Source organism: Thioclava litoralis, assembly GCF_045278885.1.
Lineage (GTDB): Bacteria > Pseudomonadota > Alphaproteobacteria > Rhodobacterales > Rhodobacteraceae > Thioclava > Thioclava litoralis.
Genome location: NZ_CP135443.1, coordinates 1,696,331 through 1,809,783, shown reverse-complemented (window position 1 = coordinate 1,809,783; position 113,453 = coordinate 1,696,331). Strand labels below are relative to the sequence as shown.

Below are 113,453 nucleotides of genomic sequence, written 5' to 3'. Positions count from 1 at the left end.
GCATATCGTAAAGCATCGGGGTCCTCCTCCGGTTTGCCGGTTTCTACCCTGTCATGCGGCCAAGCAAAAGAGGCCGAAAGGCCAAAGAAAAAGGGGGCGCTATCGCCCCCTCTTATGGATCATTCTGCCGCATAGGCCTCGGGCGGCGGGCAGATGCAGATCAGGTTGCGGTCGCCATGCACATTGTCCACACGCCCCACCGGCGGCCAGTATTTATCCTCGCGGAACGACCCGGGCGGGAAGCAGCCCGCCTCGCGCGTATAGGCGCGGTCCCATTCGGCCACGAGGTCTTCAACCGTATGCGGGGCATGGCGCAGCGGGCTGTCTTCCGCCGAGATCTCGCCATTTTCCACCGCCCGCACTTCCTCGCGGATCGCCAGCAGCGCCGTGATGAAGCGGTCGATTTCCGCCTTGGTTTCCGACTCGGTCGGCTCCACCATCAGCGTGCCCGCCACGGGGAAGGACATGGTCGGCGCGTGGAAACCGTTATCCACCAGACGCTTGGCCAGATCATCCACCGTCACGCCCACTTCGGCAAAGCCGCGCGTATCAAGGATGCACTCATGCGCCACACGGCCACGATTGCCCATGAACAGGATCGGGTAATCCCCTTTCAGGCGCGAGGCGATGTAATTGGCATTCAGGATCGCCACACGGGTCGCCTGCGCCAGCCCCTCGCCGCCCATCATCAGGCAATAGGCCCATGAGATCAGCAGGATCGAGGCCGAGCCATAGGGGGCCGCCGACACCGTGCCATCCGTGCCTTCTTCGGGGTGACCGGGCAGATAGGGTGCCAGATGCGCCTTCACGCCAATCGGCCCCATGCCCGGACCGCCGCCGCCATGCGGGATGGCGAAGGTTTTATGCAGGTTGAGGTGGCTGACATCCGAGCCGACCTCGCCCGGTTTCACCAGACCCACCATCGCGTTCATATTGGCCCCGTCCAGATAGACCTGACCGCCGTGCTTATGGGTGATCTCGCAGATCGTGCGGACGGTTTCCTCGAAGACGCCGTGGGTCGAGGGATAGGTGATCATGCAGGCCGCCAGATTGGCCCCTGCCTCCAGAGCCTTGGCCTCGAAATCCTCGATATCCACATCGCCATTGGGCGCGGATTTCACCACCACGACCTTCATACCCGCCATCTGAGCGGAGGCCGGATTGGTGCCATGCGCCGAGACGGGGATCAGGCAGATGTTGCGATGCTCTTCACCGCGCGCCTTGTGATAGGCGGCAATGGTCAGAAGCCCCGCATATTCACCCTGCGCGCCCGAATTGGGCTGCATGGAGAACGCGTCATAGCCGGTGATCTCGCACAGCTTTTCCGTCAGATCGGCAATCGCCTCATGATAGCCCTCGGCCTGATTGCGCGGCGCAAACGGATGCAGCGAGCCGAATTCCGGCCAGGTGATCGGCATCATCTCGGCGGCGGCATTGAGCTTCATCGTGCAGGACCCAAGCGGGATCATCGCGCGATCCAGCGCCAGATCGCGGTCCGAGAGACGGCGCATATAGCGCATCATCTCGGATTCGGCGCGGTTCATCTGGAAGACCGGATGGGTGAGGTAATCGCTTTCGCGCACCAGCGCCTCGGGGAAGCCACGCTCGACCTCTGTGGGCGCGGGTTCGGTGATGCCGAAGGCGTCCAGCAGGCGGGTCAGCACACCCTCATCGGTGAGCTCATCGACCGAAATCCCCACGCGGTCGGTGCCGACCTTGCGCAGGTTCAGCCCACGGTGACGGGCGGCGGCCATGATGCCCTGCTGACCCACACCCACGCGCACGGTCAGCGTGTCAAAAAAGGCTGCGGGCTGCACATCGGCCCCTGCCGCCACCAGCGCATCGCGCAGGCGCACCGCATGGTAATGCACGCTCTCGGCTATCGTCTTCAGGCCCATCGGACCGTGGAAGACGGCATAGAAGGACGCCATCACCGCCAAGAGAGCCTGCGCGGTACAGACATTCGAGGTCGCCTTCTCGCGGCGGATATGCTGTTCGCGCGTCTGCAGCGCAAGGCGGTAGGCTTTATTGCCATTGGCGTCGATCGACACGCCCACAATCCGCCCCGGCATCGACCGTTTGAACGCATCGCGGCAGGACATGAAGGCGGCATGCGGGCCACCATAGCCCATCGGCACGCCAAAGCGCTGCGCGGAACCCACGGCAATATCGGCCCCCATCGCACCCGGCTCTTTCAGCACGCAAAGCGCCAGAAGATCGGTGGCGACCACGGCCACGGCCTTGGCCTCATGCAACGCCTCGCATTGAGCGGTGAAATCACGCACATGGCCCAGAGTGCCCGGATATTGGAAGATCGCGCCGAAGACCTGATCGGCGACCAGCTCTTCCGGCTCGCCCTTGAGGATCTCGATGCCCAATGGCTGCGCACGGGTCTCGATCACGGCAATCGTCTGCGGGTGGCAGTTGATATCCACAAAGAATGCCTTGGCCTTCGACTTGGCCGAACGCTGCGCCATGGCCATCGCCTCGGCGGCCGCAGTTGCCTCATCCAGCAAGGACGCATTGGCCACCGGCAGGCCGGTCAGGTCCGAAACCATCGTCTGGTAGTTCAGCAGCGCCTCAAGACGGCCCTGCGCGATTTCGGGCTGATAGGGCGTATAGGCCGTATACCAAGCGGGGTTCTCAAGGATATTGCGCTGGATCGCGGGGGGGGTGACGGTGCCGTAATAGCCCTGCCCGATCAGCGAGGTCATCACGCGGTTCTTGCCCGCCACCTCGCGCATTTTCTCCAGCAGGCGGTATTCCGACAGGGGCGCCCAAGACAGCGCGTCCTTCTGGCGGATGCCCGCAGGCACGGTCTCGTCGATCAGCTGATCAAGCGTCTGCACGCCCACCACCTTCAGCATCTCGGCCATTTCCGAAGGGCTGGGGCCGATATGGCGGCGATTGGCGAAATCATAGGTATTATAGGCGGAAGGGGTAAAGGGCATAGCGCAGCACCTGTTCCAATAGGGGAGACGTCCGGCCCGCAACATGCGGACCGATAGAGGCGGACCATCGTGCGAACGGGCCCGAAAAGGGCCCGTCCGACCGGCCAATCAGCCGATGAAGTCTTTATATTCGTCTTCGTCCATGAAGGCGTCGAGCTGGTCCATGTCCTCAAGCTTCATCTTGAAGAACCATGCGCCTTCCAGCGGGTCTTCGTTGACCAGCGCGGGGTTATCGGCCAGCGCGTCATTGACCTCGACCACTTCGCCATCAACGGGGGCGCTGATGTCGGACGCGGCCTTGACCGACTCGATCACGCAGATCTCGTCGCCCTTGGCCACTTGCGTGCCGGGCTCGGGCAGTTCGACAAAAACCACATCGCCCAGTTGTTCGGAAGCGTGCTCGGTGATGCCGACAACAACCAGATCGCCTTCGACGCGGAGCCATTCATGCTCTTCGGTGAATTTCATCATGCGTTCCCCTGTATGATGATACTTGTGCCTAGGGCACGAAGGTAAGTTTAACGTTTGTAGGTTTGCACTTGGAAGGGCATCGCCGCCACCTTGGCAGGCAGGCGCTTGCCGCGGACCTCGCCCCAGACGGTATCGCCTTCGGTCAGGGTGGAGGGCAGATAGGCCATCGCGATGGGCGCGCCGACCGAGGGGCCGAAACCGCCCGAGGTGATCGTGCCGATCTTGGCTCCGCCTTCGGGCGCGTCAAAGACCTCGACGCCTTCGCGCATGGGAGCGCGGCCTTCGGGGCGCAGGCCCGTGCGGCGGCGGGCGGCACCTGTTTCCAGCTCGGCCAGAATGCGATCTGCCCCGGGGAAGCCGCCTTCGCGGGCGCCGCCCTTGCGGCGGACCTTCTGGATGGCCCATGCGATATTGCCCTCGACCGGCGTGGTATCGGGGTCAAGATCATGGCCGTAAAGGCACAGACCCGCCTCGAGGCGCAGGCTGTCGCGCGCGCCCAGACCGATAGGAGCAACCTCTTCCATCTCCAGCAGCGCCTGCGTGAAGGCCACGGCTACCGCAGAGGGCACCGAAATCTCGTAGCCATCCTCGCCGGTATAGCCCGAGCGCGAGATCCAGAGCACTTGGCCCTGCCACTCGGCCTCTGCCACATCCATGAAGCGCATCTCGGCCACGGAGGGCATCAGGCGGGCCAAAGTGGCCTCGGCCTTGGGGCCTTGCAGCGCGATCAGAGCGCGGTCGCGGATCACCGTGACCTCGGGCAGATGGGCCTGAAGATGGGCGATATCGGCCTCGGCGCAGGCAGCATTGACCACCAGAAACAGATGGTCGGATTTGCGTGCGATCATCAGATCGTCAAGGATGCCGCCCGCCGCATTGGTGAAGATGCCATAGCGCTGGCGGCCTTCCTTCAGCCCCGCGATATCGACAGGGATCAGGGCTTCCAGCGCGTCAATCGCCGACAAGGGCACGATCACCTGCCCCATATGCGAGACATCGAACAGACCGGCCTCGGCGCGGGTGTGAAGATGTTCCTTCATTACGCCCATAGGGTATTGCACGGGCATTTCCCAGCCAGCGAAAGGCACCATCTTGGCACCCAAAGACACATGCAGATCATACAGATCCGTGCGCAAGAGCTCCGTCATCGGGATCTCCTTATATAAAGCCGGATCCCCGGCATCGATGTGTTTCGTCGCAGGAAAGCCCTGCAACCGCTCGATGCCCCATCTGTCCCTGCCCGACCCCATACGGGTCTCAGGCGCCTGAGAATGTTATTCCTTCGGCGGGCGCAGTTTCCCACGCCTCTCTCCAGAGTCTTTAGCCGTTCGGTCCTTTTGCCTGAGAGTTTCCCGGGGCGGTTGCTCCTTCGGCACCGGCGCATTGGCCGGATTCTCCCGTAGCGGCTGTTGGCTGAGGGATGCCCGATCCTCTGCGACAGAGCAAGCGATTTTTACGCAAAACCGACGCTTGCGCGATAAATTGCGACTTTAGGCGACAGGTGCCGCCTGCGCCGGAAGCCCGTCCAGAAGGCTTAGCGCGCAGGGCAGATCCAGCTTTTCACGCAAGGCAGGCGCCATATCGGGGGCGGCATAAACGGTCATGCCCGCGGCCCGTCCGGCCTGCACGCCCGTCGGGCTGTCCTCGACCACCGCGCAGGTGGTCGGGTCCAGTTCAAGCAACCATGCCGCACGCAGGTAAGGCTCGGGGGCGGGTTTGCCTGCACGCACATCATTGCGGCTGACCAGCTTCATCCGCGGACGGCTCAGACCGAGCACATCCAGATTGGCCATCACCAGCCTGCGGTCGGAATTGGAGACCGGCATCTGGGCGATTCCGGCCGCCTCCAGCCCGGCCCAGATCTGCAGCGCCCTGGGAAAGGGGGCCACCTCGCCCAGCATCCCCATATAGATCGCATGGCGACGATGGGTCCAGTCGGCCAGATCCATCCGCAGACCACAGTGATCGACCAGAAACGCGTGGCAGACCTCCTCGCTCAGCCCCAGAATGCGGTCATGCAGATCGTCGGGCAGGCTGAGCCCCAAACCTTTGATGGCCTGATGGAACGAACGCTCATGCACCGGCTCGCTATCGGCAAGTGTGCCATCGATATCCCAGAAGATGGCCTGATGGGGAAAGCTCATGGTCGGCTCCTGTGTGGTCTGCGCATCGGTCTCACGCACGGGTCGTGCCAGGGGGCGGCAGCGTCACCCGATCCGGCCGGATGACGCAGGGAACAGGGGCCTATTCGGCCACGCAATCCGCGAAATACTGGATCTGGCCGTCGGGGCCGGTCTCCTGCACCAGACCGTGGATATCGGTCTCGAAACCCGGGCATTCGCGGGCGAATTCGCGGTTGAACTTGAGGTAATCCACGATGCGCTTGTTGAAGACCTCGCCGGGGATCAGCAGCGGAATGCCCGGCGGATAAGGCGTCACAAGCGAGGTGGTGATGCGGCCTTCCAGATCATCGATCGGCACCCGCTGCGTGGTGCGCCGCGCGATATGCGAGAACGCATCGGCTGGCGTCATCGAGGGCGTCAGATCCGACAGATAAATCTCGGTCGAGAGCTTCGCTACATCGTATTTTGCGTAAAGCTTATGGACATGATCGCACAGGTCGCGCAGCCCCATCCGTTCATAACGCGGCTGCTTGTGGCAGAACTCGGGCATCGCCCGCCAGAGCGGCTGGTTCTTGTCGAAATCATCCTTGAACTGCTGGAGCGCCGTCAGAAGCGTGTTCCAGCGGCCCTTGGTGATGCCGATGGTGAACAGGATGAAGAAGGAATAAAGGCCCGTTTTCTCGACCACCACGCCATGTTCGGCCAGATATTTGGTCACGATAGAGGCCGGAATCCCCCAGTCGTCAAAGCGCCCGTCAAGGTTCAGACCCGGCGTCACGATGGTCGCCTTGATCGGGTCCAGCATGTTGAAACCGGGCGCCATATCGCCAAAGCCGTGCCAGCTGTCGCCACCGCCGGTTTCCACACCCTCGGCATCGGTTTTCTTCAGGACCCAGTCGCGGGCCTGCCCCATACCATCGGAATTATGGTCGAAATCTTCCGGCCCCCAGACCTTGAACCACCAGTCCGCGGCATATTCCTCATCGACCTTGGCCATCGCACGGCGGAAGTTGAGGCTCTCGACGATGCTCTCTTCCACCAGCGCGGTGCCGCCCGGAGGCTCCATCATCGCCGCCGCCACATCGCAGGAGGCGATGATCGAATATTGCGGCGAGGTCGAGGTATGCATCAGATAGGCCTCGTTGAAGAGGCTCCGGTCCAGCTTGATCTCCTCGCTATCCTGCACCAGCACATGGCTTGCCTGAGAAATTCCCGCCAGGAGCTTATGCACCGATTGCGTCGCATAGGTGACCGATTTCTTGGTGCGCCCGCGCTTGCGGCCCATCGCATGGAAGCGGCCATAGAACGGGTGGAAGGCCGCATGCGGCAGCCATGCCTCGTCAAAATGCAGGTTCTCGATATGGCCGTCGAGCATCTCCTTGATGTCTTCGGTATTGTAGAGCACGCCATCATAGGTCGATTGCGTCAGGGTCAGGATGCGGGGCGTGGCCTCTTCCTTGTCCTTGCCGGCCAGCAGAGGGTTGGCGGCAATTTTCGCGCGGATCGATTCCATCGTGAATTCGGATTTCGGGATCGGGCCGATGATGCCGAAATGGTTGCGCGTGGGCTTCAGGAAAACCGGTATAGCCCCCGTCATGATGATCGAATGCAGGATCGATTTGTGGCAGTTGCGGTCCACCACCACCACATCTCCGGGGGCCACCGTGTGGTGCCAGACGATCTTGTTGGAGGTCGAGGTGCCATTGGTCACGAAGAAACAATGGTCCGAATTGAAGATCCGCGCGGCATTGCGCTCGGAGGCGCCAATCGCGCCGTTATGGTCCAGAAGCTGGCCCAATTCTTCCACCGCATTGCAGACATCGGCGCGCAGCATGTTCTCGCCATAGAACTGGTGATACATCTGGCCGATGGGCGATTTCAGGAAGGCCACGCCGCCTGAATGCCCCGGACAATGCCATGAATAGGACCCGTCCTCGGCATAATCCAGAAGCGCCTTGAAGAAGGGCGGCTGGATGCTTTCCAGATAGGATTTCGCCTCGCGCACGATATGGCGGGCGACAAATTCCGGCGTATCCTCGAACATATGGATAAAGCCGTGCAGCTCGCGCAGGATGTCATTGGGCAGATGGCGCGAGGTCTTGGTCTCGCCATAGACATAGATCGGCACATCGGGATTTTTCCAACGCACCTCCTCGATGAAATTGCGCAGGTTCATCACCGCAGGGTCCAGATCGGGACCGGGGGTGAATTCCTCGTCGTCAATCGACAGCACAAAAGCCGAGGCGCGCGATTGTTGCTGGGCGAATTGCGACAGATCGCCATAGCTCGTGGCGCCCAGCACCTCGAACCCTTCGGTTTCAATGGCTTCGGCCAAGGCGCGAATGCCGAGGCCTGACGAATTCTCCGAACGGAAATCCTCGTCGATGATGACAATGGGGAAACGGAACTTCATCACACTCTCCTTGAGGGATGGCGTCTGCAAAGGGCCAGAAGGGTCATCCGCTGACCCTGCTGGCAAAACGAGCGGTTGCCTGTTTGTCACTGCTCATAAGACGAGCGTCAAGCCATCACTCAGGATAACCCGACCATAGCAGATCACGAAGCCGAGGATCACGAAACACCCAAACTTGGCAAGACGCTATTTGCAGGAAACGCGGCCAAAGCCCGATTTCCGACAAGATATCCACAGCTTTGCACCGCAAGCCCCGTGATGTTCGCACCGCCCGACCGCTCCCGAAGGACGCGCGGGGGCAGGCCACCTGACAGAGGCCCGCCCCAAGACGCGCTTATAGCCGCGCGCCGCTTTGGGGTTCGAAGAAGGTCACCTTGTCCAGATCGAATTCCAGATCCAGCAACTCGCCCGCATGGGCCAGCGTTTCGGCGTGCAGACGCGCGGTGATCATGCGCCCCCCCATCTGGGTGGTCACATAGGTATCGGCCCCCGCAGGTTCGACCATATCCACACGGATCTGCGCGCGCTGGACGGAACTGCCCGCGCGATAGCCCGCCTCGGCAAGGTCTTCGGGGCGCACGCCCATCAGCACCTCGGCAGGCAGATCGCTGCGCGGCACATTCAGCACAATCGGGTCCATGCCGTCGCGATCGATCCGAACCTGCGCACCAGCGCCTGCGGCTTGCGTTTTCACGGGGATCAGGTTCATCGGCGGGCTGCCCATGAAATCGGCGACAAAGGTATTGGCGGGATGGTTGTAGATCTCGGCAGGGGTGCCGATCTGCTGGATCACGCCGCCCTTCATCACCACGATCTTGGTGGCCAGCGTCATCGCCTCGATCTGGTCATGGGTCACATAGACCATCGACGCCCCAAGCCGGTGATGCAGCTTCTTGATCTCCGAGCGCATTTCGACCCGCAGCTTGGCGTCAAGGTTCGAGAGCGGCTCGTCGAACAAAAACAGCGCCGGATCGCGCACCAGCGCCCGACCCATCGCAACCCGCTGGCGCTGACCACCCGAAAGCTGCCCCGGACGGCGCTTCAGAAGCGCCTCGATCTGCAACTGTTTCGCCACTTCGGCCAGCTTGCGGTCCTGTTCGTCCTGCGGGACGCCGCGCACCTTCATGCCGAAGGTGATGTTCTTCGCGACCGACATGGTGGGGTAAAGCGCATAAGATTGGAACACCATCGCGATGTCACGGTCTTTCGGGCTGACATGGGTCATATCGCGCCCGTCAATTTCGACCGTGCCGCCCGAGATCTCCTCGAGCCCCGCGATACAGTTAAGCAGGGTCGACTTGCCGCAGCCCGACGGCCCGACCAGCACAAGGAAATCGCCCTTCTCGATAGAGACGTTGATATCCTTCAGGATTTCGGTCGCGCCGTAGCTTTTACGCAGATGTTTGATGTCAAGGATAGGAGCCATGAGATCAGCCTTTCACGGAACCGGCGGTCAGCCCGCGGATGAAATATTTGCCAGCGACGATATAGACGAGGAGCGTCGGCAGGCCCGCGATGATCGCAGCCGCCATATCCACGTTATATTCCTTCACGCCGGTGGTGGAGTTGACGATATTATTGAGCGCCACAGTGATCGGCTGGCTGCCCGCCGAGCTGAAGGACACCCCGAAGAGGAAGTCGTTCCAGATCTGGGTGAATTGCCAGATGATCGTCACCACGCAGATCGGCAGCGAGAGCGGCAGGAAGATCGACCAGAAGATGCGGAAGAACCCTGCCCCGTCGATCTTGGCCGCCCGCACCAGCTCATGCGGGATGGTGACATAGTAGTTGCGGAAGAAGAGCGTGGTGAAGCCCAGACCGTAGATCGTATGCACGAAGATCAGACCCGGAATGGTGCCGGCCATGCCGAAGATCCCCAGCATCCGCGCCATCGGCAGCAGCACCACCTGGAACGGGATGAAGCAGCCAAAGAGCAGGAAGGCGAAGAAGAGGTTTGCGCCCCTGAAGCGCCATTGGGCAAAGACATAGCCGTTCATCGCGCCGATGATGGTCGAGATCAGCACGCCGGGCACCGAGATCAGGATGGAGTTCCAGAAAAAGGGCTTCAGCCCCTCGCATTGGATGCCCGTGCAGGCACCCGACCAAGCTTTGGACCATGCGTCAAAGGTGATCTCGCGCGGCAGGGCCACCAAGGATCCGGTGCGGATTTCCTCAAGGCTTTTGAGCGAGGTGGTCAGCATCACGAACAGCGGCAGCAGGTAATAGAGCGCAAAGACGCAAAGCATCGCGTAAAGGCCCCAGCGCAGGAGACGGCGCCCCAGAAGCGAGCCTTGAGAGCGGGGAAGCGGCATATCAGTCATGTTTCGCCCTCAATTCCGAATAGAGATAGGGAACCACGATGGCAAAAACGACGCCCATCATGATCATGGCGCTCGAAGCCGCCTGCCCCAGATCGCCGCGCGAAAACGCCATCGCATACATATAGGTGGCCGGAAGATCGGTCGCATAGCCCGGCCCGCCGCCGGTCAGCGCGATGACCAGATCGAAGCTCTTGATCGCCAGATGCGCCAGCACGATGAAGGCCGACAGGAAGATCGGCGCCATCGAGGGGATGATGATCGCGGTATAGACGCGCCATGTCGGGATGCCATCCACTTGGGCGGCCTTGATGATCTCGCCATCGACCGAGCGCAGACCGGCCAGAAACAGCGCCATCACAAAGCCCGAGGCCTGCCAGATCGCGGCCAGCACGATGGTATAAAGCGCCATCTTCGGATTGATCAGCCAGTCGAATTTGAAATTCGGGAAGCCCCAGCCCTGCACCATCGCCTGAATGCCCAGACCGGGGTTCAGGATCCATTTCCATGCGGTGCCGGTGACAATCATCGACAGCGCCATCGGGTAAAGGTAGATCGTGCGCAAAGCGCCCTCGATGCGGATCTTCTGGTCAAGGAAAATCGCCAGAAGCAGCCCCAGCACCATCGAGATCACGATGAACAGCGCGCCGAAGACGAAGAGATTGTTCAGCGCCGTATCCCAGCGCGGGTTGGAAAACAGCCTGTCATACTGGATCAGCCCGTCGATGTCATAGCGCGGCATCAGCTTCGAGCGGGTAAACGACACCCACGCGGTCCACGCGATAAAACCATAGACGAACAGCAGCACCGCAAAGAAGGTCGGCGCAAGCACGATCTTTGGGACATGGCGGGAAAGCCAGTCGGTCATAGGAATGTCCTGAAAGTTGGAGGGCCGCCCGACGCCATGCATCGGACGGCAAAGGTGTAATCGGCAGATTACATCGAGTTGGCGACAGCATCCGCCAGCATTTTCACCGCATCATCCGACGACATGTCCGAGTTGAAATGCGCGGTGACCACATCCATGATCGCGCCCGATTGCGCACCATGCAGCGCCATACCATGCGCCATCGACGGCAGAAGCGAGCCCGCCGCACCATCGGCCTTCATATCGGCCGCGGATTTCTTGGCGCAATCGTCGAACTTGTCCAGAGACACGTCGGTCCGCACCGGAATCGACCCCTTATTGAGGTTGAAGGTTTCCTGGAAGGAGGGGCCGACGATCAGCTCGGCCAGCAGCTTCTGGCCATCCTGCTTGTCTTTGCCATCCACCTTGAACATCGCGAAGCTGTCGACGTTATAAAGGAAACCCGCATCCCCCGGGGTCGGCGCACAGACGAAATCCACGCCCGGCTCTTTGCCTGCGGCAAGGAACTCGCCCTTCGCCCAGTCGCCCATGATCTGGAACGCCGCCTCGCCATTCATGACCATCGCGGTGGCAAGGTTCCAGTCGCGACCCGAGAAGTTGTCATCGACATAGCCGCGCAGTTTGCGCATCTCGTCAAAGACCGATTTCATCGTGTCCGAAGTCAGCGCATCGGGGTCCAGATCAACGAGCGCCTTCTGGTAGAAATCGGGGCCACCAATGCCAAGCACGACGGTTTCGAAGATGGTCGCATCCTGCCATGCCTGACCGCCATGCGCCAAAGGCGTGATCCCTGCAGCCTTCAGCTTGTCGGCAGCGGCGTTGAACTCCTCCCAAGTGGTGGGCATCTCGATGCCATTGGCCTCAAGGATCGACTTATTGGCCCAGACCCAGTTCACGCGATGCACATTGACCGGCGCGGCACACCAGTGGCCGTCGCATTTCATATGCTCGGCGATCTGTGCGGGCAGCACATCATCCCAATGCTGCGCCTCGGCCACATCCGAGATATCGGCCAGCACGCCCTCGTCATACCATTCCTGAATCGCGGGGCCCTTGAGTTGCACGGCGGTCGGCGCATTGCCCGACAGCACACGCGCCCGCAGCGCGCTCATCGCGGCATCGCCACCGCCACCGGCGACCGGCATATCGGTCCAGACACCGCCACGGTCGCTGAATTGCTTTTGCAGCACGGCCACGGCCTTGGCCTCGCCGCCCGATGTCCACCAGTGCAGGACTTCCGCCTGCGGCTCGGCCATGGCGACAGTCGCGGTCAGGGTTGCCGCCGACAGGGCTGCAAATGCAGTCATATGTTTCATTCGAAATCCTCCCAAATACCTGCGCCACTCCCCAGCGCATGGTCCCCGACAGTATAGCGCCACCTCAAGCTTTTCTCGCAATGGTGTTACCGCCGGACTTCTGCGCTGCGGCGTGGGTTTCTTGCCCGCTTTGTTACATCTTGTTACCAAAGGAAGCATATCTGGTGGCCAAGACCGCCGGAGATGGGCGATTTGCACCGTCATGCCGGTTTGGCCAGGGCAGACACGCGGCCATGCGGCGACAGGGCAGTCGACAGGGGGGAGGAGAACCGATGGCGATACCGCATCTGCTGGTTGTCGATGACGATGCCGATATGCGACAGATGATGGTGACATTCCTGCAACGCAATGGCTTTGCCGCCCATCCTGCCGCGAACGAGGCCGAAATCCGCGCCCATATGGACGGGCATCGGGTGGATCTGATCCTGCTGGATGTGATGCTGGCCGACGAGAATGGCGTGGAAATCTGTGCCCGCCTGCGGGCCGAGCAGGACCTGCCGATCATTCTGGTCTCGGCGCTCTCTGCCGATCACCAGCGCATGGCGGGCTATGAAGTGGGGGCCGATGACTATATCGCCAAGCCCTTCAACCCCGATCTGCTGATCGCGCGGGTGAAGGCGGTGCTGCGGCGGATACGGCGCACGCCCTCGCTCAGCTACCGCCGGTCCACCGGCATCTGGCATTTCGACGGCTGGCGCTATGACGGGCGGCGCGACGAGGTCCATGCCCCTGACGGCTATCAGGTGATCCTGTCCACCCGCGAGACGGCGCTGCTGAAGACGCTTCTGGCCAATCCGCGCATCCCGCTTTCGCGCGAGGAGATTGCCGCCGCCCTCACCGATCAGGCCGAGGCCGATCCGACAGGGCGGGCCATTGATGTGCTGGTGGGGCGGCTACGTTCGAAGATCGAGCGCAATCCGAAAGCACCTGTCCTGTTGCGGACCGAACGCGGGATCGGCTACGTGCTGGCCTGCGATGTCACCCACGAGGCCGAATGACGCCCCTGTCCCATCCCAGCCTGAAGGCAATGGCGGTTTTCTGGGTGCTGGCGGCATTCGCGGCAGGGGCGCTGGCGACCGGATTGTGGATCAGCAGCCAGCGGGCATGGCAGGCACATCTGGACCGGGCCGAGCTGACCGGAGAGCTGCTGTTTGCCGCAACCGAAAGCGGAGCACCGATGCCCAAGGCCCTGCAGGCCCATCCGCTTTCCGCAACCGAGGCCGCCCATGCCGAGGCCGGGCAGTTCCTTTTGCTGCCTGAAGCCCCCCGCCCCGCCCGCATCACCCATATCCCCGTGACGGGCCTGCACCCCAGCGGCACCAATGCGCCGCAGGCTCTGGTCAGGGTGCTCTCGCCCAGCCTCACCTATCCCGTGGCACGGCTCAATAGCGGCCCCGATGTCACCGCGCAGGAGATGTTCGGGCAGATCACCCGCCTGCTCTCCACCTATTGCGGCACACCACTGGTGGTGATGCGCAACTCGCAAGGACAATGGTTCCGGCTGTCAGGCGCGGATCTGTGGAGCTGCCACGCCACCCCGCCCGATCTGCGGCTGCAGGCCGTCATTCTGGGCGGGTTCGCCCTGCTCGCGCTGCTGATCGCCTCGGCCCGTGTGGCACAGCGTTTCCGCGATTTCGGCACACGGCTCGGCCAGCGCCAGATGCAGGGCGGCCCCGATATATACGAGGATGAGGGCCCCGCCGAGCTTGCGACCATAGTCGCCGCCGTCAACCAGCATCTGACCACCGAAAAACAGCGCCTGGCCAAAAGGTTGATGGTGCTCTCGGGGGTCAGCCACGATCTGGGATCGCCAGCAACACGGCTGCGCCTGCGGGCCGCCTTGATCGAGGATGACGCCCTGCGCGAGAAGCTGACCGCCGATATCGAGCGGATGAGCGAGATGATCGATGGCGTCTTGGCCTATACACGCTCGGAACTTGATGTCGAAGCCCCGCGGCAACTGAGCCTTGGCGCGCTGGTCGAGGCCCTGGTGGATAATTACCACGATTCCGGCCAGCCGGTCGAGATGCAGCCCGTGGCCGATATCGAAAGCACCGGCGGCCAGAGCCTGTTTTCCAGCCGGACGGGGCATGGCCATCTGGGCGCGCGCCAGATCCTTGTCACGGCCCGCCCGATGGCGCTGCAACGCGCGATTTCCAATCTGGTGGATAACGCGCTGAAATACGGTCGCCGCGCGACATTGCGGCTGGAGGCCAGCTCGCGCGAGGCGATGATCGTGATCGAGGACGAAGGCGGCACGGCCCAGCCCGAGCTGATCGCCGCCCTGGTAGCCCCTTTCGAGCGCGGCGGACAGGAGGCGCAGGTTTCGGGGCATGGTCTGGGGCTGACCATTGCCGCAACCGTCGCCGAAAGCCATAACGGCCATCTGCGCTTTGCGCAGGGCGCGCAGGGGCTTCGGGTCACGCTGACCATCGCGCGCAGCCTCTAGCGCGGTTGTCGGCCCAGCCTGTAGCGCCTATATGGGCCTTACCAGAGACGGTCAGATTGATTGCCCATGCCCCAACATCTTATCAAACTTTGCGTCGGTGCCGAAAAAGTCGAGGATCTTGCCACTTGGCAGGAGGCCCGTTTTGGCACATCGCCCGCCGAACATGTCACCCGCATGTGGCCCAAACGCGCCGAAGAGGTGCTGGATGGCGGCTCGCTTTACTGGGTCTTCAAAGGCGCGGTGCTGGCGCGGCAGAAAATCATCGGGCTGGAAGAGCGCATGGGCGAAGACGGGATCGCGCGCTGTGCCATCGTGCTGGACCGCAAGATCATCCGCACCGAGGCCCTGCCCCGCCGCCCGTTTCAGGGCTGGCGCTATCTGAGCCCCGAGGATGCCCCGAAAGACCTGCCCGCAGGCCGGACCCGCGAAGAGCCGCTACCGCGCGAGTTGCTGAGTGCGCTTTCGGAACTGGGGCTGCGCTGAACCGGCTGTCAATCTGCATATTGCCAGCTTGGCAAACTCCCGCTAGCGTTCGATAAAACGCAGGAGAGAAGATGCCGAAAGCCTTTGGTGCGCCGCTTGGCGATTGGACTGCCCCGCCACCTCCGGGACCGGAGCGGATCGAAGGCCGTTACATGCATCTGGAACGCCTGTCATCCGTGCATACCCACGCGCTCTATCAGGCACTGGCGGATAATCATGATGCCTTGTGGGATTATATGGTTGTCGGGCCCTTCCATGCCGAAACCGCCTTCATCCGCTGGATCAACGAACAGATCGCCGCGAAAGATCCGCTGTTCTATGCCGTCATCGACCCTGTGACAGGGCAGGCAGCCGGTTTGCAAAGCTATCTCCGTATCGCGCCCGAGATCGGCACGATCAAACTGGGTTCCATTGTGCTGGGCGCGCAGCTTCAGCGCAGCCGCGCCGCCAGCGAAGGTTTCATCCGGATGATCGAATGGGCTTTCGAGGCAGGCTATCGCCGGTTCGAGTGGAAATGCGATGCCTGCAACCTGCCCTCCCGGCGGGCTGCTGAACGGCTGGGCCTGAGCTATGAGGGAACCTTCCGGCAGGCGCTCCATTACAAGGGACGCAATCGCGACACGGCATGGTTTGCAGCCACCGACAAGGACTGGCCTGCCTTGCGCGAAGCGTATTACGCCTGGCTCGATCCGTCGAATTTCGATGCAAGTGGCACGCAGATCGAACGGCTTTCCGATCTGACGCGACTTGTGCGGGTATCGTCCGATCCGGCACTGGCGGACCACCGCGGATAGCCTTGCGTCAGAACGCGCTGCCCGCCGCAAGACGGTCCTGTACCATCCCCGACAGGCGCGTGATATCGGCATCCGACGGCCCGCCCTCGCGTCCCAGTGCCACGGCGGCATCCTCAAGAGCATCATCACGCGCCGAGCGCGCCACACCCGAAAGGAATTGCGCGACATAGCCCAGAGAGGCCGGATCCTGCGCCCCCGAAAGGACTTCGGCCATATGGTTCAGATCGTCGCGCAAGGCGATGGGATCGGGGCTGATCGTGGCATCATTCAGCAGGATCGGCATCTTCGGGCGCTCGCTGGGCGGCAGGACAGACAGCACGGCCTGCTGGAACAGGGCAAGGCTTTCAACCGGCTTGGGCAGGAAACCATCGGCCCCCGCGCTAAAGGCCTTGGCCTCCATGCCGGTATCGCCAGACGTGCCCAACACCACCGGCAGAGCCTGATCGGCATTCTTGATCTCGCGGATCAGCTCGTCCCCGCAGCCATCAGGCAGCCCGAGATCGACGATCACCACCGACGGACGGTAGGTGCGCAAGTGACGATGCGCCGAACGCAGGCAATCCGCACGACGGATACGCGCCCCCGACCGCAGACACAGTAGCCGCATCGCCTCGGAGGCATAGCGGCTATCTTCCACGACCAGAATCGTCAGGCCCAGAAGCGGGCGGGCGGCGTTTACGGGGCGCTGGCCGATAAGGCCGGCAAGGTCATCACTCATCTCGGTCTCCACAGTCAGGTGAATCGGCGTATATAGAGAGTTAAGCCGAGATAGAGTGAACAGACGGTTAACGCATACCTGCTTCCTGCATTTTTGGTCGTGATTGACCTCGGGGCCAAAGGGGTGCAACGTCCCGCGCAGGAGAAAGCGCCAGATTTCCCGGCGCATAGGAGGAAAAATGATTGGTCGTCTTAACCATGTTGCAATCGCTGTTCCGGACCTCAAGGCAGCGGCGGCGCAATATGAGAACACGCTCGGGGCCAAGGTCGGCGCACCGCAGGACGAGCCCGATCACGGCGTGACCGTGGTCTTCATCGAGTTGCCCAATACGAAAATCGAACTGCTCTACCCGCTGGGCGCGAACAGCCCGATCAACGGCTTTCTGGAAAAGAACCCTTCGGGCGGCATTCACCATATGTGCTTCGAAGTCGATGACATTCTGGCGGCGCGGGACAAGCTGCAAGCCGAGGGTGCGCGTATTCTGGGCACCGGCGAGCCGAAAATCGGAGCGCATGGCAAGCCTGTTTTGTTCTTGCATCCCAAGGACTTCAACGGCTGCCTGATCGAGCTGGAACAGGTCTGACCCATGAGCGAGGAGATCGCTGCTTTATTTGCCAACGGGGCCGAGGTGGCGCTGCGCGTGACCCCCAAAGCCTCGCGCAATGCGATCCTCCTCGCCGAGGACGGGCTGCGGGCCTATGTGACCACCGTGCCCGAAGACGGCAAGGCCAATGCCGCCGTCACCAAGCTTCTGGCCAAGACGCTGGGCGTGGCGAAATCGCGCCTTACGCTGCTGCGTGGCCAGACCAGCCGCCAGAAAGTGTTCCGCCTCGATTGAGGGAACCTTTTCCCACGCCCGTCGTTTTCCTTTCAAATCACAGGAGGAAACGACATGGACCTCATTCGCATCATCGTGGCGATCATCCTGCCGCCTTTGGGTGTGTTCCTGCAAGTGGGACTGGGTAAACAGTTCTGGATCAATATCTTGCTGACCATTCTGGGCTACATCCCCGGCATCGTCCATGCGGTCTGGGTGATCGCGCGCACTCCCAGCCACGCCTGAGACCCCGCAAGACGATAGGATCAACGATTGTGAAAAAGGGCCCCAAGGGGCCCTTTTCTGATGTCGTGATAAAGGGCGGGATTACGCCGGAGCTCAGTCCTGCGGGATCACGCGCAGGTTCAACTCGCGCAGCTGCTCGTTCATCGGCTCCGAGGGGGCCCCCATCATCAGATCTTCGGCGCGCTGGTTCATCGGGAACATGATGACTTCGCGGATGTTCTGCTCTTCGGCCAAGAGCATCACGATACGGTCGATACCGGCCGCACAGCCACCGTGGGGCGGAGCGCCATATTTGAACGCTTTGACCATACCGCCGAAACGCTTCTCGACTTCGGAATGCGGATAACCCGCGATCTCGAAGGCCTTATACATGATCGCCAGATCGTGGTTCCGGATCGCGCCCGAGATCAGCTCGTAGCCGTTGCAGGCAAGGTCATACTGATAGCCCAGCACATCCAGCGGATCGCCATCCAGCGCCTCCAAACCGCCCTGCGGCATGGAGAAGGGGTTGTGGCTGAAGTCGATCTTGCCCTCGTCGTCTTTCTCATACATCGGGAAATCGACGATCCATGCGAATTTGAAGCAGTCCTTCTCGGTCAGGCCCAGCTCTTCACCGATGACATTGCGCGCACGCCCCGCCACGCCCTCGAAGCTTTCGGGCTTGCCGCCAAGGAAGAAGGCCGCATCACCCTCGCCCAGCCCCAGCTGGCTGCGGATCGCCTCGGTGCGTTCGGGGCCGATGTTCTTGGCCAAGGGACCTGCGGCCTCGACCGAGCCATCCTCGGCCTTGCGCCAGAAGATATAGCCCATGCCCGGCAGACCCTGCTCCTGCGCGAATTTGTTCATCCGGTCGCAGAACTTGCGCGAGCCGCCTTTGGGCGCGGGGATCGCGCGGATCTCGGTGCCTTCCTGTTCCAGCAGCTTCGCGAAGATCGCAAAACCGGAGCCAGCGAAATGCTCGGAAACCACCTGCATCTCGATCGGGTTGCGCAGGTCGGGCTTGTCCGAGCCGTATTTCAGCAGCGATTCCTTATAGGGGATCAGCGGCCATTCGCTATCGACGCGCTTGCCTTTGCCGAATTCCTCGAACACGCCCTGAATAACGGGCTGCACAGCGGCAAACACGTCTTCTTGGTTGACGAAGGACATCTCGACATCGAGTTGGTAGAAGTCGGTGGGCGAGCGGTCGGCGCGCGGGTCTTCGTCACGGAAGCAGGGCGCGATCTGGAAGTAACGGTCGAAGCCCGCGACCATGATCAGCTGTTTGAACTGCTGCGGCGCCTGCGGCAGCGCGTAAAATTTGCCCGGATGCAGACGCGAGGGCACAAGGAAGTCACGCGCGCCTTCGGGGCTGGAGGCGGTGATGATCGGCGTCTGGAATTCGTTGAACTTCGCATCCCACATGCGGTTGCGCAGGCTGCGCACCACGTTGGAACGCAGCATCATGTTGTTATGCAGGTTCTCGCGGCGCAGGTCGAGGAAGCGATAGGTCAGGCGCGTCTCTTCGGGGTACTCCTGTTCGCCAAAGACCGGCAGCGGCAGCTCGGCGGCCTCGCCCAGCACTTCGATATCGCGGACATAGACCTCGATCTCGCCGGTCGGGATCTTGGGGTTCACAAGCGAGGCATCGCGCAGCTTCACCGACCCGTCGATGCGGATCACCCATTCCGAGCGCACTTTTTCCAGCGCCTTGAAGGCGGGGCTGTCGCCATCGCACAGCACTTGCGTCATGCCGTAATGGTCGCGCAGGTCGATGAACAGCACGCCACCGTGGTCTCGCACCCGATGCACCCAGCCCGACAGGCGGACGGTTTCACCGGCATTGGCCGCGCTCAGATCGGCGCAGGTATGGGAACGATAGGCGTGCATGTGACTTCCCTCAGTGTTTAGGCTCGCGAAATCGGCCCATGAAACATGGGCGTTCGGCTCTGCGCCGATACACATTCTGGGGGCAGGAAAGTCAAGGCCGGAAGAGATTTCAAAGCCTGCCTGCGGTGCTTTCTGTGCACGGCAGGCCCATGCAACGCGGCGGACAGGCGCTGTTACATGCCTATTTAGCGGGCAAGGAGGCAAAACACATGCATCCTGTGCCAGACCGCCCGCACTGTCCGGCAGGGATTCACACGGCCACTTCTCGATTCCTCTCTTGACGGCGCGAACACTTGCAACAGGGCCGACGCCGCGCCCCGTGCAAGCGCTCCGCCCTGCAAGACAGCACGCCTGGGCCGGTTTTGCCAAGGCCCGGTGGTTACGACAATGACGAAGAAGAGAGATGATGCCTTGGGACCATCTTATGGACCGCATTATCCGCCACATGATGCAGCGTGGCGTAAAGATCACCATAAAAGGCCCCGAACTGTCGCGCCGCATCGTGCTCAACCCCGATCTTGGCGTGGTCGGGGACGCGCCTCCGACCCGTGATGACTTCTACAATCCGCCGCTGAAGCCGATGCGCGCCGTGCCCCCCTTGCACGGCAGCAGCCATACAAAACACCCAAGCTGCACGTGCTGAAATCCGCAAGGCACAGCCCGAAGGCGCAGAATAATCGGGCCGACCGATCCAACCTTCAGATCAAACCCTGCACCCTGCCGGTTTCCGGAGCGGGGCTTTTGCGGATTCCCCTTGCAAGAGGGCAGATCAGGACTTGCGCCGAGGCGCAGGCTGACTATAACCCCCACCAATTTGCGTGAGGCCATCTAGGCCCGCGCCCTTTGTTATGCGCCGAATCGAAGGAACCGCACCATGCCGAAGAGAACTGACATCAAGTCCATCCTCATTATCGGTGCAGGGCCTATCATTATCGGGCAAGCCTGCGAATTCGACTATTCGGGCGCTCAGGCCTGTAAGGCTCTGCGCGAAGAGGGTTACCGCGTCATTCTGGTGAACTCGAACCCCGCCACGATCATGACCGACCCCCATATGGCCGATGCCACCTATATCGAGCCGATCACCCCCGAGGTCGTCGCCAAGATCGTCGAGAAGGAACGCCCCGATGCGATCCTGCCGACCATGGGCGGCCAGACCGGCCTGAACACCGCGCTGGCCTTGGCCGATATGGGCGTGCTGGAGAAATTCAACGTCGAGCTGATCGGCGCCAACCGCGAAGCCATCGAGATGGCCGAAGACCGCAAGCTGTTCCGTGAGGCAATGGACCGCCTCGGCATCGAAAACCCCAAGGCAACCATCGTCACCGCGCCGAAGAAAGCCGATGGCAAATTCGACATCAATGCGGGCGTGCAACAGGCGCTGACCGAGCTGGATCACATCGGCCTTCCGGCGATCATCCGCCCCGCCTTCACTATGGGTGGCACCGGCGGCGGTGTGGCCTATAACCGCGACGATTACGAGCGCATCTGCCGCTCGGGTCTGGATGCCTCGCCCGTGGCGCAGATCCTTGTCGATGAAAGCCTGCTGGGCTGGAAAGAATTCGAGATGGAAGTGGTCCGCGACAAGGCGGATAACGCGATCATCGTCTGCGCCATCGAGAATATCGACCCGATGGGCGTGCATACCGGCGACTCGATCACCATTGCCCCTGCCCTGACGCTGACCGATAAAGAATACCAGCTGATGCGCACCCATTCGATCAACGTGCTGCGCGAGATCGGCGTGGAAACCGGTGGTTCCAACGTGCAATGGGCGGTCAACCCCGCCGATGGCCGTATGGTCGTGATCGAGATGAACCCGCGCGTGTCGCGCTCCTCGGCGCTGGCCTCCAAGGCCACCGGCTTCCCGATCGCCAAGGTCGCGGCGAAACTGGCTGTGGGCTATACGCTCGACGAGCTGGATAACGACATCACCAAGGTCACGCCGGCGTCGTTCGAGCCGACCATCGACTATGTCGTCACCAAGATCCCGCGTTTCGCCTTTGAAAAATTCCCGGGCTCCGAGCCGTCGCTGACCACCGCGATGAAATCCGTGGGCGAGGCGATGGCCATCGGCCGTACCTTCCACGAGTCGCTGCAAAAGGCGCTGGCCTCGCTGGAAACCGGCCTGTCGGGCTTTGACGAGATCGAAATCGCAGGCGCGCCCGATAAGGCCGCTGTGGTCAAGGAAATCTCCAAACAGACCCCCGACCGCCTGCGTCTGATCGCGCAAGCCATGCGCCACGGGCTGACCAATGACGAAATCATCGCCGCGACCTCCTTCGACCCGTGGTTCCTTGACCGTATCCGCGAGATCATCGACGCCGAGGCCGATATCCGCAAGAACGGCCTGCCGATGGACGAGAAAGGTCTGCGCAAGATCAAGATGATGGGCTTCACCGATGCCCGCCTTGCGCAACTGACCGGTCGCACCGAAGGTCAGGTCCGCCGCGCGCGCCGCAACCTTGGCGTTGTGGCCTCGTTCAAGCGTATCGACACCTGCGCCGCCGAATTCGAAGCACAGACCCCCTATATGTATTCCACCTATGAAGCCCCCGCGATGGGCGATGTGGAATGCGAGGCGCGCCCCTCGGACCGCAAGAAAGTGGTCATTCTGGGTGGCGGTCCGAACCGGATCGGTCAGGGCATCGAGTTCGATTATTGCTGCTGCCATGCGTGTTTCGCGCTGTCGGATGCGGGCTACGAGACCATCATGGTCAACTGCAACCCCGAGACCGTCTCGACCGATTATGACACCTCGGACCGTCTCTATTTCGAGCCGCTGACGCTGGAACATGTGCTGGAAATCCTGCGCGTGGAGCAGGATAAAGGCACGCTACACGGCGTGATCGTGCAGTTCGGTGGCCAGACGCCGCTGAAACTGGCAAATGCGCTGGAAGCGGAAGGTATCCCGATCCTTGGCACCACGCCGGATGCGATCGACCTTGCCGAAGATCGCGAGCGTTTCCAGGCGCTGCTCAATGATCTGGGCCTGAAGCAGCCGGTCAACGGCATCGCGCATTCCGAGGCCGAAGCCTATGAGATTGCGGGCCGTGTGGGCTATCCGCTGGTGATCCGCCCGTCCTATGTTCTGGGTGGCCGCGCGATGGAGATCGTGCGCGATCTGGATCAGCTCAAGCGCTATATCAACACCGCCGTTGTGGTGTCGGGCGACAGCCCCGTGCTGCTCGACAGCTATCTGACCGGTGCCATCGAGATCGACGTCGACGCTCTGTCGGATGGCGAGACCGTCCATGTGGCAGGCATCATGCAGCATATCGAGGAAGCGGGCGTCCACTCGGGCGACTCGGCCTGCTCGCTGCCGCCCTACTCGCTGTCGAAAGAGATGATCGCCGAGCTGAAAGAGCAGACGGTGAAACTGGCGCTGGGTCTCAACGTCAAGGGTCTGATGAATGTGCAATTCGCGATCAAGGACGGCGTGATCTATGTGCTCGAGGTCAACCCGCGTGCCTCGCGTACCGTGCCCTTCGTGGCCAAGGCGACCGACTCGGCGATTGCGTCGATTGCGGCACGCCTGATGGCGGGCGAGCCGATGTCGGCCTTCCCCGAGCGCGCGCCCTATCCGGCGGATGCGGGCCCCGAAGACGACCTGCCCTTCGCAGACGAGATGACGCTGGCCGACCCGATCACCCCTTGGTATTCGGTAAAAGAAGCCGTGCTGCCCTTCGCCCGCTTCCCGGGTGTGGACACGCTGCTTGGTCCGGAAATGCGCTCGACCGGCGAGGTCATGGGCTGGGACCGCAACTTCCCGCGCGCCTTCCTGAAAGCGCAGATGGGCGCAGGCACCCAACTGCCGACCGAGGGCCGTGTGTTCATGTCGATCAAGGATGCCGACAAGTCGGAAGATCTGGCCTCGGCTGCCAAAGACCTGATCGCGATGGGCTTTGCGATCACCGCCACCCGCGGCACCGCCAAATGGCTGGCCGAGAAAGGCGTCGAAGCAGAGCTGATCAACAAGGTCTATGAAGGCCGCCCGAATATCGTGGACCGTATGAAAGACAGCCAGATCGCGCTCGTGTTCAACACGACCGAGGGCACGCAGTCGATCTCTGATTCACGTGAAATCCGCTCGGTCGCGCTTTATGACCATATCCCCTACTTCACCACGGCCGCCGGTTCCATCGCAGCCGTCGCCGCGATGAAGAGCCGCGCCGAAGGGGATGTGATCGTGCGTTCGCTGCAAGCCTAAGCAGCCCTGCATCCAGAAACGGGCGGCACTCCGGTGCCGCCTTTTTTATGACCTACTGCCTGTTCAACGCTTCACGATGTCCGGCCAAGGAGGGCGCGAAAACGGCCTTGGTACACGCTGCGACCTCTTCCCCGAGCCCCTGCCCGAGCGTCGCGAAATCTGCCGTCTCCGCCTCGGCCAGACGCGCCTTCCACGGGTTGGCCACGTGGTCGAAATAGGGGCGCATTTCGGTGTCGGAATGGTCCTGCGCCAATTCGGCCAGCAACAGATACCGCCCGTTATCAACCCGCGCCAATTCGCGCGCGGGGCTGCCGTAAAATCCGCTGATCACCCCCGGAAGGCGCATGGCCTCGGTCTGTTCAAGCCATGCCCCATAGGCCGACAGCGCCTCCAGACAGGTGGCGATCTGCTGGGCGCGCGGCTCTGCCCGCGACGGCCCGCCCAAGGCAAGCCCCGCCATCAGCATCAAGGCGCCATATCGTAAAAACATCTCTCCCTCCCGTCGTTTCGTGCCTCTCTCCCTGCCCGTCAGCATGCGCCGAAATGATGGACAAAAAATTGATAAACTCGGGTTTGTTTCCAAAATCAAAAAAGTGGGTTTGATCTGCATCAATGCGGCCCGTTGAACTTCGGCCTCATATTCACACCATTAAATATGAGGACCATTATGAGCTATTCAGACAAGATCTCCTCCATGCGCGGCGAGTTGCGGACAATGGCGCAGGCCATTCCGGACACAATGAAGGGGTTCCGCACCCTATCGGAGAATGTCGAGACAGGCGGCGTGCTTGATAAAAAGCAAAAAGAGATGCTCGCCTTGGGAATGGCGCTGGTACAAAGATGCGAGCCCTGCATCCTGTTCCATGTGGAAGCGTTCCGCAAAGCCGGTGGCACGCGCGAGGAACTGGGCGACGTGCTGGGCATGGCCATCCAGATGAGCGGCGGCCCGGGGGTCATGTATGCGGGCCACGCGCTGGCCGCATGGGACGAACTCGCAGGATAACGCGCATTCCGGATATATCATTGTCATTCCCCTTCACGGGGGGATGACATTTCCACAAAAATACGAGATTTTGGCCCCATCCCTTATGGAGATGGTCATGACCTCGATCCGAAAGCTGGTGGCCACGCTTGGCCTCGCTCTTTCTCTTGCAAGCTGTGGCAGCGGCCCGATGGTGGGCAAACTTGTCAACCCGAGCCCGCTCAACCCCGCCGATTACACAGCGCCCGGCATTCCGTTACAATTCGGCGACCGTTCCCCCCATCCGTGGGACGATCTCGCGCCTGCCAGCTATTCGGTCCACGGGATTGATGCGGCGCGCTATCAGGGGCTGGTCGACTGGCGGCGTGCCCGCAGCTCGGGCATCCGGTTCGCATGGCTCAAGGCCACCGAGGGCGGCGATTATATCGATCCGGGTTACGGGCTGAACGCCAAATCCGCCCGCTCGGCAGGCGTGGCCGTCGGGGCCTATCACTTCTATTATTTCTGCCGCACCCCGCAAGAGCAGGCGCGCTGGTATATCAACCGCGTCAAACGGGTTTCGGGCGATCTGCCCCCCGTTCTGGATATCGAGTGGAACCATCAGTCGAAGACCTGCCGCCGCTTCCCCAATCCCGAAACCGTGCGTGCCGAAATGCGCACGTTCCTCGATATCGTGACCGCCCATTACGGCACCCGTCCGGTGATCTATACCACGGTCGATTTCTGGCATGACAATGATCTGGAGCGGCTGGGCAATTATGATTTCTGGCTGCGCTCGGTCGCCGATCACCCGCGTGACCGCTATCCGGGCGTGCGCTGGACCTTCTGGCAATATACCGGCACCGGCATTGTGCCGGGCATCGGCGGCACGGTGGACCTGAACGCATTCGCAGGGTCTCCCACCGGCTGGGCCAACTGGTACACCGCCCGCCAGCAACCCTGATGTGAAAGGCCGCCCCGAGGGGCGGCCTTTTCCTTAGCCATTCATGCGGATACGCACGTTTTCAGGGTCATGCGGGCTGTCGACGGTGACTTCCGCCGGATAGTCCTGCCCCAAGATACGCACACTTAGCTTGGTGCCCGGCTCGGCCAGATCGGGGCGCACATAGCCCATGCCGATCTGCTTGCCGAAGGCCACCGAATAGCCGCCCGAGGTCAGACGCCCGACTTTCTCGCCATCCAGCTTGATCGCCTCACGGCCCCATGTATCGGCATCCTCCGGCCCGTCGATCAGCAGGGTGACACACATCGCGCGGATCCCCTTGTCCAGCATCGCCTGCTTGCCGGTGAAGTCTTTCTCCAGATCGACAAAGCGGTTGAGACCGGCTTCCAGCGGAGTGGCATCGCGGCCCAGCTCGTTGCCGAAGGCGCGGTAGGATTTCTCCTGACGCAGCCAGTTCTGGGCCCGAGCACCGACCAGCTTCATGCCGTGCTTGGCACCTGCTTCGTTGAGCGCCTTCCACAGGTAACGCGAGAATTCGATGGGGAAGTGCAATTCCCACCCCAATTCGCCGGTATAGGCCACGCGGACCGCACGCACAGGGCACATGCCCAGCTCGATGTTGCGCATCGACAGCCACGGGAAGCGCTTGTTCGACAGCACGGTTTCAGGCTCGGCATCCACGACAAGCTCGTTGAGGATCGCACGGGCATTGGGTCCTGCCAGCGCGAAGACACCCCATTGCGTGGTGATGTCGTGGATGTCGAGGTAATCACCGCCCGCTGCGCGGAAATCCTCGGCCGATTTCTTGAGGTAGTCGACGTCGTAATCCGTCCATGCACCGGCGGAGATCAGGTAATATTCCTCCTCGGCCAGACGCACGATGGTATATTCGGTGCGGGTCGTGCCTGCGGGGGTCAGCGCATAGGTCAGGTTGATGCGGCCCACTTTCGGCAGCTTGTTGCAGGTGAACATATCAAGGAAGGCCGTCGCACCGGGGCCACGCACCAGATGTTTGGTGAAGGCGGAGGCGTCGATCAGACCAGCCGTATTGCGGATCGCCTCGGCTTCTTCCTTGGCATATTGCCACCATGCCCCACGGCGGAAAGACCGCGACTCATGGTCGAAATTCGAGGGCGCATCTTTCGGACCGTAGTAGTTGGGACGTTCCCAACCGTTGACCTGACCCATCTGCGCGCCCTCAGCGATCTGGGCGTCATAATTCGGCGTGGTGCGCAGCGGACGGGCGGCTTCACGCTCTTCATCGGGGTGGTGCAGGATGAAGACGTGCTCGTAGCATTCCTCGTTCTTCTTCACCGCCCATTCATTCGTCATCCACTGGCCATAACGTTTGGGATCCAGCGAGGCCATGTCGATCTCGGCCTCCCCTTCCACCATCATCTGCGCCAGATAATAGCCGGTGCCACCTGCGGCAGTGATGCCGAAGGAGAAGCCCTCGGCCAGCCACATATTGCGCAGACCCGGCGCCGGACCCACCAGCGGGTTGCCATCGGGGGTATAGCAGATCGGGCCGTTGAAATCGTCTTTCAGGCCAGCGGTCTCGGTGGTCGGGATCCGGTGGATCATCGACATATATTCTTCCTCGATCCGCTCCAGATCCAGCGGGAAGAGATCGGCACGGAAGGTATCGGGCACGCCATGGCGGAAGCAGGCCGGAGCGCCACGCTCATAGGGGCCAAGGATCCAGCCGCCGCGTTCTTCACGCACATACCACTTGCTGTCGGAATCGCGCAGCACGGGGTGCTCGGGGTTGCCTGCCTCGCGGTAGGCCAGCAGCGCCGGATCGGGCTCGGTCACGATGAACTGGTGTTCCACCGGAATCGCGGGGATCTTGATACCCAACAGCTGCGCGGTACGCTGCGCGTGGTTGCCGGTTGCGGTGACAACATGCTCGGCATGGATATCGACCATCTCGCCCGAGCCCACAAGGTTGCCGCCCTTATCGACCATCTTCTCAAGCGTCACGATCCATTCCGAACCGGTCCACTTATAGGCATTGACCTGCAGCTTGCGCACGATCTCGACGCCGCGCTGGCGCGCGCCCTTGGCCATGGCCTGGGTCACATCGGCGGGGTTGATATAGCCGTCCTGCGGGTGGAAGAGCGCGCCGATCAGGTCGTCGGTATTCAGCAGCGGCCAGCGGTCCTTCATCTCCTTGGGGGTCAGGAACTCGTGGTAGACATCGGCCGTTTCAGCGATCGAGCTATAGAGCAGATATTCGTCCATCCGCTCTTGGGTCTGAGCCATACGCAAGTTGCCGCAGATCGAGAAGCCCGCGTTCAGACCGGTCTCGGCCTCAAGCGTCTTGTAGAAATCCACCGAGTATTTGTGGATATGGGTCGTCGCATAGCCCATGTTGAACAGCGGCAAGAGGCCCGCCGCGTGCCAGGTAGAGCCTGCGGTCAGCTCGTCGCGCTCGACAAGCATCACATCCTTCCAGCCCGCCTTGGCAAGGTGGTAGGCGATCGAACAGCCGACGGCGCCGCCACCGACGACCAAAGCTTTGACATGGGTTTTCATGGGGGCATCTCCTGTTGGCCTTTCACCCATTTCTGGCAGAAGCCCAAATCTTCGGAGCGCCGCGCCCGACCTTTGGCGGCAAAAAACGACACGGCGCCCTGTCGCGGGCGGCGATATATGGCACGGATCGCGTTTACCAATGGTTCATGAATCTGTCGCGCGGAAGGTAGGGAGAGGTTATATCAAACTTATCACAATTCGTTAGTAGCCTCTTAACCATTGAGCCCCCCATGTCCCTGTCGAGCTATCTCTCCGGACTGCTGAGTTATTTCTTCAAGCTCTGGCTCAGCCAGCAGAACAGCCCCTCCGCGCAGCAAGCGGGCACAGCCCAACCAAGCGGCGCGGTTTCCGCATCGTCTCAGGCGGCAGCGACACAGGGCATGACCAGCGCGGGCACGATGGCGCCGCAAAGCGCCGCACCGACGGAAACGACCCAGATCGGGCTTGTCGTCGAATCCGCCCTGCGCGGCGAGACCGCCATCCCGCCGCAAGACAGCGCGACATATCCCAAAAGCGCCCCTGCCCTGCCCACGCCCCCCTCTGCCACCGCCCAGCCGCAGCCCCCCGGTGCGGACATCCTGCCCGCGACGGGGCTCGGCCTTGGCCTGAGCCGCAGCATCGCGGAGAATGCCGTTACCGTGCCGCTGGATGCCGACCTTCAGGATCAGGCCAGCGCGGTCTTTGCCCAGATGGGCTATGGCACCGGAAACGAAAGCCGCGCCCGTGCCTACGCGCAGGCCCGCATTGTGGCCACACGACAGGAAAACCTTATCGAGCGGCTGCGCCAGACCGCCGAAAGCTTCCTGCCTGCCGCACAAAGCCACACCGCGTCCAACCGCCTCAGCCAGACGCAGGCCGCCAAGCTTTACGAAGCGCTCAGCCCGATCTTTGCCGATGCGTTCTCGTCAATGGCGCGCGGCGGGACGCAAGTCTTCGATGCGCAGGGGTTGGTGTCCAGCCAGTTGCGCATGCAGCTTTAGAACCCCATCGGCGGGTTCCCTCTCAAGCCCCCAATATCACTGAATTTTTTGTGACCCATCCCGATGGACCCGAAAAGGGGAGGTCGGGGTTTCCCTCTTCACACAGCGAGGCGAACCTGTTCCGGCCTCCGAGAATGAAGAGGGAGAAGACATATGAAAAAGCTTCTTGCAACCACCGCAATCACCGTTATGGCCGCCCTGCCGGTCATGGCACAATCCAACGCGACCGCAGGCACCGATATGGCCCCCAAGGCCAGTGCGGGCAAGGCCAGTGCGGGGGCCAGCGCCGAGACTGCGGGTAAAACATTCTTTGCCTCGGTGCCGGATGCCGTCATGGCGTCGGATTTCATCGGTAAGCGTGTCTACGCGACAGCCGAAAAGACCACCGATATCACCGCACAGAGCGATATGGATGACATTGGCGAAGTCAGCGATGTCGTGATCGGCATGCGGGGCGATGTCGAGGCTGTGCTGATTGATGTGGGCGGCTTCCTCGGTATTGGCGAGAAAACTGTGGCGGTCAATCTGGATGCCCTGCAGATTGTGCCCAATGGCGATAATGCCGACGAATACCGTCTGGTCATGCAAGGCGACAAGGGCGCGCTTGAGACGGCTCCGGCCTATGATCCCGCGATGGACAGGATGGACCATGCCGCCGCCACGACCGGCAGCAGCATGAAAGCTGCGGGCAATGATGTCGCGGATGCCGCACATTCGGCCGCCGGTTGGACAAAGGATAAGGCCGCCGCTGCCGGTGCCGCCGTTTCGGGCGCAGCAAGCGAGGCGGCCGACTGGACCAAGGATAAGACCGCTCAGGCCGGCTCTGCGATGGAAAAGGCCGGCGATGACATGTCGCAGGCCGCCGATCATACCAAAGCGGATATGAAATCCGCAGCGGATACGCCGGCCAATCCCGATGGCACCCCGATCACCGACTGGACGCAGATAACGGCGCAGGATCTGAACGGGCAGCCGGTTTACGGCCCCAATGACGAAACCATCGGCAAGGTCAGCGATGTGGTGACCGATGCGGGTCAGGGCGTGACCAAAGTCATCGTCAATGTCGGCGGCTTCCTCGGTCTGGGCGCGAAATCCGTTGCGCTGACGCCGGACCAGATGGAAGTCACCAAGGGTGAGAAAGGCCTGTCGATCCACGTGGCCGCCACGCAGGACGAGCTGGAGCAGATGCCCGAATATACCGGCTGACCCCACCCGCCTCTCACGACAAAACGAAGGCCCGGAGACAGCTCCGGGCCTTTCCCATATGCGCCCTGAGGGCGCGCATCTTGGGCCGGACCGGCTTGGGCCTCAGGGCTGCGTGACAGCAGGCGCATAGTCCCAGACGGACAACCGCACCGGCGCACCATCCGCCTTCTGTGCCCAGCGGGCCACAGAGGGCAGCACGAAACGTTGTTGCGATACCAGTCGCGCCTGACAGGCCACACCATCGGCGGGAAGTGCGGCACGGCTTGGCACCGTATCCCCAAGATCACGTTCGACCGTCACCAGACGCAGCGGATGGTGCGGGCAGGTCTGCAGGGCATCATCGCGCACCCGTTGATCGCGCAGACCGACCATCCCCAGCAGCCAGCTATCTCCCGTGATCACTTCCGCCTGCGCGCGATCGGCCATCGCGCCGACCCGCGCGGCCAGCTCGGGGGCATCGGCATTCAGCCGCGACGGCATCAGGCCGCGCGTCACGCCCAGACCGGCCAGCACCACCAGACCAAGCGCCAGCGCAGTCCAGCCCATTGCCCGCCCCGCCACCTCGGGCGCCCTGCGATAGGCCCAAAGCGCGACCGCTATCGTGAAGCAGATCGACAGGGGCAGAAGCCAGCGCGGGCTGAGACGGGTGATCCCGATCCCCAGCGCCGCCCCCAGAATAAGCAGCGCCGCCAGACCACACAGGCCAAACAGCGCCTGAATGACCATATCCAGTCGGGCGTTCTGCAGCCCCTTTGGCCTGCGGCGCAGGAAAATGGCCATCGCAGCCCAGAACAGCAGGCACAGGATCACCGCACCCAGCTCGCCCCCCAACACCGCCAGAACCGCAGACTCGTCGCCACGATAGAACTTGCCACCCGAGGCCGTCGCAGCGGCCGGATGGCTGACCATCCACCAAAGCGGCAGCCCCTCGATACAGGCGGCGATGCCTGCCGCCAGTACCAGCCGCCCGATACGCAAAGGCCGGAACCCCGCCCGCGCGGGCCGCAAAACCAACAGCACCAGAATGGCAGGTACGATCATCAGATAGATATTGGCCTTTGAAAGACAGGCCAGCCCGAAGACCACGCCCAGCACGCCGTAATCGCGCCAGCGCCCACGATCGAGCACGGCGGCATAGGCCCAGATAAGCGCGGTGGTTGCAGCGATCACCGCAACCGAATGTGTCAGGCTGCGTTGCGCCTCCCACATCAGATCGGGCAGAAGCGCAAGTGACAGCCCCGCCACGGCGCCTGCCGCCCGATCACCGGTCAGCCGCCGGAGCCCCGCCACCGCCAGACAGGCCGCCAGTGCCAGCAAGGCGAATTTGGCTGCCGCAATCGAGGCGACCGACAGGCCGAACAGGTCGAAGACAAGGCTCTGATACCAGTTATAGACCGGAAACTGCGGCCCGTAGCCAAGCGCCAGATCCTGCGCGCGCAGCACCATCTCGGCCTCGTCCAGTTCCAGCCCCGGCCCGCAAAAGAGCCGCACCAGAAAACCAAGTGTAAAATACAGAACGAGCGCGAGATAAACTGCGCGCTCGTTTTGAAGAAATCGGGTCATGAAGGCTCACAGCATTGAGGGCAGAACCTGATCCGGCGGGCGGTGCCCGTCGGCAAAGGTCTTGATGTTGATCAACACCTTTTCCCCCATCTCGACGCGGCCTTCAATCGTCGAAGACCCCATATGCGGCAGAAGCACGACATTGGGCAGCTCACGCAGGCGTGGGTTGATCTCGGAGCGCCCTTCGAAGACATCAAGACCGGCACCGGCAATCTCGCCCGCGCGCAACATCCGCGTCAGGGCGTTTTCGTCGATCACCTCGCCGCGCGAGGTATTCACCACCACCGCCGAGGGCTTCAACAGCTTGAGACGGCGCGCATTCAGCAGATGGAAGGTCGAAGGCGTATGCGGACAGTTGACCGAGATCACATCGACGCGGCTGACCATCTGGTCGAGGCTTTCCCAATAGGTCGCCTCCAGCGCCCCCTCGATCTCGGGACGCAGACGGCGGCGGTTGTGATAATGGATCTGCATGCCGAAGGCACGCGCCCGCCGCGCCACCGCCTGCCCGATCCGGCCCATGCCCAGAATGCCCAGACGCTTGCCGCCGATTCGACCGCCCAGATAGGCGGTGGGCGACCAGCCCTCCCAGCGGCCCGACTGCATCACCGCAAGACCTTCGGGGATCCGCCGCGTGACCGCCAGAATCAGCGCCATCGTCATATCCGCCGTATCGTCGGTCACCACACCGGGCGTATTGGACACCAGAATACCGCGCTGACGGGCGGTGGCGACATCGATATGATCCACCCCTGCCCCGAAATTCGCGATCAGTTTCAAGGTGTCGCCCGCCTGCGCCAGCATATTGGCGTCGATCTTGTCGGTCAGGGTCGGCACCAGAACATCGGCACGCTTCATCGCGGCCACAAGTTCGTCGCGCGTCATCGGCGCATCCGTATCGCGCAGCTCGACATCAAACAGTTCTTTCATCCGGGTCTCGACAACCTCGGGCAACCGTCGCGTGACAACAACACTCAGTCGTTGGATCGGCATGGTCTGCTCTCCCCCTCTTCCAACTCTCCGTCCTTACAGGCAAACTGCGCCTCAAGGGTCAAAGATACAAGACCCGCCGAGGCAGAAAATGGCAAAAACAGCTATATCATCGCAATTATGTTGCGCGATGATCTCATTAACCTATGGGTAGCAAGCACATGATTACGAAACGGGCAACCTTGCGCGCGATCTTCCTGACGATCCTTTCGGCCAGCTTCCTGACCTTCGTCTACGGGCATTATTCCCATGCGCAGGAATCACCGGAGGAAAGCGCGCTTTTGTCCGAGGAGGATAACGGCCCTACCCCCGAGATGGATCTGGCGCCTGAAGGGGCCGATGCGGGCAAGACCAAACTCGGTTCAGCCACCAACCTGCCCATTCCGCGCTATGTCTCGCTGAAGACCTCGACCGGCAATGTGCGCCGAGGCCCCTCCCTGTCGCACCGGATCGACTGGGTCTTCAAACATCGGGGCATGCCGCTGAAGATCACCGCCGAATACGGCAACTGGCGGCGGATCGAAGACCGTGACGGCGCGGGGGGCTGGGTCCATTATGCGCTGATCTCGGGGGTCCGCACCGTGGTCATCCAAGAGGATATGGCGCTTTTGCATGCGAAGCCCGATGACAATGCCGCCATCACCGCGCGCGCGGAATCCGGTGCCATCCTGCATCTGGGCAAATGCACCCATGACTGGTGCGAGATCCGTGCGGAAGGCGCGGAAGGCTGGGTGCGCAAAACCGAAATCTGGGGCGTCGATCCCGACGAAATTCGCGACTAGCGCCTTTACCGGTCTGTCAGGTTGGGCTAGGTCTGCCGCGCAGGGAGATAGCTGATCGGCCAAAAGAGGGCCTGCCCCATGTATGATTCTGAAAGCGTGAAACTTAACAGCTCTGCGGGGCTGGCCTCGGTGGCCGTGGCGATGGTGCTGGTGGGGCTGAAGGCATGGGCGCTATGGCAGACAGGGGCAGTGTCTATCGGGGCCTCTCTGGCCGATAGCGCGATGGACCTGCTGATCTCGGTTCTGGGCCTGATCACCATCCTCTACGCCGCCAAACCCGCCGATCATGACCATGCCTTCGGCCACGGCTCTGCCGAAGATCTCGTCTCGTTGGGGCAGGCGCTTTTTGTGGCGGCCTCTTCCGGCATCATCATCTGGACAGCCGTCGAACGCTTGCTGATGCCCGCGGCCAGCTACAAGCTGGAGGCCGAGGGCACCGGCATCGCCATCATGATCTTCTCGGTCCTTCTCACGCTTGTTCTGGTCTGGTGGCAGGGGCGTGTGGCCAAGAGCACCGGCAATAAGGTCGTTGCAGCAGACCGGCTGCATTATGTGGGCGATATGATCCCCGCCCTTGGGGCGGTCTTCGCGCTCTGGGCGTCAAAATCGCTTGGCTGGCACAAGGTCGATGCGGTGGTGGCGCTGCTGGCGGCGCTGGTGATGCTCAAAGGCGCGTGGACCATTGGCACCGGCGGCTGGAACGCCCTGATGGACGGGGCTGTTGCCCCCGAGATCGTCAAGAACATCCGCCATATCGCCAGCACCCATCCGGGCGTGCGCGCGTTCCACGACCTGAAAACGCGCACTGCGGGGGCCACGATGTTCGTGCAGCTGCATGTCGAACTGGATGGGGAGCAGACGCTAGAGGACGCGCATGAGATTGCGGCCCGCCTCAAGCACAAGATCATCGACACCTATCCCAATGCGGATGTCATCATCCATAAGGATGTCTGGCGCTCTGGTAAATAGGGGCAGGCCCGCAAGCCCGCCCACCTATATGGCGCCCCTTGGGGTCAGACCTTATCCAGCAGACCACGGCCCTTCAGCAGAGCCTCGACCCCCGGCATCCGGCCACGGAAACCCTTGTAGAGCGTCTCGGCCTCTTGCGAGCCCCCTTTCGACAGGATCCAGTCTTCCAGCTTTTCGGCCATCGCCGGATCGAAGGGGCCGCCGGCTTCCTCGAAGGCCTCGAAGGCATCGGCATCCATGACCTCGGACCACATATAGCTGTAATAGCCCGCGCTATAGCCATCGCCCGAGAAGACATGCCCGAAATGCGGCGCCGCATGGCGCATACGGATCGCATGGGGCATGCCGATGTCTGCCAGAACCTCCGCCTGACGGGCCAGCGCATCTTTGGGGGCAGCCCCCTCGTGGAAGTCCAGATCGACCAGCGCCGAGGCCAGATATTCCACCGTCGAGAAGCCCTGATCATAGGTGGCCGCTGCCTTCAGCTTGTCCTGCAGCTCCTGCGGGATGGCCTCGCCCGTCTGATAGTGGCGAGCGTGTTTTTGCAGCACCTCCGGCACATCCAGCCAGTGCTCGTAAAGCTGGCTCGGCAGTTCGACGAAGTCCCGCGCGACCGAGGTGCCCGAGATGAATTCATAGGTCACATCCGACAACATCTGATGCAGCGCATGGCCGAATTCATGGAACAGGGTCCGCGCGTCATCATGGCTAAGAAGCGTGGGATCGCCCTTGGCGAAGTTGCAGACATTCATCACGATCGGGCGCGTATCCCCGCCCAGCTTCTTCTGCGAGCGCATCGCCGTGCACCAAGCGCCCGAGCGTTTGGACCCGCGTGCATGGTAATCACCCAGGAAGACCGCGATATGCTGGCCCCTGCGGGTCACCTCCCAGCCGCGCACATCCTCGTGGTAGAAAGGCCCCTCCATCGGAGTGAATTCCAGCCCGAACAAACGGTTGGCCACATCAAAGGCCGCGCCAATCATCGCATCCAGCGAGAAATAGGGCTTTAGCGCCTCTTCATCGAAGTCGAATTCCGCCACACGGCGTTTTTCGGAATAATAGCGCCAGTCCCAAGGTTCTAGCGGACCATTGGTGCCATCGCGATGCAGCATCTCGGTCAGCACCTCGGCATCGGCCTCGGCCGCTGCCTTCGCAGGCCCCCAGACGCCCATCAGAAGGTCGCGCACCTTCTCGGGGCTGCCCGCCATCTCGGTTTCCAGCTTATAGGCCGCGAAGCTGTCATAGCCCAAAAGCTTGGCGCGTTCTTCGCGCAAGGCAAGGATCTCGTCCAGCAGCGCGGTATTGTCGGTCTCATTGCCATTGGCCCCCCGCGCGGTCCACGCCTCATAGGCAATCCGGCGCAAATCCCGATTGTCGGAAAACTGCAAGAAAGGCACCACGAGCGAGCGCGACAGCGTCAGCACGGGGCCGTCTTCCTCGCGGTCCTTGCCCGCGGCCCGCGCCGCCGCCGCCAGCGAGGCCGGAAGCCCCGCCAGATCCTCTTCGGTCAAAGGATGCGACCACGCACGCTCATCCGCCAGAAGGTTCTGCGAGAACTGGGTGTAAAGCACCGCCAGACGCGATTTGATCGCGGTCATCCGCTCGGCCTCGGCCCCTGTCAGCGCGGCTCCGGCACGGATGAACATGCGGTGATAGAGCTCCAGCATCCGGTCCTGTTCGGCGCTCAGACCCAGCGTCTCCCGCGCGCGCCACAGCACGGCGATCCGCTGGTAGAGCGTTTCGTTCATGATGATTTCCGACGAAAAGGCCGACATCTTGGGCGCCAGCTCGCGCATCAGGGCCTCACGCGCAGGCGTGCTATCGGCGCCCGAGACGGTGTAGAACAGCCCCGCGACACGGTTGAGCAGCTCTTCGGCCTCTTCCAGCGCCTCGATCACATTGGCAAAGGTCGGCGGTTCGGGGTTGGCGGCAATGGCGGCGATATTGGCGCGAGCAACGGTCAGGCCGGTCTCGATGGCGGGGCCGAACTGGTCATCCTCCATCTGCGCAAAAGGTGGCAGGGAAAACGGGCCGGTCCAATCGGACAGAAGCGGATTTGTCATGCAGATCTCCTTTCCAAGGAAGCTAGGCGCTTGGTTCGGCTATGGAAAGGGGCTGCTTCAAATGCCGTGAGGTTTTCCCCCGCAGATCGCGCAATCGGGAGCGCGGGTCAGTTTGATGCGGCGATTTTCACCCCAGAGGATATCGACCATCTGCAAAGACCCGCGCAGGCTTTGGCCCGCCCCCGTGATCTCCTTGATCGCCTCGGCGGCCATATGCGCGCCCAGAACACCCGGCAAAGCGCCAATGACGCCCGCCTCGGCACAGCTGGGCGCAAGCCCTTCGGCGGGCGGTTCGGGGAAGACACAGGCAAAACACGGCGCACCACGGGCCGGATCATAAAGCGACAGCTGCCCCTCCCATTGCGTGATCGCGCCTGACAAAAGCGGCACACGGGCCGTGACACAGGCCTGATTGACCAGATAGCGGGTCGGGAAATTATCGCACCCGTCAATCACCAGCTGACAGTTTTCGAACATATCAGCCGCCATTTCCGCCGTCAGACGCGCCTCGATTGGCAGAATTTCAACATCGGGGTTTTGCGCCATAAGCCAGCGGGCCGCCACCGCCACCTTGGGCTGGCCGATATCGGCTTCGGTATAGATCACCTGCCGCTGCAGGTTCGACCGCGACACAAGGTCATCATCGACCACCGTGATCCGGCCCACTCCAGCGGCCGCCAGATACATCAGCACAGGCACGCCAAGCCCGCCTGCGCCCACCACAATCACATGCGCCTCCTTCAACCGCCGCTGGCCCGTGCCGCCCACCTCACGCAGAAGGATATGGCGCATGTAGCGTTCCAGCTCGCGGTCGGAGAAGGCCGCCATTCAGCCGATACCCGTCGAGCCAAAGCCCCCCGCACCGCGCGCGGTATCGGACAGGGTCTCGACCTCGGTCACGTCAAAGCGATGCACTTGCGCGATCACCGCCTGCGCGATCCGGTCGCCATGCGAGATACGGAACGGCACCTTGCCCAGCAGCATCAGCCCGATCTGCACCACGCCGCGATAATCCTCATCCACCGTGCCGGGGCTATTGGGGATGATGAACCCGTGCTTCAGCGCCAGACCCGAACGCGGACGGATCTGCATCTCGGTCCCTGCGGGCAGCTCCACATGGAAACCCGTCGAGATAAATTCGAACTGCCCGGGCTCGAAGGTGATCGGCCCGTCGGGCAGAAAGGCGCGCAGGTCCATACCCGCCGCACCGGCGGTTGCGTAGCTGGGCAGGGGCAGGTCCAGATTGCCCTCGGCGCGTTTGAAGCGGATTTCCATCGTCATTCCTTCGTCGTCAAAGCGGAAGCGATGCGCTGCGCCAGACGGCGGGCGACCTCTTCCTTGGCAAGGCGCGGCCAGGTCTCGGGACCCTGCGCATCAATAATCGTCACGGCGTTTTCGGAGCCGCCCATGATACCGGTTGCAGGGCTGACATCATTGGCCACGATCCAGTCGCAGCCCTTGCGCGCCCGCTTGACGGTCGCGTGCTCCATAACCTTTTCCGTCTCGGCTGCAAAGCCCACCACCAAGGCGGGCCGCCCCTCGGGCATCTGCGAGACCTGCGCCAGAATATCGGGGTTCTCACCGAATTCGAGCGCGGGTGCGCGGCCCGTGCCGTCCTTCTTCATCTTCTGCTGACCGGCATTGAGCACATGCCAATCGGCCACGGCGGCGGCACAGACCGCCGCATCGGCAGGCAGCGCCTCTTGCACGGCTGTCTGCATCTGCCGCGCGGTCTCCACCCGTACCACCTTCACACCCGCGGGCGGCGGCACCGAGGCAGGCCCCGTGACAAAGGTGATCTGCGCGCCCAGATCACGCAAAGCACAGGCCAGCGCCGTCCCTTGCGCGCCCGAGGAGCGATTGGCGATATAGCGCACCGGATCGATTGGCTCATGTGTCGGCCCCGAGGTCACCACGATATGGCGGCCCGAAAGCGGCCCCTCGGTTAGCGCGGCACGGATCGCGGCGATAATCTCGGCAGGGTCACTCATGCGCCCCTCTCCGAATTCTCCACAGGCCATCGGCCCTTCGACAGGCCCGACAAAGCGCACCCCATCGGCCTGAAGCTGCCGGATATTGCGCTGTGTCGCGGGATGGTCCCACATGCGTACATTCATCGCGGGCGCAATCAGCACGGGCTTATCGGTCGCCAGAAGCAGCGTCGAGGCCAGATCATTGGCCAGCCCCTGCGCCATCTTCGCCATCAGATCGGCGGTGGCGGGCACCACGACCAAGAGATCGGCATTGCGCGACATCTGGATATGGCCGATCTCGGCCTCGCGCGAGACGTCGAACAGATCTTGATGCGCGGGCTCTCCGGCCACCACCGACAGGGTCAACGGCGTCACGAATTCGGCGCCCGCCTTAGTGACGATCGGCGTCACCGCACAGCCCTCGGCGCGCAGGGCACGGATCATCTCGGGCACTTTGAAGGCCGCGATGCCGCCACCGATGATCAAAGCAATGCGTTTGCCGTTCAGCATGATCTTTCTCCGCAGAAAACGGCCTTCAGATCTAAGCCACCTGCCCCAGCCGTGCAAGCACCCGCAGATGCCACGCCATTCACGAACTCCCCCGCCAAAGAAAAGCCCGACGCAAGCGCCGGGCCAAGTTCAACAGGGAGAACGTAAAAGGGAGTCACTGATTACGACGGAGAAATCCGGACGGTCAGGCAAAATAGCTCTGCACCTCGGTCCCGTGCATCTCGAGACTTTTGCGCATTTTGCCAAAGGCCTGCGCTTCAAGCTGGCGAATACGCTCTTTCGACAGACCCAGCTCCTGGCCAAGGCTTTCAAGCGTGCGGGGATCCTCGATCAGACGGCGCTCGCGGATGATGTAACGCTCGCGCTCGGTCAGGCGGCCCATCGCCTCGCCCAGCCACGCCCGCAACGTGATACCGTCCTGATTGGCGGAAACGCTGCCCTCGGTATCGGCGTTTTCATCTTCCAGCGTGTCGACCCATTCGCGCCCCTCATCCTCGGAGGATTGCGTGGCGTTCAACGAGAAGTCACTGCCCGAAAGACGACCTTCCATCATCTCGACATCGGCCAGCGGCACGCCGATTTCCTCGGCCACGCGCTTGCGCAGGCTGGCTGCATCGATTTTGCCGCCCTCGGCCTCGACCTCGCGTTCGATCTGCGCCTGCACGCGGCGCATATTGAAGAACAAGGCTTTTTGCGAGGAGGTCGAGCCGGTGCGCACCATCGACCAGTTGCGCATCACGAATTCCTGGATCGAGGCCTTGATCCACCACACGGCATAGGTCGAGAACCGCACACCACGTTCGGGGTCGAATTTCTCGGCGGCTTTCATCAGACCAAGGCTGGCCTCCTGGATCAGATCGTTCATCGGGGCCCCGTAGCGGCGGAACTTGGCCGCCATCGAGATCGCCAGACGCATATAGGCATTGATCAGACGATGAAGGGCCACCTCGTCACGGCTCTCGCGCCATGCTTTCGCCAATTCCAGCTCGGTCTCCGCATCCAGAAACTCGGCCTTCATCGCGCGGCGCGGCAGGGTTTCATCGGTCATACCATCGAGTGCCATCATCTATCTCCCGATCCTGAGCGAGACTGGCGCCCGCATTCAAATCCGTTTCATGATCAGACAATGCACCGGCAGCGAAACGGTTCCGTGAAACTGGAAAAGATTTTTAACCTTTTCGGGAAAATCACGCCGATTTTCCCAAAACGACGGCAATTTTTCTTTTAACGTCAGACCTCTAGACACATTCCTGTGGGTCAAGCCTTGCCAGCAGGAAAAATCCTCTGCATCGGCGTCTTCCGGCGCGTAACGCAACCATTGCGCGAAAGTCGATTGTCTTTACACTCGGCATATCGCCATCCGCCAAGGGGCATCTTATGGTTGCAACGATTTACACCACAGCCTTCGAAGGCGTGGAGGCTCTGCCTGTCGAGATCCAATGCGCCCTTTCGCCAGGATTGCCGGGCTTTTCCATTGTCGGCCTGCCGGACAAGGCCGTCAGCGAAGCGCGTGAACGCATTCGGGCCGCGCTGGGGGCTTTGGCCATCGCGCTGCCGCTGGAACGGATCACTGTCAATCTGGCACCGGCGGATCTCCCCAAAACCGGAGCGCATTACGACCTGCCCATTGCGCTGGCGTTACTGGCGGCAATGGGGATTATCCCCAAGGAGGAGGCGGCGCAGGTGGTGGCGATTGGCGAGCTGTCTCTGGACGGGCGGCTGGTCGCGGTGCCCGGCGCATTGCCCAGTGCCATGACTGCGGCCGCCCATGACCGCGTGCTTCTATGCCCCGCCGCCTGCGCCTCGGAGGCAGCTTGGGGGGGAAAGGATCTGGTCTTTGCCGCCGCGCATCTGGATGCGATGGTGCGTCATCTGTCGGGGGCTGCGCCGCTGGTACCAGCCGTCCCTGCCAATGCGCAAACCGACGCCCCGCGCTATGATCTGACAGACGTGAAGGGGCAGGAACGCGCCCGCCGCGCGTTGGAAATCGCCGCCGCCGGTCGCCATCACCTGCTGATGGTCGGGCCACCGGGCGCGGGCAAATCCATGCTGGCGCGCTGCCTGCCCGGCATCATGCCCCCGCTGACACCGGCAGAGGCGCTCGAGACCTCGGTCATCCAGTCGGTGGCGGGGCAGTTGCCCGAGGGCGGGCTGTCGCGCGCGGCCCCCTATCGTGCGCCACATCATACGGCCTCGAAAGCGGCTCTTACGGGGGGCGGGCGCGGGGCCGCACCGGGAGAGATGAGCCTTGCGCATAACGGGGTGCTGTTTCTGGACGAACTGCCCGAATTCCAGCGCGATGTGCTGGAGACCCTGCGCCAGCCGATGGAAACCGGCGAGGTCAGCGTTGCGCGTGCCAATGCGCATCTCACCTATCCCAGCCGTTTTCTGGCGGTGGCGGCGGCCAACCCGTGCCGCTGCGGCCATCTGGGCGACCCCGCCCGCGCCTGTGCCCGTGCGCCCGATTGTGGTGCCGATTATCTGGGGAAACTGTCGGGGCCGCTGCTGGACAGGTTCGACCTGCGCATCGAGGTGCCCCCTGTGGCCTATACAGAGCTTGCCGCCCGCCCCGCCGGCGAACCAAGCGCCCGCGTTCTGGCACGCGTGACGCAGGCCCGTCAGGCACAGGCTGCGCGCTATGCCGCCTGTCCCGAGATCCGCGCCAATGCCGATGTCAGCGGCGTCTTGCTGGACACGGTGGCCCGCCCCGATGCCGAAGGGGCCGCCCTGCTGGAAAAGGCCGCGCAGCGCCTACGGCTTTCGGCGCGGGGCTATCACCGCATCCTGCGCGTGGCCCGCACGATCGCCGATCTGGAGGGCACAGAACCTATCCGCAAGGCGCATCTGTCCGAGGCCATCAGTTACCGGCTGTTGTTCGGGGGGCCGCAGACCATGCGCGGCGAATGAAGCGCGACAGGTCCTCGATCGCCTCTTCCGCCTCGGGCAGGTAGCGGGCGAACATCTGCCAGACATGCGGCGTATCGGGCCAGCTCTGCACTGTCACCTCCACCCCGAAACCGCGCAGACGGTCCGCCATGCGCAGACTGTCATCGCACAGAATTTCAGTCAGGGAGTGCTGGATCAGAACCGGCCCTGCCCCCTCGAAGCGCGAATAAAGCGGCGAGACCTGCGGATCTTCCGGATCCATCCCCGCCAGCAGACAGTCAACCAGCGTGCCAAACTGCTCTGGCGGCAGGATCGGGTCGGCCTCGGCATTGTCGCGCATGGACGCGCCCTGCCCCGTCAGATCGGTCCAGGGCGACATCACACAGGTCGCGCCGGGCGGCGTACCACGCGCACAAAGCGCCGCCAGCAGCACAAGCGCCAGCCCCCCGCCCGCACTATCTCCCACAATCGCGATACGGTCGGGGCGAAAGCCTTTGGCCAGCAACCCGTCCCATGCCGCCAGCGCATCTTCCGGTGCCGCAGGCAGGGGATGGTCGGGGGCCAGACGGTATTCGGGCAATACCACCTCGCAGCCCAGATGCCGCGAGATCTCTCCGGCCAGCCCGCGGTAATGCCATGCCGACCCCGCCAGATAGGCCCCGCCATGCAGATACAGCACGACATGATCGTAATCGGTGATCGCCCCCGCCCGCACCGACAACGCCGCCACCTGCCCCAGATCGCGGCGCAGCACCAGAAGCGCGGGCGGGATCGGCAGACGATGGGTGCCCGCCTCGAGGGCGGCGCGGGCCTCTTGCGGCCCTGTAATCTTGCGAAACCGGCGTTTGACCAAATGGCGCAGAAATAGATTGAAAAGCTGCACACGCGCGCTCATTCGCCGGCTTCCCCGTTATGGAAGGTGATGGCGCGTCAGCCCGCGCGCCGTGCTTCGATGGCCTGCCAGATCTTGGCGGCGATATTGACCCCGTCAAACCGCTCAAGCTCCTGAATGCCGGTGGGCGAGGTCACGTTGATTTCGGTCAGCCAGTCCCCGATCACATCGATCCCCACAAAAATCTGGCCCTTCTCGCGCAGATGCGGGCCGATACGCGCGCAGATCTCGCGATCCCGCTCGGTCAGCTCGACCTTTTCCGGACGCCCGCCGACATGCATGTTGGACCGCGTCTCGCCCTCGGCAGGCACACGGTTGATCGCCCCCACGGGCTCGCCATCGACCAGAATGATCCGCTTGTCACCTTTGGACACGGCGGGCAGGAATTTCTGCGCGATCAGCGGCTCGCGGTTGATGCCCGAGAACAGCTCGTGCAGCGAGGCCAGATTGCGGTCATTCGGGTCCAGACGGAACACCCCCGCGCCGCCATTCCCGTAAAGCGGCTTGAGAATGATATCGCCATGTTTGTGCTTGAATTCGCGCAGGGTCTCCAGATCGCGGGCGATCATGGTGGGGGGCGTCAGATCGGGGAAATTCAGCACCAACAGTTTTTCCGGCGAATTGCGCACCCAGAAGGGGTCGTTGACCACAAGGGTTTTCGGATGGATGCGATCCAGCAGGTGGGTGGTGGTGATATAGCCCATATCGAACGGCGGGTCCTGCCGCAGCCAGACCACATCGAATGTGGACAGATCGACATCCTGTTTCTCGCCCAAAGTGAAATGGTTGCCCTTTTCGCGCTTCACGGTCAGCGGCCAGCCCCGCGCATAAATCGCGCCTTCCCGGTAGCTTAGCTGGTCGGGCGTGTAATAGAACAGCGCGTGCCCACGGGCTTGGGCTTCCTCGGCAATGCGGAAGGTGCTGTCTGCATCGATATTGATCGGACCAATCGGATCCATCTGAATTGCAACTTTCAAGGCCATGGGCGCCCCCTTTCGTTGCTGACTTAGTGCACCGAAACCAAAAGCACATGCAATCGTGCTGTTCTCCGCATGGTCTGTTCAGTTTTCCACAGAATCTTCCTGCAAGCCCCGTTGTAACAGCGGTGCCCGCCTGTGCCCGGGGATTTATGGCCGCAAACTACAGCCAGCCATCGAAACGGAAAGCGTCGGCCACCAGCCGGATTTCGCCCGTGCCATCCACCAGCGCCAGATCAAAGCGCAGCCGCTTCTGCTGGCACTCGGGGTGGCGGGCCACATAATCCAGTGCCGCGCGCCCGATCCGGCGGGTCTGCGCCGCCCCGAGGCGTGGCGCGGCAGCCGCAAAACTGCGCGCCCGCTTCACCTCGACAAAGACAAGACAGGCCCCGTCCGACGCGCCACCGCAGCCCCCGCCCTCCGGCAGCGGACCTTCCAGAACCAGATCGATCTCGCCATAGGCGCCCCGCCAGCGTGTCTCACGGCAGACAAAGCCCTGCGCCGCATAGTGCCGCGCCACCTGGGCCTCGGCCACCGCACCGGCAAGATGCGCCCGAAGCCCGCGCGCCTTGCGACGTGCCGCTTCGGGGTCCTCGCTCATAGATCCTCAAGCCCCAGCGCGATCTGATAGACCTCGCGGCGCTTCAGCCCCAGAAGCTGCGCGACCTCGGCAGAGGCATCCTTGACGCTCATATGCGGCAGAAGCTTGCGCAGCGCGGTCTCGATATCTTCAGGGGCGGCCTCGCGCTTGCCCGCCCGATCCACCAGAATAACGATCTCGCCCTTGATCTCGCGGTCCTCAAGCTGCGCCTGCAATTCGGCCACGCTACCGCGCAGAGCCTCCTCGAACCGCTTGGTCAGTTCACGGCAGATCACCACCTGACGATCCGCACCATAGGCCGCCGCCAGATCGGCCAGAGTGTCCTTCACCCGCTTCGGGCTTTCGTAAAAGATCATCGTCGCGGCAACGTTATCCATTGTGCGGAACCAGTCCTGCTTGGCCTTGGACGCCCGCGGCGGAAAGCCCGCAAACAGGAACCGGTCCGATGGCAGCCCCGAAACGGTCAGCGCCGCCAGTGCCGCCGACGGACCGGGGGCGGTATGGACCGGCACGCCCGCATCAATCGCCGCACGCCCCAACTGATAGCCCGGATCGGCCACAAGCGGCGTGCCGGCTTCCGAGGCATAGACCACCGAGCGGCCTTCGCCCAGATGGTGCATCACCTTGGGACGCGCCTGATCGCCATTCTGGTCGTGATAGGAGATCAGAGGCCGGTGATCCAGTGCAACCCCATGAATTTCCATAAGATGTCGCAAAGAACGGGTGTCTTCGGCCACCAGCACATCGGCTGTGGCCAGCATATCGAGGGCCCGCAAAGTGATATCGCGCGCCGCCCCGATGGGGGTTGCAATGAAATGCAGCCCCGGTGCCAGCGCCCCCTGTCCGGCCTTCGCGCCCACCGTCACCGTTTTTCCGGCCTGCCAATTACCGCTCATTGCGCCCCTTCCGTCACGTTTACTTCCCCTATGGAAACGCATAGGGTCTGCCCTAATTCAATCCCTGCCGAATGATCAGAGGACCACGTATGTTCGCGATTTTACGAAAGCGCCGCAACCCATTGATCCGTCTCGCAGCCGTGATGTCTGCGTTCTGGGTCGCCGCCTGTGACCCGAACGCGATGACTGGCAGCGGATCGGGCCAACGAATCGACACCTCCAAACCGGTTCCTGTCGCCCTACTGCTTCCGGGCGGCTCGGGCAATTCCGGTGACGAGGCTCTGGCGCGCTCGCTCAAGCAGGCTGCCGATCTCGCGATCTCCGATCTCGATGGCGTGAAGATCGATCTGCGCGTCTACAATACCAGTGCCAATGCCGCTCAGGCCGCACAGGTCGCCAGCAAAGCCGTGGATGATGGCGCGAAAATCATCCTTGGTCCGGTCTTCGCACAATCGGCCAATGCCGTGGGCAATGCCGTGGCCGCGCGCGATGTGAACGTGCTGGCCTTCTCGAACAACACCTCGATCGCAGGCGGCAACGTCTTCGTGCTGGGCCCGACCTTCCAGAACACGGCCAACCGTCTGGTGCGCTATGCCGCCCGCAATGGCAAACGCAACATTCTGGTCGTGCATGAACAGAACACCGCCGGTCAGGCAGGGGCGCAGGCCATTGAAAGCGCCATCAGCAGCTCTGGCGCGAAACTGGCTGGCAATATGGCCTATCCCTTCTCGCAGCAGGGGGTGATCAACGCGGCAGGCCAGATCGCGGACCGTGCGAAAGCCGATGATGTCGATGCTGTCTTCATGACCGCCGATACCGCAGGCGCGCTGCCGCTTCTGTCGCAGCTTCTGCCCGAACGCGGCGTGAATACGCAGCAGAAGAAATTCATCGGCCTGACCCGCTGGGATGTGCCGCAAGCCACGCTGCAACTGCCGGGCCTGCAAGGCGGCTGGTTCGCCACGCCCGACCCGAACCTGAACGCCCAGTTCCGCGCGCGCTATCAGGCGGCCTTCGGCGAGGCTCCCTCGCCCATTGCAGGGCTGGCCTATGACGGGATCGCGGCGATCGGCGCGCTCGTGAAATCGGGCAACCCGAATGCGCTGTCGAAATCGGGTCTGACCCAGCGCTCGGGCTTTGTGGGTGTGAACGGCATCTTCCGTCTGCGCTCGGATGGCACCAACGAGCGTGGCCTTGCCGTGGCACAGGTCAATAACGGTCAGGTGCAGGTGATCGATCCGGCCCCGCGCAGCTTCTCGGGTGCAGGCTTCTGATCACTCTTTCCCGCGTGCCAGCCAACTGGTAACACAGGATAACGCAAAGAGGGGCGGCCACGCATCTGCGGGCCGCCCCTTGCCTGTTAAAGCCGTGGCAAAGACGGCGGATAAGGGAGTTGATGATGGACCAAAGCGCTGCTGCCGAACAAAGGCTGATCACCCCGCTGCCTGCCGAGGCCCCGCTGCTTTTGAAAAGCGACGAGCTGATCCCCGCTCTTGACCATGTGCTGGACGGCATCACCGACCCCAAAGAGATCAGCACCGCAACGGTGCGGTTCCTCAACACCGCCCGCGATGCAGCGCGGCTGTGGATCGAGGCCGATCTGGCAGGTCATCCGCGCATCGCCCGCGCCACGGTCGAGAATTACGCGCGCATGACCGATGGGATGGTGCGGGCCGTGGTGCATGTGGCCTCGGATTATCTCAACCCGCAAACCTCCAAGACCCCGGAGACCATTACCGTGCTGGGCGTGGGCGGCTATGGCCGCGCCGAGATGGCCCCCCATTCCGATGTCGACCTGCTGTTTCTGGGCGACAAGAAGCTCAGCCCGTGGACCGAGGCCGTGATCCAGAGCATGCTTTATATGCTCTGGGACCTGAAGCTGAAGGTGGGCCATGCCTCGCGCACCATCGAGGACTGCCTGCATCTGGGGCGCGAGGATTTCACCATCCGCACCGCGCTTCTGGAGCAGCGTTTCCTCTGTGGCGATGCGGCGCTGGCCGACAAGCTGGCGACCCAGCTTCGCAAGAACCTCTTTGCCAATTCCGCCCCCGAATTCGTCGAGGCAAAGCTCGACGAGCGCGCCAAGCGCCACCAGCGGCAGGGCGGGCAGCGCTATGTTCTGGAGCCCAATGTGAAAGAGGGCAAAGGCGGATTGCGCGATCTCCAGACGCTCTACTGGATCGCGAAATACGTGCATTCGGTCAATCGTGCCGCAGAGCTGGTCAAGCTCGGGGCCTTCACCGAAGAGGAATACCGCAATTTCCGCACCGCCGAGGATTATCTCTGGGCCGTGCGCTGCCACCTGCATCTGATCGCGAACCGCGCCGCCGACCAGCTGACCTTCGATATGCAGGTCGAGGTGGCGAGCCGGATGGGGTATAAAGACAGCGCCGGACGCCGTGCCGTCGAGATTTTCATGCAGGACTATTTCCGTCATGCCACCATCGTGGGCGATGTAACGCGGATCTTCCTGACCAAGCTTGAAGCGCAGCATGTCAAACACGCCCCCAAACTGACCCGAATCTTCCGCCGCCGACGTCACCTGAAGCCTCCCTTCATCGACGACAACCGCCGGATCAATGTGGTCGATGAAAGCACCTTCCTGTCGGACCCCCTCAACCTGCTGCGGGTCTTCGAAGAGGCGCTGCGCACCGGCCTGCTGATCCATCCCGACGTGATGCGGCTCGTGCAATCCAACCTGCATCTGTTCGATGACAAGCTGCGCCGGAACCGGGAGGCACGGCGGATCTTCCTTGATCTGCTGCTCAAGCATGGCAATCCGGAACGGGCCCTGCGCCGGATGAACGAGCTGAACGTGCTGGGGGCCTTCATCCCCGAATTCGAGCCCATCGTGGCGATGATGCAGTTCAACATGTATCACAGCTATACGGTCGACGAGCATACCATTCAGGTGATCTCGGCGCTCGCACAGATCGAGCGCGGCGAGCTGATCGAGGAATTGCCGCTTTCGTCGGAAATCCTGAAAGAGGGCATCAACCGCAAGGTCATGTATGTGGCGCTTCTCTTGCACGATATCGGCAAGGGCCGCCCCGAGGACCATTCCATTCTGGGGGCCAAGATCTCGCGCAGCGTCACCCCGCGTCTGGGCCTGAAGGAAAGCGAATGCGAAACGGTGGAGTGGCTGGTGCGCAACCATCTGGTCATGTCCGACATGGCCCAGAAACGCGACATTTCCGACCCGCGCACCATCAAGGAGTTCGCCAAGGTGGTGAAGACCCGCCAGCGGCTGGACCTGTTGACGGTGCTGACGGTCTGCGACATCCGTGGCGTGGGGCCGAATGTGTGGAACAACTGGAAGGCCACCTTGATCCGGCGCCTGCATGCCGAGACAGCGGAGGCGCTGGAGCATGGGCTGGAGGCGATCAACCGCGACCAGCGCGAACAGGATGCCCGCAAATCCCTGCGCGACCGGCTGGAGGCCGAAGGCTGGGAACCCAAGGTGCGCCGCGCCGAGGTGGCCCGCCATACCCCCGCCTACTGGCAGGGGCTGTCCACCCAGACGCAATATGCCTTCGCACATCTTCTCAAGGATCTGCCCGATGACGAGATCCGCATCGATGTGCAGGTCGATGCCGATCACGATGCCACCCGTGCGGCCTTCGCGCTGGTGGATCATCCGGGCATTTTTGCGCGGCTGTCGGGCGCGATCGCGCTGGTGGGGGCCAATGTGGTGGATGCCCGCACCTATACCACCAAAGACGGCTATGCGACGGCGGTGTTCTGGCTGCAGGATGCCGATGGCCACCCCTTCGAGGCCTCGCGCCTGCCGCGCCTGCGCAACATGATCGACAAGACGCTCAAGGGCGAGGTCGTGGCCCGCGATGCGCTGAAAGACCGCGACAAGGTCAAGAAACGCGAGCGCGAGTTCCGCTTCCCCACCCATATCATGTTCGACAATGACGGCTCGGAACTTTACACCATCGTCGAGGTGGATACCCGCGACCGCCCCGGCCTGCTTTATGACCTGACGCGGGCTCTGGCCTCGAGCAATATCTACATCGCCTCGGCGCAGATCGCGACCTATGGGGCGCAGGTGGTCGATACCTTCTATGTGAAGGATATGTTCGGCCATAAGCTCCATGCCGAGAGCAAGCGGCAGAAACTGGAACAACGGCTGCGCGATTACATCGAAAGCGGTGCAAAGCGGGCGAATAACTGATGAAGGCCATGCGATGAAGGCAGGACGGCTGGTCAGGGGCTTCCTGACGGTGGGGCTATGGACGCTGGGCAGCCGCGTTCTGGGCTTTGTGCGCGATATGATGATGGCGGCCTATCTGGGCACCGGACCGGTGGCCGAGGCCTTCATGGTGGCGTTTTCGCTCCCCAATATGTTCCGCCGCTTCTTCGCGGAAGGGGCGTTCAACATGGCGTTCGTGCCGATGTTCGCAAAGCGCGTCGAGGCGGGCGAAGACCCGCATGGCTTGGCCCGCGATGCCTTCAAGGGGCTGTTCGGCGTGCTGTTTCTGTTTACCATTCTCGGCACGATGGCGATGCCGTGGCTGGTCTGGGCGATGGCGGCGGGCTTTGTGGGCGATGCGCGCTTCGATATGGCGGTCGATTTCGGGCGGATCACTTTCGTCTATATCCTCTTCGTGTCGCTGGTGGCGCTTTTATCGGGCATTCTCAACACGTTCGGGAAATTCACCGAAGCCTCTATCGTGCCGATCCTGATGAATGTCATGTTCATCCTTGCCATGCTGGCGGCCAATCAGGCGGGCTGGGATATGGGCACGACGCTGGCATGGACGGTGCCCGCCACGGGGGTCGTGCAATTCGCCTTCGCCTGGGGTGCCGCCCATAAGCTCGGCTACACGCTTTTGCCCGGTCGCCCGCGCATGACACCCGAACTCAAGCGCCTCCTCATCATCGCGGGGCCTGCCGTGCTGGCGGGGGGTGTGGTGCAGATCAACCTCCTCGTGGGGCGTCAGGTGGCCTCTTTCACCGAAGGGGCTGTGGCATGGCTGAGCTATGCCGACCGTCTCTACCAGTTGCCTCTGGGCGTCGTGGGCATCGCCATCGGCACCGTGCTCTTGCCCACCCTCTCGCGCCATCTGCGCGCGGGCGAGGAAGCCGAGGGCCGCGAGAGCTTTTCACGCGGGGCGGAATTCGCGCTGTTTCTCACGCTGCCTTCGGCAGTGGCGCTGGTGGTGATCGCGCCGCAACTGATTTCGGTGCTTTATGACCGTGGTGCATGGCGCGCCGAAGACACCGTCGCCACGGCGCTGGTTCTGGCGATCTATGGCGTAGGTCTACCGGCTTTCGTGCTGCAAAAAGTGCTGCAACCGGTCTTCTATGCCCGTGAGGACACCCGCCGTCCCTTCTATTATGCGCTGGTCTCGATGATGGTGAATGCCGGTGCCGCCATCGGGTTGATGCCCCTGATCGGCTTTTCGGCAGCGGCTTTGGGCACCACGATTTCCGGCTGGGTCATGCTGGCCCAACTCTGGTGGGGCGCGCGCAATATGGGCCTCTCGGCGCGCCCTGATGCGCGCTTCTGGAAGCGCCTGTGGCGGATCGCGATCGCCTGCGCGGTGATGGGCGTGCAGCTTCGCTATACCGCCGACTGGCTCGCGCCGACGCTGGCAGATCGCGGCGCCCGCTGGGGCGCGCTCGGGCTTCTCTGCGGTTCGGGGATCGTGGTCTATTTCCTGACCGCCTTCGCGCTCGGGGTCTTCGGGCTGGCGGAGTTCAAGGCCAATCTGCGCCGTCGCCGGAAATAAACAGAAACGGCGCCCCGCAGGGCGCCGTTTGCTTCAGCGACGGTTGCGCAGCTTCGCGAGCACCCGCCCCCAGCCACCTGGCGAGACAAGGAAGCTGACCAGAAAGCCCACGATGAACCCCGCCAGATCGGCGATCCACTGGTCGGTGCCGCCGAAGATCACGCTGAACAGCAGCTGGATGCCCATCAGGAACCCGATCAGCTGGAAGGCCTGCATCCGGTTGCCACGGGTATGGCCGAGATAGGTCCATTGGATAAAGCTGAACGCCCCGATCAGCCCATAGGCCGCCGGATAGCCGCCATAAAGCGCGCTCTGGGTGAAGGGCAGCGCGGTATAGATCAGCGCCGCCAGAATGGACGAGGCAAAGAACACCACCGCCACGGCCCAGCCACGGAACACCTCGCCCACCATCTTGCCAAGCGCCAGAATGAACACCAGCACGAAGGCGGCATGGGTGAAGCTGCCATGCACAAAGGGATAGGTCACCACCCGCGCCATCTGCTTCCACGGATGCACACCCGCCTCCATCATCGCCCGCATCAGGTTCGGGTCGTAGGCAAAGCGTTGCAAGGCTTCGGGCCGCCAGACGATACCGTTCTGGAACAGCCCCGCCTGCCCCAGCCCGAACATCAGCTCGCCGATGATGATGGGGGCCGCCAGCAACCAGACGATAGGCGGTAATTTGTTAAGCGGGCCTTCAGTGTAACCGGAGCGCATAGAGGATCCTTCGTATTGGGTGGCGCCGATATGGGGCGCAAAGGCCGCCCGTTCAACCAAGAAAGGGCCGGGAACCGATATAGAGCCGGGCCAGACATTGATCCCCGCCGCATTTGGGGATAAGCGAGCAAGGACGATATTACCAGCCTGCATGCAGGGGAGCCGCAGATGAGCGATACGACCGTAACCCCGCCCGTTACTCCAAATGCAAATTTCAAGCCGCGGATCTTCTCCGGCATCCAGCCTTCCGGCAATCTGACGCTGGGCAACTATCTTGGGGCCCTCAAGCGCTTTGCCCAGAAGCAGGATGAGGGGATCGAGACGATCTACTGTCTGGTGGATATGCATGCGATCACCGTCTGGCAGGACCCCGAGGCGCTGCGCCGCCAGACCCGCGAGGCGGCTGCCGCCTTCATCGCCTCGGGCGTGGACCCGTCGAAATCCATCCTCTTCAACCAGTCCCAAGTGGGTGCGCATGCCGAGCTGGCATGGCTTTTCAACTGCACCGCGCGTCTGGGCTGGATGAACCGGATGACCCAGTTCAAGGACAAGGCGGGCAAGAACGCCGAGAAGGCCTCGCTGGGTCTTTACGCCTATCCCGCGCTGATGGCTGCCGATATCCTGCTCTATCACGCGACGATGGTGCCGGTGGGCGAGGACCAGAAGCAGCATGTCGAGCTGACCCGCGACATCGCCAATAAGTTCAACCATGACTTCGGTGTGGATTTCTTCCCCGAACCCGAACCGCTGATCGAGGGCGCGGCCACCCGCGTCATGAGCCTGCGTGACGGGTCGAAGAAGATGTCGAAATCCGACCCCTCCGATGCAAGCCGCATCAATCTGACCGATGACGCCGACACGATCGCCAAGAAGTTCCGCAAGGCCCGCACCGATGCCGAGCCGCTGCCGGAAACCGTCGATGGCCTCAGCGAACGCCCCGAGGCCCGCAATCTGGTGAATATCTACGCAGCGCTTGCGGATATGACGTCTGCACAGGTCGTGGCCGAATTCGCAGGCAAGGGCTTTGGCGATTTCAAACCGGCTCTGGCCGATCTGGCGGTCGACAAGCTGGCACCGATCTCCACCGAGATGAAGCGCCTGATGGATGACGTGACCGAGATCGACCGCATCCTTGGCAAAGGCGCGGAACAGGCCGATGCCATCGCCCGCCCGATCGTCGAGAAAACCTATGACATCATGGGCATGGTGCGCTCGCGCTGATCGCCTACCCGTCGGGGGCCGCACCGGCCCCTGACAGCGGAAGAACGGGGGCTCGATGCCCCCGAAATCCGCCCCCCCCTTGGCACAGACCCCCATCCTGCCTACCTTCACGCCATCGGGCCAAAGGACATCCCCCATGAAACAGCCGCTCAACCTCTATCTCGCAGCCCCCCGTGGCTTCTGCGCAGGCGTGGACCGCGCCATCAAGATCGTGGAAATGGCCTTGGAAAAATGGGGCGCGCCGGTCTATGTCCGCCATGAGATCGTCCATAATAAATTCGTCGTCGACAGCCTGCGCGACAAGGGCGCGGTCTTTGTCGAGGAACTCGACGAATGCCCCGATGACCGCCCCGTGATCTTCTCGGCCCATGGCGTCCCCAAAGCTGTCCCCGCCGAGGCCGCCCGCCGCGAGATGGTCTATGTCGATGCCACCTGCCCGCTGGTCTCCAAGGTCCATATCGAGGCCGAGCGTCACCACGCAGCCGGCCTCCAGATGATCATGATCGGCCACGCCGGCCACCCCGAGGTTCTGGGCACCATGGGCCAGCTCCCCGAGGGCGAGGTCCTTCTGGTCGAGACCGAAGCCGATGTCCCCCACCTCAGCCCCCGCGACCCCGAGGCACTGGCCTTCATCACCCAGACCACGCTCTCGGTGGATGACACCGCAGGCATCGTGGCGGCCCTGCAAAAACGCTTCCCCAAGATCGTCGGCCCCGCCAAGGAAGACATCTGCTACGCCACCACCAACCGTCAGGCCGCCGTCAAAGCCATCGCGCCGAAAATCGACGCGCTTCTGGTGATCGGCGCGCCCAATTCCTCGAACTCGCGCCGTCTGGTCGAGGTCGGCTCCTCCGAGGGCTGCAGCTACAGCCAGCTTGTCCAACGTGCCACCGATATCGACTGGCGCGCACTCGAAGGCATCTCCTCCATCGGCATCACCGCAGGGGCCTCGGCCCCCGAGGTGCTGATCAACGAGGTCATCGACGCCTTCCGCGACCGCTATGATGTCACCGTCGAACAGGTAGAAACCGCGCAGGAACGGGTGGAATTCAAGGTCCCCCGCGTGTTGCGCGAAACCGCCTGATGCGGGCCTCGCGCAGCCACTCCGGTCGCCCCTCCATCCCGCGCAGGGCACTGGCAGTCACGGCGCTTGCCTGCCTGCCGCTGGTCTGGGCCGTGATCGCCACACGCGACGGGCAGCTCACCCTGCCCATCACCATCACCCCGCGTGACCTCGCCGCCTTCTGGGCGCTGATCCTGCTGGCGCTCTGGGCCTTTCGCGCAGCCCAAAAGATGCAGGCCAGCACATCGCTCCTGCTGGCCCATACCCTGCCCTTCTTCGCCACAATCGCGGCAATCCGCGCAGGGCTGCCGGTCATGCAAAGTCTCTTTGCCACGCATCTGGTCACACTCATCCTCGACCTGATCCTGAAAAACCGCCGCCCCGAATGGTGGGCCCGCCTGCGTCTGGGCGAAAGCCTCCTGATCCTCGCCTGCCTCTACGCGCTGATCCCCTGAGCCTCTGGACCACAATAGCCCTTGCCGCTATCACAGGCCGCAAAGGAGACCCCCATGCCCGATCTATTCGCCTATACCGACGGAGCCTGCTCCGGCAATCCCGGCCCCGGTGGCTGGGGGGTCCTGCTTCTGGCCAAAGACGGCGAGACCGTGGTCAAGGAACGCACACTCGAAGGCGGCGAAGCGGACACCACCAATAACCGCATGGAACTTCTGGCGGCCATCTCGGCGCTGGAAACCCTTGCACGGCCATCAAAAATCACCATCGTCACCGATAGCGCCTATGTCAAAAACGGCGTCACCGGCTGGATCTTTGGGTGGAAACGCAACGGCTGGAAAACCGCCGCCAAAAAGCCCGTGAAAAACGTCGACCTCTGGCAAAGGCTGGATGAGGCCCAAGCCCGCCATGATGTCACATGGGAATGGATCAAGGGCCATGCAGGCCACCCCGAAAACGAACGCGCCGACGAATTGGCCCGCTCCGGCATGGCCCCGTTCAAACCGTCGAAATAACGCGCAAACAGCGGCCAAAGGTGCCGCGCAGGCCCTCCAAAGGCCTGCGCCGTAAGAAACTCTTGCGCCGGCCCGCAGGGTCGGCGCGCCGCTTGGTTCAGAAAAACCAGCCCATCACCAATGGCGCGATGATCGCGGTCAGGATCGCATTCAGCCCCATCCCGATCGAGGCAAATGCCCCCGCCTGCTCATGCACCTGAAAGGCCCGCGCTGTGCCGATCCCGTGGGCCGCAACCCCTGTCGCAAGCCCCCGCGCGCGCCAGTCGCGCACGCCGATCAGGTTCAGCAAAGGCGACACGATAATCGCCCCGATCATCCCCGTCAGCAGCACCAGCGCCGCCGTCAGCGTCGGCTCGCCTCCGAGGCTCTCGCTGATGCCGATTGCCACAGGCGCGGTGGCCGATTTCGGTGCCAGCGTGGCCAGCAGGCTGTGATCGGCCCCCAATGCCCAGGCAATACTCAGCGCAGAGATCACCGCCGTGGCACTGCCAACCACAAGCCCCACCGTGATCGGCAGCCATGTCCGCTTGATCTCGCCGCGATTGGCATAAAGCGGCACCGCGAGGCAGACCGTCGCCGGACCCAGCATGAAATGCACGAATTGCGCGCCCTCGAAATACTGGTCATAGGGCGTGTTGGTCAGCGTCAGCAGCACCCCCAGAAACAGCACCGCAAGGGCAACCGGATTGGCCCAGGGCTTCCGCCCCGACGCACGGAAAATCGCATCTCCCGCCCAATAGGCAAAAAGCGTCGCACAAAGCCACAGAAGCGGCTGCGAGGCGAGATAGGACCAGATCGTGAAAGCATCCCTCATTTGCCGCGCCCTCCCTTGGTGAGGCGCAGCGTAATGGCAAAGGCCGCAGCCCCCGCCATCAGCGCCAGCGCGGTCGACCCGAACAGCGACAGCCCCAGCGCAAGCCCGTGGCTTGTCAGCGTGTGAAGATGCGCCACCACCCCCACCCCGACCGGCACGAAGAGAAGCGACAGATGCGACAGCAGCCCCTTGGCCGTCGGCTGCACCAACGCGCGCAGCCGTGCCGAGGCAAACAGCCCCAGCAGCATGAAGATCATGCCCAGAACCGGTCCCGGCAAAGGTAGCCCCACCCCGCGCGAGATGACCTCGCCCAGAAGCTGGAATAACAAGATGAAAGCAAAGGCAGCGACCATGATCCCTCCGGTACCCGAAACCGTAAAAAGATGTCCTCCCGATGCGTCAGCTATGGCACTGTGACCAACGCTCCACAAGGCAATGACCTCCGAAGCAATACACAGACTTGCGATAAATGCGATAATCTGGGGATAAATCGGCCTTTCCCCGCGCGCGACTGTGTCTTTGAATTGACACATGACAGATCGGCTGGGAAAAGGCGGCCTTATCCGGTGCCCTCGGGGGCCAAGATATCTGCGCGCTTCGCGCATCCTGTAGAAGGAATGGTGCCCTTGCGTTTCACCCGCTTGCGTCTCAACGGCTTCAAAAGCTTCGTCGACCCCACCGATCTGGTCATTCAGGACGGGCTGACGGGGGTTGTCGGCCCCAATGGCTGCGGCAAGTCGAACCTGCTTGAGGCGCTGCGCTGGGTGATGGGGGAAAACCGCCCCTCGGCGATGCGCGGCGGTGGCATGGAGGATGTGATCTTTGCAGGCACTTCCTCGCGCGGGGCACGTAACTTTGCCGAGGTTGTCCTGCAGATCGACAACGAGGAACGCCTCGCGCCCTCGGGCTTTAACGACAGCGATCTTCTGGAAATCACCCGCCGCATCACCCGCGATGTGGGCTCGGCCTATAAGGTCAATACCAAGGATGTGCGCGCCCGCGATGTGCAGATGCTCTTTGCCGATGCCTCGACGGGGGCGCATTCGCCCGCACTTGTACGTCAGGGCCAGATCAACGAGCTGATCAACGCCAAACCGAAAGCCCGCCGCCGCATTCTGGAAGAGGCCGCAGGGATTTCCGGCCTTTATCAGCGCCGCCATGAGGCAGAGCTGCGGCTGAAGGCCACCGAGGCCAATCTGGAGCGCGTCGATGATGTGATCGACCAGCTGGCCTCGCAGCTGAACAGCCTTGCCCGTCAGGCGCGTCAGGCCGCGAAGTACCGCCAGATCGGCGAGGAGCTACGCCGCTCCGAGGGGATGCTGCTCTATCGGCGCTGGCTTGAGGCCGATGAGACCCGCCAAGAGGCCGAAAAGGCCCTCAGCGCCATCATCGCCAATGCGGGTGTGGCCGAGCGCGCCGCGCGTGACAGCGCCGAGCTGCGCGCCAATCTCGAAGAAATCCTGCCGCCCCTGCGCGAGGAAGACACGGTTGCCACCGCCATTCTGCAAAGGCTTGTTCTGTCGCAGGACCAGCTGTCGCAGCAGGAAGCGCAGGCCCGCACCCAGATCGAGATGCTCAAGGGCCGGATTGCCCAGATCGACCGCGATATGGAGCGCGAGACCGGCCTGAACCGCGATGCGGGCGAGACCCTGGAACGGCTGGAATACGAGTTGCGCCAGATCACCCGTGACAGCGCGGGCCATGAGGATGCGCTGACCGCTGCCGAAGAGGCCGCGGCCGAAGCCGCCGACATCGCCCGTGACCGCGAAGAGATCCTCGACCAGCTGACGGGCGATGTGGCCCAGCTGGCCGCCCGCCACCAGTCTGCCGAACGCCAGCTGTCCGATAGTCAGGCCGCAACCGAGCGTTTCGACCGCGCAGCCGCCGCCGCCCGCGTCAATGCCGCCGAGGCCGAGGAGGCGCTGGCCGAGGTCAATGACCGGATGGAGGCCGCCCGCGAGGCTGCCTCCGAGGCCACCGATATGGCCGATCAGGCCGAAGAGGCGCTGCATGGGGCCGAGGACCTGCGCGCCACCCTTGAGACCCGCGAAGGCGAGGCCCGCGAGGCCCGCGCCGAGGCCGAAGGGGTGATCACCGCGCTGAAATCCGAGGTCAGCGCCCTGACGCGCCTTTTGGACCGCGAGGCCATGTCGGGGCCGCAGATCCTTGACAGCATTACGGTTTCCAAGGGTTATGAGGCGGCTTTGGGGGCGGCACTTTCCGATGACCTCAATGCGCCCGAGGCGGCGGGCAATGCGGGTTCGGGCTGGCTGACCCTGCCGCCCCTTGGCGATGCCCCCGCCCTTCCCGCGGGCGTCCCCTTGCTGGCCGATTACGTGCAGGCGCCCGAGGCTCTGGCCCGCCGTCTGTCGCAGATCGGCGTGGTGGAGACATGGGATCAGGGCGACCGCCTGCATCAGGACCTGCGCCCCGGCCAGCGGATCGTGACGCTTGCGGGCGACCTCTGGCGCTGGGACGGGCTGCGTGCAGGGACCGAGGATGCGCCCTCTGCCGCCGCGCAACGTCTGCGCCAGCAAAACCGCCTGAGCGATCTGCGCGCCGATCTGGCCGAAGCCGAGGCCGCCGCCCAATCCGCCGTGCGCAACCATGAACAACTCAAGCAGAAGCTGGCCGATGCCAATCTGGCCTATACCCGTGCGCGCGACGCCCGCCGCGAAGCCGACCGCCGCATGGGCGAGGCGCAGCGCCAGATGTCGAAGGCCGAAGCCGACCGCTCGGTCACCGAAGGCCGCCTTGAAGCCGCACGTCAGGCCGAGGGCCGCCATGGCGAGGAATCCCGCGCCGCCCGTGAGGCGCTTGCGGAAGCGCAGGCCGCGATCAACGCCCTGCCCGCTTTGTCCAAGGCTCGCCAAGAGGTGGATCAGGTGAAAATCACGGTCGAGGCCGCGCGGATGACCATGCTCACGCGGCGCTCGGCTCAGGATGAGGTCCGCCGCGAAGGCGAGGCCCGCGCGCGCCGCCAGACGGAAATCACCGAGCAGCTTGCGGGCTGGAAGACCCGCCTTGCCACCGCCGAACGTCATGGCGCCGAACTGGCCGACCGCCGCGCCGAGGCGCTGGAAGAGCTGGAAGAGGCTATGGCCCTGCCCGAAGAGCTTAACGAACGCCGCGACGAGCTGCGCGAACAGATCCAGGAGGCAGAGGCGCGCAAATCCAAGGCCTCGACTGCGCTACAGGATGCCGAAACCCGCCTGCGCACCGCCCAGACCGTCGAACGCGAGACGGAAAAACAGGCCTCGGAAATCCGCGAAGCGCGGGCGCGGGCCGAAACCCGCGTGGAATCGGCGCGTGAGGCGCTGACTCTGGCGGTGGACTGGATCAGCGACGAGATGGATCTGGCCCCCGAGAGCCTGCTGAAATCACTGGAGATCGCGCCCGAGGATATGCCCACCATCTCCAAGCTGGAAAAGGCGGTGGCCGATCTGAAACGTGACCGCGATGCTTTGGGGGCGGTCAACCTGCGTGCCGAGGAAGACGCGCGAAGCATTCAGGAAGAACATGACACGCTGTTCACCGAGAAGGGCGATCTGGAGGATGCCATCGCCAAGCTGCGCGGCGGGATCAACGGGCTGAACCGCGAGGGGCGCGAGCGTCTGCTGGCCGCTTTCGAGCAGGTCAACCAGAACTTCCGTCAGCTGTTCACCCACCTCTTCTCGGGCGGCGATGCCCGTCTGGCGCTGGTGGAATCCGACGACCCGCTGGAAGCGGGCCTTGAGATCATGTGCCAGCCGCCGGGCAAGAAGCTGTCGACGCTGTCGCTTCTGTCGGGGGGCGAGCAGACACTGACCGCGATGGCGCTGATCTTTGCCGTCTTCATGGCGAACCCCGCGCCGATCTGTGTGCTCGACGAGGTCGATGCGCCGCTGGATGACGCCAATGTCACCCGCTTCTGCGACCTCTTGGACGAGATGACCCGCCGCACCGATACCCGCTTTCTGATCATCACCCACCATGCCGTGACCATGAGCCGCATGGACCGTCTTTTCGGTGTGACAATGCAGGAACAGGGTGTAAGCCAGCTGGTATCGGTCGATCTGAAAAAAGCCGAAGCAATGGTCGCCTGAGACGGACCATAAGGACCCACATGAAACAGTTTCTTCTTCCTCTTGCCTGTATGGGCCTTCTGGCCAGCGCCGCGACGGTTCAGGCCGCGGCGGTCACGGCCAAACCCAGCACGGTTTCCGCCTTCCTCGAAGCATATGGCCTGCCGGTCACGCAGGGCACGGATGACTCGGGTGATCCGATGCTGGACAGCCGGATCAACGGCACGCATTTCTCGGTCTATTTCTACGGCTGCCGTGGCAATACCAACTGCCGGACCATCCAGTTCTCGACCGGCTACGATCTGGACCAGCCGATGAGCGCGACCATGATCAACGAATGGAACCGCAATAACCGCTTCGGACGTGCCTATCTTGATGACGAGGGCGACCCCTTCCTCGAGATGGACATCAATCTGGATGGCGACGGCGTGAACGAGAAGAATTTCGATGTCTCGCTGGACCTGTGGAAGGCCGTCACCCGCGATTTCGAGCATTTCATCGACTGGTAAGCCCCTGCCTGCATGACAGGTCCATGAAAGGGCGCGCGGCGGGTGCATTCCCCTTGCGCCCGCATCCATGCGCGCCTAGCGTCCGGTGCACGCTTTTTGCGCGCATCATGAGGACCCCATGTCGAAAATCGAAACCCGCCTGTCCGACCTGAACATCACCCTGCCCGCCGCCCCCGCGCCTGCAGCGAATTACGTGCCCTATGTGATCACCGGAAACCAGCTTTATGTCTCGGGACAGATCTCGGCCAGCGCCGAAGGTCTGGTCACGGGCCGTCTGGGCGAAACGATGGATGTGGCCGAAGGCGCTGCCGCCGCGCGCCTGTGCGGGCTGGCGCTGATTGCGCAGGCGAAAGCCGCGCTTGGCGATCTGGACCGCATCACCCGCGTGGTCAAACTCGGCGGTTTCGTCAATTCCACCGCAGAGTTCATCGACCAACCCAAAGTGGTGAATGGCTGCTCCGACCTGATGGTCGAGGTCTTCGGTGATGCGGGCCGCCACGCCCGTTCGGCGGTCGCCACGCCCGCCCTGCCGCTGGGTGTGGCCGTAGAGATCGACGCCGTCTTCGAGATCGCAGATGCTTGACCCGCGCTTCCTCAGCCTGCCCATCGCGCATCGGGCCTTTCATGACCGCGCGAAGGGCCGCCCCGAAAACAGCCTGGCTGCCATTCGTGCCGCCATCGCGGCGGGCTATGGCATAGAGATCGACCTGCAGCTTTCGGCAGATGGCGTGGCGATGGTCTTCCATGACTATTCTCTGGACCGCCTGACCGACGCGACCGGCCCGCTGCATGCCCGCAGTGCCGCCGAGTTGCAGGCCATCTGTCTGCGTGATGCCGATGAGGGCATCCCGACATTTGCCGAAGTGCTGGATCTGGTGGCAGGACAGGTGCCGCTTCTGGTCGAGATCAAAAATCAGGATGACCCCGACGGGGCGGGGCTTGGCCCGCTGGAACAGGCCGCTGCAGAGGCGCTTGCGGGGTATCAGGGGCCGGTCGCCGTGATGGGGTTCAACCCCGCCTCCATCGCCCTGTTCCATGCGGCAGCCCCCGCTGTGGCGGTCGGGCTGACCACCTATGCCGAATGGTCGGCCGAAGATTTCCCCACCCTGAGCGAGGACCAGCGCGCCCGCTTGCGCGGGATCGCCGATTATGACCGTGTGGGGGCCTGCTTTATCTCGCACCACTGGAAAGACCTCGGCATGGCGCGGGTTGCTGCCCTGAAGGCCGAGGGCGCGCATATCCTGTGCTGGACGATCCGCAGCGGAGCAGAGGAAGCCAAGGCCCGCGAGATTGCCGAAAACGTGACCTTCGAAGGCTATGCCTCGGCCCTGCCCGACGCTTGACCTGCAGCGTGATCCGGTCATCATCGGCTCCGACAGGAGCCTGCGATGACCGATCAGATTGAACTGGAACTGGCCGAGGGCGTCTCGGCCATCGACCCCGCTTTGTGGGATAGCTGCGCCTGCCCTGAAACCCGCGATGGCGGGCGCGCTTATGACCCTTTCACCACGCATCGCTTCCTTTCGGCGCTTGAGGCCTCGGGGTCGGTCGGGCGCGGCACCGGCTGGGACCCGCGCCCCATTGTGGCCCGCGCGGGCGGATCGGTTCTGGGCGTGGCGCCGCTTTACGTCAAATCCCATAGTCAGGGCGAATATGTCTTTGACCACGGCTGGGCGGATGCTTTTGAGCGCGCGGGCGGGCAGTATTACCCCAAGCTGCAATGCGCGGTGCCCTTCACGCCCTGCACGGGCAGGCGGCTGTTAACCGCACCAGATCACGCCGAGACAGGCCGCGCCACCCTTCTGGCGGGCATGGCGCAGGTGGCGGAAAATAACGGGCTGTCCTCGGTTCATATGACCTTCTGCCTTGAAGATGAGGCCGATCTGGCCGAGGGCGCGGGCTATCTGCACCGCCACGGCCAGCAATTCCATTTCTACAATCAGGGCTATGCCGATTTCGACGCTTTCCTTGCGCAGCTGTCCTCGCGCAAACGCAAGGCGCTGAAAAAGGAACGCACCCGCGCTCAGGGCTTTGGCGGCGAGATCCGGCAGCTGACAGGCGATGACATCCGCCCGGAGCATTGGGACGCCTTCTGGACCTTCTATCAGGACACAGGCGCGCGCAAATGGGGCAGCCCCTATCTGACGCGGGCCTTTTTCGACGCGCTGCACGAGATGCGCGAGGATGTGCTTCTGGTGCTGGCGCTGCGCGAAGGCCGCCCCATTGCGGGCGCGCTTAATCTGATCGGGCGCGATTGTCTCTATGGCCGCTATTGGGGATGTATCGAGGATCACCCCTATCTGCATTTCGAGCTATGCTACCATCAGGCGGTGGATTACGCGCTGGCCCACGGGCTGGCGCGCGTGGAAGCGGGCGCGCAGGGCGAACACAAACTGGCGCGCGGATATCTGCCCCATATCACCCATTCGGCGCATTGGATCACCCACCCGGGTTTGCGCCACGCAATTTCGGACTATCTGGAGGCTGAACGCGCGGCAATCGACGAGGATGTCGAGGTCATGACCGAGATGGGGCCCTTCCGGAGCAAGGGTTGAAGTCTGCTTGGCCTGCCTCTATCCGCCGCGCAGAAGGCCTGCATAAACCAATGCCGCGCACAGATAGATAAAGGACCGAAGACGCATGGACGAGCTGAACCTGCAAAACCTGACAGATGTAAGCCAATGGATCACCCCCGAACGGGTCGATGCCGTGGTTCTGGCCACGCTCAATGTGCTCACCGCGCTGGTGATCCTGATCATCGCCCTGTTCATTTCGGGCTGGGCGAAGGGACGTATCTCGCGGCTTGCGGCGCGGCATCGCCGCCTTGATGACACGCTTTTCGGCTTTCTGGGCAATATCGCGAAATATCTGATCCTCGCGATCGGCTTCATCTTCATTCTCAACCGCTTCGGCATCCAGACCACCTCGCTGGCCGCTCTGATCGGTGCCGCCGGTCTGGCCATCGGTCTGGCGCTTCAGGGCACGCTGTCCTCGCTGGCCTCGGGGGTGATGATCATCATGTTCCGCCCCTTCCGCGTGGGCGATTACATCGCAGCGGGCAGCGAATCCGGCACCGTGACCGAGATCTCGCTGTTCTATGTCATCCTGAAAACCTATGACGGCATCCAGATCGTGGTCCCGAACTCGGATATCTGGTCGTCTTCGATCACCAATTATTCGGCCAATACCACCCGCATGATGGATCTCACCATCGGCATTTCCTATGACAGCGACATCAAACTGGCCAAGGAGATCCTGCAGAAGATCGTCGACGAAGACCCGCGCGTGCTGAAAGACCCCGCCCCGACCATCGGGGTGAAAGAGCTGGGCGACAGTTCGATCAACCTGCTGTTCCGCGCGTGGTGCAATACCGATGTCTACTGGAAATTCCGCTGGGAGCTGTTCGAATTTGTCAAAAAGGAATTTGACGCGAATGGCATCGGCATTCCCTTCCCCACCCGCGAGATCGTGTTCGATAACAAACTGGAGATGGTCAAACTGAAAGACCAAAACCCCCAAAAGCGGCTTTCCTCCGGTTTGGACAACGGGACGGAAACCGGTGTCGGGGCGGTGACGCAGGAAGACAAATTGAAGTAAGCCGCAAATCGGCTACACTGGCGCGACACAACAGGCGGGCGGGAATTTCCTGCCCGCTTTCCAAAGGGATCACCGGATATGGCAAGCAAGCTGAACCAAGACGAACGCGCCTCTCTTCTGCCGGTTCTACAGGAGAATGGCTGGCGGACGGCCAAGCAATCGGACGCCATTCGCAAGGTCTGGAAATTCGAGAATTTCGAGCAGGCTTGGGGCTTCATGGCGCAGGCGGCGCTGCTGGCCGAGAAGATGGACCACCACCCCGACTGGCGCAATGTCTATAACGTGGTGGATGTCGAGCTTTCGACCCATTCCTGCAAGGGTCTCAGCATTCTGGATTACGAACTGGCCCGCGCGCTGGATGCCATTCCGCATAAGGGCAAGGTGCTGTTCCAGTCCCCCCTGCCCGAGCGCGAACCCGGTCAGGACGAGGTTGATGAACCCGACCCCCGCCCCGATCTGGGCACCGATCTGAGCGAGGATTTTCTGGACTAGGCAATAGGCTCGAAAACGCGCGGCAGATAGCCGGCGGGGTCGCCTCTGCCGGAACATGCGCATGTTCCGACCCCTCGGTCGGCGGGGCGATCACGCCCCCCGCAGGTCCTCGATATAGATCCGCACGGCGTCTTGCACATGGCGGAAACGGTCGCCGCCCAAGTGTTTGCCGCCATACCAGCGGGTGACCACGATCAGATGGTTCTCCAGCCCCTCGCGTTCCAGCATCCGCAGGATCACCATGCCCGCGCCCGACTCGCCATCATCGTTTTTCACCGGCGCCTCGGGCGTCAGAAGACCCCATGTGTTATGCGTGGCCTTGGCGAATTTCTTGGTACGGCAGAGGTCCTTGATCAGCGCCTTGGCCTCGTCTTCCGAGGCGCAGGGCGCGCCGGAGACCGCATATTTCGAGCCGCGGTCGCTGATGATATTGTCGATGGTGGTCAGCTTAGTCATCCGAGGCCGCCTCCAGCTTGGCCATCGCCTCGTCATTCAGCTGCAGGTCGATCGCGCCCAGAAGGGTCTCTAGCTGCGCCATAGTCGAGGCCGAGACGATCGGCGCCGACACGCCCTCCCGCGCCATCGCCCAAGCGGTGGCCACCTGTGCCATAGGCGCACCCATGCCATCCGCCACCTCCGACAGCGCATCCAGAATGCGCAGACCCCGCGCATCCAGATATTTCGCCGCATGGCGGGCACGGGGAATGCCGTTGAAATCGTCCGGCTTGCGGTATTTGCCAGACAGAAACCCTGCCGCCAGCGTGAAAAAGGTCACGGCCCCGAGGCCCTGCGCCTTCACCAGCGGCAGCAGGTCCTGTTCAAATCCGCTGCGCGCCGAAAGGCTGTATTCGGGCTGGACCACCTTGATCCCCGTCACATTCATCTGCCGCGCCAGAGACAGCGCCGAGGCCAGACGGTCGGGTGCGAAATTCGACGCGCCCATCGCGCGGATCTTGCCCTGAACGCGCAGCATCTCGAACGTTTCCAGAACCTCTTCCTGCGGCACATCCCCATCATCGGCATGGGCAAAATAGAGGTCGATATAATCGGTGCGCAGACGGGTCAGCGACTCGTCAATCGCGGCCAGAATATTCTCGCGCCGCAGCCCCTTGCGCCATGACAGCTTGCCCACCTTGGTATAGATCACCACATCGTCGCGCCGCTTGCGGGCGGCCAGCCAGTCGCCGATCATCGCCTCGGACTCGCCGCCCTGCATACCCTCGCCCCAATAGGAATAGCTGTCGGCGGTATCAATCGAGGTCACCCCCGCCTCCACCAACCGGTCCAGCATGGCAAAAGAGGTCGCGCGATCTGCCGTCCAGCCCAGAACATTGCCGCCAAAGACGAAGGGAGAAACAGTCAGGCCCGATTGGCCAAGCGGTTTATGCAACATTGTGATCACCCTCTAGGCGCGGCACGAAAAATGGCCCCGAAGGGCCATTGGTGACGGGATTTCCCGCCCTTTTCAAGATGGGGCAATTCAGATCGCCTCGAGCATGCTCTCGCCGCCCGAGATATCGCAGGTGCCTGCGTTCTCTTCCTTGTGCAGAACTTTCACCACGCCATCCACGACATACATCGCATAGCGCAGCGAGCGGTCCTTGAAACCGATGGCGGGGGCCGAGAAGTTCATCCCGATGGCGCTGGTGAAGGCGCTTTCCGCATCGGCCAGCATGGTGATGCCCGCAGCCCCCGCGCCGGTCGATTTCGACCATGCATCCACCACGAAGGGGTCGTTGACGGTGATGCAGATCACCTCGTCCACGCCCTTCTCGGCAAATTTCTCGCGGGTACGCATGAAGCTCGGGACATGGGCGGTGGTGCAGGTGCCGGTAAAGGCGCCCGGCAGACCGAAGATCACCACTTTGCGGCCTTTCATCTTGTCACCAAGGCTTACGGTTGTCGGGCCTTCGCCGCCAAGCGCCAAAAGGGTTGCCCCGGGAAGCACGTCGCCTTCACTGATCGTCATGTCGCTCTCCTGTCGCGTTGCACATGTTTGCCGGTAAGTTATAGGGTTCGGCAGCAAGAGCACCAGAGGGAAAGAGAAATGTCAGGTATCGTGATCATCGGGGCTGGACAGGCCGCAGCCTCTCTGGCGGCCAAGCTGCGGACCGAGGGCTATGAGGGCGCGGTGACGATTATCGGCGAGGAGCCTGTGGCGCCCTATCAGCGCCCGCCCCTGTCAAAGGCCTATCTGCTGGGCGAGATGCCGCTGGAGCGCCTGACCCTGAGGTCGCCGGAATTCTGGGCCGAGCAGAACATCACCCTGAAGCTGGGCACGCGGGTTGATCGCATCGACCCTGCCGCGAAACGGGTGCGTATGGCGGGCGAGGTGCTGGGCTATGACCAGCTGGCGCTCTGCACAGGGGCCGACCCGAAACGCCTCGCCCCTGCCTTGGGCGGCGATCTGGGCAATCTTTTCACCATCCGCAATCTGGCCGATATCGACGCGCTAGAGCCGCAGATGGTGGCGGGCAAGCGTCTGGTGGTGATCGGCGGCGGCTATATTGGCCTCGAGACAGCGGCAGTGGCGCGCAAGCTGGGGCTGGAGGTTACTCTGGTGCAGGCCTCCGAGCGGATCCTGCGCCGCGTGGCCTGCCGCGAGACGGCAGATGCGGTGCGCGCGCTGCATCAGTCCGAAGGGGTGACGATCCTTGAAGGCACCAGCCTGCGGGAACTGCGCGGGGATGGCATGGTGGACAGTGTCGAGCTGGTGGATGGCACGGTTCTACCCGCCGATCTGGTGGTGGTCGGCATCGGTGTCACCCCTGCCACGCGACTGGCCGAAGAGGCAGGGCTGGTTCTGGGCGATGGTATCGTGACCGACAGTCAGGGCCGCACCTCGGACCCGCATATCTGGTCGGCAGGCGATTGCGCCGAGATCAACCTGAACGGCGCGCGGATGCGGCTGGAATCGGTGGGCAATGCCATTGATATGGGCGAGCTGGTGGCCTGCAACATGCTGGGCGCGGGCAAGGACTATCAGCCCAAGCCGTGGTTCTGGTCGGATATGTTTGCCTCCAAGCTGCAGATCGCGGGCTGGAATGGCGGCTATACCCGAGTGATCGCGAAGAACGTGGATGGCCAGAGCTTCTGGTATTTCCGCGACGATCAGCTGATTGCGGTGGATGCGCTGGATGCGCCAAGGGCCTATATGGTGGGCAAGCGCCTGATCGAGGCGGGGTCGGATGTGACCCCCGCCGAGGTCGAGGCGGCGGTAGATTTGAAGTCTTTGATGCGGCGGTAAAAGATGCGGATTATTGGTGGCGAGAAGCGCGGGCTAAAGCTGACGGATGTGGGCGAAGGCGATGCCAAGGGGCATCTGCGCCCCACAACGGACCGCGTGCGCGAGTCGATTTTCAACCTGCTGGTCAATGGCACGCATGGCAATCCGATCCCCGAGGCGCGGGTGCTGGACCTGTTTGCGGGCACGGGGGCCTTGGGGCTTGAGGCGCTGTCGCGCGGGGCCAAACGTGTGGCCTTTGTGGATGAGGGCACGCCTGCGCGGATATTGCTGCGCAAGAATATCGAGCTGATGCGGGCGATGGGGGTCACCGACCTCTGGCGGCGCGATGCGACCCGCATGGGGCCCTGCCGTGGCGAGGGCTACGACCTGATCTTTCTTGATCCGCCCTATGGCATGGGACTGGGCGAGAAGGCGATTGCGTCGTGTCTGGAAAACGGCTGGATCGCGCCGGGGGCGATGGTGGTCTGGGAAGAGAATGTGGCGCCTGTGGTGCCTGCGCCGCTGGAGCAGATCGACCAGCGCAAATATGGCGATACGGTCGTAACTTTGGCCCTGATGCCGGAGGCGGAATGATGGTGAAAGCGGTTATCTTCGATTGCGACGGGGTCTTGGTGGATAGCGAGCCGATGACCTTCGATCTGCTGCAAGAGGAGTTCACGGCGCATGGCTTGGAACTGACCCTGCATGAGATGGAGCGCATATTTATCGGTGGCACCATCGAGGGCTGTGCCGCGCGCGCCCGCGAGATGGGAGCCTCCCTGCCCGCCGATTGGGGGGATCATTATTATGCGGTGCTCTGCGAGAGGCTGCGCGCGGGCACGCCTTTGATGGCGGGGGTGCCGGAGCTGCTGGATCGGCTGGATGCCGAGGGCATTTCCTATGCGGTGGGGTCCAATGGTCGGCATGTGAAGATGGCCGCCACATTGGGGCAGCATCCCGAGATACGGGCCAAGCTGGAGGGGCGGTTGTTCTCCGGACAGGAGGATGTGGCGCATCCAAAGCCCGCGCCGGACCTCTATCTGCATTGCGCCGAAGCGCTGGGGGTTGCGCCTGCGGAGTGCGTCGTGATCGAGGACAGTCCAGCGGGAGCACGCGCGGCGGCTGCAGCGGACATGCGCTGTCTGGGCTATGCGCCGCAGGGCGATCATCCGGCCTTGGCGGCCACGGGGGCCGAGCTGTTTACCGATATGGCACAGGTCCCTGCCCTGCTTGGGCTGGACGGATAGACCTCTGCCTCCAGGCCCGATTTGACCGGCGCCATTGAGGCCCCGGCCAAATCGGTCGGCGCATGGCGCCTCCGGCCCCGCCCAACCGGCGCAGACCGAAGGGATCGTTTCCGTGGTCGGAACCATTTTAGCGATTCCCCCGTATTGTCCATTCGCAGCCCCATTTCAGCCCAAATTCAAACCGATCTTTTGCAGGACGAAATGACTGAAGGGTTGCTGCAAATGGACCGTCTGACAGAAATGGAAGCCTTTGCCACGGTGGTGGACCAAGGTGGCTTTACCGATGCCGCCAAGAAGATGGGGATTTCCAAATCTGCCGTGTCCAAACATGTATCCGCCTTGGAGACCCGTCTGGGCGCACGGCTTCTCAACCGCACCACGCGCCGCGTCTCGCCCACCGAGATCGGCATGGCCTATTACGACCGCGCGCGACGGGTTCTGAATGATGCGGGCGAAGCCGATGCTCTGGTGACCTCGATGCAGACTGCGCCTTCGGGCACGCTGCGGATTTCAGTCGCCACCGATTTCGGTGTGCATCTGCTCTCGCCGGTGCTGGGCAATTTTCTGAGTGCCTATCCGGATATCACCGTAAATATGGTGCTGAACAACCGCTATGTCGAACTGATCTCGGAGGGGTTCGATATGGCCATCCGGCTGGGCGAGATGGAAGACAGCAGCCTGCGGGCGCGCAAGCTGACGGAAACCGGGCAGAAAATCATCGCCGCCCCCGGTTATTTCCAGAAATACGGCCGCCCGTTGAAGATCGACGATCTCAACAATCACAAACTTCTGCATTATTCCAACCAGTCCACCGGAAATGTCTGGAAGATCACCGCCCCTTCGGGCGAGCGCCGTCAGGTGCGTTCGGCGGGCTGGCTGACCGTGAATGACGGGCAGTCATTGCTGCAAGCGGCCATCAGCGGTCTGGGCATCGCCTATCTTCCCTCCTTCCTATGTGCCGACGCCTTGAAAAAAGGGCTGGTCGAAGAGGCGCTCCCCGATCTGCCGGATGACCCGCTGGGGATCTATGCGATCTACCCTCCGGGTCGCTATACGCAGCCCAAAGTGCGGGCATTCATGGATTTTCTGGTCGACACCTTTCAGGATCGCGGCCCCGACAACTGGTAAGCGCCAGAGCATCTGACACAGCAGATCCACCTCGGGCTGGACGCGGAGGTGGGTTTTGCGCATGCCGTGGAGGTGCTCCGGCACACCATCCGCTGCATCGTTTTCCAACCGGACATGCCTGCCGCCCTGCCCCGCCACCTGTCGCGCGGCCTGACAAGGGCGCGGATCAGGCGGCTGTCGATCCGTCGGGGGGCCTCGACGTGGTTCTGCGCCTCGGTCGGGCAGAACGCGTTCGTCAGGATGTAGAGCTCCGGATCAATCAGATCCGGACTCGACGGACCATATCCATAGGTCCGGAACCTAGTCGAGATGGGTCGAGGTCAGCACGACCTCCACCCGACGGTTGGCGCGCCGTCCCTCTTCCGTCAGGTTGGTGGTGATCGGTGCCAGCCAGCCTGCGCCTTGGGCGTCGATCCGTTCGGGGGCGATACCGTAATCACTGATCAGACGCGCCCGAACGGCTGCGGCACGGCGTTTGGACAGGTCGATATTGCCCTCCAGCGCGCCTTCCATATCGGTATGCCCCACCAGAGCGATTGTCGCATCGGGTGCGGAGGCCAGATAATCGGCCAGCGCCGCAAGACTGTCATAGCTGCCCGGCTTCAGCTTGTCCGAGCCGCTATCGAAATCGAGCCCGCCCAGAATGCCGTGCCCCTCGGTTTGCAACAACGTTCCGATAGGACGCTTTTCGGCGCCGGTGCTGGCCCCAGTGGTGATCTGCAACGGGTTATCGGGGCGGGCGGCATCCACAATGCCCGCGCTTAGCGTGGTCAGGTTCACAAAACCGGAATTGGAGGAACGGCTCACCGTCAATGCCAGATATTCCGGCCCCTTACGGGCGGCCAGATACAGGAAATCACCCAGATCGATATGCATACCCGGCTCGGGCAGGAGATCCAGCTGATACCGGAAATCGAACCCGCCGCAGGCATCCGTGGCACAATCATACAGCACCGTGTAGCCCGCATCCTCGATCTGCGCCCGTAGCGGAGCCAGAATTTGCAAGGTGGTCTGCTGATTGCCACGCAGACGCCATGCCGTATCGATCCGCGTGCCCTCGAGCGCGCGGGAAGGCGCGCGCGACTTGACCGTCCACGGGCCGGTCAGCAGGCTGTAGTCGGTGGCGGGATTACTGTCAGAGGCGCTGATCGAGGCATCCTCGGGCAGATCGAGCTGGATCGGTTCGGCCCATGCCTGTCCTGCGCAAAGACCAAAGACGGCAAGAAGGGCACAAGCAGGACGAAGGCAGATCATAAAACTTCCCGACGGTAATGGTAACGACATAGAGGCTGCATCCCGAGCCGGTTGTAAAGCGCGAGAGCTGCGGAATTTTCCGTCCGCACCACCAGAGACAGCCGCTCGGCACCATTCTGCGCAGCCCAGAACGCGGCCTCGGCCATGATATTGCGTGCCACCCCCTGACGACGGAACGCGGGCGAGACAACCAGCGCATGCAGCATGGCCTCGGTCTGCGCGCAGGCCACAAAGGCCGCTCCGGCGGGACGGTCGCAGGCACGCCCCAAAACCACGCAGGACGGCCCCTTGGCCCGCGCCATCACCGCCTGACGGGCGGCATCGATCCCGTCCTGTGCGAAGAGCTCGCGCATGATCGCAAGCGGCGGCCAATGCGCGAACGCCGTCAGATCGGCGGCCTCCTGCGGCAGGTCTTCCAGCCGCGCCCCCAAAATGACCACCTCATCATAGGCTTCCATGCCACGCGCCGCCAAAGCCGCATCCAGCGGCTCCTGCCCGTCGCGGACCTGAAAGATCGCAGGCTGCGACAGGGCATGATGCCCTGCGATCGCCGCATCGATATCGGCCTCGTCCAGCGGCAGGGTCAAGCTGGCCGAACCGACCCGATTGCCCGCGCCGCGCCCCTCGCGCAGGGTAAACCCACCCACGTCGCGATAAGAGGCGGCAGGCCATGTCGCATCGACCAGATCATAGAGACGCGGGCTCATTCGCCCTCCGGAAACGCGGTCTTCAATGCGGCGAATGCCGCCTCGAGCCGCGCCTCATCCTGCCCGCGCACCACAAGGTTCACGCCGTAATTCCCATCGCTCACAAAGGGGTAGGACCCGAAGGACAGATCCTCATAGGTCTGGGCCAGATCGCGCAGCGGCTCGGCAATCTCGGATTCGGGGCGCGGCACCCGCAGGCTGCGCGACAGAACCGGCGCACCGCCCGTAAGCGTCGGCAGCACGCTTGCCACCATCGCCTGAAACACATTGGGCACGCCCGCCATCACATGCACATTGCCGATGGTAAAGCCGGGCGCGACAGAGACGGGGTTGTCGATCAGCGTCGCCCCTTCGGGGATGCGCGCCATCCGCATCCGCGCGGGCGTGAACTCGGCCCCGCGTGCGGCATAATGCGCCGCCAGCAGCGCCTTGGCATCCTCGCGCACATCCACCTTCGCGCCAAAGGCCGCCCCCACCGCATCGGCGGTGATGTCATCATGGGTCGGCCCGATCCCGCCCGAGGTAAACAGCGTGTCATAGGCCCCTGACAGCGCATGGATCGCGCTGACGATCTGGTCCTGATCATCCGCAACAATCCGCACCTCCTTCAGGTCGATCCCCGCCTTGGTCAGCTCGCCCGCAAGATAATAGGCATTGCCCTCGCGGGTGCGCCCCGACAGGATTTCGTCACCAATGATCAGGATCGCGGCAGTAGGATTGGACATGGGTTTATCTCCTTTGCACATAGGTATAGGCCGGGTTGCGAGGGGCGGAAAGCCCAAGCCCTAGTCATTGCCCGCTTTTGTGATTAACTAGGGGGTAAGCGAATGAAGGAGAAAGCCGGTGGATGAAGCCCAAGGCCGCGTGACGAAAGACGGGATCCGCATCTATAATACCGAAGAGGACTTCGACGGCATCCGAGCCGCCTGTGCCGTGACCTCGCAGATCCTCGACGAGGTGGCAGACCATGTCCGCCCCGGCATCACCACGATGGATCTGGAAACCTTCATCCGCAAACGGGTCGAAGAGCTTGGCACCACCTCGGCCACCATCGGCTATCGCGGCTACCAGCATGCCTCCTGCATCTCGGTCAACCATGTGGTCTGCCACGGCATTCCGGGCGAAAAGGTGATCAAGGATGGCGACATCCTGAACATCGACATCACCGTCATCAAGGATGGCTGGTTCGGCGACAGCTCGCGCATGTATGTGGCGGGCAATCTGACCCGCAAGGCCGAGCGCCTGATCCAGGTCACCTATGACGCGCTGATGATCGGCATCGATCAGGTCAAACCCGGCAATACCTTCGGCGATATCGGCCATGCGATCCAGAAATATGTCGAAGGCAACCGCATGAGCGTCGTGCGCGACTTCTGCGGCCACGGTGTGGGCCGCGTCTTCCACGCCCCGCCAAATGTGCTGCACTACGGCCGCGCGGGCTCGGGGGCTGTGCTGGAAGAAGGCATGATCTTCACCATCGAGCCGATGGTCAATCTGGGCCGCCCCGACACCAAAGTGCTGGCCGATGACTGGACCGCCGTCACCCGCGACAAATCGCTCTCGGCGCAATTCGAACATTGCGTGGGCGTCACGGCAGATGGCTGCGAGATCTTCACCCTCAGCGCCAAGAACCGCTTCCACCCGACATGGGGCTAAACGGGTGGATAACGCGCCCGGAAGGCCGCGCGCGGCCTGACCGATTTTGACGGGGTCTCGATGGCCCCGTTAAAATCGGCCCCGCCTTATTTATGGCTCAGATTTCTTCCACCATCGACACCCCACGCAAGGACCGGATCGCCCCTTTGATCTGCGGGTTCACCGGAAAATCGCGCCCCGTCGCCAATTCATAGCGACAGTTCTTCTCGGCATCGAACACCGTGAAACTGATCGGCCCGCGCGAGCGCACCTTGCCCTCTTCCTCCAGCCGCCCCAAGAGCGACGCAATCGACGGCACGGCCTCCGGTGTTTCCACGTGAATCATCAGCCCCGTACCACCGGCATCGGCAACCATCGCATCTACAGGGCTGGCCGAACCGGCAACCATACGCACCGACTCGCCATCCACCTCGACCTTGACGTTCAGCACCAGAAGCCGCCCCGTTTCCAGAACCGCGCGCGACGCCTCCAGCGCCTCGGACCAGAAGGCCACCTCATAGGGCCCCGAGGCATCCGACAGCGCGACAAAGGCAAAGCGGTTGCCCTTGGCCGATTTCTTCTCGCGCACGGAGGCCACCTCGCCCGCGATCTTCGCCGCAAAGGGGCCGTTAAGCGCCTTGGCGTGGATCTCGTCCAGCGTCATCACCTTCTTGCGCTTGAGCGCGGGCATATAATCTTCCAGCGGATGGCCCGAGAGATAGAAGCCGATGGCCTTATGCTCCTCGGACAGTTTCTCGCCCGGCAACCAGTCATCGGTATCGGCCATGCGCGGCGGCGGCAGATCATCGCCCGCATCGCCAAACAAGGACACCTGCGCCGAATTCTTCGCCTCGATCACAGCCCCCGACCATGCCACCAGACTGTCAAGCGACTGGAACACCCGCTTGCGGTTCGGGTCCAGCTGGTCAAAGGCCCCCGCCCGCGCCAGCATCTCCAAGGGCCGCTTACCGACCCGCTTCAGATCGACACGGCGGGCGAAATCAAAGAGATCACGGAAGGGCTTATCCTTCCCGTCCACCTGACGCGCCCTGACGATCATCTCCATCGCCTCGACACCCACATTCTTCAGCGCGCCCAAAGCATAGACCAGCTTCTGGTCCACCACATCAAAGGTCGCCAAAGAGCGGTTCACACAGGGCGGCACGATCTCGGCGCCCAAGCCCTTCTTGACCTCCTGCGCATAGATCGCAAGCTTCTCGGTCAGATGGATATCGCAATTCATCACCCCGCCCATGAACTCGACAGGATGGTTGGCCTTCAGCCAAGCGGTGTAATAGCTGACCACCGCATAGGCGGCGGCGTGGGATTTGTTGAAGCCGTAATTGGCGAATTTCTCCAGAAGGTCGAACACCTCCGAGGCTTTCTTCTTATCGACCCCGTTCTTCGCCGCCCCCGATTCAAATTTGGGGCGCTCGGCATCCATCGCCTCCTTGATCTTCTTACCCATCGCGCGGCGCAGAAGGTCGGCCCCGCCCAGCGTATAGCCCGCCATCTCCTGCGCGATCTGCATCACCTGTTCCTGATAAACGATGATGCCTTGGGTCTCGGCCAGAATATGGTCGATGGTCTTATGCACGGATTCCAGAGGCTTGCGCCCGTGTTTCACATCGCAATAGGTCGGGATATTCTCCATCGGACCCGGGCGATACAAAGCCACCAGCGCCACGATATCCTCGATACAGGTGGGCTTCATCTGGCGCAGCGCCGATTTCATCCCCTCGGATTCCACCTGAAACACCGCAACCGTATGCGCGCTGGAGTAAAGATCATAGGTCTTCTGATCATCCAGCGGGATAAGGTTGATCTGGTTCTCGCCCCCCGCCGCCGGTTCATAAAGCTGGTTACCATGCGCATCCACATGGAGCGGCCTGCCGGATTTGAAGATCAGGTTCATCGCCGATTGCACGACGGTCAGTGTCTTCAGACCCAGAAAGTCGAATTTCACCAGACCCGCGCTTTCAACCCATTTCATATTGAACTGGGTCGCCGGCATGTCGGATCGCGGATCCTGATAGAGCGGCACCAGATGGTCCAGCGGACGGTCGCCAATCACCACCCCTGCCGCGTGAGTCGAGGCATTGCGCAGCAATCCTTCCACCTGCTGGGCATATTTCAACAGCCGTGCCACGACCTCTTCGTTCTTTGCCGCCTCGCGCAGACGCGGCTCATCGGCCAGCGCCTTCTCGATCGACACGGGCTTCACCCCCTCGACGGGGATCATCTTGGAAAGCCGGTCCACCTGCCCGAAGGACATCTGCAACACCCGCCCCACATCGCGCACGGCGGCCTTGGACAGAAGCGCACCGAAGGTGATGATCTGGCCCACCTTCTCGCGCCCGTATTTCTGCTGCACATATTTGATCACCTCTTCGCGGCGATCCATGCAGAAGTCGATATCGAAGTCCGGCATCGAGACCCGCTCGGGGTTCAGGAAGCGTTCGAACAGCAGCGAATAGCGCAAGGGATCAAGGTCGGTGATGGTCAGCGCATAGGCCACAAGCGAACCTGCCCCCGACCCCCGCCCCGGCCCCACCGGAATATCATGCGCCTTCGCCCATTTGATAAAGTCGGCCACAATCAGGAAGTAGCCCGGAAATCCCATCTGTTCGATGATCCCAAGCTCGAATTTCAGCCGCGCCTCATAGTCCTCGACAGGCGCCGCCGCCTCGATCACCTCAAGCCGGTTGCGCAGGCCCTCCCACGCCTGACGGCGCAATTCCTCGACCTCGTCATCGGCGAATTTGGGCAGGATCGGGTCAATCTTCGAGGCCCCATAAGCACAGCGCCGCGCGATCTCGACGGTATTCTCCAAAGCCTCCGGCAGATCGGAAAACAGCGCCACCATCTCGGCTTCGGATTTGAAATAATGCTGGGGCGTCAAACGGCGGCGCGGCTCGATCTGGTCGACATAGGCCCCCTCCGCAATGCAGATCAGCGCATCATGCGCCTCATACATCTCGGCCTTGGGAAAATAGACATCATTGGTGGCCACCAGCGGCAGACCCATCTCATAGGCCATTTCGACAAAGCCGCGCTCGGTCAGACGTTCGGCTTCGGTATTGCGCCCATCCTCGCCCGGATGACGCTGCAATTCGACATAGAGACGGTCGGGATAAATCGCGGCCAGACGCTCCATCAGCGCCCGCGCCCGATCCGGCTGGCCATTCTGCAAGAACTTGCCCACAGGCCCCTGCGCCCCGCCGCTCAGACAGATGATCCCCTCGGAATGCGCCGCAAGCTGCTCGGTGGTGACCTGCACCAGATCGCCATTCTTGCCCACATAGAGGCAGGTCGACAGCTCCATCAGGTTCTCGTAACCCGTCTCGTTCTGGGCCAGAAGCACCACTGGCGCCGGCAGCCGGATCTTTTCACCCGGTCGCGCCGGATCATAGGCCACAGACACCTGACAGCCCAGAATAGGCTGCAATCCCGCCCCCTTCGAATTGACCGAAAACTCTAAAGCGGAAAACATCGCATTGGTGTCGGTGACGGCAACGGCGGGCATATTGGCCGCGTCACACATCTTGATCAGCTTCTTGACGGGCACAGCCCCCTCAAGCAGCGAATATTCGGTATGGACGCGCAGGTGAATGAATCGAGGCTCTGTCATACCCGCCAATCTACGCGCGCAAACCACCCGCGAAAAGCCTGATCGCACGAACAGCCTGTCAAATTTCCTCCCGCCACATCACAAGCTCCGCTTTTTCCGATTGACCGCTTTTCATACAGGTCGCACAATTTACAGGCACGTTACCCGCCGCCCCGCCGCCAGATTCCGGTTCAGCCTTGCATCATCTCCACCCGATACGCTTTTCTGGGCTTGGGGTTCTGCCAGACAGAACCGCGCCTCCGTTCTACGCCACATCGGGCGGGGTCGCACTTCACAGCTGTACCGTGGCGAAAGTCTTCTCATGGAAATTACGTTTCTTCTCAACGGAGAAACCCGCCGCGTTGCCCTAAGCGACCCGACGCAATCGGTCCTCGACTGGCTGCGCGCCGAAGGCCTCACCGGAACAAAAGAAGGCTGCAACGAAGGCGATTGCGGCGCCTGTACGGTCATCCTCACCGATGCCGCAGGCTCCAGACCGCTCAACGCCTGTATCCTGATGATGCCGCAGCTTCATGGCCGCGCCCTGCGCACGGTCGAAGGCATCAGCGGCCCAAAAGGCCAGTGCCACCCCGTGCAGGACAGCATGATCACCCATCACGGCAGCCAATGCGGCTTTTGCACCCCAGGCATCATCGCCTCGCTGGCCTGCGCCCACCAGAACGACCAGACCGACCACGACGACCTCCTCGCAGGGAACCTCTGCCGCTGCACGGGCTACGCCCCGATCATCCGCGCAGCCAAAGCCGCCAGCCACAGCCCGAAACCCGACTGGATGGACAGCCCCCTCCAGCTGCCGGAAATATCCTCGGAGGGTGAATGGTCCGCAGGACCAGAGGGAGGCAGACAGCCTCCCTTCCTCCCCCGCGCCACCAAAGATCTGGCCGATTGGTATCTTGCACACCCGCAGGCCACGCTGATCGGCGGCGCCACCGATGTCGGGCTCTGGGTCACCAAGAAACTGCAAGACCTGCCCCTCGTGGCCTTCCTCGGCCAATGCGAAGACCTCGCGCAGATCAAGGAAACCGACACCCATCTCACCGTGGGTGCGGCCACCACAATCGCCGCCCTGCGCCGCGCGGTCACACCGCATCTGCCCAGTTTCGCCGAGCTCCTGCGCCGCTTCGCCTCCGAACAGGTGCGTCAGGCGGCCACCTTGGGCGGCAATATCGCCAATGGCTCGCCCATCGGCGACACGCCCCCCGCTCTCATCGCTCTTGGCACCACACTCACCCTGCGCCAAGGCGACAGCCGCCGCGAGATGCCGCTTGAGGACTTCTTCCTCGATTACGGCAAACAGGACCGCCGCGCGGGCGAATTCGTCGAAAGCCTCACCTTCCCGAAATCCGCCCTGCAGTTCCGCGCCTATAAGCTGTCGAAACGCTTCGATCAGGATATCTCCGCCGTCTGCGCCGCCTTCAACCTGACCCTTGACGGGACCACCATCACGTCAGCCCGCGTGGCTTTCGGCGGCATGGCAGGCACCCCCAAACGCGCCAGCGGCTTCGAGGCGCTCTTGACCGGCAAGCCCCTGTCGGATGAGACCTTCCGCGCGGCGCTCCCCGCGCTTGGCCTCGACTTCCAGCCGCTGTCCGATATGCGCGCCTCAGCGCATTACCGCCTGAAAGCCGCCGAAGGCCTCGCCCTGCGCTATCTGGCCGATCTCACGGGCCAGCACAGCTCTATTCTGGAGGTCCAGCCATGAGCGTCGCCAAACCGCTGCCCCATGACTCCGCCCGCCTGCATGTAACCGGACAGGCACGCTATCTCGATGACCTGCCCGAACCCAAAGGCTGCCTGCATCTGGCCTTCGGCCTTTCAACCGAGGCCAGCGCCGAGATCACCGAGATCGACCTCACCGAAGTCCTCGCCAGCGAGGGCGTGATCACGGTCCTCACCGCCGCCGATATTCCGGGCGAGAATGACGCCTCCACCAACCGCGGCTGGCACGAGCCTCTGCTGGCCGAGGGTGAGGTGCATTATATCGGCCAGCCCGTCTTCATCGTGGTCGCCACCTCGCACCGGCTGGCGCGTATCGCCGCCCGCCGTGCCCGCATCACCTATGCACCCCGTGCCCCGATCCTGACCATCGACCAAGCCATCGCCCGTGAAAGCTGGTATGAGGGCGGGCCGATCATCTGGGAAAACACCGACCCGACCGAGGCCTTGGCACAGGCGGCTTTCACCGCCCATGGAAGTATCGAGATCGGCGGTCAGGAGCATTTCTACCTTGAAGGCCAAGCCGCCATGGCCGAGCCGCAGGATCAGGGGATGATCCTGCGCGTCTCGAGCCAGCACCCGACCGAGGTGCAGCATAAGGTGGCCGAGGCCCTAGGCCTGCATATGCATGACGTACGCATAGAGATGCGGCGCATGGGCGGCGGGTTCGGCGGCAAGGAAAGCCAAAGCAACCAGCCCGCCATCGCCTGCGCCGTGGCCGCCCATGTTACGGGGCGCGCCTGCAAGATGCGCTATGACCGCGATGACGATATGACCATCACCGGCAAGCGCCATGACTTCCGCGTGGACTACCAGATCGGAGCGGATGCCGATGGCCGCATTACCGGCGCGATCTTGCGCCAGTTCGCCCGCTGTGGTTGGTCGATGGATCTGTCGCTGCCGGTCTGCGACCGCGCCATGCTGCATGCCGATGCCGCCTATCACATCCCCGCGCTGCGCGTCGAAAGCCTGCGTCTGCGCACCAATACCCAATCGAACACGGCCTATCGCGGCTTTGGCGGCCCGCAGGGCATTCTGGGCACCGAAGCCGCCATCGAGCATCTAGCGCAGGTGATGGGCCTTGACCCGCTGGACTTACGGCGGCGCAATTACTACCCCGAGATGGGCCAAGACCCCGCCCCCACCCATTACGGCCAGCCCGTTGAGGATAGCATCCTGCAGGCGCTGACCGACAGTCTGACCACCCGCGCCGATTTCACCACGCGCCAGAAAGCAGTGGCCGAATGGAACGCCGCCAATCCGGTGCTGAAAAAGGGCATCGCGCTGGCGCCCGTGAAATTCGGGATTTCTTTCACGCTCAGCCATCTCAATCAGGCGGGTGCTTTGGTGCATGTCTATCAGGACGGCACAGTGCGACTGAACCATGGCGGCACCGAGATGGGTCAGGGTCTGCATATCAAGGTCTGTCAGGTGGCGGCCAAGGTCTTCGGCCTGCCGCTCAGCCAGATCCGCATTTCGGCCACCGATACCGATAAGGTGCCCAATACTTCGGCCACGGCGGCAAGCTCGGGGGCCGATCTGAACGGCATGGCGGTGAAAGCGGCCTGTGACACGATCCGCGACCGGATTGCGGGCTTTCTGGCCCAGCGCGAAGGCTGCCCGCCAGATGCGGTGCGTTTCGAGGACGGCTTTATCACCGCAGGCACCTATCGCGGCACCTTTGCCGAAGTGATCACCGCCGCCTATGAGGCGCGGATCAGCCTGTCCTCGACGGGCTATTACGCCACCCCCGAAATCTCCTGGGACCGGACAACAGGCACGGGCCACCCCTTCTATTACTTTGCCTATGGCGTCTCGATTGCCGAGGTGGTGATCGACCGCCATACCGGCGAGAACCGCATCCTGCGTGCCGATATCCTGCATGATGCAGGGGCCTCGCTGAACCCCGCGATTGACCAAGGTCAGGTCGAGGGCGGTTTCGTGCAAGGCGCGGGCTGGCTGACGACCGAGGAACTGGTCTGGGATGACAAAGGCGCTTTGCGCACCCATGCGCCCTCGACCTATAAGATCCCCGCCTGCTCGGATAGGCCACGGATTTTCAACGTGGATCTCTGGGACCAGCCCAACCGGAAGGAAACGATCTACCGTTCCAAAGCTGTGGGCGAGCCACCCTTCGTCCATGGCAATGCGGTGTTCTTCGCGCTGCAAAATGCGGTGGCAGCCTGTGGTCCGGACTGGCCTGCCTTGCGCGCGCCTGCCACCCCCGAGGCCATTTTAGAGGCCATCGCACGGGCCGAGGGCACGGCATGAGCTTTGACCCCGCCCGCCTGCGTCACTTAGCCCCCTTCACCCGCGTCCTTGTGGCAGGCGTCAAGGGATCCACCCCGCGCGAGACAGGCGCCGAGATGCTGGTCTTTGCAGACCACATCCAAGGCACCATTGGCGGCGGCGCGCTGGAATATAGCGCCATCCAAGAGGCCCGCGCAGGCCGGACGGGCCGCCAGACCATCCCGCTTGGGCCTGCTATGAACCAATGCTGCGGCGGTGCGGTTACCTTGGCATATGAGGCGATCACGCCGCAGGATATGGCGCGTGAGTTCGGGGCGCTTCATGCCCGCCCCTTGGACGGGCCTGCCGAGATGCCGCTGTCGGTCCATCGCGCGCTGGCGCGTTACCGCGACCGTGGGCAGCTGCCACAGCTTCTGATTGACGGCTGGCTGCTGGAACCCGTGGCGCCTCCGGCCTTGCCGCTGTGGATCTGGGGCGCGGGCCATGTGGGGCGTGCGATTGCCACGACCCTTGCGCCCTTCCCCGACTACGCGATCCGTCTGGCCGATACCGATGCGGAGCGCTTTCCCGAGGTGCTGCCGCAGGGTGTCACGCCGCTGATCGCCGCAAACCCCGCCGATCTGGTGCCCCTCGCGCCGCCCCATGCGCATCACTATGTGCTGACCTATTCCCATGCGCTGGATCTGGAGTTGTGCCACCGCCTGCTGACCCACGGGTTCGGCCATCTGGGGCTGATTGGCTCTGACACCAAATGGGCGCGGTTTCGTAACCGCCTGCGGGATTTGGGCCACAGCCCAGAGAAAATCGGGCAAATACAATGCCCCATCGGGGACCCGAGCCTTGGCAAACATCCGCAGGCCATTGCGATAGGGGTGGCCGCCGGAGTATTGAGACAAAAGACGACCATCCGGTCAAAACCCGACAGTCAGGACGCAAGAGAAGCATGAGCGATCCCCTATTGAAACTTGAGGGCCTGACCAAGGCCTATCCGGGCGTGATCGCCAATAGCGATGTCGGCTTCGAGATCGGTCAGGGCGAGATCCATGCGCTTCTGGGCGAGAATGGCGCGGGCAAATCGACGCTGGTCAAGATGATCTACGGGCTGGTGAAGCCTGACGCGGGCCGGATGACCTTCCGCGGGCAGGCCTATGCGCCCCCCGAGCCTCGCGCCGCGCGGGCGAGCGGCGTGGCGATGGTGTTCCAGCATTTCTCGCTGTTCGATGCGCTGAATGTGGCGGAAAACGTGGCTTTGGGGATGGAGAACCCGCCCCCCATGCGCCAGCTCGCCCGCCGTATCCGCGAGATTTCCACCCAATACGGGTTGCCCCTGGACCCTGCCCGCCTTGTCGCCGATCTTTCGGCAGGGGAACGCCAGCGCGTGGAGATCGTGCGCTGTCTGCTGCAGGACCCCAAGCTTCTGATCATGGACGAGCCGACCTCGGTGCTGACCCCGCAGGAGGTCGAGATCCTGTTCCGTACCCTGCGCCAACTGGCTGCCGAGGGCACGGCGATCCTGTATATCAGCCACAAGCTGGAGGAGATCCGCTCGCTTTGTGACCGTGCGACCATCCTGCGCGGCGGCAAAGTGGTGGGTGATGCGATCCCGCGCGAGAAATCCGCCCGCGAGCTGGCCGAGATGATGGTGGGCGCCGAGCTGAAGGTGACCGACCGCGAGGGCCGGACGCTGGGCGATGTGGTGCTTGAGGTGCAGGGCCTCAGCCTGCCGCCACAGTCGCAATTCGGGGTGTCGCTGAAGGATGTGGCCCTGCGGCTGCGCGCGGGCGAGGTTCTGGGCATCGGCGGTGTGGCGGGCAACGGGCAGGAGGAACTGCTGGCGACCTTAGCGGGCGAGCGCCCCTCGGCTGCGGGCAGCGTGGTGCTGGCGGGGCGCGATGTCTCGGGGCTTGGTCCCAACGAGCGCCGCGCCTATGGCCTCTTGACCGCCCCCGAGGAACGGCTAGGCCATGCCGCCGTCCCCGCCATGAGCCTGACCGAAAACACCCTGCTGACCGGCACCATCCGCCGGCCCTTGGCCAAGGGGGGCATGGTCGACATGGCCGCCGCCCGCGCCTTTGCCGAAGAGATCATCACCGCGTTTGATGTGCGCACTCCGGGGCCGCATGTGGCCGCGCGTGCGCTCTCTGGCGGCAACCTGCAGAAATTCGTGGTCGGGCGCGAGGTGCTGCAAGAGCCTGTCGTTCTGGTGGTCAACCAGCCCACTTGGGGGGTGGATGCGCTGGCAGCGGCCTCGATCCGGCAGGCGCTGCTGGATGTGGCGGCCAAGGGCGGCGCGGTCATCGTGATTTCTCAGGATCTGGACGAGTTGATGGAAGTTTCCGACCATTTTGCCGCGCTGAACGCGGGCTCTCTGTCGCCGCCGCGCCCGACCAAAGGGCTGAGCATCGAGGAAATCGGCCTGATGCTGGGCGGCGCGCATGGAATGGGTGATGCCGCGCCAGATAGGGTAGCGGAGGCAGACGCATGATCACTCTGGTGCGCCGCCCGACGCCTTCGCGCCACTGGGCGTGGTCCACGCCGCTCCTTGCGGTCCTTGCCACCATTCTGGCGGGAGGGCTGCTCTTTGCCCTGCTGGGCAAGGACCCGTTTGATGCCATCAAGGCGATCTTCTGGGACCCGATCCTTGGCCAGAACGCTTTTTACTACCGAAGCCAGCTTCTGGTGAAAGCCGCCCCCCTGATCCTGATCGCCGCAGGGCTCGCCGTGGGCTTCCGCGCCGGTATCTGGAATATCGGGGCCGAGGGGCAGTATATCATCGGCGCCATCGCGGGCGCTTGGCTGGCGCTGCATATCTATCCTGCCGAGGCCGCGTGGCTGTTTCCCGCGATGATCGTGCTGGGCGCGCTTGGCGGGCTGGTCTGGGGGCTGATCCCCGCACTGCTGAAGGTCTGGTTTGGCGTCAACGAGATCCTCGTGTCGCTGATGCTGGTCTATGTGGCGGAGAACCTGCTGGCCTATATGGCGTTCGGCCCGCTGAAAAACCCCGAAGGGTTTGGCATGCCCGGATCGCGGAACCTCCAGCAATACCCTTCGGCCTTCAATGGCGAGCTGATCGCGGGCACGGGGGCGCATTGGGGCGTGGTGGCCGCGCTGATTGCAGTGATCTTCACCTATATCCTGATGCACCGCCATATCGCGGGCTTTCGTATCCGCGTGGCGGGCGAGGCCCCGCGGGCGGCGCGTTTTGCGGGCGTCGTGCCGGCACGGCTGGTGATCTTCTGCCTATGCCTGTCGGGCGCGTTTGCAGGTATGGCGGGGCTGTTCGAGGTGGCTGGCCCCTCGGGACGGATCAGCGACAGCTTCAACGCGGGCTATGGCTTCACTGCCATCATCGTGGCCTTTCTGGGCCGCCTGCATCCGGTGGGCATCCTTCTGGCGGGACTGTTGATGGCGCTGACCTATATCGGCGGCGATGTCGCACAGCAGATGCTGCAACTGCCACCCTCGGCCATTCAGGTCTTTCAGGGGATGCTGCTGTTTTTCCTGCTGGGGTTCGACGTGCTGACGAATTACCGTATCACCTTCGGGAGGCGCCCATGAGCCGCCGCCTGCCTTCGCTCCACCGGCCCATTCTGGCCCTGATGGGGTTTCTGGCTGGCTTGGGCGGCTATTACGTGCTGATCTGGACCACCACCGCCATCCTCTACGTGCCGCTGGCAATCGGGCTTCTGGCGATGTGGGAACTGACGCGGCGGATCTCGGAATTCGCCCGCCGCAGGGTTCTGCCCAAGGACTGGGCCGATGACGAGATCCCCCCCGAAGACGATACGATCCATGCCAGACGTGCGGTGCGGTCCCTGCGCAAGTCGCGCCCCGATATGGTCGTTTTCGCGTTGGCCTGTGTGATCGGTCTCGGGCTGGCCTATCTGTTCTGGGGGCCACTTCCCGGCCTCGAGCCCCCCCGCACAAGCTATGGAGTCGTCAAATGATCGGCGGTATCGATATTGTCACTCTGATCGCCATGCTGATGACCGCCTCGACGCCGGTCCTGCTGGCGGCCACGGGCGAGTTGGTGGTGGAACGCTCGGGCGTGCTGAACCTCGGGGTCGAAGGCATGATGATCATGGGGGCCATCGGCGGTTTTGCCGCTGCGGTGGCCACGGGAAATCCGGTGGCGGGGTTTGCGGCGGCGGCGTTATCGGGCGTGGTGATGGCGCTGCTTTTCGGGCTGCTGACGCAGATCTTCCTGTCAAACCAGGTGGCAACGGGTCTGGCGCTGACGCTCTTCGGGCTGGGGCTCTCGGCGCTTTTGGGCAAATCCTTCGAAGGCGTGCGCCCGCCCGCGACCGGCAAGATCGACTTCGGGCCGCTGAGCGATCTGCCGGTGCTGGGCCGCATCCTGTTTTCACATGACTGGGTGGTCTATCTGTCGCTGGCCCTTTGCGCCGCCACTTGGGCCTTTCTGAAATTCACCCGCGCGGGGCTGATCCTGAAAGCCGTAGGCGAAAACCATGACGCCGCCCATGCGCTTGGCTACCGCGTTATCGCGATGCGCTTTGCCGCGCTGGCCTTTGGCGGCGCGCTGGCGGGGATCGGGGGCGCCTATCTCAGCCTCGTGCGGGTGCCGCAATGGACCGAAGGCATGACCGCAGGCGCGGGCTGGATCGCACTGGCCATCGTGGTCTTTGCCTCATGGCGCCCCGAACGCGCGTTGATCGGATCTTATCTTTTCGGGGGCATTACGGCGCTACAACTCCAGCTACAGGCGGCAGGCTATTCCATTCCGGTACATCTGCTGTCGATGGCCCCCTATCTCGTCACGATCGTGGCGCTCGTCCTTTTGTCGATGACCCACCGGCATGGCGCACAGGCCGGACCGGGAAGTCTCGGAAAATCCTTCCATGCCTCTCGTTGAGGGGCTAGTCTCGGGGTGCATAAAGATGCCCGCAATCCAAGGGGAACCTTCCATGAAACGCAGAACTTTCCTTGCCTCCTCGGCTGCTATGGCCGGCATTGCCGCCACCGGCGCACCGGCTTTCGCACAGGACGATCCGCTGAAGATCGGCTTCATCTATGTCGGCCCCGTGGGCGATATGGGCTGGTCCTACCAGCATGATCAGGGCCGTCAGGCGATCGAGGCCGAATATGGCGACAAGATCCAGACCAAGTTCATTGAATCGGTTCCCGAAGGCCCCGATGCCGAGCGCGCGCTGACCTCTCTGGCGCTGGAAGGCCATGAGCTGATCTTTGCGACCTCTTTCGGCTATATGGATTCCGTGATCAATGTTGCGGCCAAATTCCCGAATGTGAAATTCGAGCATTGCACGGGCTACAAACGCGCCGAGAATGTCGGCACCTATGATGCACGCTTCTATCAGGGTCGCGCCATTCAGGGCACCATCGCAGGGCGCATGACCAAGTCGAACAAGATCGGCTATATCGGCTCCTTCCCGATCCCTGAAGTGATCCAAGGGATCAATGCGGCCTATATCCACGCCAAGAAGGTCAATCCCGATGTGCAGATCTCGGTGGTCTGGGCCTATACATGGTTCGACCCCGCCAAAGAGGCCGATGCCGCAGCTGCCCTGATCGCCGATGGTGTCGATGTGATCTTGCAGCATACCGATTCCACTGCGCCGCAGGCCAAGGCGCAGGAAGCCGGCAATGTGATCACTTTCGGGCAGGCCTCGGATATGTCGAACTTCGCGCCCAAACCGCGCGTCAGCTCGACCATCGACAACTGGGCCCCCTATTACAAAGGGCGCGTTGCGGCCGCTCTGGAAGGGTCGTGGAAGGCCGATGCCACTTGGGGCGGTATCGACAGCGGCATGGTGAAGATCGGTGAAATCACCGATGCGGTGCCCGCCGAAGTCAAGCAGGAGGCCGAGGCGCTGATCGAGGCGATCCGTTCGGGCAGCTACCACCCCTTCACCGGCCCGTTGAAAAAACAGGACGGTTCGGACTGGCTCGCCGAGGGCGAAGTGGCGGATGATGCAACGCTGGCCGGGCTGAATTTCTATGTCGAGGGGATTTCCGCCGAAATCCCCGGCTAAGACCTAACCCCTTGGAATGTGGGAAGGGCACCGCCACTGGTGCCCTTTTTCACAACCGGATCCGGGCAGTTCTCGCGGCTGCGGCGAATAAGATCAGGAACATTTATCGGACCGGCTTGGTTATCCACCTGAAAAGACACCCCGCCGTTATCGGGGGTCGCTCAGGAGGAATGATGAAGAGTAAACTTCGTAACACGACCGCCCTCATTGCCGCGCTGGCCACTTTGGCCCCCAGTCTGACGGTCGCGCAAACCATCCCTGCGGTGCCGAAACAGGCCCAGTCCGAAGACCGCCCCGATACGGATCGCGGCAAGATGTCCTCGGGCAAAGAGGACACCGGCCCCAGTCAGGCCCGCGCGACCACCTGTATCGAGACCCAAAGCAAAAACGGCGTCTCCGCCAAGGCCGCAGCAGAGCTGTGCGAGGGCATGACCGCCGCAAGTCCCAATTCCCAGGCCGAAAAGCGCAGCGAGGCGGCGCAATCCGCGCAAGCGCGTGCACAGGCGGATGCACAGACCGAAGCGGCCCGCAAGAAAATGGAGGCCCGCACCGCTGACCCGAAATCCGACCCGAAATCGGACACCGGATCACAGGGCGCGGCCCCTGACGCCAGCCCCGAACTCGGCACCCGAGCCACCTCCAAGGCCAAGGATGAAGGCCAGAACACCGCGCCCGCATCGCGCGCGGACAAAAGCGGTGCCCCACAATCCTCGGCCCAATCCTCCTCGAAGCCTTCGGCCTCGGACGCGGTGAAAAAGGCGACGTCGGAACAGGCCGATACCGCGAAAGGCACCCCCAAGGCACAAGACGGCACATCACAGGCAGAGCCCAGGGCCCAGCCCGAAGCAGGCCTTCTGGGCACCGGCAAAAGCGGGCCCCAAGCCAGAAAGCCCGAGCTGAAAGCGGATGCAGAAGGCGGTAAGGTTGACGCGCTCAAGCGCAAACTGGGCGGCGACAGCGCCGATCCGGCGACGGCAGAACAGTCCAAGCCCGCAGGTACCAAGTCCGCAGATGGCAGCACGGCATCGAAGACCAAGGCCGGAGAGGCGCGCGACCAGAGCGACGCCCCTCAGGCCAAACCCGCCCCGTCCGATGCCGCAGACCGTAAGGGCAAGGCCGCAGCTTCCGAACAGGACGCGGCGCAGCAAGAGAGCGGCAAGACAGAGGCGCAATCGCTGTCCAAGGCTCTGGCCGAAAAGCAGGCGGCCCAACCGGCAGATCCCCGCGCCGCTGGGGCGAATGCTGAGGCAGCCGCCCCCCGTGACGGCAAAGACAGTCGGCAGGAGGCCCAAGAGCCGCGCCGTGTCGAAGAGGCTCTACAGGCCACAGAAGACGCACGCCAGCGCGCCAGCGAAGGGGCGCCGGTCAAGAACGAGGCCCTTGCAGACAAGGCCGACATGCCCGCCGCAGGTGACAAGCCGCGCGCCAACTCCGCAGAGGGGGCGCAGATGACCGAGGAGGTCATTACCAAAGACAATGCGCGTTCCTCTGCCGAGGATTTCGCCACCGCCGTCAATGCCAAACCGAGCCAGAAATCGCCCGAGGCCGACAAGAAATCGGGTCTCTCGGATTTCGAGAAAGTCGCGATTGCAGGGCTTGGGGCGCTGGCCGTCGGGGCGATTTTGCAGAATGGCTCCGAGGTTGCGGTCAATTCCGGCGACCGTGTCGTGGTCCAGAACCCCGATGGCAGCTATGGTCTGATCAAGGATGATAACGCGCTCTTGCGTCAGCCGGGCTCGACGATCCGCACCCGCGATTATGACGACGGCTCGACGCGCACCATCACCGAACGTCCCGATGGCGCGCAGATCGTCACCATTTATGATGCCCAGCGCCGCATCGTCCAGCGGAGCCGAATCGAGCCGGACGGCACACGCTACATCCTGATCGACGATTCGCGCGGGGCCGCACCTGTGCAGGTCTCCGACCTGCCGCGCGCCAATTTCCGTGATGTCTCCAGCACCAGCAACGAGACCGCCCTGCGCGATGCTTTGGCCCGTAATGCCGATGTGAACCGTGGGTTCACCCTGTCGCAGATCCGTCAGATCCCGTCGGTGCGCGCATTGGCACCGGCCATTTCGGTGGAGAATGTGACCTTCGCGACAGGCTCCGCCGCGATCCAGCCCGAGCAGGCGCAGGCGCTTTCCGATCTGGGCGAGGCGATCAAGGCCCGTATCCGCGAGAACCCGCAGGAGATCTTCCTGATCGAAGGTCACACCGATGCGGTCGGGAACGCGGCCTATAATCTGGCCCTGTCGGACCGCCGCGCCGAATCGATGGCTCTGGCACTGACGGAATATTTCGACATCCCGCCGGAGAACCTTGTCGTGCAAGGCTATGGCGAGGAATATCTGAAGGAAAACACGCAAGGTGCCTCTGAACAGAACCGCCGCGTCACCATCCGTCGCGTCACCGATCTGCTGCGTGTCGCCGCGAACTGATCCGGAGCACGCACCGACGATGTCAGGGCGCCCCAAGCGGGCGCCCTTCGACACTTGCGCTTTGTCATCATGCTCGGGCTCGGTTAAAGACGCCCGAGACGCAGATGGAGAATACCATGCCCGCAAAGGCCGAACTGGACGACGGTGGCAAGACATTCACCCTGACCGTAGGGGTCTGGTTCAATACCTACCCTGTGGAAGAGCTGGACGACTGGATCGCCTTCTATCACCGCAACCGCGCCGACCATCCAAAATCGCTGCACAGCTATGATGACACGATTGCCGCGCTGGAAGCCCTGAAAGCTGCGCTGAAGACGTAGCAGGCCATAGCCTTGCCCGTCCTCTTGCCCCCTCCGGCCCGACCCTTTTGGCCCGACCTGTCCCATCGGCAGGGCAGCACCATCCTGCCCCACGCGAAGACCAAACAAAAACAACGCGCCGTAGCGCGTTTGTCTTTGTTTTCCGAAGATTTGGAAGTGGTGGCGAGGGGGGGACTTGAACCCCCGACCCCACGATTATGAGTCGTGTGCTCTAACCAGCTGAGCTACCTAGCCATTGAGCGGCTATCTACGGTCTGGGCCGCAGAGCGTCAACCCCAATTTCGGAAAATCGTCATCTTTTTCGCATTGCCGCTGCGACAGGGAAAACCGCCCCGTTTTGGCGGCAGATCAATAGACCGTCACCGGCGTGCCAATCTTCACCGCATCATAGAGCGCGATCACATGATCATTGACCATGCGCAAACATCCGTTGGAGACCGCGTGACCGATAGAGCTGGGCTGAGTCGTGCCATGAATGCGGATCGCCGTATCATGCCCGTCCTGATACAGATACATCGCCCGCGCGCCCAAAGGGTTGTTCGGGCCACCCGGCATACCATCTGCATATTTCGCGTAATGGTCGGGCTCGCGTTTGATCATATCGGGCGTGGGCGTCCAGCTTGGCCATTTGACCTTGCGCGCCACAACCGCTTTGCCGCGGAAGACCAGCTCGTTCTTGCCCACGGCAACGCCATAGCGCATCGCAACCCCGGGGGCGGTGATGTGGTAGAGGAAGAACTTATCCGACAGCACGATGATCGAGCCGACCTCCAGCTCGGGCCTCACGCGCACCTCGCGCGGATAGAACTGCTGGGCAATCGGCCAGGTTTTGGGGGCAGGCGCAGAAGAGGTCTCGATTTCCTGAGCCAATCCGAGGGTCGGGACCGTCAGAGCAGACAGGCCCGCCAGGCCACCAAGCACAGAGCGACGCTTCATATGTTATCTCCCGTAACAGGCAGATGCCGTTCAACCGCGATGAATCGTCACTTCAAAACCAGCGGTCGAAACCCGCATCTTTATCTTAAAACAGCTTCTCTCAAGGCATCCGCGAAAGGAGAGCGCTTGCCAAGATCCTAGAACAGAAAATCTTCACATATCGCAAAGATGACACGTCAAACGATCCGCGCCTGCTTTGTGGTGCCGGAAATTGCCTCTTTGGCGGTGGTCAATCCGGTGCGGCCTTCCTATCTGGTAAACAGGTACGGGACTCGGGGGATGGTGTATGACAGAGCTTCATACAAGGTTTATCGTGGATGGCATGCATTGCGGGGCCTGCACAGGGCGGGTCGAACGGGCCCTTCTGGCCGTTCCCGGCGTGCGGCAGGCCAATGCCAATCTGATGGCCCGCAATGTCACGCTGCACTTCGACAGCCCGACGGAAGGCGGTCCGGCAAGCGCGGATCTGGCCCGCTCGCTGGAGGCGGCAGGCTATCCGGTTGCCGAGGCCGAGGCCGATCTGGCGTCAGACACGGACATCCCTGCCGAGCTACAGAGCCGCGCCCGCGACACCCTGCTGGCGCATCCGGCCATCCTGTCGGTCGAGACCGCCGCGCGCCAGATCGATGTCCGCTACGCGCAAGGCGCGATTGCCCCAAGCGAGATGGTCCGGCTTCTTGCGCCGCTCGGGCTGGAAGCCAAGCCGCGCAAGGCCGAGACCCCGCCGCCCGATCGCGCCCATAAACAGGCCGATGAAACCCGCAAGCTGCGGCGCGATGTGATCGTGTCTGCGGCGCTGACCCTGCCGGTCTTCATTCTGGCGATGGGCAGCCACCTGATCCCCGGCATGCATCATCTGATCGAGATGACGATCGGTGAACGGCTGAGCTGGGTGATCCAGCTTGTCCTGACAACGCTGGTGCTTCTGGGACCGGGGCGGATTTTCCTGACCCTCGGCCTGCCCGCCCTGCAACGCGGCGCCCCGGAGATGAACTCGCTCGTGGCGCTCGGGGCGCTGGCGGCATGGGGCTATTCGACCCTTGTGACGCTTGTGCCCTATATGGTGCCCGAAAGCGCGCGCGGCGTCTATTTCGAAGCCGCCGCCACGATTGTCACCCTGATTTTGCTGGGCCGCTGGTTTGAAGCGCGGGCGAAGGGCCGCGCGGGCGAGGCGATCTCGCGGTTGGTGGGCTTGCGCCCCGATACCGCCCGCGTCGAGCGTGGCGAGCAGATCATTGACCTGCCCGTGGCCGAGCTGGCGGCGGGCGATCTGGTCCACCTGCCCCCAGGTGCACGGGTTGCCGCCGATGGCATTGTCACCGAAGGTCAGGGCTGGATCGACGAAGCCATGCTGACGGGCGAAGCCGCGCCGGTCGAGAAATCCGAAGGCAGCAGCATCACCGGCGGCACCGTCAACGGCACCGTGCCGCTTGTCTATCGCGTTACCGCGACCGGCACCGAGACCGTTCTTGCCCGCATCATCGCGATGGTCGAAGAGGCGCAGGGCGGCAAGCTTCCGGTGCAGGCACTAGTGGACCGTGTCACGCGGGTTTTCGTGCCGGTGGTGATCGGGCTTTCCCTGCTGACCTTCCTGATCTGGATGATCGCGGGACAGGGCTTCACCCATGCGCTGGTGGCCGGCATTTCGGTGATGATCATCGCCTGCCCCTGCGCGATGGGGCTGGCCACGCCCGTCTCGATTCTGGTGGGCACCGGACGTGCCGCCGAAATGGGGCTTCTGTTCCGGCGCGGTGACGCGCTGCAACGGCTGGCGGAGGTCAAGACCATCGCCTTTGACAAGACCGGCACCCTGACCGAAGGCCGCCCCGTCCTGAGCGACCTGATCGCCGCCCCCGACAGCCCGCCTGCCACCGAGACATTGCGGCTGGCCGCAGGGATCGAGGCGCGTTCCGAACATCCGCTGGCCCATGCGATCTTGCAGGGGGCAGAGACACGCGGCCTTGTCCCTGCCCAGGCCAAGCGGGTGCGCAGCCAGACAGGGCGCGGCCTGACCGGCGAGGCCGACGGGCACAAACTGGTGATCGGCAATGCGGCGGCGCTGAACGAGCATGGCATTGCGACAGACACCCTGAGCGACCAGGCCGATGCGCTGGCGGCCAAAGGGAAAACCCCGATCTGGATCGGCATTGACGGGCAGCTTGCGGCGCTGATGGCGGTCTCCGACCCGATCAAGCCGCAAGCGGTCGAAACGGTGCAGGCGCTCGAGAAGGCGCATGTCGAGACGGCCATGATCTCGGGGGATCTGCGCCGCACGGCACAAAGCGTGGCGCAGGGGCTGGGGATCGGGACGGTTGTGGCCGAGGTTCTGCCCGACGGCAAGGTCGCGGCCATTGAGGACATGAAGCGCAAAGGCACCACCGCATTCGTTGGGGACGGTATCAATGATGCCCCCGCACTGGCCGCAGCCGATATCGGCATCGCCATCGGCACCGGCACCGATGTGGCGATCGAAACCGCCGAGGTGGTGCTGATGCAGGGCGATCCGCGCGGCGTCGGTCAGGCGGTCCATCTGTCGCGTGCGGTGATGCGCAATATCCGCGAGAACCTGTTCTGGGCCTTCGCCTATAATGCCGCGCTGATCCCTGTTGCGATGGGCGTTCTGGTGCCTTTCGGTGGCCCCGGCATGTCGCCGCTTCTGGCAGCGGCGGCTATGGCCTTTTCCTCGACCTTTGTGGTGACGAACGCCCTGCGGCTGCGGCGGTTGAAACTGTAAGCCCGCGCGCATCGGCAGATCCTTGCCGATGCGTCACCCCCACCCTTTCCGTGCGGGAAAGTTTTGGCTAACTGGAGATATCGGTCTTTCCGGGGTTTTCAGATGCATTTGTCACGACGGTCCATGCTCCTTGGCCTTTTCGCGCTGAGCGCCTGTGGGGCAACGCCCAAAGCGCCGCAGCAGCAGATGAACCTGCGCCCGAACGAAACCCCGCAACTGCGCAAGATGATCAACCAATATGCCGATCATTACGAGATCCCGCGCACGCTGATGCATCGCGTGATCACCCGCGAAAGCGGCTACCGCCCCGATGCCCGCAATGGCAGCTATTACGGCCTGATGCAGATCTCGCCGCAGACCGCCGGTGCGATGGGTTTTCGCGGCAAGCCTAGCGGGCTTCTCGACCCCGAAACGAACCTGAAATATGCCGGTAAATACCTTCGCGGTGCATGGATGTGTGCCGATGGTTCCAGCGACAAGGCCGTTTACTGGTATTCGCGCGGCTATTATTACGAAGCCAAGCGCCGTGGCATCCTGACCGAGACGGGCCTGCGCGGCTGACGGCACTGCCCCCTTCGCCCCCCCCCTCGGCACCATCTTCCCGCCGGAATGCCTACCGCATTCAGGGCAGGAACTGTCCGCCCCGACGCAGCGACGCCTCCATTGCGATCACGCCTTGGGGCCCGCCATGTCGGGCCAGCCAGTCCATCGCCTTACAGGCGGAGGCCGTGTAAAGGGCATGGCTCTCGGTTGCAGCCCTCCTGCGGAACTCACCGGCATCCGCTGGTGGAGAGATCCTGCCCGCGTCATCACACCCCAGAATCCGCCCCTCCCGTAGCGAGAGATACCGTGTATCGCGCGAGATATAGACAGCCAGCCCCTCATCGAACCATGCAGGCACGGCACCGGTGAGAAAGTGGAACGCCCCCACACGGTGATGCAGCTCGGCATGCGCCAGCTCATGCGCAAGGATTGTCACCGACGTCCCTCGCGCGGTCACAAAGACAAACCTGTCCAGATAGGCCATCGCGCGCGGCCCCGTCCGGACAGAAAGGTTACACGCCTCGGACAGGCAGAGCAGCCATTCGGGATCGGAGGCGAGATCGGAATAGACGCCCCGCACACGTGCCGAGGCCCCTTCAAGATTGTCCAGCGCCGAACGGATTTGCGCGTCACTGGCCTGCCCGTCGGCATAGACATGCGGCGCGACAGGCCGGTAGCCGTAACAACGGGGGCAAAGATAGAGACCGATCTCAGGGGCGGCATATGCCACGCCCCCACCAAGCACCAGACCTGCAAGACAAAGACAGAGTGCCGCTACGCGACGCATCCGGTGGCCCTCCCGCAAGGTTGAAACGGATATCACCTGTTGTGAAAAATGTCGGACCCGTCCCATCGCGCGTGAACGCGGCGGGGCGGGCCTTGGGCGGGTCTGGCGTGGCACGCCGTTGCCGGCCTCAATCGGCCAGCAACGGCCCCATCACCTTGCCCGCTAGGATATGCATATGGAAATGCGGCACTTCCTGACAGCCATGCTCGCCCGCATTGGTGATCGCACGGAAGCCCTTTTCCTCGACCCCCAGATCCTTGCAGATCTGGCCACAAGCGCGCATGAAATCGAGGATCTCTGGGTCTGACGCATTCTGGCAGAAATCATCGTAATTCACATAGGCCCCTTTGGGGATCACCAGAACATGGTCCGGCGCCTTGGGGGTGATATCCTTGAATGCCAAGGTGAATTCGGTTTCGAGCACGGTGGCATTGGGAATATCGCCGCGCAGGATTTTGGCGAAGATATTCTCGCTATCATAGCTATAGGGCAAAGAAGCCTCCTTAGTCGGAAAACAGGTAGTCGGTGGCCGCAATCTCGGCAGCCGTATCGGTATCAAGCTTTAGAAACTGTGCAAGCGGCCCGGCATTGGCCTGCACCTGCGCCGTCTCACGAATACGCCAGAAATGTTCGAACTCCGCATCGCGGATTTTCTCGCTTTCATACCGCAGATCATAGCGGATGGTCGGCAGAACCCTCTCGTAGATCTGCGACGGGCTGTCATGGGCGGCCAGTCCGATCCGTTGCGCATGGCCAACCAGATACTCATCCGAGAATTCCGTCTCGATTTCCAGAATACGTGTCTCGACCTTATCCGAGGTCAGATCGCGCAGAAGATCGAAATCCGAGGGATCGACACAGATCAGCAGCCGGTCGCTGCGATGGTATTCCAGCAGCATCCGCAGCAGGGCCCGACGGTGCCGGTTGCGCTTCTCCAGCGTCTTCTCGATCCCGCCAAGCGGGGGCAGCTCTTCCTGTTCGTTGAAAAGATAGTTGACCGCCGGAAGATCGGTGCGCGCGCGGATCTGTTCAACCAGACGTTTCGCGACATGCCATTTCTTGCACAGCACCACATACAGCACACGGTCGCGGCCCAGCGTCGATTCTGTCTCCCAGAAGCGGGGCGCGAAACGGTGCCCCTCCCGCCCCTTCTGCGTCAGGAAGCCGAACAGCGCGCGCCCCTCGTTCGAGATCGGGAAAGCCATATCCTGCTCGCCCCACAGCTTGCCAAGCCGTGCTTTCATCTCTTTGGCCTCAGGGCTGATCTTGCGGGCAAACAGATAGTCCTGCGCCAGCAGCATATCGTAATGGTCGTTATAGAAGGTCACCGGCATGCCGTAATCGGTGAACATCAGAAAGGTCAGCGTGCGCGAACGGATCTCGCGCTCGGGGACAACATGGCGCGCGATGGTCTGGAAGAAGGTCTCGTCGGGGATCCATGTCGTTGCAAAGAAGCGCAGCACCTCGGGCCGGTCCTTGCAGAACTGCAGGATTTTCTCGACGCTGTCGCGCCGCAGGCACCACCATTGCGACCCGATCATCATCTCGATATCGGCAGGCACCTTGCGGGTGATCCCGAGGCGCTTCTGCCATTCGTAGCTTTGGTAGAACCACCATTTCTGGGTGCGCTCGTTGAACCAGTGGCGGTAGATCAGGCGCTCTTCCTTGAACCCTGTCTTGATCCAGTCGGAATTGAAAAAATCGAAGCTTTCGATATAGTCGCAATTCTCGCTTTCGAGAAAGCGATGGGCATATTCCGCCGATTTGATCTGCATGCAATCGCCCGACAGCATGTAGAAATGCGTGGCATCGGGGAAGGCCTCCACCGCCGCTTTCACCGCCTCAAGGGTGGCGGCGACAAGGCTCCATTCGCCCCAGCCGCATTTCAGCCGCTTTCTGGCAAAAGTGACCTGCTGGTTATCGGCCAGCCCGTCGCGAATCTGCTGGAAATCGGCAGGGTTCGCCCGCGCGTCGAAATGGATGGACACACAATCCCCGGCCGCCGTCAGGCGGGCCGCTTGACGGATCACCGTTTCAGGGTCTTTGTGTGTCAGAAGAATGAAGGCAATCTGGACCATATTTATCGGCATATTCTATGTCAGTTACGCCACTATCGCCCCTCTTTGCGGCGAGGGACATTGAAAATATAAAGTTTGTTTGCTTTTTCAGTCTAATTATTGCGTAAAGGTGACGACAAGCGCACCGGGTTCAAGGAGCAGGCAAATGGGTTTTCCCGGAACGTGGATGACAGAAAGTGAAAGCGTGGTCTATCGCGTGGTGCCCAAATGCGCCTGCTCGTCCATCGGCCAGATCATGTTTTATTCCGACCACGGCCGCTTCTTCGATGGCGACATCCATGATTCCAAAGAGGGCCTGCACAAGTGGTCGCAGGACTATAGCCAAGGCCCGATCGAGCGCGTGGTCAAAGGTGGCAAGGCCTATTCCTTCACCTGCGTGCGCAACCCCTATGGGCGCATCCTGTCCTCTTTCTTCGACAAGATCGCCGGCATCCAGCGGAATGGCCGCCGCTATCGGGGTAATCTGGTGCCGCAGCTGATCCAGAAATACGGTATCGAGGTGGGCTCTCCGGAAGACAATTTCGACTTCGATCAGGTCAAAAGCTTCCGCCGCTTCCTGCTGTTCGCGCGCGACACCATCCGCTGGCGCCGCCCGATGGAACCCGACATCCACTGGTCCGCCATGTCCGGCCATATCTCGACCTTCATCGTGAATGGCGGGCGCTACAATAACATCTTCTTCACGGAAAAGTTCAATGAAGGCATGCAAAGCGTGCTCGACGATATTGAAACACCGGTCAAGGTCGACCTTGCCGCCGTGCCGAAATTCAATGAATCCGAGGGGCATGGCCCGAAACGCGCCCATCCGATCAGCGATTATTTCGATGATCTCTCGCGCCATCTGGTCTGGGAAATCTACAAGAAGGATTTCCAGCTTTTCAAATATGACTTTGACAATCCCGACAATAAAATGCCTTTGGGGGAAGTCGATCTGGACGAGGTTCACGCAAAACTCGGCCAATAAGGCGGTCGTGTTTTTCAAGACCGCATCCATTTCTATAAATGGCGCCTGATATGCCGCATCCCCATACACCCTCCCTTCCCGCCCGCCTTGTCGCCCATCTGCCCGGCCCGCTGGGCCCCTGGCTCAGCCGACATGTCGACCGACTTGAAATCGGCCTGCTGATCAGCCTGTGCCTGATCGGCGGCGGGGTCTGGGCCTTTGCCCAGATCGCCTCGGAAATGACCGCAGGCGACACCACCGCCTTTGACCGTGCCGTTCTGCTCTGGTTCCGTGACAGCAATGATCTGGCCGTGCTCAAAGGCCCGCACTGGATGGAAACCGTAGTGCGCGATGTAACTGCCCTTGGCGGCGTCACCGTTCTGGGCAGCCTGATCGTCTTCACGACAGGCTATCTGCTGATGGAGGGCTATCGCCGTCAGGTCTGGGTCCTGCTGGCCGCCGTTCTGGGCGGTCAGGTCGTCTCGAATGTCTCGAAACTGCTTTTCGACCGTGCCCGTCCGGATGTCGTGCCACACGGGACCGATGTCACCTCGGCTTCTTTTCCCTCCGGCCATTCAATGATGGCCACGATCACGTGGCTGACGCTGGCCGTGATGCTGGCACGCCTGCAAAGCCGTCGCCGGACCCGCGCCTATCTGATTTCCGTGGCGGTGCTGATCTCGATCAGCGTCGGCATCAGCCGTCTGGCGCTCGGGGTGCATTGGCCGACCGATGTGCTGGCGGGCTGGTCGATTGGCGCGGCATGGGCGCTGACCTGTATGCTGGTGGCAGACTGGTTCTTCCCGACCCGTCCCGCACCGGACCTGCCGCCACAGGACTAATCCCGCCAGATCAACGCGCGCGGCAGCGGAGCGGCCCGAGCGATGCCCCGATCAGGGGCGTTCGAGGGGCGCTCCACACGCCCCTCCCCTCGCCAGAGGCGATTGCCGTCACACAAGACCCTGCGCGGCAAAAAGCGCCTTCACATCCACCTCGGGCCGCGCCCCGTAATGCGAAATCACCTCGGCAGCCGCCACGCAGCCCATACGGCCCGCCACATCCAGCGGAACCCCCGTGGCGATTCCATAAAGGAAGCCCGCAGCAAACTGATCGCCCGCCCCCGTCGCATCCACGGGCGTCACGCGCGTGACAGGCACCTCGACCCGCTCGGCCCCGCGACGGATGATCACATCCGCTCCGGAGCGCGTGCAAACCACCAACCCGCATTCCGAGGCCGCCTGATCGAGCGCTGCCGGCAGATCGGTCTCGTAAAGCGCCGCCCACTCATGCTCGTTGCCAATCACATAATCCATCTCGTCGCGGACAAGGCGACGGAAATCGGCACGGTGGCGATTGACGCAGAAGGGGTCCGACAATGCGATACCGGCCTGCCCCCCCGTGCGCCGCGTTGCCTGCGCCGCCTTCAGGAAGGCCGCTTTTCCCTTATCCTTGTCGAACAGATAGCCTTCAAGGAACAGATATTCGGTATCTTCCACCACCGAAAGAGGCACATCTTCGGTCGATAGCTCTGCCGAAATCCCCAGATAGGTATTCATCGACCGCTCACCATCGGGGGTGACGAAGATCATCGACCGCGAGGTCGGCAATTCGCCATCCTTGATCGGCGCATTGGGGAACCCCGTTCCCTCGGCCTCCAGCGCCGCCTCGTAGAAACGCCCCAAGGCATCGTCGCGCACACGCCCCACAAAAGAGGTACGCAGCCCCAGATTCCCGAGCCCCGCAATCGTATTGGCAACAGAGCCGCCCGGCGCCTGGGTGCGCTCTTTCATCGAGGCATACAGCGTCTCGGCGCGGTCTTTCTCGATCAGCTGCATGATGCCCTTCTCGATCCCCATATGGTCGAGAAAGCTGTCATCACATTGCGCAATCACATCCACAATCGAATTGGCGATACCAACGAACTGATACTTTTTCATAAGGTTTTCTCCTCAAACTGGCACAGATCCCGGATCAGACAGGCACCACATTTCGGTTTGCGCGCGACACAGATATAGCGACCGTGCAGGATCAGCCAGTGATGCGCATGTTGCTGGAATTCCACAGGAACATTATCCTCGATGGCGCGCTCCACAGCCTCGACATCCTTGCCGGGGCAAATGCCCGACCGGTTGCCGATCCGGAAAATATGCGTATCCACAGCCTGCGAGGGATAGTGGAACCACATATTCAGCACGACATTCGCCGTCTTGCGCCCCACCCCGGGCAGCGATTGCAACGCCGCACGCGACGAGGGCACCACCCCGCCATACTCATCGACCAGAATACGCGCCGTCTTGATGACATTCTTGGCCTTCTGCCGGAACAGCCCGATGGTTTTGATATGCTCGGTCAGCCCTTCCTCGCCCAGATCGAGCATCTTCTGCGGCGTATCGGCGATGGGAAACAGATCTCTGGTGGCCTTGTTCACCCCCGCATCGGTCGCCTGCGCCGAAAGCGCCACGGCCACCAGAAGCGTGTAGGCATTCACATGGTCCAGCTCGCCCTTGGGCTCGGCCTCGGATGTGCGAAACCGTGCGAAGATCTCGCACATATCGTTATATCCAAGCTGTTTTGCACTTTTCTGGGTCATGGCCAAGCTATGCCCAGATGCAGGCTGTATCGCAAGTTTATTTGCATCCGGCCCTTACGACAAAATCTTCGGAAAATCTTTGCATAAATAGAGTTAAGACCGTTTTCGTTAAACTCGCGTTATCCATCCCTCGGGCAATCTGGACAGCGTGGGATATCCGCGCAGGGAGACGCAAATGGACATGGGCTACCCGATTTCGGCAATCATCCGGAATCGCGACGAACATAGCTGGATGCTTCGGTCCGAGTTTCAGGCCGAGGAGATGCTCGAAATTCTGTTCGAGGGAGACGTGGCCGTTTTGCGTGACCCCGATGGCAACGCATTGGCGCGCGGTCTGCTGACCGCCGATATCCCTGTCTTGCTGGAATCCCCCGAAGGCACCTTGCGCCTTGACCGGATCGAGATTGACGGCCAGCTCTGTCTTTATATCCCCTCTCTCGCGATGGTCCCCGGCCAGTCCTATACCGAAGCCTCGCAGCTTTCGACGGGCGGACGGGCCGCCACGCCGGAAGAAATCTCGAACCTGCCCTGTCTGGCTGGCGGCACCCTGATCGCGACGGACGAGGGTCCGCAACCGATTGACTGGCTGCGTCCCGGGGACCGTGTCCTGACACGCGATAACGGCTATCAGCCGCTTTTGTGGCTGGGCCATCACACCATGCCGCGCCGTGCGCCGATTGCCACGCGGCTGATGTCGGTCTCGGCGGATCTTCTGGGGCCAAACCTGCCCGAACGCGAACTGATCATAACCCCGCGCACGGGCGTTTTGCTGGCCGGTCCCGAGCTGGAATTATGGTTCGCCGAAACCGAGATGCTGGCACAGGCCGACCATCTGGCCACACAAACTCCCCGCCTTGAAGGGCGCCGTATGGTATATTCCCTGCTGTTCACCGCGCCAGAGCTTGTTCTGGCCGAAGGTCTGTGGGTTGCAACCGTGCAGGCGGACTCTGCCTATATGTCGCTGATGCCGCCGCGCGTGCGCACCAGTCTGGCACCGCAAATCGGCGAGTATCACGATCTCTCCGCCCGTGTCTGGCTGGCCGATTGGGAAGCGGATATGTTCTGCAAGGACCGTCGCCGCCGACAGGACCGCATCGCCGCCTGAGGCCGGAACTCTTTGCACAGGATTCGGGTCGTGCCGGGCGGCAGGCCGCATTAGGCTGGCAGACACCCGCTCTTTCAAAGGCCCGCCCCATGCAAGACAGCTATCATTACCAGCTTATCGCCCGCGCCATCGCCCAGATCGATGCCGCCCATGCGGCAGGGACGTCACTGACGTTAAGCGCACTGGCCCAGAAGCTCCATATGAGCGAAGCCCATTTCCAGAAATGCTTCACCGCTTGGGCGGGCGTTTCCCCACTGCGCTACATGCAATATCTCAAACTGGATCTTGCCAAGGATCTTCTGCGCCAGCGTCACCCGCTGACAGCAGTGGCGCAGGAGACGGGGCTTTCGGGCAGTGCCCGCCTGCATGATCTGGTTCTACGCTGGGAAGCGATGACGCCGGGGGAGTTTGCGCGCAAGGGAGCGGGGCTTCTGATCAACTGGGGCAGGTTCGACACCCCCTATGGTCCGGCACTGGTGATGGGCACGTCGCGCGGCATTTGCGGGCTGGCTTTCAGCGCCGAAATGGGCGAGGCGACCGCATATCAGGATCTGGCCACGCGCTGGCCCGCCGCCACGTTCGTGGAAAATCCCGAAGCGCTGGAACAGTGGGTGACAGCCGCCTTTGCGCAACGGGGGGACGTGGCGCTGCATCTGTCCGGCAGAGCGTTCCAGATCAAGGTCTGGGAGGCTCTCTTGCAGATTCCCGAAGGCGCCGTTGCAACCTATCAGGACATTGCCATCGCCATAGGGGCCCCGAAAGCCACCCGCGCGGCTGGCACCGCTATCGGGCGCAATCCGGTTGCCGCGCTGATTCCCTGCCACCGCGCCTTGCGCAAATCAGGCGGATTGGGCGGCTACCACTGGGGCCTGACCACCAAACGTGTGCTTTTGGCGCGCGAGGCCGCCCGTGCCGAGGCAAATGGTTCACGAATGCCCCACGCCGCCCTCGCAACCGATAACGATTAGCGGAAACGATAGGCAAAATGCCGCGCAGCGCATCAACGCCAATGGAACTTTCCCGCAACTCCGACGTAATATCAGCCGGACGTCCGAGAATACGGATGCAAGGACAAAGGCGAGAACGAGATGAACAAGAAGATTTCCCTGACTGTGGCAAGCGTAGCCTTGCTTGCGATGGCAGGCTGTGTGACCACCCCCGCCGACCCTAACGACCCCTATCAGAACACCCGTGGCGGTGCGATTGCCGGTGCCCTTCTGGGCGGCGCGGCCGGTGCCATGTCGGGCGGCGACGAGCGTCTGACCAAAGCCGCCGCCGGTGCGGCAGTGGGCGGCCTGATCGGCGGCGCGATCGGCAACCAGATGGACAAACAGGCGCAGGAGCTGCGCCGTGATCTTGACGCGCAAGGCACTTCGGTGGTGCGCGACGGCAACAACCTCGTGGTGACGATGCCGCAGGACATCCTGTTTGCCACCGACAGTTCGGCAGTGCGCCCCGATCTGCAAAACGATCTCTATACGCTCGCGGGCAGCATGAACCGCTACCCGAACACCACGCTGCAGGTTGTCGGCAATACCGACAATACCGGCGAAGCGGCCTATAACCAACGCCTCTCCGAGGCGCGCGCCAATGCCGTGACAGCGGTTCTGGTGCAGGCGGGCGTGCCGTCCTCGCGTATCCAGTCTTATGGCCGTGGCGAAGAAAACCCGATTGCCTCGAACCTCACCGCCGAGGGCCGCGCGAAAAACCGTCGGGTCGAATTCATCATCACCCCGACCAACGCGAACTGAAAGACGCACCACACCTATGTCGAAAGGGCCAGACATGTTCTGGCCCTTTCTTTTTACCAATTTGCTTGGCATTAAGATAATTGGCTAGAAAATCTAACCAAGGGGGGTGCCAGCAATGCCGTTTCGAAAGATTGAATCCGAAAAGCTTGCAACAGCCATTGTCCGACAGATCGAAGAACTGATCTTGCAAGGCATCCTGCGGCCCGGCGAGCGGCTTCCGTCAGAACGCGAATTATCCGAACGGCTGGGCGTCTCCCGCCCCTCTCTGCGCGAAGCGATATCGGAGCTACAGGATCAGGGGCTGCTTTGCACCCGTGCCGGTGCGGGAGTCTTTGTGGCCGATGTTCTGGGCTCGGCCTTTTCGCCTGCACTGATCCGGCTGTTTTCCTCCTCCGATCAGGCGGTCTATGATTATCTGGCCTTCCGCCGTGATGTGGAAGGGCTGGCAGCCGAGCGCGCTGCCCGTTTTGCCTCCGACACCGACCTGCAGGTGATCGACAGTCTTTTCAAACGGATGGAAGCCGCCCATTCCAAACGGAGCTACACCGAAGAGGCGGCGCTGGATGCGCAATTCCACCTTGCCATCGTCGAGGCCAGCCACAATGTCATCATGCTCCATATGATGCGCGCCATGTTCGAATTGCTCAGCGAAGGCGTGTTCTATAACCGCTCCATGCTGTTCAAAAACCGCGTGACCCGTGCCGAATTGCTCAACCAGCACCGCGCGATGAACGAGGCCATCCAGAAACGTGACGGTATCGCCGCGCGCGAGGCCGTGGCCGCGCATATGAATTTCGTGGAAGTCGAGATGACGCATAACCGCAAGGCGCTCAAGAATGAGGAAACCGCAAGGCTGCGCCTGCAACAAAGGAGTTGATCCAATAAAAAACCCGGCCATTTGGCCGGGTTTTGTCTTTATGCTGACCCCGAAAGCTCAGTGCAGGCGCTGTGCAACCTCGGTGATCGACGCATCGATACGGGCGGCTTTGTCCTGAGCAGACATCTGCTCGGCCATCACCTTACCAGCCGCAGCGATTGCGACCGAAACCGCTTGATCGCGCACAACCTTGATCGCGCCGGCTTCCGCCGAAGCAATCTGCTCTTCGGCAGATTTCAGACGACGTTCGATCGACTCCGCCAGATCTTTCTTGGCCTGAGCAGCTGCCAATTCCGCGTCGCGCTTGGCATTGGCGACGATCTCGTCGGCCTGAACCTGCACTTCGCGCGATTTGCGCTCGTAGGTGGCAAGAATGGACTGGGCTTCCTCGCGGAGGCTGCGCGCCTCTTCGAGGTCGGATTTGATCCCTGCGGCGCGCTTATCCAGCAGACCACCCAGCATCGTCGGGACTTTCACATAGAAAAGCACACCGATGAAGGTCAGGAAGGCCAGCAGCACAACGAAATTGGTGTTATGCAGGCTGAAGAACGGGCCGGAGGCTGCAAAGGCAGGCTGAGCAGCAACAAGGGCAGCAAGAACAGCAAGTTTCTTCATGACCTTATCCTTTCAACCGTTCGTCGACAGCCGCAGCAACGCTGGCCTGATCGGCCTTGCCACCCAGAGCCGCAACGATTTCCAGCGCGGTTTCCTTGGCGACGGCTTCCACCGCCGCGCGGGACCCTGCTTCGATCTCTGCGATCTTGGCTTGGCTTTCCGCCGTTTTGGCCGCGATCTCGGCATCCGCTTTCACGATTGCCGCATCCACGTCTTTCTGGATGTCCGCACGGGCCTCGGCGACAATCGCCTGCGCTTTGGTGCGAGCATCTGCGAGGGCCTTTTCATAGGCGGCCTCGGCTTCTTTGGCCTTGAGCTTGAATTCCTCGGCGGAGGCTAGATCCCCCGAGATCGTGCCCTGACGGTCGGCCAGCACGGATGCGATCCGCGGCAGAGCGACTTTTGCCAGAACCCAGTAGATCACGACCAACGAGACCAGAAGCCAGAAGATCTGGTTGGGATAGGTCGAGAAGTCGAGCTGCGGCATGCCTACAGCTTCGGCGCCGTGCGACCCGCCATGAGCAGCTTCGGCTGCGCCATGCGCCATTTCGGCGGCTTCGTGTTCTGTTGCCATGTCGTTGTCCCTCTCGGGTCGCAGGCACGCGACCCTGTCTCAAACTCGGAAGGGCCCGTCGGGGCCCCTCCGTCCGCAAGATTGCGAAAAAGGGATCAGACGGCGAACATCAGCAGCAGAGCGACGAGGAACGAGAAGATCCCCAGTGCTTCTGCGAATGCGATGCCGATGAACAGCGTTGCGGTTTGACCAGCGGCTGCCGACGGATTGCGCAGGGCACCCGACAGGAAGTTGCCTGCAACGGTGCCCACACCGATTGCCGAACCACCCATACCGATACAAGCCAGACCTGCACCGATGTAAGCACCCATTTGAACGATATCGCCTTCCATAGTCGTCACTCCTAAAGTTGGAATTGGCTTGAGTAGATTAACGCGATCCTTGGATCGACCTTAGTGTGCGGGATGCAGCGCGTCTTTCAGATAGACGCAGGTCAGGATCGTGAAAACATAGGCCTGGATGAAGGCAACAAGCACTTCGAGGCCGTAGATTGCAGTGATGGCCAGCACGGACACGGGAGAGATCAGCGCGATGGCGGCAAAGCCTGCGAAAACCTTCATCACCGCGTGACCGGCCATGATGTTGCCCGCAAGCCGGATCGAATGCGAAACGGGGCGGACGAAGTAAGAGATCACCTCGATCAGGGCAAGGATCGGACGCAGCGGCAGCGGTGCCGCAGTCACCCAGAACAGGCCAAGGAAGCCCATGCCGTTCTTGATGAAACCGATCACGGTCACGGCGACGAACACGAAAAGTGCCAGCAGAGCGGTGACAGCGATATGCGAGGTGGTGGCAAAGCTCATCGGCAGCAGGCCGAGGAAGTTTGCAAAAGTGATAAAGGAGAAGATCACCATGATATAGGGGAAGAATTTCAGCCCCTCTTTACCACAGATGTCTTCGACCATCTTATGGCCCATGCCGTAAAACAGCTCGGCAATGGACTGCGCACGGCTCGGTACGATGCCGCGGCCACGGGTGCCGACAACCAGCACCAGAACGATTGCGATGATGGCAATCGCCATCCACAGGGTTGCATTGGTAAGCGTATACCAGTGCACCGGACCCTCACCCACCAGAGGGGAGACCACGAACTGGTCCATCGGGTGGAAAGCCATCTCGCCCGACCCTTCGGTCACAATCGCAATGAGGAGCATCAGGATCACAACGGCGAACAAGATGTAGCTGATCATCTTGGACGAACCATTGGCGTTCGAAGTGCTTTCCGCCACGTCTATTTTCCCTCTTCATCAGCCGTAGAACCGGCCTCAGGTTTCGCATTTATCTCTGCAGCGGTACGCATCATCACGCGCACCCCCGCAATCAGCCCCAGCAGAACGAAGATGATCATGAAGATCGGCAGCGTTCCCAACAGGACATCAAGCCCGTAGCCGATCCCGAAACCGATCCCCAGCCCCGACACCAGCTCTATGACCATGCGCCAGGCAAGCTCGGATTGCGCGACACCGCCGCGCGGTGCGTCCTCGGCCTGCCCAGACGCCTGCTTGGAGACTTTCGCAAGCCGGTCTTCGAGCGCTTTCAAACGTTCGGGATCAGGCTCGTTGCTCATCTCTCAGGCCCTTGGTCGTGTTAAGGCTGTGATAGACGTCACGGCGCAGTGAGTCAACGCTGTTGGCGCCATCAAGAAACTTTCTCAACCCATTGCTTTCTTTGTTTTTTCATCCTTTCGGCAAAGCGGAATGGCTGCGACAATATGACCGCATCGGTGAATTGGCTCAAAATGCAAATTCAACCCATCGGTTGACCATTGTTGAAAAAGCTCAATAAGGTAGCGCATGACCGCGCCCGCACCGACCCATCTCGACACGATCTTTGCCGCCCTCGCTGACCCGACACGGCGGGAGATCCTGCGCATGCTTCTGGAAGACGATATGGCGGTGACCGATGTCGCCAGCCCGTTCGACATCTCGCTGGCCGCGATCTCGAAACATCTCGCGATCCTCAGTCAGGCAGGGCTTATCAGTCAGGAGAAGCGCGGTCGGGTGAAATGGTGCAAGCTCGAACCCACCTCCATGAGCGAGGCGATCATCTGGATCCAGAGTTTCGGCCAGTTTCAGGCGATAGATCTTGATGCGTTCGAGCGGTTTGTGGAAAGCGAACTCCGGCTTCCCGAAGAGTAAGAGAAAAGACGACGGGGCCGGAATCTTCGTTCCAGCCCCCCTGCCCTGTCTTGCCTGAGGGCATTACAGCCCGTGCGTGCCGCAATACCGGTTGCGGGCCGGTGACACCCATCCCGAGGGCGGCGCTTCGGGGGTGAAGATTTCGACCTTGAGCGGATAGCAGGCGGCAGTGTCCGAGCTATGCTCGGCAGAACAATCTCCACCGGGACAGGCCGACAGCGCGCCGACAAGGTCGATCTCGGCGAAGATATCCATGTAATCGCCCGGCCGGACAGGGCTCGCTTTCATAAAATACTGCCCCGTGTCGCGGGTAAAACCGGTGCACATGAAGATATTGAACACATCATGCACATGCCGCTCGGCCTCCGTCAGCGCCATGCCTGTCTCTTGCACCAATGCGCGTGTCAGGTTGGAGTGGCAGCAATGATGATACTGCGCCCCGTCACTGAGCAAAGCATGGGTATAGGGGTCGCAACGGGTGCCGATCACATCATGGACCGAACCGCCATCGGCATCGATCCCGTACCAGTCAAGGCTGTCATCCACGATCGTGGCCATCGGGCGCAGCGTCGGAAAGGATGACCAGAACCGGTCGCCGGTCGAAAGATGGGTGCCATGCAGCGCGCGGGTCTTTCCCGAGTAGAAGCGTTCGGAGAAATCTGCCGACCACAGGTTGAGATCCCCGACCTGCGGCCCCTCCACCGAAGAAATCCGGAAGAACTGCCCCGCCTTTACATGGAAGCAGCGCCCGTCACGCGGGGGCACAATCACTTCGTCACTCTTCGTGGCCCCTGCCCGTGCCGCGCGATAGGCGGCAAGATCCGGTTTGGGCAGGGTCTCCACCGGATAGCAGATCACCGGCGCGATGGATTTGCGAGCCGCCGCATCTTGGGGCGCGGCATGCTCGGGGGTAGCTAACTTCATGAAGACCTCTCCTAGAACGACAAAACCCCGGCCAATCCAACCGGGGTTTCCATCTGCCCTAAGACCGGAGGTCAGGCGGTATAGTAGCCATACATCTCATCAAGAACAGCGATGTTTGCCGGCTTCTCCTCAATATCCTTCCGGGCCGATGCCTCCACCCGCGAACTGGGCACATAATAGGCAAGAGCGTCTTCATGCTTCAGAGCGGACTCGGCCGTTTCGGGGAATTTGACGATTTGATTCATGGAACTCTCCAGTGTTTCCGAGTTCCTCCCTGCACGCCTACATAAAGCTTTTATGACGTCTGGCTATGGGCACAACCGCAAGGCTTACATGCATTCGCTGCAATGCAATATGCAAAACGTGCCTTTAAAATGCCAACGCCCCCGACAAAGCGGGGGCGAGACAACAGCATGGAGATACGGATCAGACCGCGCGTTCGACCATCATCTGCTTGATCGCGGCAATGGATTTCGCCGGATTGAGACCTTTCGGGCAGGTCTTGGTGCAGTTCATGATGGTGTGGCAGCGATACAGCTTGAAGGGGTCTTCCAGCGCATCCAGACGCTCGCCGGTGGCCTCATCGCGCGAGTCGATGATCCAGCGGTAGGCGTGCAGCAGGGCTGCCGGACCCAAGTAGCGGTCCGAGTTCCACCAGTAGCTGGGGCAGGAGGTCGAGCAGGACGCGCACATAACGCATTCATACAGACCATCCAGCTTCTTGCGGTCTTCGATGGACTGCTTCCACTCTTTTTCCGGACGGTTGGTCTTGGTTTCCAGCCACGGCATGATCGACGCGTGCTGCGCATAGAAATGCGTCAGATCGGGGATCAGGTCTTTCACCACCGGCATGTGCGGCAGCGGGTAGATCTTGACCACATCGGTCTTGATCTCGTCGAGACCGAAGATGCAGGCCAGCGTGTTATGGCCGTCGATATTCATCGCGCAGGACCCGCAGATCCCTTCGCGGCACGAGCGGCGGAAGGTCAGCGTGGGGTCGATCTCGTTCTTGATCTTGATCAGCGCGTCCAGAACCATCGGGCCGCATTTCGCCAGATCGACGAAATAGGTGTCGACCCGCGGGTTCTCACCATCTTCCGGCTCCCAGCGATAGATCTGGAATTTGCGGACGTTTTTGCCTTCCGGCTTCGGCCAGGTCTTGCCGACCCGGATCTTCGAATTCTTGGGTAGGGAAAACTGAACCATGTTTCTACCTCCGATCATGTGTGGACGAGGGGCGCCGCTGCGTATCTGGCTTCGTCGCGAAGCCCCTCGGATAAATCTCGCAACCGTGCCCGGACCTCCCGGGCAGCGGATCACCTGTCATAAAGCGGTGTTTGTGGCAGTTGGCCGGAATACTGATACACGCAATTCTTATAAACCTCGCTCGGGTCGCGGAACGTGTCCGTAGAAATCCCGAGTTTGACATCATAAGCCGTTGCCGGTTTTCCGTCCCGCACGCCCAATCCCACAGAACCGGAGATCGGACGCGCCTCTTGCACACGCGTAAGGCAGATTTTCTCTGCCTGAGCGACCGGAACCTTCGCGCATCCCAGCAGCGCAAGTGCGCTACCAAGAGCCAGCCCCAGCCGCCCCCGCATCAGTAGACCCGCTTCTTCGGCTTGATCTTGGCCAGATCGATGCCGCCATCCTCGAATTTGGTCAGCGGGTCGATATGGACAGGGCGATAGGTCAGGTCGACATTCGCCCCTTCCACACGCATGATCGAGTGCTTGCGCCAGTTGACGTCGTCGCGATCCGGATAATCCTCATGGGCATGGGCACCGCGTGATTCCTTGCGGGCCTCTGCACCAACGATGGTCGCCATCGCGTTCGGCATCAGGTTGGTCAGCTCGAGGCTTTCCATCAGATCCGAGTTCCACACCAGCGAACGGTCGGTCACGGACAGATCGTCGATCTTGGAGGCCACGGCCTTCATCTTCTCGACGCCCTCTGCCAGCGTCTTGTCGGTACGGAACACGGCCGCATCGGCTTGCATCGTGCGCTGCATTTCCAGACGCAGATCTGCCGTCGGCGTACCGCCTTTGGCATAGCGGATCGCGTCGAACCGCGCGAAGGCCGCATCGACCGCCTTGTAGTTCATCGCGGGGTTGGGCGCGTTCGGGTCGAGGATCTCGCCCGCTTTCAGCGCCGCCGCACGACCGAACACCACAAGGTCGATCAGCGAGTTCGAGCCCAGACGGTTGGCACCATGCACCGAGGCACAGCCCGCCTCGCCCACAGCCATCAGGCCGGGAACGATGGCATCGGGGTTGTCTGCGGTCGGGTTGATGACCTCGCCCCAATAGTTGGTCGGGATACCGCCCATATTGTAGTGCACCGTCGGCAGAACCGGAATCGGCTCTTTGGTCACATCGACGCCCGCAAAGATCTTCGCGGATTCCGAGATGCCCGGCAGACGCTCGTGCAGTGCTTCCGGCGGAAGGTGCGAGAGGTTCAGGAAGATGTGGTCTTTATGCTCGCCCACACCGCGACCTTCGCGGATTTCCATCGTCATGCAGCGCGAGACCACGTCACGGGACGCAAGGTCCTTATAGGTCGGTGCATAACGCTCCATGAAGCGCTCGCCTTCGGAGTTGGTCAGGTAACCACCCTCGCCGCGCGCGCCTTCGGTGATCAGGCAGCCCGAGCCATAGATGCCGGTCGGGTGGAACTGAACGAATTCCATATCCTGCAGCGCCAGACCCGCACGGGCCACCATGCCGCCACCGTCGCCGGTGCAGGTATGGGCCGAAGTGGCCGAGAAATAGGCGCGGCCATAGCCACCGGTCGCCAGAACGACGGTTTTCGCCGAGAACAGGTGGAAGGTGCCGTCATCCAGTTTCCAGCACAGCACGCCCACACAGGACTTGCCGTCTTCCGACATGATCAGGTCGATAGCGAAATATTCGATGTAGAACTCGGCGTTGTTCTTCAGCGACTGGCCGTAAAGCGTGTGCAGGATCGCGTGACCGGTCCGGTCGGCGGCGGCACAGGTCCGTTGCACGGGCGGGCCTTCACCGAATTCGGTGGTGTGGCCGCCGAAGGGACGCTGGTAGATCTTGCCTTCTTCGGTGCGCGAGAACGGCACGCCGTAATGTTCAAGCTCGTAGACGGCCTTCGGGGCCTCACGCGCCAGATATTCCATCGCGTCGGTATCACCCAGCCAGTCGGACCCCTTCACGGTGTCGTAAAGGTGCCACTGCCAGTTATCGGGGCCCATATTGGCCAGCGAGGCGGCGATACCGCCCTGTGCTGCCACCGTATGCGAACGGGTCGGGAAAACCTTGGTGACACAAGCGGTGCGCAGACCCTGTTCCGCCATGCCCAGCGTCGCGCGCAGACCGGCGCCACCGGCACCGACCACCACGACGTCATATTTATGCGTCTCGTATTCGTAAGCTGAAGCCATATCAGATCTTCCTAATCGGAGTCTTGCGCTTAGAGCGCAATTTTGACGAGAGAGAACAGACCGGCCACGATCAGGATATTCGCCAGAGCCGAGGTCGCTACAATCGCCATTTTTTCGCAAGTGCCGTGCATGTAGTCCTCGATTGCCTCATGGACCTCATGTTTGACGTGGTTGATGATCACGGTCATCGTCAGACCGACGACGATCGCTGCAACCGGATTTTTGAAGAAGGCAATGACTTCTTCGTAGCTGCCGCCATAGACGGCGCCAAAGGTAAAGATGAACACCGGAACCGCGATGACCATCAGGATCGAGCTGACGATCATCTTCCAGTGATGCTGCGTGCCGCCGCCCGAAGCCCCGAGACCTACGGCGCGCTTACGATCGGTAAGATATCTCATAGCCACCCTCCTCAGAGCACGATGATAGTGAAGAGCATCAGGACGGTGGCCCCGATGAACATGCCGCGGCCCATGGTCTCGGAGCTTTTGATGTCGAGCGCATAGCCGAAATCCCAGATCACGTGACGCAGGCGGCCAAGCATATGGTACCAAAGCGCCCAGACAGCGCAGATCATCAGCAGGTCACCGATAAAGCTGCGCAGCAGGCCGTCCATAACGGCGAAGGCACCCGCCGAGGTGGCAGCCGTCAACAGCCAGAGCACGATCAGCACCGCAAAGCCGAAGGTGGCGATGCCGGTGATGCGGACGGTGATGGATGAGATCGAGGTCATCTGCGGGCGGTAATACTGCCCGATCATGAAGGGGGAAAGGGGTCTCTCAACCCGTTTCGTTTCTGCCATAGTGGGTCCCTCTGTCGCTTGGCCCCGAAATTCGCGCGGCAAAAGACGATCGGCTATTGCTACGGGCGCCGCGGGGCTGGCCGGAATAATGTCTGGCACAT

108 protein-coding genes, 1 tRNA gene and 1 riboswitch (1 of these 110 cut by a window edge) are annotated in these 113,453 nt (G+C 62.3%); of the genes, 55 read left to right on the top strand and 54 right to left on the bottom strand.

Translation table 11 applies throughout. The annotated features are described in order from the left end of the window. The 10 genes from nadC to RPE78_RS08800 all read right to left on the bottom strand — a co-directional run. Positions 1-16, bottom strand: the 5' end (the start) of a protein-coding gene (gene nadC, locus RPE78_RS08845; protein WP_406720326.1) for a carboxylating nicotinate-nucleotide diphosphorylase. It extends 821 nt beyond the left edge of the window; 16 of the gene's 837 nt are visible here — the first part of the coding sequence; it begins with the start codon at positions 14-16; its stop codon lies off the left edge, out of view. A 103-nt stretch (positions 17-119) separates the two neighbouring features. Beyond that, a complete protein-coding gene (gene gcvP / locus RPE78_RS08840) occupies positions 120-2,951 on the bottom strand; it encodes an aminomethyl-transferring glycine dehydrogenase (protein ID WP_406720325.1) in 2,832 nt (943 codons plus the stop codon). Between the two features lie 108 nt (positions 2,952-3,059). Further along, complete coding sequence (gene gcvH / locus RPE78_RS08835; protein WP_339109476.1) at positions 3,060-3,419, bottom strand: glycine cleavage system protein GcvH; 360 nt, start codon at positions 3,417-3,419, stop codon at positions 3,060-3,062. 50 nt (positions 3,420-3,469) lie between these two features. Next, complete coding sequence (gene gcvT / locus RPE78_RS08830) at positions 3,470-4,570, bottom strand: glycine cleavage system aminomethyltransferase GcvT (protein ID WP_406720324.1); 1,101 nt, start codon at positions 4,568-4,570, stop codon at positions 3,470-3,472. A 171-nt stretch (positions 4,571-4,741) separates the two neighbouring features. Continuing rightward, positions 4,742-4,833, bottom strand: a riboswitch (glycine riboswitch). A gap of 79 nt (positions 4,834-4,912) precedes the next feature. Beyond that, positions 4,913-5,566: an HAD family phosphatase gene (locus tag RPE78_RS08825; RefSeq protein WP_339109134.1), complete on the bottom strand. Its 654-nt coding sequence runs from the start codon at positions 5,564-5,566 to the stop codon at positions 4,913-4,915. A gap of 100 nt (positions 5,567-5,666) precedes the next feature. Then, the gene (locus RPE78_RS08820) at positions 5,667-7,958 is read right to left on the bottom strand and encodes an arginine/lysine/ornithine decarboxylase (protein ID WP_339109133.1); all 2,292 of its coding nucleotides are present in this window, start codon (positions 7,956-7,958) and stop codon (positions 5,667-5,669) included. Positions 7,959-8,292: 334 nt separating this feature from the next. Then, positions 8,293-9,384, bottom strand: a complete 1,092-nt coding sequence (locus RPE78_RS08815; protein WP_339109132.1) for a sn-glycerol-3-phosphate ABC transporter ATP-binding protein UgpC — start codon at positions 9,382-9,384, stop codon at positions 8,293-8,295. A gap of 4 nt (positions 9,385-9,388) precedes the next feature. Then, complete coding sequence (locus RPE78_RS08810; protein WP_339109131.1) at positions 9,389-10,279, bottom strand: carbohydrate ABC transporter permease; 891 nt, start codon at positions 10,277-10,279, stop codon at positions 9,389-9,391. Further along, complete coding sequence (locus RPE78_RS08805) at positions 10,272-11,144, bottom strand: sugar ABC transporter permease (protein WP_339109130.1); 873 nt, start codon at positions 11,142-11,144, stop codon at positions 10,272-10,274. Before RPE78_RS08805 ends, RPE78_RS08810 begins: the two co-directional genes overlap by 8 nt. Positions 11,145-11,212: 68 nt before the next feature. After that, on the bottom strand, positions 11,213-12,460 hold the full coding sequence (locus tag RPE78_RS08800) for an ABC transporter substrate-binding protein (protein ID WP_339109129.1): 1,248 nt from the start codon (positions 12,458-12,460) through the stop codon (positions 11,213-11,215). Positions 12,461-12,732: 272 nt separating this feature from the next. On the opposite strand from RPE78_RS08800, the gene RPE78_RS08795 reads away from it, so the two are divergent. The 4 genes from RPE78_RS08795 (at position 12,733) to RPE78_RS08780 (ending at position 16,186) form a co-directional block, all read left to right on the top strand. Then, positions 12,733-13,458 (top strand): response regulator transcription factor, encoded by a 726-nt coding sequence (locus RPE78_RS08795; protein ID WP_339109128.1) that lies wholly within the window; start codon positions 12,733-12,735, stop codon positions 13,456-13,458. Further along, complete coding sequence (locus tag RPE78_RS08790; RefSeq protein ID WP_339109127.1) at positions 13,455-14,909, top strand: ATP-binding protein; 1,455 nt, start codon at positions 13,455-13,457, stop codon at positions 14,907-14,909. The genes RPE78_RS08795 and RPE78_RS08790 overlap by 4 nt, the downstream gene beginning before the upstream one ends. Before the next feature lie 66 nt (positions 14,910-14,975). Beyond that, positions 14,976-15,392 (top strand): DUF1489 domain-containing protein, encoded by a 417-nt coding sequence (locus tag RPE78_RS08785; RefSeq protein ID WP_339109126.1) that lies wholly within the window; start codon positions 14,976-14,978, stop codon positions 15,390-15,392. Positions 15,393-15,463: 71 nt separating this feature from the next. After that, positions 15,464-16,186, top strand: coding sequence for a GNAT family N-acetyltransferase (locus RPE78_RS08780; protein ID WP_406720323.1), 723 nt, complete (start codon positions 15,464-15,466; stop codon positions 16,184-16,186). Between the two features lie 7 nt (positions 16,187-16,193). Here the strand turns inward: RPE78_RS08780 and RPE78_RS08775 are convergent, their stop codons facing one another. Further along, the gene (locus tag RPE78_RS08775) at positions 16,194-16,904 is read right to left on the bottom strand and encodes a response regulator (protein WP_339109124.1); all 711 of its coding nucleotides are present in this window, start codon (positions 16,902-16,904) and stop codon (positions 16,194-16,196) included. Positions 16,905-17,082: 178 nt separating this feature from the next. Here RPE78_RS08775 and mce point away from each other — a divergent pair, with 178 nt between their 5' ends. The 3 genes from mce to RPE78_RS08760 are packed head-to-tail and all read left to right on the top strand — an operon-like array spanning position 17,083 to position 17,967. Next, a complete protein-coding gene (gene mce, locus RPE78_RS08770) occupies positions 17,083-17,487 on the top strand; it encodes a methylmalonyl-CoA epimerase (protein WP_406720322.1) in 405 nt (134 codons plus the stop codon). A gap of 3 nt (positions 17,488-17,490) precedes the next feature. Continuing rightward, on the top strand, positions 17,491-17,742 hold the full coding sequence (locus RPE78_RS08765) for a DUF167 domain-containing protein (protein WP_339109122.1): 252 nt from the start codon (positions 17,491-17,493) through the stop codon (positions 17,740-17,742). 54 nt (positions 17,743-17,796) lie between these two features. After that, positions 17,797-17,967, top strand: a complete 171-nt coding sequence (locus tag RPE78_RS08760) for a YqaE/Pmp3 family membrane protein (protein WP_339109121.1) — start codon at positions 17,797-17,799, stop codon at positions 17,965-17,967. A 93-nt stretch (positions 17,968-18,060) separates the two neighbouring features. Here the strand turns inward: RPE78_RS08760 and aspS are convergent, their stop codons facing one another. Continuing rightward, entirely contained in the window at positions 18,061-19,836 is a 1,776-nt protein-coding gene (gene aspS, locus RPE78_RS08755) for an aspartate--tRNA ligase (RefSeq protein ID WP_406720321.1), read from the bottom strand. Positions 19,837-20,260: 424 nt separating this feature from the next. Between aspS and RPE78_RS08750 the strand changes: the two genes are divergently transcribed. Next, complete coding sequence (locus RPE78_RS08750) at positions 20,261-20,479, top strand: hypothetical protein (protein WP_406720320.1); 219 nt, start codon at positions 20,261-20,263, stop codon at positions 20,477-20,479. Positions 20,480-20,710: 231 nt separating this feature from the next. Further along, positions 20,711-24,043, top strand: a complete 3,333-nt coding sequence (gene carB, locus RPE78_RS08745) for a carbamoyl-phosphate synthase large subunit (RefSeq protein ID WP_406720319.1) — start codon at positions 20,711-20,713, stop codon at positions 24,041-24,043. Between the two features lie 52 nt (positions 24,044-24,095). Here carB and RPE78_RS08740 read toward each other — a convergent pair whose 3' ends face one another. After that, positions 24,096-24,533 carry a hypothetical protein gene (locus RPE78_RS08740; protein WP_406720318.1) on the bottom strand — a complete coding sequence of 146 codons (438 nt, stop codon included), beginning with the start codon at positions 24,531-24,533 and terminating at the stop codon, positions 24,096-24,098. A gap of 177 nt (positions 24,534-24,710) precedes the next feature. Between RPE78_RS08740 and RPE78_RS08735 the strand changes: the two genes are divergently transcribed. Next, on the top strand, positions 24,711-25,046 hold the full coding sequence (locus RPE78_RS08735) for a carboxymuconolactone decarboxylase family protein (protein ID WP_339109116.1): 336 nt from the start codon (positions 24,711-24,713) through the stop codon (positions 25,044-25,046). Between the two features lie 97 nt (positions 25,047-25,143). Then, a complete protein-coding gene (locus RPE78_RS08730) occupies positions 25,144-25,968 on the top strand; it encodes a GH25 family lysozyme (protein ID WP_406720317.1) in 825 nt (274 codons plus the stop codon). 33 nt (positions 25,969-26,001) lie between these two features. On the opposite strand, the gene RPE78_RS08725 is transcribed toward RPE78_RS08730, so the two are convergent. Then, complete coding sequence (locus RPE78_RS08725; protein WP_406720316.1) at positions 26,002-28,506, bottom strand: FAD-dependent oxidoreductase; 2,505 nt, start codon at positions 28,504-28,506, stop codon at positions 26,002-26,004. Positions 28,507-28,736: 230 nt separating this feature from the next. Here RPE78_RS08725 and RPE78_RS08720 point away from each other — a divergent pair, with 230 nt between their 5' ends. Continuing rightward, positions 28,737-29,486, top strand: coding sequence for a hypothetical protein (locus RPE78_RS08720; protein WP_406720315.1), 750 nt, complete (start codon positions 28,737-28,739; stop codon positions 29,484-29,486). Positions 29,487-29,639: 153 nt separating this feature from the next. Next, positions 29,640-30,692, top strand: a complete 1,053-nt coding sequence (locus RPE78_RS08715; protein ID WP_406720314.1) for a PRC-barrel domain-containing protein — start codon at positions 29,640-29,642, stop codon at positions 30,690-30,692. Positions 30,693-30,794: 102 nt separating this feature from the next. Here the strand turns inward: RPE78_RS08715 and RPE78_RS08710 are convergent, their stop codons facing one another. Then, positions 30,795-32,255, bottom strand: coding sequence for a glycosyltransferase family 39 protein (locus tag RPE78_RS08710; RefSeq protein WP_406720313.1), 1,461 nt, complete (start codon positions 32,253-32,255; stop codon positions 30,795-30,797). Between the two features lie 6 nt (positions 32,256-32,261). Next, positions 32,262-33,248, bottom strand: a complete 987-nt coding sequence (locus RPE78_RS08705) for a 2-hydroxyacid dehydrogenase (protein WP_406720312.1) — start codon at positions 33,246-33,248, stop codon at positions 32,262-32,264. Positions 33,249-33,559: 311 nt separating this feature from the next. Between RPE78_RS08705 and RPE78_RS08700 the strand changes: the two genes are divergently transcribed. Both RPE78_RS08700 and RPE78_RS08695 read left to right on the top strand, forming a co-directional pair. After that, entirely contained in the window at positions 33,560-34,027 is a 468-nt protein-coding gene (locus tag RPE78_RS08700; RefSeq protein WP_339109475.1) for an SH3 domain-containing protein, read from the top strand. Between the two features lie 78 nt (positions 34,028-34,105). Then, positions 34,106-34,996 carry a cation diffusion facilitator family transporter gene (locus tag RPE78_RS08695; protein ID WP_339109109.1) on the top strand — a complete coding sequence of 297 codons (891 nt, stop codon included), beginning with the start codon at positions 34,106-34,108 and terminating at the stop codon, positions 34,994-34,996. 44 nt (positions 34,997-35,040) lie between these two features. Here RPE78_RS08695 and RPE78_RS08690 read toward each other — a convergent pair whose 3' ends face one another. The 5 genes from RPE78_RS08690 to RPE78_RS08670 all read right to left on the bottom strand — a co-directional run bounded on the left by RPE78_RS08690 (position 35,041) and on the right by RPE78_RS08670 (position 40,605). Then, positions 35,041-37,059 carry a M3 family metallopeptidase gene (locus tag RPE78_RS08690; protein ID WP_406720311.1) on the bottom strand — a complete coding sequence of 673 codons (2,019 nt, stop codon included), beginning with the start codon at positions 37,057-37,059 and terminating at the stop codon, positions 35,041-35,043. Between the two features lie 57 nt (positions 37,060-37,116). Further along, positions 37,117-37,887, bottom strand: coding sequence for a HesA/MoeB/ThiF family protein (locus RPE78_RS08685; protein ID WP_406720310.1), 771 nt, complete (start codon positions 37,885-37,887; stop codon positions 37,117-37,119). Then, the gene (dut, locus tag RPE78_RS08680) at positions 37,888-38,340 is read right to left on the bottom strand and encodes a dUTP diphosphatase (protein ID WP_339109106.1); all 453 of its coding nucleotides are present in this window, start codon (positions 38,338-38,340) and stop codon (positions 37,888-37,890) included. It lies immediately after the preceding gene. Then, a complete protein-coding gene (coaBC, locus tag RPE78_RS08675) occupies positions 38,337-39,542 on the bottom strand; it encodes a bifunctional phosphopantothenoylcysteine decarboxylase/phosphopantothenate--cysteine ligase CoaBC (protein ID WP_406720309.1) in 1,206 nt (401 codons plus the stop codon). The genes dut and coaBC overlap by 4 nt, the downstream gene beginning before the upstream one ends. Positions 39,543-39,726: 184 nt before the next feature. Further along, on the bottom strand, positions 39,727-40,605 hold the full coding sequence (locus RPE78_RS08670) for an RNA polymerase factor sigma-32 (RefSeq protein ID WP_406721641.1): 879 nt from the start codon (positions 40,603-40,605) through the stop codon (positions 39,727-39,729). Between the two features lie 314 nt (positions 40,606-40,919). On the opposite strand from RPE78_RS08670, the gene RPE78_RS08665 reads away from it, so the two are divergent. Next, positions 40,920-42,449, top strand: coding sequence for a YifB family Mg chelatase-like AAA ATPase (locus RPE78_RS08665; RefSeq protein ID WP_406720308.1), 1,530 nt, complete (start codon positions 40,920-40,922; stop codon positions 42,447-42,449). Here the strand turns inward: RPE78_RS08665 and RPE78_RS08660 are convergent. The 4 genes from RPE78_RS08660 to rsmI form a co-directional block, all read right to left on the bottom strand. After that, positions 42,400-43,323: an alpha/beta hydrolase gene (locus RPE78_RS08660; protein ID WP_339109103.1), complete on the bottom strand. Its 924-nt coding sequence runs from the start codon at positions 43,321-43,323 to the stop codon at positions 42,400-42,402. The genes RPE78_RS08665 and RPE78_RS08660 overlap by 50 nt on opposite strands. Positions 43,324-43,358: 35 nt before the next feature. Next, positions 43,359-44,303 (bottom strand): glutathione synthase, encoded by a 945-nt coding sequence (gene gshB, locus RPE78_RS08655; protein ID WP_339109102.1) that lies wholly within the window; start codon positions 44,301-44,303, stop codon positions 43,359-43,361. A 157-nt stretch (positions 44,304-44,460) separates the two neighbouring features. Beyond that, positions 44,461-44,898 (bottom strand): YraN family protein, encoded by a 438-nt coding sequence (locus RPE78_RS08650; RefSeq protein WP_406720307.1) that lies wholly within the window; start codon positions 44,896-44,898, stop codon positions 44,461-44,463. Then, positions 44,895-45,794 carry a 16S rRNA (cytidine(1402)-2'-O)-methyltransferase gene (gene rsmI / locus RPE78_RS08645; RefSeq protein WP_339109100.1) on the bottom strand — a complete coding sequence of 300 codons (900 nt, stop codon included), beginning with the start codon at positions 45,792-45,794 and terminating at the stop codon, positions 44,895-44,897. The genes RPE78_RS08650 and rsmI overlap by 4 nt, the downstream gene beginning before the upstream one ends. 89 nt (positions 45,795-45,883) lie before the next feature. On the opposite strand from rsmI, the gene RPE78_RS08640 reads away from it, so the two are divergent. The 3 genes from RPE78_RS08640 to murJ all read left to right on the top strand — a co-directional run bounded on the left by RPE78_RS08640 (position 45,884) and on the right by murJ (position 51,532). Beyond that, on the top strand, positions 45,884-47,065 hold the full coding sequence (locus tag RPE78_RS08640; RefSeq protein ID WP_339109099.1) for a penicillin-binding protein activator: 1,182 nt from the start codon (positions 45,884-45,886) through the stop codon (positions 47,063-47,065). 125 nt (positions 47,066-47,190) lie between these two features. Beyond that, a complete protein-coding gene (locus tag RPE78_RS08635) occupies positions 47,191-49,971 on the top strand; it encodes a [protein-PII] uridylyltransferase (RefSeq protein WP_406721640.1) in 2,781 nt (926 codons plus the stop codon). Between the two features lie 13 nt (positions 49,972-49,984). Then, the gene (murJ, locus tag RPE78_RS08630; RefSeq protein WP_406720306.1) at positions 49,985-51,532 is read left to right on the top strand and encodes a murein biosynthesis integral membrane protein MurJ; all 1,548 of its coding nucleotides are present in this window, start codon (positions 49,985-49,987) and stop codon (positions 51,530-51,532) included. 33 nt (positions 51,533-51,565) lie between these two features. Here murJ and RPE78_RS08625 read toward each other — a convergent pair whose 3' ends face one another. After that, the gene (locus tag RPE78_RS08625) at positions 51,566-52,249 is read right to left on the bottom strand and encodes a rhomboid family intramembrane serine protease (RefSeq protein ID WP_339109096.1); all 684 of its coding nucleotides are present in this window, start codon (positions 52,247-52,249) and stop codon (positions 51,566-51,568) included. A gap of 168 nt (positions 52,250-52,417) precedes the next feature. Between RPE78_RS08625 and trpS the strand changes: the two genes are divergently transcribed. The 4 genes from trpS (at position 52,418) to rnhA (ending at position 55,501) form a co-directional block, all read left to right on the top strand. Beyond that, positions 52,418-53,470 carry a tryptophan--tRNA ligase gene (gene trpS / locus RPE78_RS08620; RefSeq protein WP_406720305.1) on the top strand — a complete coding sequence of 351 codons (1,053 nt, stop codon included), beginning with the start codon at positions 52,418-52,420 and terminating at the stop codon, positions 53,468-53,470. 136 nt (positions 53,471-53,606) lie between these two features. Continuing rightward, complete coding sequence (ispH, locus tag RPE78_RS08615) at positions 53,607-54,554, top strand: 4-hydroxy-3-methylbut-2-enyl diphosphate reductase (RefSeq protein WP_406720304.1); 948 nt, start codon at positions 53,607-53,609, stop codon at positions 54,552-54,554. After that, positions 54,554-54,988, top strand: coding sequence for a hypothetical protein (locus tag RPE78_RS08610; protein ID WP_406720303.1), 435 nt, complete (start codon positions 54,554-54,556; stop codon positions 54,986-54,988). Before ispH ends, RPE78_RS08610 begins: the two co-directional genes overlap by 1 nt. A 54-nt stretch (positions 54,989-55,042) precedes the next feature. Next, complete coding sequence (rnhA, locus tag RPE78_RS08605; RefSeq protein WP_406720302.1) at positions 55,043-55,501, top strand: ribonuclease HI; 459 nt, start codon at positions 55,043-55,045, stop codon at positions 55,499-55,501. Positions 55,502-55,598: 97 nt separating this feature from the next. Here the strand turns inward: rnhA and RPE78_RS08600 are convergent, their stop codons facing one another. After that, positions 55,599-56,315, bottom strand: coding sequence for an LrgB family protein (locus RPE78_RS08600; protein WP_339109091.1), 717 nt, complete (start codon positions 56,313-56,315; stop codon positions 55,599-55,601). After that, a complete protein-coding gene (locus tag RPE78_RS08595) occupies positions 56,312-56,668 on the bottom strand; it encodes a CidA/LrgA family protein (RefSeq protein ID WP_339109090.1) in 357 nt (118 codons plus the stop codon). The genes RPE78_RS08600 and RPE78_RS08595 overlap by 4 nt, the downstream gene beginning before the upstream one ends. 273 nt (positions 56,669-56,941) lie before the next feature. Between RPE78_RS08595 and smc the strand changes: the two genes are divergently transcribed. The 7 genes from smc to RPE78_RS08560 all read left to right on the top strand — a co-directional run bounded on the left by smc (position 56,942) and on the right by RPE78_RS08560 (position 64,977). Beyond that, on the top strand, positions 56,942-60,400 hold the full coding sequence (gene smc / locus RPE78_RS08590) for a chromosome segregation protein SMC (RefSeq protein ID WP_406720301.1): 3,459 nt from the start codon (positions 56,942-56,944) through the stop codon (positions 60,398-60,400). 20 nt (positions 60,401-60,420) lie between these two features. Then, positions 60,421-60,888, top strand: coding sequence for a YbjN domain-containing protein (locus tag RPE78_RS08585; RefSeq protein WP_339109088.1), 468 nt, complete (start codon positions 60,421-60,423; stop codon positions 60,886-60,888). A 118-nt stretch (positions 60,889-61,006) separates the two neighbouring features. Then, positions 61,007-61,471: a RidA family protein gene (locus RPE78_RS08580; protein WP_339109087.1), complete on the top strand. Its 465-nt coding sequence runs from the start codon at positions 61,007-61,009 to the stop codon at positions 61,469-61,471. Beyond that, positions 61,464-62,231: a glycerophosphodiester phosphodiesterase family protein gene (locus tag RPE78_RS08575; protein WP_406720300.1), complete on the top strand. Its 768-nt coding sequence runs from the start codon at positions 61,464-61,466 to the stop codon at positions 62,229-62,231. The genes RPE78_RS08580 and RPE78_RS08575 overlap by 8 nt, the downstream gene beginning before the upstream one ends. Before the next feature lie 45 nt (positions 62,232-62,276). Further along, positions 62,277-63,443, top strand: coding sequence for a GNAT family N-acetyltransferase (locus RPE78_RS08570; RefSeq protein ID WP_406720299.1), 1,167 nt, complete (start codon positions 62,277-62,279; stop codon positions 63,441-63,443). Positions 63,444-63,528: 85 nt separating this feature from the next. Continuing rightward, positions 63,529-64,485, top strand: coding sequence for a mechanosensitive ion channel family protein (locus RPE78_RS08565; RefSeq protein WP_406720298.1), 957 nt, complete (start codon positions 63,529-63,531; stop codon positions 64,483-64,485). Between the two features lie 78 nt (positions 64,486-64,563). Then, the gene (locus tag RPE78_RS08560; RefSeq protein ID WP_339109083.1) at positions 64,564-64,977 is read left to right on the top strand and encodes a 4a-hydroxytetrahydrobiopterin dehydratase; all 414 of its coding nucleotides are present in this window, start codon (positions 64,564-64,566) and stop codon (positions 64,975-64,977) included. A 90-nt stretch (positions 64,978-65,067) separates the two neighbouring features. On the opposite strand, the gene RPE78_RS08555 is transcribed toward RPE78_RS08560, so the two are convergent. The 3 genes from RPE78_RS08555 to RPE78_RS08545 all read right to left on the bottom strand — a co-directional run bounded on the left by RPE78_RS08555 (position 65,068) and on the right by RPE78_RS08545 (position 66,946). After that, a complete protein-coding gene (locus RPE78_RS08555) occupies positions 65,068-65,433 on the bottom strand; it encodes a YigZ family protein (protein ID WP_406720297.1) in 366 nt (121 codons plus the stop codon). Beyond that, on the bottom strand, positions 65,426-66,370 hold the full coding sequence (locus RPE78_RS08550) for an aldo/keto reductase (protein WP_406720296.1): 945 nt from the start codon (positions 66,368-66,370) through the stop codon (positions 65,426-65,428). Before RPE78_RS08550 ends, RPE78_RS08555 begins: the two co-directional genes overlap by 8 nt. An 87-nt stretch (positions 66,371-66,457) precedes the next feature. Further along, positions 66,458-66,946, bottom strand: coding sequence for a peroxiredoxin (locus RPE78_RS08545; protein WP_339109081.1), 489 nt, complete (start codon positions 66,944-66,946; stop codon positions 66,458-66,460). Positions 66,947-67,024: 78 nt separating this feature from the next. On the opposite strand from RPE78_RS08545, the gene RPE78_RS08540 reads away from it, so the two are divergent. The 5 genes from RPE78_RS08540 (at position 67,025) to RPE78_RS08520 (ending at position 70,824) form a co-directional block, all read left to right on the top strand. Continuing rightward, the gene (locus RPE78_RS08540) at positions 67,025-68,224 is read left to right on the top strand and encodes an NAD(P)/FAD-dependent oxidoreductase (RefSeq protein ID WP_406720295.1); all 1,200 of its coding nucleotides are present in this window, start codon (positions 67,025-67,027) and stop codon (positions 68,222-68,224) included. Positions 68,225-68,227: 3 nt separating this feature from the next. Continuing rightward, positions 68,228-68,797, top strand: a complete 570-nt coding sequence (gene rsmD / locus RPE78_RS08535) for a 16S rRNA (guanine(966)-N(2))-methyltransferase RsmD (protein ID WP_406720294.1) — start codon at positions 68,228-68,230, stop codon at positions 68,795-68,797. Further along, entirely contained in the window at positions 68,797-69,450 is a 654-nt protein-coding gene (locus tag RPE78_RS08530) for an HAD family hydrolase (protein ID WP_406721639.1), read from the top strand. Before rsmD ends, RPE78_RS08530 begins: the two co-directional genes overlap by 1 nt. 222 nt (positions 69,451-69,672) lie before the next feature. Next, positions 69,673-70,578, top strand: coding sequence for a LysR family transcriptional regulator (locus tag RPE78_RS08525; protein WP_339109077.1), 906 nt, complete (start codon positions 69,673-69,675; stop codon positions 70,576-70,578). Positions 70,579-70,626: 48 nt separating this feature from the next. After that, a complete protein-coding gene (locus tag RPE78_RS08520) occupies positions 70,627-70,824 on the top strand; it encodes a hypothetical protein (RefSeq protein ID WP_406720293.1) in 198 nt (65 codons plus the stop codon). 54 nt (positions 70,825-70,878) lie between these two features. Here RPE78_RS08520 and RPE78_RS08515 read toward each other — a convergent pair whose 3' ends face one another. From RPE78_RS08515 to RPE78_RS08505, 3 genes are read right to left on the bottom strand one after another with little or no spacing between them, the layout of a single operon-like run. Next, positions 70,879-71,832 carry an OmpA family protein gene (locus tag RPE78_RS08515; RefSeq protein WP_406720292.1) on the bottom strand — a complete coding sequence of 318 codons (954 nt, stop codon included), beginning with the start codon at positions 71,830-71,832 and terminating at the stop codon, positions 70,879-70,881. Next, on the bottom strand, positions 71,829-72,539 hold the full coding sequence (locus RPE78_RS08510) for a GNAT family N-acetyltransferase (protein WP_406720291.1): 711 nt from the start codon (positions 72,537-72,539) through the stop codon (positions 71,829-71,831). Before RPE78_RS08510 ends, RPE78_RS08515 begins: the two co-directional genes overlap by 4 nt. Next, positions 72,536-73,264 carry a competence/damage-inducible protein A gene (locus RPE78_RS08505; RefSeq protein ID WP_406720290.1) on the bottom strand — a complete coding sequence of 243 codons (729 nt, stop codon included), beginning with the start codon at positions 73,262-73,264 and terminating at the stop codon, positions 72,536-72,538. Before RPE78_RS08505 ends, RPE78_RS08510 begins: the two co-directional genes overlap by 4 nt. Before the next feature lie 118 nt (positions 73,265-73,382). Here RPE78_RS08505 and map point away from each other — a divergent pair, with 118 nt between their 5' ends. Beyond that, entirely contained in the window at positions 73,383-74,195 is an 813-nt protein-coding gene (map, locus tag RPE78_RS08500; protein WP_406720289.1) for a type I methionyl aminopeptidase, read from the top strand. A gap of 97 nt (positions 74,196-74,292) precedes the next feature. On the opposite strand, the gene dnaE is transcribed toward map, so the two are convergent. Then, positions 74,293-77,805, bottom strand: coding sequence for a DNA polymerase III subunit alpha (dnaE, locus tag RPE78_RS08495; RefSeq protein WP_406720288.1), 3,513 nt, complete (start codon positions 77,803-77,805; stop codon positions 74,293-74,295). A gap of 301 nt (positions 77,806-78,106) precedes the next feature. Between dnaE and xdhA the strand changes: the two genes are divergently transcribed. From xdhA to RPE78_RS08445, 10 genes are all read left to right on the top strand, one after another. Next, positions 78,107-79,507: a xanthine dehydrogenase small subunit gene (gene xdhA / locus RPE78_RS08490; RefSeq protein WP_406720287.1), complete on the top strand. Its 1,401-nt coding sequence runs from the start codon at positions 78,107-78,109 to the stop codon at positions 79,505-79,507. Then, positions 79,504-81,792: a xanthine dehydrogenase molybdopterin binding subunit gene (xdhB, locus tag RPE78_RS08485; RefSeq protein ID WP_406720286.1), complete on the top strand. Its 2,289-nt coding sequence runs from the start codon at positions 79,504-79,506 to the stop codon at positions 81,790-81,792. Before xdhA ends, xdhB begins: the two co-directional genes overlap by 4 nt. Next, positions 81,789-82,718 carry a xanthine dehydrogenase accessory protein XdhC gene (xdhC, locus tag RPE78_RS08480; protein ID WP_406720285.1) on the top strand — a complete coding sequence of 310 codons (930 nt, stop codon included), beginning with the start codon at positions 81,789-81,791 and terminating at the stop codon, positions 82,716-82,718. Before xdhB ends, xdhC begins: the two co-directional genes overlap by 4 nt. After that, positions 82,715-84,256 (top strand): ABC transporter ATP-binding protein, encoded by a 1,542-nt coding sequence (locus RPE78_RS08475; protein ID WP_406720284.1) that lies wholly within the window; start codon positions 82,715-82,717, stop codon positions 84,254-84,256. Before xdhC ends, RPE78_RS08475 begins: the two co-directional genes overlap by 4 nt. Next, on the top strand, positions 84,253-85,329 hold the full coding sequence (locus tag RPE78_RS08470) for an ABC transporter permease (RefSeq protein WP_406720283.1): 1,077 nt from the start codon (positions 84,253-84,255) through the stop codon (positions 85,327-85,329). Before RPE78_RS08475 ends, RPE78_RS08470 begins: the two co-directional genes overlap by 4 nt. Further along, positions 85,326-85,718: a hypothetical protein gene (locus RPE78_RS08465; protein WP_406720282.1), complete on the top strand. Its 393-nt coding sequence runs from the start codon at positions 85,326-85,328 to the stop codon at positions 85,716-85,718. Before RPE78_RS08470 ends, RPE78_RS08465 begins: the two co-directional genes overlap by 4 nt. Then, positions 85,715-86,644, top strand: coding sequence for an ABC transporter permease (locus RPE78_RS08460; protein WP_406720281.1), 930 nt, complete (start codon positions 85,715-85,717; stop codon positions 86,642-86,644). The genes RPE78_RS08465 and RPE78_RS08460 overlap by 4 nt, the downstream gene beginning before the upstream one ends. 52 nt (positions 86,645-86,696) lie before the next feature. Then, a complete protein-coding gene (locus RPE78_RS08455) occupies positions 86,697-87,782 on the top strand; it encodes a BMP family ABC transporter substrate-binding protein (RefSeq protein WP_339109064.1) in 1,086 nt (361 codons plus the stop codon). A 173-nt stretch (positions 87,783-87,955) separates the two neighbouring features. Continuing rightward, entirely contained in the window at positions 87,956-90,223 is a 2,268-nt protein-coding gene (locus RPE78_RS08450) for an OmpA family protein (protein WP_406720280.1), read from the top strand. A gap of 116 nt (positions 90,224-90,339) precedes the next feature. Next, on the top strand, positions 90,340-90,543 hold the full coding sequence (locus RPE78_RS08445) for a hypothetical protein (RefSeq protein WP_339109062.1): 204 nt from the start codon (positions 90,340-90,342) through the stop codon (positions 90,541-90,543). Positions 90,544-90,700: 157 nt separating this feature from the next. On the opposite strand, the gene RPE78_RS08440 is transcribed toward RPE78_RS08445, so the two are convergent. Then, a tRNA-Met gene (locus RPE78_RS08440) sits at positions 90,701-90,777 on the bottom strand. 114 nt (positions 90,778-90,891) lie between these two features. Then, entirely contained in the window at positions 90,892-91,479 is a 588-nt protein-coding gene (locus RPE78_RS08435; RefSeq protein WP_339109061.1) for a L,D-transpeptidase, read from the bottom strand. 286 nt (positions 91,480-91,765) lie between these two features. On the opposite strand from RPE78_RS08435, the gene RPE78_RS08430 reads away from it, so the two are divergent. Together RPE78_RS08430 and RPE78_RS08425 are read left to right on the top strand one after the other, a co-directional pair. Then, a complete protein-coding gene (locus tag RPE78_RS08430; RefSeq protein WP_406720279.1) occupies positions 91,766-94,213 on the top strand; it encodes a heavy metal translocating P-type ATPase in 2,448 nt (815 codons plus the stop codon). Between the two features lie 123 nt (positions 94,214-94,336). After that, a complete protein-coding gene (locus RPE78_RS08425) occupies positions 94,337-94,774 on the top strand; it encodes a lytic transglycosylase domain-containing protein (RefSeq protein ID WP_339109059.1) in 438 nt (145 codons plus the stop codon). A 61-nt stretch (positions 94,775-94,835) separates the two neighbouring features. Here RPE78_RS08425 and RPE78_RS08420 read toward each other — a convergent pair whose 3' ends face one another. From RPE78_RS08420 to RPE78_RS08410, 3 genes are all read right to left on the bottom strand, one after another. Further along, on the bottom strand, positions 94,836-95,543 hold the full coding sequence (locus RPE78_RS08420) for a hypothetical protein (RefSeq protein ID WP_406720278.1): 708 nt from the start codon (positions 95,541-95,543) through the stop codon (positions 94,836-94,838). Positions 95,544-95,670: 127 nt separating this feature from the next. Next, positions 95,671-96,036: an HIT domain-containing protein gene (locus RPE78_RS08415; RefSeq protein ID WP_339109057.1), complete on the bottom strand. Its 366-nt coding sequence runs from the start codon at positions 96,034-96,036 to the stop codon at positions 95,671-95,673. Positions 96,037-96,046: 10 nt separating this feature from the next. Beyond that, on the bottom strand, positions 96,047-97,621 hold the full coding sequence (locus RPE78_RS08410) for a DUF5928 domain-containing protein (RefSeq protein WP_406721638.1): 1,575 nt from the start codon (positions 97,619-97,621) through the stop codon (positions 96,047-96,049). Positions 97,622-97,766: 145 nt separating this feature from the next. On the opposite strand from RPE78_RS08410, the gene RPE78_RS08405 reads away from it, so the two are divergent. Both RPE78_RS08405 and RPE78_RS08400 read left to right on the top strand, forming a co-directional pair. Next, entirely contained in the window at positions 97,767-98,585 is an 819-nt protein-coding gene (locus RPE78_RS08405; RefSeq protein WP_339109056.1) for a sulfotransferase family protein, read from the top strand. Positions 98,586-98,635: 50 nt separating this feature from the next. Further along, a complete protein-coding gene (locus RPE78_RS08400; protein WP_339109055.1) occupies positions 98,636-99,406 on the top strand; it encodes a phosphatase PAP2 family protein in 771 nt (256 codons plus the stop codon). A 108-nt stretch (positions 99,407-99,514) separates the two neighbouring features. Here the strand turns inward: RPE78_RS08400 and RPE78_RS08395 are convergent, their stop codons facing one another. Beyond that, entirely contained in the window at positions 99,515-100,501 is a 987-nt protein-coding gene (locus RPE78_RS08395; RefSeq protein WP_339109054.1) for an adenosine kinase, read from the bottom strand. Further along, positions 100,498-101,154 carry an endonuclease III gene (gene nth, locus RPE78_RS08390; protein WP_406720277.1) on the bottom strand — a complete coding sequence of 219 codons (657 nt, stop codon included), beginning with the start codon at positions 101,152-101,154 and terminating at the stop codon, positions 100,498-100,500. Before nth ends, RPE78_RS08395 begins: the two co-directional genes overlap by 4 nt. 175 nt (positions 101,155-101,329) lie before the next feature. Here nth and RPE78_RS08385 point away from each other — a divergent pair, with 175 nt between their 5' ends. The 4 genes from RPE78_RS08385 to RPE78_RS08370 all read left to right on the top strand — a co-directional run bounded on the left by RPE78_RS08385 (position 101,330) and on the right by RPE78_RS08370 (position 104,887). After that, positions 101,330-102,259, top strand: a complete 930-nt coding sequence (locus RPE78_RS08385) for a Hint domain-containing protein (RefSeq protein ID WP_406720276.1) — start codon at positions 101,330-101,332, stop codon at positions 102,257-102,259. A gap of 89 nt (positions 102,260-102,348) precedes the next feature. Next, entirely contained in the window at positions 102,349-103,227 is an 879-nt protein-coding gene (locus tag RPE78_RS08380) for a methylated-DNA--[protein]-cysteine S-methyltransferase (protein WP_406720275.1), read from the top strand. Between the two features lie 120 nt (positions 103,228-103,347). After that, complete coding sequence (locus tag RPE78_RS08375; RefSeq protein ID WP_339109050.1) at positions 103,348-104,010, top strand: OmpA family protein; 663 nt, start codon at positions 103,348-103,350, stop codon at positions 104,008-104,010. A gap of 115 nt (positions 104,011-104,125) precedes the next feature. After that, the gene (locus RPE78_RS08370; RefSeq protein WP_339109049.1) at positions 104,126-104,887 is read left to right on the top strand and encodes an FCD domain-containing protein; all 762 of its coding nucleotides are present in this window, start codon (positions 104,126-104,128) and stop codon (positions 104,885-104,887) included. Positions 104,888-104,944: 57 nt separating this feature from the next. Here RPE78_RS08370 and RPE78_RS08365 read toward each other — a convergent pair whose 3' ends face one another. From RPE78_RS08365 to RPE78_RS08345, 5 genes are all read right to left on the bottom strand, one after another. Next, the gene (locus RPE78_RS08365) at positions 104,945-105,502 is read right to left on the bottom strand and encodes a F0F1 ATP synthase subunit B (RefSeq protein WP_339109048.1); all 558 of its coding nucleotides are present in this window, start codon (positions 105,500-105,502) and stop codon (positions 104,945-104,947) included. A 4-nt stretch (positions 105,503-105,506) separates the two neighbouring features. Continuing rightward, complete coding sequence (locus RPE78_RS08360) at positions 105,507-106,076, bottom strand: F0F1 ATP synthase subunit B' (protein ID WP_339109047.1); 570 nt, start codon at positions 106,074-106,076, stop codon at positions 105,507-105,509. A gap of 95 nt (positions 106,077-106,171) precedes the next feature. After that, positions 106,172-106,408 carry a F0F1 ATP synthase subunit C gene (locus tag RPE78_RS08355; RefSeq protein ID WP_339109046.1) on the bottom strand — a complete coding sequence of 79 codons (237 nt, stop codon included), beginning with the start codon at positions 106,406-106,408 and terminating at the stop codon, positions 106,172-106,174. 60 nt (positions 106,409-106,468) lie between these two features. Beyond that, positions 106,469-107,230: a F0F1 ATP synthase subunit A gene (locus RPE78_RS08350; protein WP_339109471.1), complete on the bottom strand. Its 762-nt coding sequence runs from the start codon at positions 107,228-107,230 to the stop codon at positions 106,469-106,471. Between the two features lie 77 nt (positions 107,231-107,307). Further along, the gene (locus tag RPE78_RS08345; protein WP_406720274.1) at positions 107,308-107,643 is read right to left on the bottom strand and encodes an AtpZ/AtpI family protein; all 336 of its coding nucleotides are present in this window, start codon (positions 107,641-107,643) and stop codon (positions 107,308-107,310) included. Between the two features lie 226 nt (positions 107,644-107,869). Here RPE78_RS08345 and RPE78_RS08340 point away from each other — a divergent pair, with 226 nt between their 5' ends. Further along, entirely contained in the window at positions 107,870-108,214 is a 345-nt protein-coding gene (locus tag RPE78_RS08340) for a metalloregulator ArsR/SmtB family transcription factor (protein ID WP_339109044.1), read from the top strand. Positions 108,215-108,277: 63 nt separating this feature from the next. Here the strand turns inward: RPE78_RS08340 and RPE78_RS08335 are convergent, their stop codons facing one another. From RPE78_RS08335 to sdhC, 7 genes are all read right to left on the bottom strand, one after another. Then, the gene (locus RPE78_RS08335) at positions 108,278-109,138 is read right to left on the bottom strand and encodes an urea carboxylase-associated family protein (protein ID WP_406720273.1); all 861 of its coding nucleotides are present in this window, start codon (positions 109,136-109,138) and stop codon (positions 108,278-108,280) included. A gap of 71 nt (positions 109,139-109,209) precedes the next feature. Beyond that, complete coding sequence (locus tag RPE78_RS08330; RefSeq protein ID WP_339109042.1) at positions 109,210-109,383, bottom strand: hypothetical protein; 174 nt, start codon at positions 109,381-109,383, stop codon at positions 109,210-109,212. 181 nt (positions 109,384-109,564) lie between these two features. Next, positions 109,565-110,344 (bottom strand): succinate dehydrogenase iron-sulfur subunit, encoded by a 780-nt coding sequence (locus RPE78_RS08325; protein WP_339109041.1) that lies wholly within the window; start codon positions 110,342-110,344, stop codon positions 109,565-109,567. Positions 110,345-110,454: 110 nt separating this feature from the next. Continuing rightward, positions 110,455-110,739 carry a hypothetical protein gene (locus RPE78_RS08320; RefSeq protein WP_339109040.1) on the bottom strand — a complete coding sequence of 95 codons (285 nt, stop codon included), beginning with the start codon at positions 110,737-110,739 and terminating at the stop codon, positions 110,455-110,457. Next, the gene (gene sdhA / locus RPE78_RS08315) at positions 110,739-112,550 is read right to left on the bottom strand and encodes a succinate dehydrogenase flavoprotein subunit (protein ID WP_339109039.1); all 1,812 of its coding nucleotides are present in this window, start codon (positions 112,548-112,550) and stop codon (positions 110,739-110,741) included. The genes RPE78_RS08320 and sdhA overlap by 1 nt, the downstream gene beginning before the upstream one ends. Before the next feature lie 29 nt (positions 112,551-112,579). Further along, a complete protein-coding gene (gene sdhD, locus RPE78_RS08310; protein ID WP_339109038.1) occupies positions 112,580-112,951 on the bottom strand; it encodes a succinate dehydrogenase, hydrophobic membrane anchor protein in 372 nt (123 codons plus the stop codon). An 11-nt stretch (positions 112,952-112,962) separates the two neighbouring features. Next, complete coding sequence (gene sdhC / locus RPE78_RS08305; RefSeq protein WP_339109037.1) at positions 112,963-113,352, bottom strand: succinate dehydrogenase, cytochrome b556 subunit; 390 nt, start codon at positions 113,350-113,352, stop codon at positions 112,963-112,965. Positions 113,353-113,453: the final 101 nt, after the last annotated feature.

Coding starts and splice junctions, on each gene's coding strand:
- RPE78_RS08320 (WP_339109040.1), bottom strand. CDS start 110,739: ATGCGGGGGCGGCTGGGGCTGGCTCTTGGTAGCGCACTTGCGCTGCTG.
- RPE78_RS08760 (WP_339109121.1), top strand. CDS start 17,797: ATGGACCTCATTCGCATCATCGTGGCGATCATCCTGCCGCCTTTGGGT.
- RPE78_RS08800 (WP_339109129.1), bottom strand. CDS start 12,460: ATGAAACATATGACTGCATTTGCAGCCCTGTCGGCGGCAACCCTGACC.
- rnhA (WP_406720302.1), top strand. CDS start 55,043: ATGCCCGATCTATTCGCCTATACCGACGGAGCCTGCTCCGGCAATCCC.
- RPE78_RS08330 (WP_339109042.1), bottom strand. CDS start 109,383: ATGAATCAAATCGTCAAATTCCCCGAAACGGCCGAGTCCGCTCTGAAG.
- coaBC (WP_406720309.1), bottom strand. CDS start 39,542: ATGCTGAACGGCAAACGCATTGCTTTGATCATCGGTGGCGGCATCGCG.
- RPE78_RS08355 (WP_339109046.1), bottom strand. CDS start 106,408: ATGGAAGGCGATATCGTTCAAATGGGTGCTTACATCGGTGCAGGTCTG.
- xdhB (WP_406720286.1), top strand. CDS start 79,504: ATGAGCGTCGCCAAACCGCTGCCCCATGACTCCGCCCGCCTGCATGTA.
- dnaE (WP_406720288.1), bottom strand. CDS start 77,805: ATGACAGAGCCTCGATTCATTCACCTGCGCGTCCATACCGAATATTCG.
- RPE78_RS08510 (WP_406720291.1), bottom strand. CDS start 72,539: ATGAGCCCGCGTCTCTATGATCTGGTCGATGCGACATGGCCTGCCGCC.
- RPE78_RS08515 (WP_406720292.1), bottom strand. CDS start 71,832: ATGATCTGCCTTCGTCCTGCTTGTGCCCTTCTTGCCGTCTTTGGTCTT.
- RPE78_RS08345 (WP_406720274.1), bottom strand. CDS start 107,643: ATGAGCAACGAGCCTGATCCCGAACGTTTGAAAGCGCTCGAAGACCGG.
- RPE78_RS08450 (WP_406720280.1), top strand. CDS start 87,956: ATGAAGAGTAAACTTCGTAACACGACCGCCCTCATTGCCGCGCTGGCC.
- RPE78_RS08635 (WP_406721640.1), top strand. CDS start 47,191: ATGGACCAAAGCGCTGCTGCCGAACAAAGGCTGATCACCCCGCTGCCT.
- RPE78_RS08775 (WP_339109124.1), bottom strand. CDS start 16,904: ATGAGTGATGACCTTGCCGGCCTTATCGGCCAGCGCCCCGTAAACGCC.
- rsmD (WP_406720294.1), top strand. CDS start 68,228: ATGCGGATTATTGGTGGCGAGAAGCGCGGGCTAAAGCTGACGGATGTG.
- sdhA (WP_339109039.1), bottom strand. CDS start 112,550: ATGGCTTCAGCTTACGAATACGAGACGCATAAATATGACGTCGTGGTG.
- RPE78_RS08430 (WP_406720279.1), top strand. CDS start 91,766: ATGACAGAGCTTCATACAAGGTTTATCGTGGATGGCATGCATTGCGGG.
- RPE78_RS08555 (WP_406720297.1), bottom strand. CDS start 65,433: ATGACTAAGCTGACCACCATCGACAATATCATCAGCGACCGCGGCTCG.
- RPE78_RS08765 (WP_339109122.1), top strand. CDS start 17,491: ATGAGCGAGGAGATCGCTGCTTTATTTGCCAACGGGGCCGAGGTGGCG.
- gcvH (WP_339109476.1), bottom strand. CDS start 3,419: ATGAAATTCACCGAAGAGCATGAATGGCTCCGCGTCGAAGGCGATCTG.
- RPE78_RS08580 (WP_339109087.1), top strand. CDS start 61,007: ATGTCGAAAATCGAAACCCGCCTGTCCGACCTGAACATCACCCTGCCC.
- RPE78_RS08570 (WP_406720299.1), top strand. CDS start 62,277: ATGACCGATCAGATTGAACTGGAACTGGCCGAGGGCGTCTCGGCCATC.
- mce (WP_406720322.1), top strand. CDS start 17,083: ATGATTGGTCGTCTTAACCATGTTGCAATCGCTGTTCCGGACCTCAAG.
- RPE78_RS08505 (WP_406720290.1), bottom strand. CDS start 73,264: ATGTCCAATCCTACTGCCGCGATCCTGATCATTGGTGACGAAATCCTG.
- RPE78_RS08705 (WP_406720312.1), bottom strand. CDS start 33,248: ATGCCGATCCAACGACTGAGTGTTGTTGTCACGCGACGGTTGCCCGAG.
- RPE78_RS08530 (WP_406721639.1), top strand. CDS start 68,797: ATGGTGAAAGCGGTTATCTTCGATTGCGACGGGGTCTTGGTGGATAGC.
- dut (WP_339109106.1), bottom strand. CDS start 38,340: ATGACGATGGAAATCCGCTTCAAACGCGCCGAGGGCAATCTGGACCTG.
- RPE78_RS08575 (WP_406720300.1), top strand. CDS start 61,464: ATGCTTGACCCGCGCTTCCTCAGCCTGCCCATCGCGCATCGGGCCTTT.
- RPE78_RS08720 (WP_406720315.1), top strand. CDS start 28,737: ATGTCCCTGTCGAGCTATCTCTCCGGACTGCTGAGTTATTTCTTCAAG.
- RPE78_RS08640 (WP_339109099.1), top strand. CDS start 45,884: ATGTTCGCGATTTTACGAAAGCGCCGCAACCCATTGATCCGTCTCGCA.
- RPE78_RS08670 (WP_406721641.1), bottom strand. CDS start 40,605: ATGGCACTCGATGGTATGACCGATGAAACCCTGCCGCGCCGCGCGATG.
- murJ (WP_406720306.1), top strand. CDS start 49,985: ATGAAGGCAGGACGGCTGGTCAGGGGCTTCCTGACGGTGGGGCTATGG.
- trpS (WP_406720305.1), top strand. CDS start 52,418: ATGAGCGATACGACCGTAACCCCGCCCGTTACTCCAAATGCAAATTTC.
- RPE78_RS08815 (WP_339109132.1), bottom strand. CDS start 9,384: ATGGCTCCTATCCTTGACATCAAACATCTGCGTAAAAGCTACGGCGCG.
- RPE78_RS08340 (WP_339109044.1), top strand. CDS start 107,870: ATGACCGCGCCCGCACCGACCCATCTCGACACGATCTTTGCCGCCCTC.
- xdhC (WP_406720285.1), top strand. CDS start 81,789: ATGAGCTTTGACCCCGCCCGCCTGCGTCACTTAGCCCCCTTCACCCGC.
- RPE78_RS08400 (WP_339109055.1), top strand. CDS start 98,636: ATGCCGCATCCCCATACACCCTCCCTTCCCGCCCGCCTTGTCGCCCAT.
- RPE78_RS08475 (WP_406720284.1), top strand. CDS start 82,715: ATGAGCGATCCCCTATTGAAACTTGAGGGCCTGACCAAGGCCTATCCG.
- nth (WP_406720277.1), bottom strand. CDS start 101,154: ATGACCCAGAAAAGTGCAAAACAGCTTGGATATAACGATATGTGCGAG.
- RPE78_RS08750 (WP_406720320.1), top strand. CDS start 20,261: ATGGACCGCATTATCCGCCACATGATGCAGCGTGGCGTAAAGATCACC.
- RPE78_RS08730 (WP_406720317.1), top strand. CDS start 25,144: ATGACCTCGATCCGAAAGCTGGTGGCCACGCTTGGCCTCGCTCTTTCT.
- RPE78_RS08665 (WP_406720308.1), top strand. CDS start 40,920: ATGGTTGCAACGATTTACACCACAGCCTTCGAAGGCGTGGAGGCTCTG.
- gshB (WP_339109102.1), bottom strand. CDS start 44,303: ATGGCCTTGAAAGTTGCAATTCAGATGGATCCGATTGGTCCGATCAAT.
- RPE78_RS08325 (WP_339109041.1), bottom strand. CDS start 110,344: ATGGTTCAGTTTTCCCTACCCAAGAATTCGAAGATCCGGGTCGGCAAG.
- RPE78_RS08420 (WP_406720278.1), bottom strand. CDS start 95,543: ATGCGTCGCGTAGCGGCACTCTGTCTTTGTCTTGCAGGTCTGGTGCTT.
- RPE78_RS08780 (WP_406720323.1), top strand. CDS start 15,464: ATGCCGAAAGCCTTTGGTGCGCCGCTTGGCGATTGGACTGCCCCGCCA.
- RPE78_RS08335 (WP_406720273.1), bottom strand. CDS start 109,138: ATGAAGTTAGCTACCCCCGAGCATGCCGCGCCCCAAGATGCGGCGGCT.
- RPE78_RS08585 (WP_339109088.1), top strand. CDS start 60,421: ATGAAACAGTTTCTTCTTCCTCTTGCCTGTATGGGCCTTCTGGCCAGC.
- RPE78_RS08660 (WP_339109103.1), bottom strand. CDS start 43,323: ATGAGCGCGCGTGTGCAGCTTTTCAATCTATTTCTGCGCCATTTGGTC.
- RPE78_RS08565 (WP_406720298.1), top strand. CDS start 63,529: ATGGACGAGCTGAACCTGCAAAACCTGACAGATGTAAGCCAATGGATC.
- RPE78_RS08350 (WP_339109471.1), bottom strand. CDS start 107,230: ATGCTCCTCATTGCGATTGTGACCGAAGGGTCGGGCGAGATGGCTTTC.
- RPE78_RS08740 (WP_406720318.1), bottom strand. CDS start 24,533: ATGTTTTTACGATATGGCGCCTTGATGCTGATGGCGGGGCTTGCCTTG.
- RPE78_RS08710 (WP_406720313.1), bottom strand. CDS start 32,255: ATGACCCGATTTCTTCAAAACGAGCGCGCAGTTTATCTCGCGCTCGTT.
- RPE78_RS08785 (WP_339109126.1), top strand. CDS start 14,976: ATGCCCCAACATCTTATCAAACTTTGCGTCGGTGCCGAAAAAGTCGAG.
- RPE78_RS08595 (WP_339109090.1), bottom strand. CDS start 56,668: ATGGTCGCTGCCTTTGCTTTCATCTTGTTATTCCAGCTTCTGGGCGAG.
- RPE78_RS08360 (WP_339109047.1), bottom strand. CDS start 106,076: ATGGCAACAGAACACGAAGCCGCCGAAATGGCGCATGGCGCAGCCGAA.
- xdhA (WP_406720287.1), top strand. CDS start 78,107: ATGGAAATTACGTTTCTTCTCAACGGAGAAACCCGCCGCGTTGCCCTA.
- RPE78_RS08690 (WP_406720311.1), bottom strand. CDS start 37,059: ATGACAAATCCGCTTCTGTCCGATTGGACCGGCCCGTTTTCCCTGCCA.
- RPE78_RS08525 (WP_339109077.1), top strand. CDS start 69,673: ATGGACCGTCTGACAGAAATGGAAGCCTTTGCCACGGTGGTGGACCAA.
- RPE78_RS08795 (WP_339109128.1), top strand. CDS start 12,733: ATGGCGATACCGCATCTGCTGGTTGTCGATGACGATGCCGATATGCGA.
- RPE78_RS08425 (WP_339109059.1), top strand. CDS start 94,337: ATGCTCCTTGGCCTTTTCGCGCTGAGCGCCTGTGGGGCAACGCCCAAA.
- ispH (WP_406720304.1), top strand. CDS start 53,607: ATGAAACAGCCGCTCAACCTCTATCTCGCAGCCCCCCGTGGCTTCTGC.
- RPE78_RS08370 (WP_339109049.1), top strand. CDS start 104,126: ATGCCGTTTCGAAAGATTGAATCCGAAAAGCTTGCAACAGCCATTGTC.
- RPE78_RS08465 (WP_406720282.1), top strand. CDS start 85,326: ATGAGCCGCCGCCTGCCTTCGCTCCACCGGCCCATTCTGGCCCTGATG.
- gcvP (WP_406720325.1), bottom strand. CDS start 2,951: ATGCCCTTTACCCCTTCCGCCTATAATACCTATGATTTCGCCAATCGC.
- RPE78_RS08445 (WP_339109062.1), top strand. CDS start 90,340: ATGCCCGCAAAGGCCGAACTGGACGACGGTGGCAAGACATTCACCCTG.
- RPE78_RS08395 (WP_339109054.1), bottom strand. CDS start 100,501: ATGAAAAAGTATCAGTTCGTTGGTATCGCCAATTCGATTGTGGATGTG.
- aspS (WP_406720321.1), bottom strand. CDS start 19,836: ATGCACGCCTATCGTTCCCATACCTGCGCCGATCTGAGCGCGGCCAAT.
- RPE78_RS08600 (WP_339109091.1), bottom strand. CDS start 56,315: ATGAGGGATGCTTTCACGATCTGGTCCTATCTCGCCTCGCAGCCGCTT.
- RPE78_RS08540 (WP_406720295.1), top strand. CDS start 67,025: ATGTCAGGTATCGTGATCATCGGGGCTGGACAGGCCGCAGCCTCTCTG.
- RPE78_RS08805 (WP_339109130.1), bottom strand. CDS start 11,144: ATGACCGACTGGCTTTCCCGCCATGTCCCAAAGATCGTGCTTGCGCCG.
- rsmI (WP_339109100.1), bottom strand. CDS start 45,794: ATGAGCGGTAATTGGCAGGCCGGAAAAACGGTGACGGTGGGCGCGAAG.
- RPE78_RS08385 (WP_406720276.1), top strand. CDS start 101,330: ATGGACATGGGCTACCCGATTTCGGCAATCATCCGGAATCGCGACGAA.
- RPE78_RS08460 (WP_406720281.1), top strand. CDS start 85,715: ATGATCGGCGGTATCGATATTGTCACTCTGATCGCCATGCTGATGACC.
- RPE78_RS08435 (WP_339109061.1), bottom strand. CDS start 91,479: ATGAAGCGTCGCTCTGTGCTTGGTGGCCTGGCGGGCCTGTCTGCTCTG.
- RPE78_RS08625 (WP_339109096.1), bottom strand. CDS start 52,249: ATGCGCTCCGGTTACACTGAAGGCCCGCTTAACAAATTACCGCCTATC.
- sdhD (WP_339109038.1), bottom strand. CDS start 112,951: ATGAGATATCTTACCGATCGTAAGCGCGCCGTAGGTCTCGGGGCTTCG.
- gcvT (WP_406720324.1), bottom strand. CDS start 4,570: ATGACGGAGCTCTTGCGCACGGATCTGTATGATCTGCATGTGTCTTTG.
- RPE78_RS08455 (WP_339109064.1), top strand. CDS start 86,697: ATGAAACGCAGAACTTTCCTTGCCTCCTCGGCTGCTATGGCCGGCATT.
- RPE78_RS08820 (WP_339109133.1), bottom strand. CDS start 7,958: ATGAAGTTCCGTTTCCCCATTGTCATCATCGACGAGGATTTCCGTTCG.
- carB (WP_406720319.1), top strand. CDS start 20,711: ATGCCGAAGAGAACTGACATCAAGTCCATCCTCATTATCGGTGCAGGG.
- RPE78_RS08380 (WP_406720275.1), top strand. CDS start 102,349: ATGCAAGACAGCTATCATTACCAGCTTATCGCCCGCGCCATCGCCCAG.
- RPE78_RS08405 (WP_339109056.1), top strand. CDS start 97,767: ATGGGTTTTCCCGGAACGTGGATGACAGAAAGTGAAAGCGTGGTCTAT.
- RPE78_RS08365 (WP_339109048.1), bottom strand. CDS start 105,502: ATGAAGAAACTTGCTGTTCTTGCTGCCCTTGTTGCTGCTCAGCCTGCC.
- RPE78_RS08550 (WP_406720296.1), bottom strand. CDS start 66,370: ATGTTGCATAAACCGCTTGGCCAATCGGGCCTGACTGTTTCTCCCTTC.
- RPE78_RS08470 (WP_406720283.1), top strand. CDS start 84,253: ATGATCACTCTGGTGCGCCGCCCGACGCCTTCGCGCCACTGGGCGTGG.
- RPE78_RS08610 (WP_406720303.1), top strand. CDS start 54,554: ATGCGGGCCTCGCGCAGCCACTCCGGTCGCCCCTCCATCCCGCGCAGG.
- RPE78_RS08695 (WP_339109109.1), top strand. CDS start 34,106: ATGTATGATTCTGAAAGCGTGAAACTTAACAGCTCTGCGGGGCTGGCC.
- RPE78_RS08650 (WP_406720307.1), bottom strand. CDS start 44,898: ATGAGCGAGGACCCCGAAGCGGCACGTCGCAAGGCGCGCGGGCTTCGG.
- RPE78_RS08685 (WP_406720310.1), bottom strand. CDS start 37,887: ATGGCGGCCTTCTCCGACCGCGAGCTGGAACGCTACATGCGCCATATC.
- RPE78_RS08560 (WP_339109083.1), top strand. CDS start 64,564: ATGGCAAGCAAGCTGAACCAAGACGAACGCGCCTCTCTTCTGCCGGTT.
- RPE78_RS08375 (WP_339109050.1), top strand. CDS start 103,348: ATGAACAAGAAGATTTCCCTGACTGTGGCAAGCGTAGCCTTGCTTGCG.
- RPE78_RS08790 (WP_339109127.1), top strand. CDS start 13,455: ATGACGCCCCTGTCCCATCCCAGCCTGAAGGCAATGGCGGTTTTCTGG.
- RPE78_RS08810 (WP_339109131.1), bottom strand. CDS start 10,279: ATGACTGATATGCCGCTTCCCCGCTCTCAAGGCTCGCTTCTGGGGCGC.
- RPE78_RS08725 (WP_406720316.1), bottom strand. CDS start 28,506: ATGAAAACCCATGTCAAAGCTTTGGTCGTCGGTGGCGGCGCCGTCGGC.
- RPE78_RS08825 (WP_339109134.1), bottom strand. CDS start 5,566: ATGAGCTTTCCCCATCAGGCCATCTTCTGGGATATCGATGGCACACTT.
- RPE78_RS08700 (WP_339109475.1), top strand. CDS start 33,560: ATGGATCTGGCGCCTGAAGGGGCCGATGCGGGCAAGACCAAACTCGGT.
- RPE78_RS08410 (WP_406721638.1), bottom strand. CDS start 97,621: ATGGTCCAGATTGCCTTCATTCTTCTGACACACAAAGACCCTGAAACG.
- RPE78_RS08545 (WP_339109081.1), bottom strand. CDS start 66,946: ATGACGATCAGTGAAGGCGACGTGCTTCCCGGGGCAACCCTTTTGGCG.
- RPE78_RS08735 (WP_339109116.1), top strand. CDS start 24,711: ATGAGCTATTCAGACAAGATCTCCTCCATGCGCGGCGAGTTGCGGACA.
- RPE78_RS08715 (WP_406720314.1), top strand. CDS start 29,640: ATGAAAAAGCTTCTTGCAACCACCGCAATCACCGTTATGGCCGCCCTG.
- sdhC (WP_339109037.1), bottom strand. CDS start 113,352: ATGGCAGAAACGAAACGGGTTGAGAGACCCCTTTCCCCCTTCATGATC.